This window comes from Alcaligenes sp. SMD-FA, from assembly GCF_025960365.1.
Taxonomy (GTDB): domain Bacteria; phylum Pseudomonadota; class Gammaproteobacteria; order Burkholderiales; family Burkholderiaceae_B; genus Alcaligenes; species Alcaligenes aquatilis.
The window spans coordinates 970,609-1,084,175 of record NZ_CP110108.1; the positions used below are offsets into that span (position 1 = coordinate 970,609).

Here is a 113,567-nt window from a genome sequence, read left to right on the forward strand (position 1 = left end):
AGCCCTGGATGTGAATGCGCCTGATACGCCCAATGGCGTTCTGTCACTGACCGGCCCGGAAAAGCAGCGACTGGTGGTGCTGCGTCAGGAGCTGGACGAGGTTAACGACAAGGGCCAAAGCTTGCAGATCATGGTGGCGGGCAAGCGGGAGCTGTTGGCCGAGCCCTTGGCCCGTTTTGAGCGGATTCTGTTCCTGTCTCTGGGCGGTTTGGCCGTGGGTCTGATTCTGGCGGCTATCTTGCAAGTGGTGCTGGCCTTGTATCCTTTGCATCTGTTGCGACGCCGTTTGCTGGATGTGCAAGAAGGCCGTGAGCCGCAAGTTGGTGGTAGTTTTCCCAGCGAAATTCAGCCCTTGGTGGATGATTTCAATGCGGTGCTCAGTGCCAATGCGGGCATGGTGGATCGTGCGCGGGCGCAGGCTGGAAACCTGGCCCATGCCGTCAAAACCCCGCTAACGATTATGGGTAATGCAGCCCAGGCAGAAGATCCGCATTTGGCGGCTGTGGTTAGCGAGCAGGTGGCCTTGGCCCAGCGTCAGGTTGATCACCACTTGTCTCGTGCACGGGCCATGGCGGTAAGAGCCATTGGCGTGCGTACCGATGTGTCTGCCTGTTTGCAGTCCCTGTGCCGGGTGATGGGACGTTTGCACAAGGATAAGCAGATTCATCTGGATGTGTCCGAGCAGGAATTGGTTTTTAAAGGCGAAGAGCAGGATTTGCAGGAGATGGCCGGTAATCTCTTGGACAACGCCTGCAAATGGGCCGCACAAAATGTGTGGTGTCAGGTGTGGCAGCAGGACAATGTGCTGCATCTGGTGGTGGAAGATGATGGCCCTGGCCTGGACCCGGAGCAGCTTGAGCGTGTGTTTGGCCGAGGTCAGCGTGCGGATGAACGGCACCCTGGCTTTGGTTTGGGATTGGATATTGTGCGTGAGCTGGCGCGCAGCTATCAGGGCAAGGTGCAGGCCAGTGTGTCGGAGAAAGGTGGTTTGCGCCTGGATTTGACCTTGGCGAGTTAAGGTAGGAAGCTTGGGTGCCAACACCAACACCAACACCAACACCAACACCAACACCAACACCAGTGTCGTTGAGGGTAGAGGCGTCTGGGGCTGGCAGATTGAGTGGCTGGTGCTAACAGGGTCAGGTGGTGGTAGTGGCTTGATCATCCATGAAAAACGCCCGGCGAGGCGGGCGTTCTTTTAGCACAGGGTTGGGGCCAGCCTTAGTTCCAGGGGCCGCCATCACCACCCAGGCTGTAGCGTCCGGCACCAATCAAGCCTACGGTCAGCGCACCAATCAGGAACATCCCTTGCAACTCCAAAGCCCAAATGCCTTGGGCATTGAAACTGCTGATCTGGTTGCTGTGGGCCAGCAACAAGGCAATGACCATGTTCATGGCTACAATCAAACCGCCAGCACGGGCGTAAAAGCCCAGAATCATCAGGACCGGAGCAATTACTTCGCCTATGTAGACACCCCAGGCCAGAAAGCCGGGCATATTGTTGGCGATCAGCATTCGTTCAATGCCGCCGATGCCATAACGTATCTTGGCGATGCCGTGCAGCAGAATCAACACACCGACCGTGACACGCAGCAAGAGTTTTCCAAGATCATCACGAGACATAGAGGCGCTCCATTATGTAGTGGGACAGGAAGGTGCGTTATTGTAGAAGACCGGGTTCTTAAAAGTATGACGGAGCATTTACATGACACAAAAGCAGGCTGTCGCAGCAGAACTGGCCCCTAGCGGGGTGTTGCGTGTTGCCATGAATTACGGCAACCCCGTCCTGGCCCAACGCGGTGCCAATGAGCAGTCGCCCAAAGGGGTGTCGGCCGATCTGGCTCACAGTGTGGCGCAAGAGCTGGGCTTGAGCGTGCAATTTCGCGGCTACGATGCGGCTCAGGCCGTGGTGGAGGCAGTGTATCGGGATGAGTGGGATTTGGCTTTTTTGGCGATTGATCCCAAGCGTGCGGAGAAGATCCGCTTCAGTGAAGCCTATGTACACATTGAAGGCACGTATCTGGTACGCGAGGAGTCTGCCTTTCAGACCGTGGATCAACTGGATCGGCCAGGCCTGTGCATTGCGGTTGGTAAGGGCGCGGCCTACGACCTGTTCCTGAGCCGTCATTTGAAACATGCCGATCTGGTGCGGGCAACCACCTCTGCTGATGCCATCGACCTGTTTGTAGAAGAGGAGCTGGATGCTGCTGCCGGTGTGCGTCAGCCTCTGGAGCGTTATGCGAGTTCCCGCAGCGGTTTGCGTGTGCTGCCCGACAGTTTTACCGTGATTCGTCAGGCCATGGCGGTGCCTTCGGAACGTACGTTGGCTCATGCCTGGGTCGAGGCTTTTATTGCCCGGCAGAAGAAAGAGGGGATGGTGGCCCAGTTCCTGGCCGATAGTGGCCAGGCCAATGTCACGGTGCCGGAGTAGGGAGGACGCGGCTATTTAGCTCGTCTTGCAGGGCCTGTCTGAACAGGGCCTGCGCTTTGCCCACATTCTGCCCCTTGGATTGCAGTAGATAAATGGGCAAGTCCAGCCCGTTGCTGCCGGTAGAGAACTGGATACGGTGCAAACGGCCAGACTCCAGTGAGGGCCGCAAGCACGACAAGGGCAGATTTGCCCAGCCTAAACCCCGCTCCACCAGTTCCAGCGTCAGGGACAAGTTGTCCGTTTTCCACTGACGCAGGCTGAGCATGGAGCGGTCTTTGTTGAGATCACTGTCGGGGCTGGTAATGACAATCTGCCGGTAGGCTTTCAAGTCCTCCAGGGGGCGGGGGCCACCTCGCACCAAGGGATGGTCAGGCGCTGCGACGGCGCTAATGGTTTCGGTCCACAAGGACTGGATGATCCCCACGCTTTCCAGTTCCAGTCCGCCGTAGGCAATGCACAGATCCAGCTCGCGTTTTTTCAGGGCCTCGACCAGTGTGTCTTGCGGCGCGGTTCGCAGCTCTATGTCCAGGCCGGGATAGCGTTGCTCCAGAGCCTGCAAGGCAATCAAAGCCGGTTTGGGATCAACGTCGCAGACGATACCCAGCCGCAAATGACTTTCCAGCCCCCCCGACAATTCCTGCAAATGCAGCCGCAAACCCTGCAAGCGGCTGGCGATCAGTTTGGCCTCGGGCAGCATGGCCAGCAGTTCGGCAGTCGGTACGGGTTCACGGCGGCTGCGGTCAAATAGCGTCAGGTCCAGCTCGGCCTCCAGATTGGCTACGGCCATGCTGACGGCCGATTGCGTCCGTCGCAAGGCCCGTGCTGCAGAGGAAAAAGAGCCGTGTTCGACCACGGCCAACAATAGCTCCAGATGATCGCTGGTAAGCATGATTCAACCTATAAGTAAAACTGATGGAATCTGACTTTTTCTAAAAGAATTACTGCGGATAATCATGCTTTTCAGCATTTTTATCAAGGATATTTATCGTGCAGGGGTGGAAAAGAAGAGTTGTCTATGTGGGGATGTTCGAGCTGTTGGGCATGATGGTAGCGGCAACCGTATTGGGGCACTTGAGCGGGGCGGGGGCGATGCAAAGTGGTGTGTTGTCTTTCATGATCAGCACGTGTGCGGTGTCGGTGAACCTGTTCTATAACATGCTGTTTGAGGCCTGGGAGCGTCGCCGTCAGATCCAGAGGCGCACCTTCTGGCACCGGGTGCTGCATGTGGCCGGTTTTCAGATCGTGCTGGTGTCTTTGCTGGTCCCGCTGATTGCGTGGTGGCTGGATATCAGTTTGTGGAAGGCTTTTTTGATGGAGGCGGTATTGCTGGCCTTCTTTCCCATCTTCGCCTTTATTTATAACTGGGCATTTGATGCGATTTTTGGTTTGCCCAATTCGGTGGGGGTAAGCCCAAGCCAAAGTTAAACGCTGTGGCGTTGCTGGTGTGCATGATTCAATGAGTCAGCAAAACAAAAAGGCCTTGCAGATTGCTCTGCAAGGCCTTTGAATTTTTTGGTCGGGGCGATAGGATTCGAACCTACGACCCTCTGGTCCCAAACCAGATGCGCTACCAGGCTGCGCTACGCCCCGACTAAGCAAAAAATTATATCCTGTCCTTGTTAACTTGGCAAGCGTATGCCTCATTAAAAAGGGGGCTTGAACGCATTGATGAATCAGGGCTAAGGGCCAATTTTTCACTGCCCAAGGCAAAACACACCATGCAAATAGACTAACGTTCAAGGGGTAGGCAAAGAAAAAGGCTTAGTTCACTGTGCAATGAACTAAGCCTTTAATTCTTTAATGGTCGGGGCGGCGGGATTCGAACTCGCGACCCTCTGGTCCCAAACCAGATGCGCTACCAGGCTGCGCTACGCCCCGACTAAAGACAAGCATAATAGAGCGAATTAAGGGCTTCGTCAAGCCCTGTGCTCTCGGTTTCAGCGTTTTTGCAGGTGGGGCAGGGTGTAAGCCTGTTCGTGGTATGCCCAGCTAGGCCAGAGCACGTGGGCCAGTGCCTCCTTGGCCAATACGTCGTCTATCTGCTCCAGCGGCTCGTACTTGTCCGGTGCGGTATAGCGATATTGGCAAGGCGACTGGTGGGGCATCAGCACGGTCAGGATATCGCCCTTTAGATATCCGTAGTTCTCGAAATATTGCATCATGGCTCGGTCGCTGTCTTGCTGGGTCAGGTCGCGCCCGATCATGGGGTGCTCGCTTTCAATCCCCATCAGGGATAGCAGGGTGGGAGCCAGATCGATCTGGCTGATAATGCGTTCGTCCTGGCGGCTGGGCACACCCCCGCCCAGAATCAGGGCGGGAATATGGAAGTGGCGTAAAGGCACCAGATTGGCCCCACCCACGCGCGAGTCGTGGTCGGCCACAATCAAAAATACCGTGTTGTCCCAATAGTCGGATTGGCGGGCTTTTTTGAAGAAGTCCCCAATGGCCCAGTCCGCGTAACGCACGGTGTTCTCTACGGTGGCAGGGTCGCCTTCGACCTGGATACGGCCAGCCGGGTACTCCCAGGGCGAGTGATTGCTGACGGAGAAGGCCAGTGTCAGGGTAGGCTGCTCCTTGTCCTGGCTAAGTAAATGGTGCAGCTTGTTGAACATATCCTCGTCGCTGGCGCCCCAGGTGCCGACGAACTCGGGGGACTCAAAGCTGGATTGTTCATACAGCTCATCAAAGCCATTGCCCAGGAAAAAGCTCTTCATATTGTCAAAGTGGGCTTCGCCGCCATAGATAAAGCGCGAACGGTAACCTTGCTCTTTGAGTAATTGGGCCAGAGTAAAAAAGCGGGTTTGCGAGCCGGGCAGTCGCAGCACCGCATCGGCCACGGTGGGAGGAAAGCCGGCGGAAACCGCTTCCAGACCACGCACCGAGCGGGTGCCGGTGGCATAAGCACGGCGAAAGTTCCAGCCTGTTTGGGCCAGCTTGTCCAGCTCGGGGGTCAGATTGGCGCCGCCCAGATTGCTGACATATTGGGCGCCCAGGCTCTCCTCTACGATCAGGACCAGATTGGGTTTGCGCTCGCGTTGTTGTGCGGGCGTTTGACGGTGCAGGGTGGGTAATGTGTCAGGGCCGGCAGGCAAAGTTGCCGCATCGCGCACGATCTGGTTCATTTCGGCGGCATCCATGCCACCGTAAATGTCCTGGGCAGAACGCTCGTTTTTCATGCTGTAGATAGCGTAGGCTACGTTGTACAGCGAATTGAGTGGCAGTGTGTTGAGCATGCTGTCGCTGCTCCAGGCCACCGAGGAAGGGTTGATGGGGCGGTGGGCCAAGGTGCCCCGTATCGCCAGTGCGCACAGGGCGGCTCCCACCAGCATCCAGATGGGACGCAGCCACCAGCTCATTACCGGATCGGGGGAGACCTGCCCAAAGATAGCCCAGCCTGAATACACAATCAGGCCCAGTCCGATCAGGGCGATGCCGATCATCAGTCGATAGCCTTTCCAGAGCATGCCCACCACTTCCTGAGGATGTTTCAGGTAGTCCACATACAGCCGGTTTGGACGAGTGTCGTATTCAATAATGAACTGGGGCGTGGAGACTTCCAGCAAGGTCAGCAAAAACCAGGCGAAGGTAAACCAGATGGCTGCGACTGTCGTCATCACCGGGTAGTGTCCCACCCAGGGGGCCAGCAAGACAACGGGGGCGCTCAAGGCGGCAATTATCAGCGCGTCGATACGCAGGCCGCCAATCAGAATGGGCAGCAGACCTCCGGCCTGACGCACACGGGGCCATTGCCATAAGGCAAAAGCCAGCCTGAACGCGGTCAGCAAAATCAGGGCTGAAGGAATAAAAACGTAAACAAGATGGCGCATAAGAAAGTGGTCCTGGGTCGACCTGATTGCCACGGATGGTGGCACTGGCATCGAATTGCACGATTGTATGTCAGTTTGCGGAGCAAACTGTGTCGCTAAGCGACGGTAGTTGTCGCAGAGAACCGGGTTGTGACAGGTGCAGGGTTTAAAGACGAAAAAAAAGCAGGCCGCTTGGAAAGACAGCCTGCTGTTAAGAAGGAGCTAGGGGAAGCCAGCCCGGTGTTCAGGGCCGGCGGTCGGTTCAGGCAACGCGTTGGCTGGGTTCGGTACGGGAGCGGAACTGGCTGCGTTGTTGTTCACGCTGGGCGTAGGCTTTGACATGGCCCGCATCCTTGACATGGCCGTAGCCACGGATCAGATCCGGGTAGTTCAGCCAACGCAGGGCTACTTCCATATTGTCCGCATCCAGGTGGGCGCTGACTTCATTCAGGTCGGCCAGATAGTCTTCAATATTCTGCCGTTCCTGACGGCGCTCCTGGGTGTAGCCAAAGATATCCAGAGCTCCACCACGTAAACCGCGCAGACCGGCCAGAATCTTGAACAAGTGGCGGGTCGAAGGACCAAACTTGCTCTTGGTGGGCTGGCCCTGGCTGTTCTTGCGACCGAGCAAGGGCGGAGCCAGGTGGTATTCAATCTGGTAGTCCTTGCCGGGTTCACCCGCAAACTGGGCGCGCAGCTTGTCCAGGAAGGCCGGGTCGGTATACAGACGGGCGACTTCGTACTCGTCTTTGTAGCTCATCAGCTTGGCCAGTTGCGTAGCAGCGATGCGAGTCAGGGGTAGCGTCTTGTCCTGATCCAGACGCGATTCGCGTTCCATGATCTTGTTGATGGCATCGCGATAGCGTTTGGCCCAGGCTGGGTTCTGATAGGCTGTCAGGTGCTCTTCCATACGCTTGATCAGGGACTGCACGCTTTCCGGGAAAGAGACTGCGCGGGCCTTGGGTGTGGCCCCTTCCATCAAGGTTTCGATACCTTTTTCAGCAGCCAGACGGCCCCATTGGAAAGCTTCGCGGTTGGCTTTGACGGCTACTCCGTTCAGCTCAATGGCGCGCAGCAGGCTGTCCATGTGCAGGGGAATCCAGCCGCGCTGGAAAGCGTAACCCAGCAAGATGGGGTTGGCGTACAGAGCGTCGCCCATGACATGGACCGCCAGCGCATTGGCATCCAGATAGCGGATTTCCTTGCCGACGGCATTTTCAATATCCGTGCAGGCTGTTTGCAGCGGGAATTTCCAGTGTGCGTTACCGATCAGGTCCGAGGTCGGGCTGGCAGCGGTATTGATAATGGTGTGCGTGCGGTCGCGGCTGACACGGCTCAGTACGTCCGTGGAAGCGCTGACCAGGGCGTCGCTGCCAATCAGCAAGGAAGCCTCTCCGGTTGGGACACGAGTGGCATGCAGCAGATCGGGCTGGCGTGCAATTTGCACATGGCTCAGCACGGCACCGCCTTTCTGAGCCAGGCCGGCCATATCCAGGACGCTGACGCCTTTTTGTTCGATATGAGCGGCCATGCCCAGCAAGCCGCCCACTGTTACCACGCCGGTGCCACCAATACCGGCGATCAAAATACCGTAGGTCTTGTCCAGGTCCGGTAGTTTGGGCAGCGGTAGATCGGCCAGATGGAAGGATTCCAGCGAACGGCCTTTCGCTTCTGGCTTGCGTACTTGAGCCCCTTTCAGGGTGACAAAGCTGGGGCAGAAGCCGTTAACACAGGAGAAGTCCTTGTTACAGGAGGACTGGTTGATGCGGCGCTTGGAGCCCATAGGGGTATCCAGCGGCTCGACGGACAGGCAGTTGGACTTGACCGAGCAGTCTCCGCAGCCTTCACAGACCGTGTCATTGATAAAGGCGCGCAGGGCCGGATCCGGGTAAGTCCCTTTCTTGCGACGACGCCGTTTTTCTGTGGCGCAGGTCTGGTCATAGACCAGGATAGTGGTGCCGGGCACTTCACGTAGCTCGCGCTGTACGCGGTCCAGCTCGTCGCGGTGGTAGACAGGCGGATTGCCGGCCAGGGTCATGCCTTTGAATTTCTCGGGCTCGTCGGTAACCACCACAATTTTGCGCGCACCCTCGGCGTGAACCTGGGCAATGACGTCGGTGACTTTCAAGATCCCGTCTACGGGCTGGCCGCCTGTCATGGCGACGGCATCGTTATACAGAATCTTGTAGGTGATATTGGAGTTGGCGGCGATCGAAGCGCGAATTGCCAAAATCCCCGAGTGGAAGTACGTGCCATCGCCCAGATTGGCAAAGACGTGTTTCTCGTCGGTAAAGGGTTGCTGACCAATCCAGGCCACGCCTTCGCCACCCATATGGCTGAAGGTGGAGGTGCTGCGATCCATCCAGACGGTCATGTAGTGACAGCCAATCCCCGCCATGGCGCGGGAACCCTCGGGCACGCGAGTCGAGGTATTGTGCGGACAGCCCGAACAGAACCAGGGTTTGCGCTCCACGCTGACGCGTGGCATCCGAGCTTCACGATCCTTGGCGTCCAGAATGGCCAGACGAGCCTGGATGCGGGCCAGCAGTTCCTCGGAAATGTCCATGGTGCACAGGCGGCGGGCAATGGCGCGCGCAATAATTGCAGGGGACAGTTCACCTTGGGGCGGCAGCAACCAGGGAGAGCGTTGCAACGACCATTCGCCACCCCCGTGTTCGGTCTCGTCAAACTTGCCGTAGACTTTGGGACGTACATCATCGCGCCAGTTGTACAGTTCTTCTTTAAGGGCGTATTCCAGAATCTGGCGTTTTTCCTCCACCACCAGGATTTCGGTCAGTCCGGTGGCGAACTGGCGGGCGTCCTGCCCGTCCAGAGGCCAGATACAGCCCACTTTGAAGAGTCGGATACCCAGCTCGGCACAGAGTTCGTCGGACAGGCCCAGGTCAGCCAGCGCCTGACGGGTGTCCAGATAGGCCTTACCGGCCGTCATGATGCCAAAGCGCGCCTCGGGCGAATCAATCTCGATGCGGTTCAGTTTGTTGGCGCGCACATAAGCCAAAGCGGCGTACCACTTGTGGTTCATCATGCGAGCTTCTTGTGCCAGTGGCGGGTCTGGCCAGCGGATGTTCAGGCCATCGGCGGGCATGTCCTCGAGCTCGGGCAGGACGATGTTCAGGCTGTCCGGGTCCAGGTCTACCGAGGCATTGGACTCCACGACTTCGGTGACGCACTTCAAGGCCACCCACAGGCCGGAGAAACGGCTCATGGCCCAGCCGTGTTGGCCGAAGTCCAGGTATTCCTGCACGTTGGCCGGATACAGCACGGGGATACCGGCGGCGGCGAAAACGTGATCGGACTGGTGGGCAACGGTGGAGGATTTGGCACCGTGGTCATCGCCCGCCAGCACCAGCACACCACCGTGGCGGGAGCTGCCGGCCGAGTTGGCGTGCTTGAACACGTCCATGGAGCGATCCACGCCCGGTCCTTTGCCGTACCACATAGCAAACGTGCCGTCGAAACGGGCACTGGGATACAGATTGGTTTGTTGGCTACCCCAGACGGCGGTAGCGGCCAGATCTTCGTTCAGACCGGGTTTGAACACGATGTCGTGCTCTTTCAGGTGTTTGCTGGCTTGCCACAGAGCCTGGTCTACGCTCCCTAGTGGGGAACCCCGGTAGCCAGAGATAAAGCCGGCCGTATTCAGACCTGCGCGCCGGTCCCGCTCTTTTTGCAACATGGGCAAGCGCACCAGAGCCTGGGTGCCGCTCATATAGGCGCGGCCCTTGGTGACCGTGTATTTGTCATCCAGGGACACCGATTCCAACATGGCCTTGTAAGGTTTGTTGAGTGGGGCATTCATGAGTTTGTCTCCTGCAAGAAGGATTGTTTTCGTGCAAGTTGTTGTCGTTTGTTCTTTAGTCTAGGGCAGCTTTTTGTTATCGTAAAATCAAATTTACGTGTACCTGATATCTGAAAAACGGATGGCTATGAAACACGAAGTGACCTTGAGACAGTTCCGTTATTTTATTGCGGCGGCGGTCAGCGGACAGTTCTCTGCGGCGGCCCAGGCGGAGAATGTCTCGCAGTCGGCTATCAGCAATGCGGTGCAAAGTCTGGAGCGTCAACTGAATGTGGCCTTGTTTGAACGCCTGCCCCACGGCGTGGAGCTAACGCCACAGGGGCAGGCGTTTTTTCACCATGCGCATCACGTGATTGACGCGGTCAGTGACGCACTGAATCACGCTGATTTGCGCCGACAAAATATCGAAGGGCAAATTCGGGTGGCGGCTGGCTATACGGTTCTGGGCTATTTCTTGCCCGACCTGATCAGCCGCTTCAAGCACAGTTATCCTAATATCGACATCGAACTGGTGGATATGGAGCGCCCCGACATGGAGGCGGCCTTGCAAAGTGAGCGCATCGACCTGGGTGTGGCTCTTTTGTCGAATATTACCGATTTGGCCCTGTTTGGGCACCACCGCCTGAGCAGTTCCCGCCGGCGCTTATGGGTCTCAGATCAACACGCACTGGCCAGTGAGTCCAGTGTGTCTTTGGAGCAGATCAATCATTATCCCTACATCTTCTTGACGGTGGACGACGCGGATACGGCGGCCATGCGGCATTGGGGCAGCCCTGGCTTTCCCGAGCGTGTGGCCATGCGGACGCGCTCCCTGGAGGCGGTACGTGGTCTGGTGGCTTATGGCTTTGGCGTGACGATTCTGTCCGATATGGTTTATCGGCCCTGGTCTTTGGAAGGCAAGCGTATTCACGCGATCGGCATTACCGATGCGGTGGAGTCTGTCGAGGTGGGCTTGTTGTGGCCCAAAGAACGTGAGCCGCAAGGTCTGGTGGCCTTGTTCCAGCGTTTTCTGATCCAGGCCTGTGATCATGATATGGCCCGCGCCGGCATGGGAAGCCGGCGCGGTGGGGGCTTGCTCTAGCAGTTTTATGGCACCAGGGCCAGACCGATACGGAATTGCGAAGAACGATCGCGGTAACCGAGCATGGTTTCCGCGTAGCCCGAGAAGTACTGGCCGTAGAGGTAGCCATTCATGTTCAAGGGGGTGCGTTTGAGCGGCCAGGCAATCGAGAACTCGTGCGTGTTGCGGCTGCCAGCACCCTTGTTATACATGCCAGAGAGCACCAGACCGTTGTCCTGAGCGTAGCGGATCTTCCAGTCGTAGCGGCCACGATAGTGAGCCCAGTCTGCGTTCTCGCCCATGAACACATAGTGCTTGATACGTGGGGCAAACGTCAGTGTGGCTCCGTGATCAAAGCGGTAGTTGAACTCGGGCTGGATAAAGACCTCGTTCATGGAGCGGGAGTCCTCACCGGCCTTGCCGTTAGAGGCGTGCTCGTAGCCGGTAGCCAGGCCCATGAACAGGCGTTTTTGCTCGGACTCCCAGATGGAGTCCTTGCGCCAGAAAAAGCTGGGGCGGTACGTGGTGTCGACAAAGGGCTTGGAGTCGGCGTGCAGATCCCACAGCGCAGTTTGCGTGTAGCCAATGTAGAAGTGATCGTAGAACTTCGGATGGCTGGGGTCCTGTGGCGAGTGCAAACGGTACTTGAAGCTTAACTGGAAGCGAGCGTTTGTCCCGCCTTTACTGCCACCAATAAAGTAGGTTGGGTCGTGTGCCGAGATGGCGTTACTGAAGTTCTCAAAGCTGGAGGTTGCCGGGCGCAAGCCCTCTCCGCTATTGATGGCTGGACCTTCTGGCTGAGCGCCAGCGGCCACCGCCTGAGCGTAGGGCAACTCGGGATCGATGACGCCAGGATCACGGCCTGCGCCGGCATTCACAACCGGTGCGGTGGCAGGCAAAGAGGTAATCGGGCTTTGGCCTTGCGGGTTGGTATCCAGTGCCAACATCACACGCTCGCCTTCAATATTGACCGCTTGCAGGCCGGTTAACCCGTTGGGGACCACGGCTCGCCAACTGTAGGCGGTGAAATTGTTGGTGGGGATAGACGCACGTGGCCGGGAAGTAACCAGTTCGGCCAGGCTGCGGATGACGTTGCCGTTGGTGTCGCGCCACTGCAAAACCAGATTTTGCGGGGCAGTCCAGTTCATCAAGCTGCCTGTGTCGTTATAGACGATGGCATCAATGTTGACGCTTTCGCCCGAACTGGCTTGTACTTGGCGCAATTGATAGCTAATACCGGCCTGTGCGGTGCTCAGGAATGCGCTCAAAAGTAGGAGGGGGGCCGATAAGCGTAAAGAGTGCTTGCTTAGTTTCTTTGTTGCCGGCATGGAAGAAAAGTCCAGGAAAACAAGTTAATCCGTACAAGACTGTACCATTTGCGATTCAAAATACTCTCTATAATTATTTTTTTTACAGTATTGACACTGCGACTTGCTCGCGGCTTATCGAAAACGACTTTTCAGGCTAGAATACGCGATTGTCCTTTTCAAGCTTGTTTTGTTACGAAAAAACCTTGAAACGGGTCCCGGCGCTTGCCGGACCTTTGCATCAGGACCTTGCATTGTCGGCAGTTCTGACGATGCCACCATCACCTGGCGGGTGTAGCTCAGTTGGATAGAGCACAGGCCTTCTAAGCCTGGGGCCGGGGGTTCGAACCCCTCCACCCGCGCCACCTTACTTCCCTTTTTGCGTGCAACTTTTGTGCTCCTAGGCATAACCCTGAGGCGGCACAATTAGTAAGTATGGTGTAAGTGTCGGGCTCTAATGTTCACCGCATAGACGTCGGCAGGCGTCTTCATAGCGCCGTTTTCAGCCTTTTCGGGCTGGGTCGGTTCATAAGATACGCCAGCAAAATAAGGCGTTCAGAACAATGCGGAGACAAACTATGCAAGACCCCCTTGTAGGTCGGATAACGGCCAATCCTCGCTATCAAAATCTGGTCAAGACCCGGTTGCGGTTGGGTTGGACACTCACCATCATCATGCTGGTGGCCTATTACAGTTACATCGGCATTATTGCTTTCGACAAGGAATTGTTTGCAATGCGCTTGGGTGAAGGCGTCATGACCTTGGGTATTCCTATTGGTTTTGGCGTCATTGTTTTGGCGGTGGTGATTACAGGTATTTATGTCTGGCGCGCCAATACCAAGTTCGACCAGATGGCCAAGGAAGTTCTTGAGGAGGTGCGTAAATGAAACGTTCCTACCTTCGTTTCGGGCTCGTTCTGGGTTTGATGCTGACCAGCCCCGCCTTGTTGGCGGCAGGTGGCGATCTGGGCGAGCTGCAAAAGCAGCCAACCAACTGGACCGCTATTGGCATGTTCGCGGCCTTTGTGCTGGCGACCTTGTGGATTACCAAATGGGCGGCTGCCCGCACCAAGTCGGTCTCTGACTTCTACACGGCAGGTGGCGGTATTACAGGCTTTCAAAACGGCCTGGCCATTGCCGGTGACTATATGTCTGCGGCTTCCTTTTTGGGTATTTCCGCTGCGGTGATGATCAATGGCTACGACGGCCTGATCTACTCCATCGGCTTTTTGGTCGGCTGGCCGATCATTACGTTCCTGTTGGCAGAAAAGCTGCGTAATCTGGGTAAGTTCACTTTTGCTGACGTGGCTGCGTATCGCTTTCGCCAAGGTCCTATCCGCGCCTTTGCGGCTTCGGGCACGCTGGTGGTCGTTCTGTTTTACCTGATCGCACAGATGGTAGGTGCGGGCCAGTTGATCAAGCTGCTGTTTGGTCTGGAATACTGGGTGGCCGTGGTGCTGGTGGGTGTGTTGATGATGGTCTATGTGCTGTTCGGTGGCATGACCGCGACTACCTGGGTGCAGATCATCAAGGCTGGGCTACTGCTGTTCGGTGCCTCTTTCATGGCCATCATGGTACTGGCGCAATATGGTTTTTCGCCGGAAAAACTGTTTGCGGCGGCAGTACAGGTCAAGACCGATGCCGCTATCGCTGCCGGTAAAGATGCGGTTCAGGCCTCCACAATTGGTCAGGCCATCATGGGACCGGGTAACTTCATCAAGGATCCGATCAGCGCTATTTCCTTCGGTATGGCCTTGATGTTCGGTACCGCTGGTTTGCCACACATCCTGATGCGCTTTTTCACGGTGCCTGATGCAAAAGAAGCACGTAAATCCGTGTTTTGGGCAACCACCTGGATTGGCTATTTCTACATCCTGACCTTCATCATTGGCTTTGGCGCTATCGTGCTGGTGTCCACCAACCCTCGCTTCCTTGAAGATGGCGGAGTGTTGATTGGTGGTACCAATATGGCCGCTGTGCACTTGGCTGATGCCGTGGGTGGCGACGTGTTCCTGGGCTTTATGTCGGCGGTTGCTTTTGCCACGATTTTGGCTGTGGTGGCTGGCTTGACTCTCTCCGGTACGTCGGCTGTGTCGCATGACCTGTACTCCACGCTGATCAAAAAAGGCGAGGCCACGAACGAGGAAGTGATGCGTGTATCGCGTACGACTACCTTGGTCCTGGGGGTGATTGCCGTGTTGCTGGGTATTCTTTTCGAGAAACAGAATATTGCCTTCATGGTGTCACTGGCCTTCGCGATTGCGGCCTCGGCTAACTTCCCGGTTCTGTTCCTGTCCATTATGTGGAAGGGTTGCACGACGCGTGGCGCGACAATTGGCGGCTTCTTGGGTCTGATCGTGGCGTTGCTGCTGACCTTGCTCTCGCCATCGGTGTGGGAAGCCACGTTGGGTAATCCGGCTGGCACGGCTCCATTCCCGTATGCGTCGGCGGCGCTGTTCTCCATGCCGTTGGCGTTCCTGGCGATCTGGTTCTTCTCGATCACTGATCGTAGTGCTCGCGCCGAGATTGATCGTGCCGGTTTTGAGGCTCAGTCTGTGCGTTCCGAGACGGGTGTGGGTGCTGCAGCGGCGTCTGCACACTAATCTGCTCTGACAGGCCGGGCCTGAGTGCCCGAGCCTGATCCTGAAAACGTATAAAAACCCCGGTGTGATTCAGATCACACCGGGGTTTTTTATGTGTCCCTGCGTCAGTCCCTGCGTCAGTCCCTGCGTCAGTCCGCAAGCTCAGGCGTCGGGCTTAGGCTTGGCTCTCGGATGGAACCGGCAGACCGTCAAAGCGTTCATAAAAGTAGGCTGCTGCTTCAGGTGCCTGCTCGTCTTCGGCCCGCAAGGTGGACAGAATATAGCGCTCGGCCTTGGCGCACACCAGGCGATACACGTCCCGACACAGCTCATAGGCCTGTTTGCCGGCCCAGCCCGCTGGCAATAGCTCAATGGGCAGTTGGGGGTCATGCAACTGAATACGGCGAAACTCGTGAATCAACAGGGTGCGAATCACAAAGGCCAGCTCGTCGTTGTAATCCTGTCCTGCCTCCAGCATGGCCAGAGCAGGCGCAAAACGCCGGATGAACTGCCCGTAGCCGCTGGCTACCTGGGCCAGATCCCAACTGTCCTGAATCAGTTGAGACAGGGGACGGGTTTGGGGAAGTTGGGAGGGCTCCAGCTTAGCGACATAAACCAGTGACTGAGCCTGGGTAGCCTGCAGGATGTAATCCAGAATGGTGTGATCCGGGTTCGGGTGCAGGAAAGCGGTGGGTGACAGGGCGCAAAACCCTTCCCACAGCAGTTCCTTGCGCAGGTCGGCGCGTTGTTTGGAATTCATCATCAGGGTGGGCATGCTGAAGATCAGTGTCCATTGACCATCCCAGGCTAGGTAAGTGGGGGTGTAGATGCGTTGATAGGCATGCTCGAAGCGTTGGCTGGCTTCGGGACGCAAAGTGTATTGACTGCGTCGGCCCTCGCGTTGTGCGCTTAGCCAACCTTCTTCGGCCAGCCGGTATACGCTGGTGCGCACCAGCCGGTCGCTGATCCCGAAGGGGGCCAGCAACTGAATCAGGCTTCCCAGCCAGAGTTTGCCGCCATGAGGGCGAATCACGTCCCCAAACAAGGTCATGACCAGGGACTTGGCACGGGGTGGGCGGTGTTCAAGGTGGTGGGCGGCCCATTGGGCCAGGTCGGAATAAGAAAGCTCGGACATTGTTTTTTTAAAGGCGCTCATGGCTGTATGGGAACGGCACGCCTGTCTGTGTTGACCGTTTAAGCGCTTGATTATACGGGGTGGGTGCGCAAGCGGATTGAAAGATTGTGCAAGCCAAGGGCTTTCCTTAGGCTTGCTGTCGTGTCATCGACGCACACCCTATAAATAGGGGCTGGCCAGCCAGATCAGGCGGTTACGCAAGCGTTTACCAAAACCAATCGAACTTAAGGACTCCAGGCTGACGGCTTCGGCCTCTTCAATCTCCAGATCAATCAGGTTCTGGATTTGGCGGGCCGTATCGCGGCTGTAAATTTCCACGTCCAGCTCGAAGTTCAAACGCAAGCTGCGCGGGTCCAGATTGGATGAACCAATATAGGACCAGGCGCCGTCAATGGTCATGAGCTTGGAGTGGTTGAAGGGGCCGCGCGCGCGCCAGACCCGGCAGCCGGCGCGTAGAACCTGATCCAGTTGGGCTGTCATGGCGTAATTGACCAGACGCAGATTGTTTTGTCCGGGGATGACGATATCGACCTGAACGCCACGGCGGGCGGCGGTATTCAAGGCCCCTAGCAGGATCTGGTCGGGCAGAAAGTAGGGCGATTGAATACGGATATGGCGCTGGGCAATGGCAAACGCACCTTGCAGCATATGGTGGGTGCTGGCCATGAAGCGGTCAGGTCCAGAGGCAATGCAACGGGCGGGCACATGAGGCCGAGGCGCGGGCGTGGAGCTGGCATGCCAATAGGCGGGGGACAGGTCCTCGCGCGTGGTGAACTGCCAGTCGTGCCGGAAAGAGGCCAGCAACTGCATGACAGCCGGGCCCTCCAGGCGAAAGTGTGTGTCCTGGGATGGTTTGCCCTCGCTGTACTGCGCCATAAAGGATTCACGCAAATTCATGCCGCCGGTAAAGCCTACTGTGCCATCCACAATCAGTAGCTTGCGGTGACTGCGAAGATTGGCGTAGGGCATGCGTAAAAAGCCCAGCGGGTTGGTCATGAACAGAGCGCACCGTATGCCTTCGCGGCGCAGCAATCGCACAATCGGCGTGCGCGAGTATTTCGCTCCAATGGCATCGACCAGCACACGAATCTGCACGCCACGTTGATGGGCTCGTGACAGAGCACTGACGAACTCGCGCCCCAGGCGGTCGCTATCGAAGATATAGCTTTGCAAGGCAATGGTGCTGTGAGCCTGCTCAATGGCCTGCAGCATGGCGGGATAGGTCTGATCGCCACCGACCAGGACGCGTACATTATTGCCGTTGCGTAATTGGCTGCGGCTGACGCGATCGCCCAGAATCTGTAAAGAGCGAAACGGTGCGCCGACCAGGGCGCCAATGTCCGAGACGGGGGGATGCAGGTAAGTGACCTGCTCATAGAATACGTCCGCACTTTGTTCCAGGCGGCTTTGTCTGCGTACGCGGTTGATTCCCGCAATTAAATACAGAAATGGCCCCAGCAGCGGAGACATGATGATGACGCCCACCCAACTGATGGCTGCGCGCACATCGTTCTTGGTCATGGCGGCGTGAATGGCTGCCGATGCGCCCAGTATCACGCTGAGCGCCAGAGCCAGATGCGGCCAGTAATCGTGCAGCAGGGAGCGCAGATGGATCAGATGCTCTTGCATGGGGTCAATTGCTACGGTCGGGTAGGTCAGGACGTTGGTAAAGACTGTGCATCCAGGAAGGGTTCGGCTCACCTCGGGCAGCAAATTGCTGTAGACGCGAGGGGGAACGCCAGACGCCACCTCCTATGCCGGGCGACGGTTGGACGCCATACCAAAACCATTGGCCGTCTTCATCTTGTGCCAGCCAATCCCAATGGGCGGGTGCCTGATCCCAGCAGGGGAAACCGAGTGTCATCAGCAAACTTCCAGGAAATGGGACAGATTAGAGTATAAGAAAGTGTGGTTTTGTGCCAGTTTCTATTACAGACGACGCGGGCCGAAACGCCAGGCGTTTGATGGAGGGCGACACGGTTGACGAGCGGACCTGCTAATTTGAAGGGCGGGGCGGCGGGTGCAAGTCAAGGCAGGCAAGGGTTTCACATTCAAACACAGTTTATTGTCCTGCCTGAACGTGTGTGGGGGTGTGCGAAGGCGCCAAACTTGCTACGATGAACAAACGCAAAAAAGCCCGCTACGTGGCGGGCTTTCAAGTATGTTTTTTCCAGTTCCTGGCTTTGGCTTCTTTTTAAGGAGATACGCAAAACGCTGGAAGCGGTAAATTTTTTGGGGTGACCGATGGGGCTCGAACCCACGACAACCGGAATCACAATCCGGGACTCTACCAACTGAGCTACGGTCACCACTGTTTACTGCTTTTTGCTTCAGGCCTACTTTAGGGTGGGCTGTGAAGTAAAAAATGTATTCTAGCATGCTTTTTTTAAATAATGCAACACTCATGCATGAATACGCCGACCCTGAGTCCTGCTCCGGTCTTGCCGGTCACGGTGTGGCTCAGGTTTAATGATTTCCCCTCGTAATAGCAAGGAAGCGCGAAATGTCTCAATTATTCGTCGTTCATCCCGAAAACCCCCAACCCCGCGCATTGGCTCAAGCAGCCGAATTATTGGCTAAAGGAGGGCTGCTCGCCATTCCTACCGATTCCAGTTATGCCGTTGTCGCTCGTCTGGACGACAAGTCGGCCGCTGACAACCTGCGTCGTTTGCGTGGCTTGGATGACCGTCATCATCTGACCTTGCTGTGTCGTGATCTGGCCGAGATCAGCCACTTTGCCAAAGTGGACAACCCGCAGTATCGCCTGCTGAAAATGGCCACCCCCGGTCCGTGGACCTTTATTCTGGAAGCTACCAAGGAAGTGCCGCGCCGCGTGTCGCATCCTTCGCGCAAAACTATTGGTATTCGGGTGCCCGACCAGAAAGTGGCCCTGGCCTTGATGGAGCAAGTGGGCAGCCCCCTGATCTCCACCACCCTGATTCCCGACGGTGAAGACGAGCCCTTGAACGATGCCCAGGAAATTCTGGACCGTTATGCGCATCAACTGGCGGCGGTTGTCGATGGTGGACCGTGCCCCTTGCAGGCCACTACTGTCATTGATTTGACGGGCCCAACGCCCGAAGTGTTGCGTCGCGGGTCGGGTGATCCGTCTACGCTGGGCCTGTCTTGATCCCTGACTGACACAAAACTCGCGTCCAAGTGCGTATCCGTGTTTCAATTCTGAACCTTGGGGCAGCACTCGCTGTCCCAATCAGACGGGCCGCGTGTAGGTGGCTTATCCTTTGTGAGTGGATAGTCCCACGGCCCGGACCCAAGGATCACCATGGACTCTTTTATACAGACCTTGACGGTCTATGCTTTGCCTGTCATTTTCGGCATTACGCTACATGAAGCCGCCCATGGCTACGTCGCGCGTATGTTTGGCGACCCCACGGCGATGCTGGCCGGTCGTATCAGCCTGAACCCACTGCGCCACATTGACCCTATCGGCACCATTGTGGTGCCTGCGGTTCTGTTGCTCTCCAGCGCCATGATGGGCATGGGGGGCATTTTGTTTGGCTGGGCCAAACCTGTGCCAGTGGATTGGGGACGTTTGCGCAATCCCAAACGCGACATGCTCTGGGTTGCCTTGGCCGGCCCGGCCTCCAATATGCTGATGGCTATTTTGTGGGTCCTTTATGCCCATTTGATGGTCAAGCTGGGGCAGGGTGACAGCCGCTTCTGGATGGGGATGGCAGTGGCTGGCGTACAGGTCAACCTGGTGTTGATGGCACTGAATCTACTGCCTTTGCCGCCTTTGGACGGTGGGCGCATTGTATTTAGTCTATTGCCTAATCGTTGGGCCTATCATTATTCTCGTATCGAGCCTTATGGCATGATCATTCTGATCTTGCTGATGTTTACCGGTGTGCTCTGGACCCTGATGAGTCCTTTGATTGCACTGGGTGAAGGCATATTGAAATGGTTCTTATGATTTAACGGCTTATCCGTTAAACTTGTGAGTCATATTTTTTTTGGGCTATAGGGCCTTAAACCCGGAGATTCATCTCATCATGGCAAGTTCGGACTCTGCTATTTCCAATTTTCAGGGCAGTATGGTTGCCCTTGTTACACCCATGGATCCCAATGGGGGTCTGGATTTTGCCGCTTACCGAAAGCTGATCGACTGGCACATTCAGGAAGGAACGCGTGTGCTGGTGGTTGTTGGGACCTCGGGCGAATCGCCGACGGTGTCGGTTGATGAACACGCTGAACTGATCAAGATTGCCGTTGAGCACGCCGCCGGTCGTGTTCCGGTGATTGCTGGTGTGGGTGGCAACTCCACCCGTGAGGCCATTGAGCTGTCGCGTCACGCCCAGCAAGTGGGTGCAGACGCTGGCTTGTCGGTGGTGCCTTACTACAACCGTCCCACCCAGGAAGGCATGTACCAGCACTTTCGCGCTATTGCCGAAGCGGTGAGCCTGCCCCAGTTTCTGTACAACGTGCCAGGCCGCACGGTCGCCGATTTGCAGAACGATACCGTGCTGCGTCTGGCTCAAATCCCCAACATCATCGGTATCAAGGACGCAACGGGCGACTTGGCTCGTGGTGGCTTGCTGCTGCGCGATGCGCCGGAAGACTTTATTGTGGTCAGCGGTGATGATCCTACCGCTGCTGCGTATATCTTATTGGGCGCCAAAGGCAATATTTCCGTGACGGCCAACGTGGCCCCACGCCTGATGAGCCAGTTGTGTCAGGCTGCTCTGGATATGGACGTACCGACGGTACGCCGTTTGAATGCCTATCTGGCAGGTTTGAATAAGAACCTGTTTATTGAGGCTAACCCCATTCCCGTGAAATGGGCCGTTGCAGAAATGGGCCTTACTCAGCTGGGATATCGTTTACCATTGACGCCGTTAAGTGCACAGCATCACGAATTGCTGCGTCAATCCTTGAAACTTGCGGATCTTCTTCCATGATTGCTAAGCCAGTTAATAAAAGCCTGATAGGGCTGTCTTTGAGCCTATTGGTACTGTCGGGCTGCTCGACAATGGACCAGATAATGGGTCAGGGCGAGTCGGTGAATTACAAGAGTACGGTTGCAGGCGATCCATTGAGCATTCCGCCGGATCTGACCCAGGCTAACCGCGACGCACATTACCGTGCGCCAGAAGGTGTCACGTCTTATTCGGTCTACTCGCAAGGCCAGAATGCGCAGCAACTCAAAGGCGGGGCAGATGATATCCTGCCTCAGTCCGACGCCATCAAGGTGATGCGTGACGGTGATCTGCGTTGGCTGGTTGTAGACCGGCCCGTGGAAGACCTGTTCCCCCGTATTATCGAATTCTGGGGTGATCATGGTTTTACCATTCAGTCTCAAGATCCTCGTGCTGGTTTGATCCAGACCGATTGGGCTGAAAACCGTGCCAAGATTCCAGAAAGCTGGATTCGCAGCGCCTTGGGTTCCATCATCGACCAGGTCTTTGACAGCGGCGAACGTGACCGCTTCCGCACCCGCTTTGAGCGTGTCGGCAACAAGACCGAAATCTATGTGTCTCACCAGCATATGGAAGAGACACCGACGGCAGACGGCACCGCCTTTAAGTGGGTGTTTGCCAAAGAAGATCCCGGTCTGAATGCCGCCATGCTGGCTCGCATGATGGTGTTTTTGGGCTCGGATATTGAAACCGCACGTGAACAAGTGGCCAATGCCACCAAGGATCCTGCTGGCGTTCAAGTCCAGACCTCAGACAAGGGCGATCAGGCCGAATTGATGCTGAGCGAGTCCTTTGATCGTGCATGGCGTCGTGTTGGCGTGGCCATCGACTCCGCCGGCTTCTCGGTTGAAGATCGTGACCGTTCCGCTGGTGAATTCTTTATCCGCTATCTGGATTCGGATACCGGCGAGAAGATCGAACAGCAAAACATTATTGGTCGCCTCTTCGGCAGCCGCAACACCGCCGAAGCCACTCCGTTCCGCATCAAGCTCAGTGCTCAAGGTGCAGGCACTCGCGTAACGGTGCTGGATCAGCAAGGCCAGGAACAGACGACAGCGACAGCCAAGCGCATTATTAATGTGCTGTCCACCAATCTGCGCCCCGGTAGCTGATTGTTGTAAGCTGGCCTGCGGGTCGCCTGGAAAAAGCCCTGGTTTCGTGCCAGGGCTTTTTTTATGTCTTTGCCCCGTACTGCGTGACCTTGCTCTTTTTCTCTTATCGAAGAAGAGCTAACAGGGGCAAGGAATACTATGAGGTCAAGGTGATTAGCGCTTGTTTTCCCTTTACAGAAGAAGAGGCACTTGGCGGCCTTTTCCTGAAAGGACGCAGTACTTTTTTCAGGCTACGCTGGGCTTTGTTGGTAGTGTCTGTATTGCTGTTGCCCCTGAAAGTGGCGCAAGGCCTTTTTCTGGCAGGGGTTTGAGAGAGAGCACCTTTTATTTTCTGAGCAGAGTAAATCTTTATCGAGCAGGGCTGGACTTTCTCCAAAACAGTAAAGATAATAGGAACTATTATCATTTAGTGTGTTTTAGGGAGTGGCCCATGCTGAAATCGTTTTACCGTAACGGTTTACGTTTTTGCCTGCGCATGCTGCGTGGCTCACAAGCCTCTGTTCATGCTCCTTCAGAACCGGGGGCTCGTGTGTTGGCGATGATCGAGGCCTTGCCTCGTCGTCGTCGCGAAGCTTTTGTGCTGCATCGCTTCGAGGGGCTGAACTACAAAGAAATTGCGACTCGCATGGGCACTAGCCCCCGAGTGGTTGAGCACTATATCCGCATGGCTATGCTGGCGTGCCGTCACAATCCGGCACAGGCCAATCGGGTGGATGGGGTCGTGCCGCGTCCGGCTGGTTCGTATGTCTAAGGACGAGCACATGCAGCACATTGATGAGCAGGCCTTGAGCTGGCTGCTTAAGCATCATGATCCCAAACACCAGAACGATGCCCGCAGCCAGTCCGCGTTCCGTGCCTGGCTGTCCATTGATCCCCAGCACCAGGCTGCTTTCTTGCGTTGGAAGCTGGAGTGGGAAGCGATGGATGGAATCAGCCAGGAGCAACTGACCAATTTGCGTGCAACATCCCGGCAAGCCGCAGCAGGGCAGGGAACATGGCGTCAACGCGTGCTAAATCGCTGCGTGGACGTCTGGTCTGCCAACCCCGCCTTGCGTTTTGCCTTGGGCGGCGCGGTGTGTCTGCTGCTGGGCGTGGCGTTTCTAGGTAGCGTCGGCAGCTACTTTCTTTAAGCTCCATAAAAAGCGCTTAGTCTTTATCTTCCCAGGGTGAACGTAGATAGTGCGCCGCTTGCTGGATACGATCATCCAGTGTGGTGGCATTCAGTCTTGGAATGACACCCAGACAAGGGCCGGGCAGATAGTCATGCAGCGTTTGCAGGTTCTCCTTGGCATAACTCATCTCCGGGGCGATGTGGTTGGCGACCCAGCCCAGCAGGGGCAAACCACTGGCGCGTATGGCTTGAGCCGTCAGCAAAGCATGATTCAAGGCCCCCAAACGTAAACCAACAACCAAGACCACTGGTAGCTGCAAAGCCTGCGCCAGATCGACGCCTGTCCGACCTTGGCCCAAGGGCAGCATGAAGCCACCCACCCCTTCGACGACGACATAGTCCGCTGATTTCACCGCTGCTTGAACCGTCTTTTGAATCAGGGTCGGTTCCAATTCGATGCCTGCTTGCTCAGCCAGAATATGAGGGGCCGCAGCCGGTTTAAACAGGTACGGTGTCAGCGTTTCCGGGGCAGCGTTCAGGCTGGAGTGCCGCGCCAGGGCATTCACATCCTCGTTGTGTAGACGGCCATTTATTTCTTCCGCTCCCGATGCAATGGGTTTGATGCCTAGCGTGCTTGCGCCGCTTTGGTTCAGCACGTGGAGCAACGCCGAGCTGACCAGCGTTTTGCCAATCTCCGTATCGGTGCCCGTCACAAAGCAGGCCCTCATGCGTATTCCTTTAGCAGGCGACCTAAGCCAGTCAATACATGTTCGATTTCTTTCGTACCCCATAGATAGCCGGGCATCAGATATACCGTATTGCCGATAGGGCGCAGCATCAGCCCCTGTTGCAGGGCAGAGTGGTAAAAGCGTCGTGCGAAGCCCTGGTGATCGTACTGGGCTGGGCCCGTGTCCAGATCAAAGGCCCAGATCACTCCGCAGCGGCGCAGATGCTGCATCTTGGGATATTGCCGATTCAGTTTGTGCAAGCCGTCATCAAGTGCTTGTCCCAGCGTTTTTTGCAGCTCGTAGACAGGGTATTGCTGAAACAGCTCCAAGGTGGCCAGCGCTGCGCGGCAGGCCAAGGGGTTGCCGGTGTAGGAGTGGGAATGCAGAAAGCCCCGACGCAAGTCCTGGTCATAAAAACCTTGATAAATCGTGGGGCTGGATAGCACCACGGACAAAGGCAATGTCCCGCCGGTAATTCCCTTGGACAAGCACAGCAGATCTGGCCAGATACCTGCTTGCTCACAGGCAAAGAAGGTGCCGGTACGCCCGCAACCCACAGCAATTTCGTCCAGAATCAAATGCACCTGATAGCGGTCGCATAGCTCGCGCACACCGCGCAGATAGTCGGGTGAGTGCATGCACATGCCAGCCGCACATTGCACCAGGGGTTCCAAAATCACAGCGGCAATATCCTGATGGCTATTCAGAATCTGTTCCAAAGACTGCAGGGCGTTTTCGGTGATCTGGCTGTGTTCGTCCGGGCTCTTGGCCTGCCGCAGATCGGGGCTGGCTGCGGTGTACTGCTGGCCTAGCTGTGAGCCGTAGTTTTCTCGGAACAAGGGCACATCGGTCACGGCTAGCGCACCCAGCGTCTCGCCGTGGTAGCCCTGTGCGATGCCTACGAAACGGTGCTTGTGCTCCTGCCCCTGGTTGCGCCAGTAATGCACGCTTAGCTTGAGGGCAATTTCCACGGCGGAAGCGCCATCGCTGGCATAAAAAGCATGGCCTAAGCGATGATCGCTCAAGGCGGCCAAGCGCTCGGACAGTTGCACGACCGGCTCGTGGGTCAGGCCGCAGAGCATGATGTGGTCTAACTGCTGTACCTGATCGCTAATTGCCTGCACCAGATGCGGGTGGCTATGCCCGAACAGGTTTACCCACCAGGAGCTGATGGCGTCCAGATAGGCGTTGCCATCGGCATCATACAGCCAGGCGCCCTGGGCGCGTTTGATCGCCAGTAGCGGTACGCCTTGATCGTGGTGCTGCATCTGAGTGCAGGGATGCCAGACCGCTTGTAGGCTGCGTTGGGCCAAAGGGGGAAAGGAGTTTGAGTTCATGGCAAATCACCGTAAAGAGTGGGCGGCTTCATGTAGTGCCTGGACCAGTTGTTCAATGTCTTGATGCCGGTGCGCGGCAGACAGGGAAATGCGTAATCGGGCTTGATGGCGGGGAACGGTGGGCGGTCGTATGGCCGGTGCCCAAATACCTTTTTGAAGGAGCGTTTCGGATAGCTGCAAGGTGGGTTCGACCTCGCCAATCAGCAGGCTTTGTACCGGCGTCTTGGACGGAGCCAAGCGCCAGGGCAGATTCCGGCTCAGGGTTTGCAGCGTTTGGATGTGTTCTGTCAGCAAGGTCCGCTGTGCTTGAGCTTGTTTGATTAGTTGCAGACAGGCCAGCAAGGATGCGCAATGAACTGGGGCCAGCCCGGTGCTGTACACATAGCTGCGAGCCGATTGAGTGAACCAGTCCGCCAGGCTATGGGAGCAGGCGATAAACGCGCCGCCTTGACCGGCTGCCTTGCCAAAAGTCCCCAGATAAATCAGGCGCTGACGTTGCGTGGTCTTGAGCTGAAAATGTTCCGGCGCGCCGCGTCCGTTTTCACCCAATACCCCCAGGCCATGCGCATCGTCCAGATACAACAAAGCATCGTGGCGTTCGCATAAGGCGATCAGTTCATTAAGCGGGGCAATCGTTCCGTCCATGCTGAACAGGCTGTCCGAGATCACCAGCTTGAACCCTGTCGTAGGGCGGCTGAGTAAGTCATCCAGGCGTGCCATATCCCTATGGGGATAGACGCGTAAACGGGCGCCGGATAGACGGCTGGCATCAATCAGGCTGGCGTGGTTCAGCCTGTCACAGAAGATCGTGTCGCCAGTGCCGACTAGCGCGGGAATGACACCCAAGCTGGCCTGATAACCACTGACAAAAAGACGGCTGGCCTCAAAGCCACTCCAGTCTGCAAGATCCTGCTCCAGTGCCTGAGCCTGTGCATGATGCCCACAAATCAGCGGAGATGCGGTGGCTCCGGCGACGTCCTGTGCTTGTAGCTGCTTGAGCGCTGGGTGCTGACTCAGCCCCAGATAGTCATTTCCGGCGAAATTCAGCAAGACCTGGCCATTGCGTTCGATATGCGCGTTTGGCAAGGGACGGCTGATGGCTCTTTGTCGCCACAGCTTCTTGGCTTTCAACGCCTTCAGTTGTTGATCCAGGTGAGAGAGAAAAGCACTCATGACGGCAAGGCCCGGTATTGAACCGACAAGCGGTTCCAGCCCCGATAGGCGGGAAGCTGAATGCGTTCACCTTGGCCTAATTGAAGGCGAGGTAATAAAGGCAGGAACTGCTCAAGCGTCAGCCTGGCTTCCAACTGCACCAAACCAGCACCCAGGCAATGATGAATTCCGTGGCCCATGGAGAGCTCGGCCTGATTGTTGCGATTGAAATCCAGCTCGTCGGGATGGGCAAAAATCTCCGGGTCCCGGTTGGCAGCGCCCAAAAGCAACAGCAGCAATTGTCCCTTGCGTAAATGCTGACCGTGCCAGTGCTGGTCCTGCATCAAACGTCTGGCTGTGTATTGAATCGGGCTGTCGTGGCGCAGCACCTCTTTGATCGCGGCAGGAATCTTCTGGGGATTCGATAGCAAGTCTTGCTGCTTTGTGCAGTCGTCCAGCAGAGTTTGAAACAAGGAGCTGAGCAGATGCCGGGAGGTTTCATAGCCGGCAAAGAGCAACATACAGGACTGCGCCAAACGTTCGCGCCTGCCTTGAAGAGAGAGTTGCTTGTCATGCAAAAGCCGCCAAGCCAAGCCACCTTCTTGTAGGTTGGCGCTGTTCCCCAGAAAGTCGGCCATATCCAACAAGGCGTCCTGCGTGTCCATCAACAAGGGCTGATCTGGTGTCGCTTGTCCAATAAAACGCGCCAGTTGCTCTGACCAGGCCTGAAAAACAGATAAGGGTAGCTGCTGCAAACCGAGTACATCCATCATGACCAAGGCGGGGAGCGGACGGCAGACTTCATCCACCAGATCGGCAGAGCCGTGCTGTAGTTTGTTTTCCAAGCCCAGGTGGATTTGCGCAACGCGCTTTTCAATGGTGCCGTGTAGGGTGTCCAAGGCCTTTGCGCTAAAGGCGGCATTCACCACTCGCCGGACACGGGTGTGACGGGGACGATCCAGAAACACCAGTGTCCTGGCCATCAAGCCCTTGAAGGTTTGCAGACGCGGGGAGGGGTTAGCAACTGCTTGAGACACCCACCCACCAACACGCCGCACACTTAAATCGGGATGCCGCAGGGCGGCTTGGACATCGCCGTGCCTGTGGACCAGCCACGCCCCACCACAGAAATCCGCATCCCACACCAAAGGTGGCCCCTGGCGAAGGCGGGCATAAGCCGGATAGGGAGACGCAAGATTGAAATCGCCAAACATGACACTGTTTCCTGAAGATCAAAGCCAGCGCAGGCTAGCACTTGAGCCGGGAAGAGGCAGTCAGGAGATTGTTTCTATTAATTCTTTCAGGGTGTTTTGAGCTAATTAATGAGTTATTTGCCGTTTATGACTACTGTTAGCTGTTTTTGTGTGACTATTTTTTACAATAAAATTGATGAGCGAATTCGAGGTGATGGTCTTTTCTTTGCAGAAACCCTTTTTTTCTATGATTTAAAATTTTGTTTAAAATCAGATGCTTATGGGGTGGTGTAAAAAAAGGGTTTTAGTCGCAAAAAAAGCCATAAGATAGAGCCTGATTAGCATTCAGGGATGAATGCTCTAGTTTGCTGCCGAGTAGGCAGCTTAGAAATAATTCGCTGATGCCGATGAATCCCACCACCGGTTTGCTGCCGAGTAGGCAGCTTAGAAAAAGTACCGCCGGATGGGGAGTGGCACCTGGTTGTTTGCTGCCGAGTAGGCAGTTCAGAAAAAGTATGGGCTGTGCTTTTTGCTAGGCGTTAAGTGTGGCGCGTCGTAAGCAGTTGAGAAAAGCTTCTGGGTTTGTATCGTGCGCAGATAAGGTTTGCTGCGATAGAGGCCGCTGAAAAGGTTTAAATTTCGGATGCCCAGCTAGCTTTTTGTCGTAGGCCATCGCCTATCTAGTGGCAAGGCCAGTGCTGGTATCGGCCCTGCAGCAATGGCAGGCTAGGACTACCGCCCTAGTCTGCTATTTATTCCAACTAATCACCGGGCATCAGATGCTGCTGGCAGTCCATCATTACTCAGTTGTTCGGTTTTACGCTGCGGCAACTTCCCGTTCAAAATAAAGTACGCCAGCAGACCGATCACCAGTCCCCAGAAGGCCCCGCCGATGCCAAATAGTGTGATGTTGGCGGCTGAGGCCAGAAAGGTGATTAACGCTGCCTCACGCGATTTGATGTCCGCCATGGCGCCGGCCAGGCTGCCACCAATGGTTCCCAGTAGCGCCAAACCCGCCAGGGTGGTGATGAAGGTTGCGGGGAAGGCCATGAACACGGCGGCCAGCGTCAGGCCAAAAACACCGACAAGAATGTAGAACACGCCGGCTGCAATTCCGGCAACCCAGCGTTTGGAGGGATCCTGGTGCGCTTCTGGCCCGGTGCAAATGGCAGCGGTAATGGCCGCCACATTCATGGCGTGAGAGCCAAAAGGAGCCATGATCAGCGAGCCCAGACCGGTTACCCACACAATCGGGTTGGCGCTGGTACGAAAACCGTCGTTACGCAGGACCAGCATGCCTGGCATGTATTGGCCAGTTAGCGTAATCAGAAACAAAGGCAAGGCCACGCTCAGCAGGGCATTGAGCGTAAACACCGGCATGGTGAACACCGGCGCGGCCAGTTCCAGTTTCAGGCCACTGAGGTCGACGCGATGCTCCAACAGCAAAAAGCTCAGGCCCAGGATCAGAATGCCCACCACAGCATAGCGTGCGGAAAAGCGTTTGATGATCAGGTAGGCCAGGATCAGCAAGCCTGCCAGTTTCGGGTCCAGTGTCATGCTGCCAAATGCCCCAATGCCAAATTGCAGCAGAATCCCGGCCAGCAGGCCGGCGGCGATGCCGTTGGGAATCAGGCGGATCAGGCGCTCGAAGTAGGAGGACAGACCCAGGGCGACGAAGGCTGCTGCCGAGATCAAGTAGGCGCCGATGGCTTCTTCATACGGCGTGGTGGCCAGCGCGGTTACCAGGAAGGCGGCAGCCGGGGTTGACCAGGCGGTGATGATGGGCTCGCGCGAGACCCAGCTCAAGAGCAGGCCGGTAACGCCGACGCCAATCGAGATCGACCAGACCCAGGACGCGGTCAGCTCGGGGCTGAGCCCGGCAACTTTGGCGGCCTGGAAAACCAGAATAAAGGTGCCGCCGTAGTTAACGATGACCGAGATGAGGCCGGCCACGATAGGCGGGATCAGATCGCTGACTAAATAGGATGAGGATGATCGAGAGGTAGACATAGTGCTCTGCGCTTTCCAAAAGGAGAGATGACAAACGAGCACTAGTTATAGCGACTAAATGGACTGGTCTGATAGGACGCTTTTCTGGTGTGTAGCAGACCACTTTTGAATTAAGTAGGTGCCTGACTATATTGAGTGGGGTGGCTACGTGATTTTTGAGGGTGGCCCGAGCTGGATTAAAGCTGGGCTGCAAAGCCACTAATGGTGGCTTTATGACGAGTTGCTCGTCTTGTGAATCGCGTTTTTCATGATAGTACTTTTTATTGCTGCACGTCGTGAATAATGCTGCCGCAACCGCAACCGCAACCGCAACCGCAACCGCAACCGCAACCGCAACCGCAACCGCAACCGCAACCGCAACCAACAAATATATCGGACTTTTGATTCTTGGCGGGCTAGAAATAAGAAAGCGGGGCAGCTTGCAGGCTGCCTCGCTTTTTTGCTGAACTCGCCAGAGCTAGTGGCTCGGTGCTCAGTTTTCCTTGAATTGCAGCCAGCCGTCGTCCAGCCAGGCATTGAGCATTTCACGTTCGTCTTCATCCAGGGCTTCAAAATGCTCGCTGGGGATTGAGAGCTGACGCTGGTCAGCCAACAATTTCAGCGCCGGGCTGGCCGGGCAGGGGGCCACTTCACCGTTGATATACAGCTCATCGCCTCGGTACATCATGCGCGAGCAGCGGTCCAACGCCAAGCGGCCTTCAGGCAGCTCGGGGTCGTGCAAATCAACCGGATCTTCGGCAATGTCGAACCAGCTATTGCTGGGCAATTCGGTCAGCCAGACACCCAGGAAGCGAGAGGCCAGTGCCTCATCAAAACGAATGGCATTCAAGGCATCCAGCGACTTCTGAATCAGGTTTTCCGGCAAGGCGGCAGGTGTGGTGCTGGCCTGTGCGTCTGGGTCGGTGTAGCGCTGTTGCATGGACTCGGGCATGGGTATTGGCGGGTCGGCATACAGACCAAAGCCTTCACCACTGGCGGCGGCCAGTTGATCTGAGGCGGCATCCATCAAACCCCGAGCCAGCGTTGCCTGGGTGGGCGAGCGAAAGCCGATGGAAATCGTCATGCAGTCGCCAATCGCAATCCCGTCATGTGCTACGTGCGGGGGCAGATACAGCATATCGCCGGGTTCCAGGGTGAACTCTTCCTCTACCTGAAAATTGCGCAAAATCTTCAAGGGCAGATCAGGCACCAGACTCAAGTCTTTTTGCTGGCTGATGCGCCAGTGACGCTTGCCGTGGGCTTGCAGCAAGAACACGTCGTAGCTGTCGAAGTGCGGGCCTACGCCACCGCCGTCAGAGGCAATACTGATCATGGCATCATCCAGACGGGCATCGCCAATGAAGCGGAACTGACGCATCAGGGCTGCGGTATTGTCGTCGTGCAGATCCACGCTTTGTGCCAGGGCGGTCCAGTTGGGCTGTGAGGCGGGCGGCAGCTCGTCAAACGGCCCGGTTTCCATTTCCCAGTCGTCGCCGTCATGGATGATCAGGCGCGATTCGACTTCTTCGCGCGTTACCAGTTCGCGGATATTGTCTATGCTCAGCGAGTGCTTGAAATTAGGGATGGCGCCGCGTATCAATAACGGTTTGCGTTGCCAGTAGGTTTGCATGAACTCATGCGCGCTGATGCCGCCCAAAAGGGTCAATGGCTGATCGATAGTCATGGACTGCCCGAACAAGAATTAAATTAGCCCGTAGCTTAACTGATCCGGCCTGTCACGGCTTGGGCGCAGTTAGCTGATAAGACGTGTATAGCGCAAAGAAAGCAGAAAAATAGGGGCAAAATGCTGTGGCCGCGTTTGGGCAGGGATGATTGGCAATCAGTCAATCAGTCAATCTAGACAGGTACGTCGATGCTCAGGTTTTTCCATAGGGGCCTGGTAGGTAGACTGGCTAGACCTTTGCTGATGCCGTGGGGGCTTTGGTGTCAATGACACAGAGCAAGCAAAGGTCGTCAGATAAGTATCCAGAGAGCAGGCTGAAAGAACGGCCTGAAAAGGGAGCCGCCCAGGCTCCCTTGGCTTGGTCTACCCAGCGGATTTCATCTCTTTTTTCCAGCGATACAGCAGATCCAGGGCATCGCGTGCGCTCAAGTCATCCACATCCAGTTGCTTGAACTGATCCAGCAGTTCCAGTGCCTGTTCTGTGGTTGGGTCAGACTCTGTCGCCGTGGCTTCAGGCGCACTACCTGCATTGAACAGATCCAGTTGTGCACTAGGATCATTTTGTGCTTCCAGACGGCTTAGTTCACGGCTGGCCTGACGGATGACTGCAGAGGGGATACCGGCACGTTGCGCAACCTGAATCCCGTAACTGCGACTGGCCGGACCTTCCTGAACTTCGTGCAGGAACACAATGCCCGAAGCCGATTCTGCGGCGGCCAGATGCACATTGGCAGCCGCAGGCAATTCGTTGGGCAAACGCGTGATTTCAAAGTAGTGCGTGGCAAATAAGGTCAATGCCTGATTGTGGCTGAGCAGGCGATGCGCGATGGACCAGGCCAGGGCCAGACCATCGTAGGTGGATGTCCCACGGCCAATCTCATCCATCAGCACCAGGCTGTAGGGGGTGGCGCCGGCCAGAATCGCGGCCGCTTCGGTCATTTCCATCATGAAGGTGGAGCGGCCACCGGCCAGGTCATCAGCCGCGCCGATACGGGTAAAGATGCGATCGATCTGACCAATACGGGCCGTGTTGGCCGGCACAAAGCTGCCGATGCGGGCCAATAAGGCAATCAAGGCAACCTGTCGCATATAGGTGGACTTACCACCCATATTCGGGCCGGTAATCAGCAACATGCGGCGTTGTGCATGCATCTCACAATGGTTGGGTGTGAAACGCTCGATACTGTGTTCCACCACGGGATGACGACCCGCTTCGATCCAGATGCCCGCTTGCTCGCTTAGTTCGGGGGCGACCCAGTTATTGTCCAGTGCATGCAGCGCCAGTGAGGACAGGGTATCCAGTTCCGCCAGGGCGCTGGAGCACAGGGCCAAGGGACCCGCGTAGCTTTGCAGCTTGTCCAGCAATTGATCGAACAGGAACTTCTCGCGGCTCAGGCTGCGGTCCTTGGCGGACAGGACTTTGTCCTCCCATTCTTTTAGCTCAGGTGTGATGAAGCGTTCGGCGTTTTTCAGTGTCTGGCGGCGGCGGTAATCGTCGGGGACTTTGTCGGCCTGACCTCGGCTGACCTCAATAAAGAAACCATGCACACGGTTGTATTCGACGCGTAGGGTGGCGATGCCGGTACGTTCGCGCTCTCGGGCTTCGATCTTGACCAACACATCGCCGCTGTCGCTGGCCAAGCTGCGCAATTCGTCCAGGTCGGCATCGTAGCCATCGGCAATAACACCCCCATCCCGTACGAGCAAGGCAGGCTCGGGGGCGATAGCGGCCTGCAGCAAAGAGGCCAGCTCTGGGTCCAGCGCCAGGTTTAACAAATGCCCATACAAATGTTCAGACTGAGCAAAGTTGTGTTCTAGTTCCTGACGCAGCTCGGGTAGCGTTGCCAGCGCATCGCGCAAACTGGCCAGTTCCCGTGGACGCACGCTGCGTAAGGAAATACGCGTGGCAATACGCTCCAGGTCTGGAAAACGACGCAGGGCATGGCGCAGCACACCCAAAGGATCGCCTGCATTCAAGCTGGCGCTTTGCTGGGTTTGGAAAAATAGGGACACCACATCCTGACGTTGCTGGACGGCGTGGTTCAGACGCAAGGGATGGTGCAGCCAGCGACGCAGCAAACGGCTGCCCATGGGGGTCTGGCAATGATCCAGCGTAGAGAACAGCGTCGGGCTGGTTTCACCGCTAATGGTTTCGGTAATTTCCAGATTCTTGCGCGTGACCGTATCCAGCACCAGAAAGTCCGAACTATGCTGAACACGGATAGCCGTGATGTGAACCAGGGATTGGGATTGCGTGCTGCCGACATAACGCAGCAAGGCTCCGGCTGCCGCCGTAGCCGCAGGCAGATCGTCCAGACCAAAGCTGGCCAAAGAGTCCAGATCGAAATGGTCCAGCAGGGTTTCGCGTGAACCGTCTTGCGCAAAGTGCCAGTCCGGCAAGGTGTGGCAACTGGCTTGTGGCAGTTCCGGGGCAGGGCGCAGCGATTCGGGGTAGACCAGCTCGACGGGGCCGATACGGTTCAGTTCCGTGTCCAGCATGTCCGGCTCGCACTGGCTGACCAGAAACTCGCCACTGGCCAGGTTCATCCAGGCCAGTCCGACCATTTCCTGGCGTTGTACTTTGATGAGTGTGCATGCGGCGATCAGGCGATCTGCCTTGGGAGGCAGCAAGGCATCATCGGTCAGCGTGCCGGGGGTGACTACGCGCATGATCTTGCGCTCGACCGGTCCTTTGCTGGTAGCCGGGTCACCGACTTGCTCACAGATGGCGACGGATTCGCCCAAAGCGACTAAACGCGCCAGATACCCTTCCATGGCATGAAAAGGCACACCTGCCATTGGGATGGGCTCGCCGTTGGAGGAGCCGCGCTTGGTCAGCGTCAGGTTTAGCAGGCGCGCGCCGCGCTCGGCATCGGCGTAGAACATCTCATAGAAGTCCCCCATCCGATAGAACAACAGATGCGAGCCGGCCTCCGCTTTGAGCTGAAGGTATTGACGCATCATGGGCGTGTGGGCGGACAGATCGGCAGCAGAAGTCATAGCGCAGTTACAGGTCAGGGAATTCAACAACAAGGCCGCCCAGAAGGCGGCTGAGTCGATATTGTAGCGAGGGCAGTCAAGCGGAGGGGAGGGAAGCGGCTGATTTAGTCCCGGGTGTTTCCTCTTACGGAGCAGGGATATCCCGGTTTTGAGCATAGAGGTGCCTAATGCAATAATGGAAATGATAATTACTTCTATTACGAAAACAGGATGTTCCCATGCTCACACGTTGTCTTGCTTTGTCTGTCTTGTCTGCCGCTTTGCTCAGTGCCGGATCGCTTGCTCACGCCCAGCCGTCAGAGGCTGTCTCGCTGCCCTTGACGCCGGAGCTGGCACAAAAAACCTCGATTACAGCAGAAGGAGCCTTGCGCAAGGATCTGGCCTACGGGATTTATCAAGCGGTTTACAGCCCCTTTGATAATTCCTTATATGTGGCCTCGGCAGAGCGGGCGCCGTCGGTTCGTGGCGGCGTGATCTATAAGCTGGACCCCATCACCCTGGATGTGAAGGGGACCATGTATACCGACCAGAGCAATTTCGGCCTGGCAAGGAACGCCTCGGGCGATACGTTGTACGTTACCAATAGTCTGGCGGCTGCCGTCTCCAAAGTAGGGCTAAAGGGGGACGGAAACATAGAGCGCGTCCACTTCAACAATAAGAGTTTTGATGACACCAAAATGGGTCCGCGCACGATTCGTCACGATCCTCAGCAAGGTCGTATCTATGTGGGAGCCGTAGGCGCGCCTGCCGTGATCTGGGTGTTGGATGATCGCACTTTGGAACTGATCGACACCATTGAAAATGCAGGCAAATGGGTCACGGGGCTCTTGGTGGATTCGGCCTCGCATCGTCTGTATGCCGCCAATGGTGATGGTGAGGTGATGGTGGTGAATACCCAAACCAATCAGATTGAACAGCGCTGGAAACCGGCGGGCGTCAAACCCGCCTTGCTCTTGAATTTTGCGCTGGACTCCAGCCGCAATCGTCTCTATGTGACAGAGACCAAGGACCAGAAAACTGTGTATGTGCTGGATGCCCGAGACGGCAAATTGCTGCAGACACTGCCGGTGGGCGACGCGATGGATATCTTGTACAACGCCGATCGTGATGAGTTGTACTTGACGCATCGTGAGCAAGGCAAGGTATCCGTGTTGGATGGCGCCAGCTATGCGGTCAAGGCGCAGTACAACTTGCCTGATAACCCCAACAGCCTGGAACTGGGTCCGGACAGCCAGTTGTACGTAACCGTTAAGGCGCCTGCTACCCCGCAGTACAAGGCCAGCAAGCGTGAAAGTGTGGTGCGCATTGATCTGAAGAACATCAAGGGTTGATGGGTAATCGTGATGACTTTTTTATTCAAACCTTGCCTGGGACGCACTTTGGCCTTGTCCTTGTTTGCTCTTCATGTTCAGGCTCAGGCCCAAGACAATGTCAATCGTGCCCAGACGCAGGAGTTATCCACCATTACCGTCAATGCCAGTGCCGATGCGTCGCGTCAGGGTTTGCTGCCGGAGTATGCCGGCGGCCAGGTCGCCAGCGGAGGCCGGGTTGGGATACTGGGTTCCCTGGATAATATGGACTCGCCCTTTAGCGTCAATAGCTATACCAGCCGCTATATCGAGCAACTGCAGGCGTCCACGGTGGCCGATGTGGTGCGCCATGATCCTTCCGTGCGTGTGGCCCGTGGTTTTGGCAACTTCCAGGAAAGTTTTTTCATCCGGGGTTTTTTGACGGCTTCCGATGATATTGCCTACAACGGCCTGTTTGGACTGCTGCCCCGACAAGCGACGGCTGCGGAACTGGCCGAGCGCATTGAAGTGCTGCATGGAGCAGGGGGTTTTCTGTATGGTGCCGCGCCCTCTGGCGGTGGTATTGGCGGCACGATTAACGTGCTGCCCAAACGCGCCGGTGAGAACCCGCTGACCAAGCTTGGTGTGGGTTATGGCAGTGGCGGGCAAAGCCAGATCAAGGTGGATATGTCGCGCCGTTTTGCCGATGATGCGGCCGGTATTCGCGTCAATGCCATCAGGCGTAGTGGCGATACGGCTGTCGACAATGAACATACCCGTCTGGATCTGTACACGGTGGGGATGGATTGGCGTGGTGAGCGCGTACGGTTGTCGGCGGATCTGGGCTATCAGGAGCACAAGCTGCGTGAAGTCCGGCCCAATGTGGCGTTAAAGGCGGGCCTGTCCGCCTTGCCGGACTTGCCTTCACATAAGCGTAACTTCGCTCAGCCCTGGACGTACTCCAATGAGGAAACCGTTTTCGGCACCCTACGCGGGGAATATGATCTGAATGATTCCATTACCTTGTGGGCTGCCTATGGCATGAAACATGGCAAGGAAGATAATCAGCTTGCGACTCAGACGGTCACGGATGCGGTATCTGGCAAAACCACTTTCTCACGTTTCAACAATTCCCGACGCGATGATGTGAAAACAGGCGAATTGGGTTTGCGGGCCCGTTTTGAAACCGGGCCTGTGCTGCATGAACTGGTGGCCGCCGCCTCCTTGTATGACCACAAGGAGAAAAACGCCTGGGCCATGGGCAGCAAGCAGGACAGCAATCTTTATGATCCCGTGAACCAGGCCTTGTCGCCCATCGCCTTTACAGGTGGTGATCTGGGGTCTCCGGCGTTGGTAGGGCGCACCCAATTGACCAGTTATACCCTGGGTGATTTGATGTACCTCTGGGATGATCGGTTGGAAGTGATGCTGGGCTTGCGCCATCAAATTATGGAAACGCGCAGCTATGACTACGGCACCCAAGCCTTGCAGCGCAAAGACCGTCAGCAACATACCAGCCCTGCAGCGGGTGTGGTGTTCAAGCTGACGGATGAATGGGCCCTGTATGGCAACTACACGGAAAGCCTGGCACAAGGTGATCTGGCACCGACTCGCTTTAATAACCAGCCGGTTCAAAACGCCGGGCAGCGCTTGTCGGCCTTTGTGGCCAAGCAAAAAGAGCTGGGGGTCAAGTACGACAACGGTTCTCTGGGCGGCGGGCTAACCTTCTTTACCACGACTAAACCGCGTGGCGTGGTCAATGACGATCTGCGTTTTGTGGAAGCGGGCAAGGACCGCCATAACGGGCTGGAGTTAAGCTTTTACGGTCAGTTGACCGATTCCTTGCGCATTCTCGGTGGTGTGACTGCCCTGGACACCAAGCAGAAAAACACGGGTGATCCGCTTAGCGAAGGCCAGCGAGTGATTGGCGTGCCGCGCTGGCAAGGCAGTCTGGGTTTGACCTGGGATGTGCCGCAGGTGACGGGCTTGTCGCTGGATACACAGCTATTGGCCACTGGTGCCCGTTACGCGGATTCGGCCAATGCAATCCGTGTGCCAGGCTGGGTACGCTGGGACCTGGGGGCCAGCTACCAGCGCAAGATCTCCGGTGTGCCGATGACGTTCAGGGCCAGTGTCGAGAATGTCGCCGATACGACGTATTGGGCTTCGGTAGGCGGTTATCCCAATAATGGCTATCTGGTCTTATCGCAGCCACGCACCTTCATGTTGAGTATGTCCGCCGAGTTTTAAGGACGGGGCAGGGGAGGCTCTCCCCTGCCAGCTTTTTACTGCCTGGTTTTTCCTGACAATGAGGTAATGCGATTCTCCGCTAATCCGATTCGGCCTTATATCGGTTCGTCCAAGCCTGCCGCGATAATTTTTACAAAATAAATGTCCGGAAAATGGGCTCTCAAACGTCTTTATAGGGAAGGCCTGAAAAAGGATCTCTTTCCTTTCCCCCCTGTTGCGCTGTTTTGCCAGGGCCCTAGGCCCGTTGTTAAGTCGCGTTGAGCCAGTGTAGGGGTGAGCAAGCCCCTTTCTTTTTGACCACTATTATTTTTTGATCACCTGCCCGCCATGAGCCGGGCGGGTGTAGATCCACGGGATTATGTATGAAGTCCAAAGCAGTGAAGCGTCGCTGGGCGTTCGCCCTGGTGGCGGTGCTGGTATTGGGGGCGCTGGCCGCACAGGCCGGGCGCTCGTCAGAGCAATTTGAAACGGTAGCCGTAGAGCAAGGCGATATACGCGCGACCGTTGCGGCGGTGGGAACCTTGAAGCCCAGTCGCTATGTGGACGTCGGGGCACAGGTGTCGGGGCAGATTACGGCGTTGCCGGTTGCGCCGGGCGATCAGCTTGAGCAGGGCCAGTTGCTGGTGGAAATTGACCCCAGTGTGCAACAGGCCTCGGTCGATGCAGGCCGCGCGTCGTTGGCGGCGTATCGCGCTCAGTTGGCCGAGCAGCAGGCGCAGCTTGTACTGGCGCGCCAGCAGTTGACTCGACAGCGTCAATTGGAACGCCAGCAGGCCAGCCGTCAGGAGGATATACAAATTGCCCAGGCAAATCTGGCGACGGCTCAGGCTCGTGTTGCCCATGTGCAAGCGCAGATGGAGCAGACCCAGGCCACGCTGAAAGCGGACGAGGCCCGATTGGGCTACACGCGCATTTACGCACCCATGAGTGGCACCGTTATTGGTGTACAGGCGCGTGAAGGGCAAACACTGAATGCCACTTATCAAACCCCCACTATTTTGCGTATTGCCGATTTGGGCACCATGACGGTGTGGACCAGTGTGTCCGAAGCGGATATCCGCCGTATCAAACCGGGTATGGCCGTGACCTTTACAACCTTGGGCGAGCAGGGCGAGACACAGGCGCGTCAATGGCAGGCTACGGTGCGGCAGGTCCTGCCGGCGCCCGAGGGCAGCGCGCAGGAAGAAACCGCCGCAGCCACCCCGAGCGCCACCAAGGCCATCATGTATACGGTGCTGTTTGATGTGGACAATAAAGACGGCGCGTTGATGCCGCAGATGACCGCGCAGGTGCTGTTTGAAATTGATCGTGCCGATCAGGCTTTGCTGGTGCCCTTGGCGGCCTTGCGCCCTGACCCGCAGCGCGGTCCCGATGCCTTCAAGGTGCCCGTGCTGGAGCAAGGCAAGCTGCAGGAAAAACCGGTCAGCCTGGGGGTGCGCAATCGACACCAGGTGCAGGTTCTGGATGGGGTGGCCAAGGGTGAGCAGGTGGTGCTGGCCGTGGTGGCGGCTGAGCGTGGCTGGCGGTGGTTGCAATGGTAGGGGCTGCACCGTCTTTGATTGAGCTGCGCGACATCTGCCGTATCTATGGTGGCCCGCCCAGCACCAAACCGGCTGTGCAGGTTTTGTTCGATGTCAGCCTGAGCATTGAGCCGGGCGAGTTTGTGGCGATTGTGGGGGCGTCGGGATCGGGCAAGTCGACTTTGATGAACCTGCTCGGTTGTCTGGACAAACCCAGCAGCGGCACTTATCTGTTCCAAGGCCGGGATGTTGCACAGTTAAGCGCGGATGAGCTGGCTGCCTTGCGTCGGGAGACCTTTGGTTTTGTGTTTCAGGGCTATCACCTGATACCTACCGAAACGGCCAGTGAAAACGTGCAGATGCCCGCCATTTATGCGGGCCTGGACGAGGACGCGCGTGCTGCACGTGCCGCAGAATTACTCAGCAGTCTGGGACTGGCGGACAAGCTGGACAATCGCCCAAATCAGTTGTCTGGCGGTCAGCAGCAGCGCGTGTCCATTGCCCGTGCCTTGATGAACGGTGGCCGAGTCATTCTGGCCGACGAGCCCACGGGTGCGCTGGACTCACGTAGCGGTGCGGAAGTCATGGCTTTGTTGCGCGAGCTGTCGGATTCCGGGCACACGATCATTCTGATTACGCACGATCATCAAGTGGCTGCGATGGCGGACCGGGTGATCGAGATTCGTGATGGCTGCATCTTGTCCGATAGCCGCTCCGATGCGGCCCAGGAAACAAGGGCCAAGCCGCCTTTGACGGAGTCGGCGCATCGCCGCTCGCCCTGGCTCTCGGAAATCAAGGATGCGGCACGTAGTGCCTTGCGCAGCATGCTGATCAACCGGCATCGCACCGCCTTGACCTTGCTGGGGGTGATTATTGGTGTGGCCTCGGTCATTGTCATGCTGGCCGTGGGCGAGGGCGCGCGTCAGCGGGTGATGGATCAGATGGGCACGATGGGCACCACCATCATGTACTTGAGCAGTTCCTCGCCTCCCAATGGTTTGCCCAAAGGACAACTGACCGAGGACGATTTGGAGGCGGTCGGTGAACTGCCCCTGATACGGCGTGTGATGCCGGTGATCGGTGATCCCATTACGGTGCGCAGGGGCCGTGTGGACCGGCAGGTGTATGTGTTTGCCGCCAATGAAACCATGCCGGATATTCACCGCTGGCAGTTGGCACAAGGCCGTTACTACACCGATGCCGAGGACCGGGATCTGGCCCCTCTGGTTGTGCTGGGACATCGTGCCGCCAAGCATTTCTTCCCCGATAGGGATGTGCCTTTGGGGCAGCAGCTCCTGATCGGTAATTCGCCTTTTGAGGTGATCGGGGTGATGCAGGAGCGCGGTGCCGACTCAGGCGCACAGGATTATGACGATATGGTGTTTGTGCCTTATCACGCGGCGCGTGCTCGTGTGTATCAGGCTCAGACGCAACCCGATTATGTGGTGATTGATGCGCGGGACAGCGCGACCGTTCTGGAAGCGGAGCAGGACATGCGCCAGTTGCTGACACAACGTCACGGTGGGCGCGAGGACTTTTCAATCGGCAATGCGGCGGCTCGCTTGCAGGCCGAGGCGTCCACGCGTCAGGCCATGAGCATGATGCTGGGCCTGATTGCCGCCGTGTCTTTGGTGGTGGGCGGTATTGGCGTCATGAACGTGATGTTGATGACGGTGCGTGAGCGCACGCGGGAAATTGGCATACGTATGGCCACGGGGGCGCGACAAAGCGACATCATGCGCCAGTTTCTGACCGAGGCGGTGTTGTTGACGATCACAGGTGGCTGCCTGGGTGTGCTGGTGGGGGCTGTGGTAGGTATTGGTTTGATTTTTGGAGGGGTGGATGTGGTGTTTTCCTTGCGGGCTGCTTTGGGTGCCTTTGGCTGCGCCGTGGTGACGGGCATGGTTTTTGGCTATATGCCCGCACGGACGGCGGCCGTACTGGACCCCGTTCAGGCTTTGGCGGGGGAGTAAGCATGGCTCAGTACCGATGGATAGCAGGGGCTATGAGCACGCTGGTGCTGCAAGCGTGCAGTTCCTTGTCCTCTGATCTGGACAAGACAGCACCGACGCTGCCCCAGGCTTATCAGCAACAAGGCAAGGTGGCTTCTGAGCCGGTTCTGGCCCAGGTGGAGCCGCAGTGGTGGCGCGCCTATAACAGCCCCGCTTTGAACAGTCTGATGCAGGAAGCCTTGAAGGATGTGGCGGTGCTACGTCAGGCTCAGGCTCGGATCTTGCAGGCGCAGGCCCAGGCACGCATTGCCGGAGCCAGTTTGCTGCCGGAATTGCAGGGCAATCTGTCTGTGCAAAGAGATGCGCCGTTTTCTTCCTCGCATGGAGACTCTCGCTCGCAATATGTGGCCGGTGTATTCATGAGCTACGAGCTGGATGTGTGGGGGCGCCATCGTGCTCAGGCCGACAGCGCCGTGTTCCTGGCTCAGGCGGCGAATTACGAGCTGGACGTGCTGCGTGTCAGTGTGCAGGCGCAGGTGGTGCATTTAAGCTTGCAGGCTCTGGGTGATAAACAGCGGGTCGCCATTGCCCGTCAAAACCTGGCCGTTGCACAACGCTTGTTGAGTTTGCTGGAGGCCCGCTTGCGGGCGGGGGCGGCTTCGCCTTTGGAGCTGGCACAGCAACGTCAATTGCTGGCTTCGCAACAGCGCAAACTGTTTGTGCTTGAAGAGCAGGCCATGCGCACGCGGGTGGAGTTGGCGACCTTGTTGGGCCGTACTGAAATCATGCCTGAACCGCAAGAAGATATTGCCAGTTTGCAGGTGCCGGAGCTGGAGGCAGGCTTGCCTTCACAACTGCTTTCGCAACGTCCTGACATTGCGCGCATCGAGGCCCAATTGTCAGCGGCGCATGCCGATGTGCGGGTGGCGCGCGCTGCCCTGTATCCCAGCCTGACTCTGGGGGCGCGGGCAGGGGCATCGGGCAATCATTGGGAAGAAAGCTTGCGCCATCCGGTCTACAGCCTGATCAGTGGACTGGTGGCTCCTATCTTCAATGCGGGTCGTCTGGAGGCGGGCAAGGATTTGAGCGACGCCCGTTTGCAGGAGTGGCTGGTGCAGTATCGTCAGACCATTGTGCAGGCCTATATGGATGTGGAAGGTGTGCTGGCGCAACTGCATAGCCTGGATGCTCAGGCGCAGATCATGGAACTGGAGTGGGAGCAAGCCAGGCTAGCGTTTCAACTGGCCGAAGCACGTTATCGCTCCGGCTCGGAAACCTTGCTGTCTTTATTGGATGCGCAGCGTACCTTGTACGCCGCTCAGGATGTGCGCGTCAGCTTGATGCAGTCGCGTTTGCAGTCCCGCGCGGCGCTGTTCAGAGCGCTGGGCGGGGGCTGGCAAGCCGGTTCAGGCGGCCTGGCTGATCAGGGGACGGTGGCAGAGGCTGGGGTCTAGCAGGCTGGCAGCGGCCTCGTCCAGCAGGATGTGGGTGTTGGCGTGCTGCTTCAAGGCAGTGAACGGCAGCTCGGGCGTGATACCGCCTTCCTGATAATTGAGCATGGTGCGAGCCTTGTGCTCGCCGGTGACCACCAGGGCAATTTCACGGGCGCTCAGAATATCGGCAATCCCCATGGTGATGGCCGATGCTGGCACTTCGTCCATGGAGTCAAAAAAGCGGCTGTTGTCGATACGGGTGCGCTCGGACAGGGCCACCACATGCGTGCGGCTGTCAAAAGGGGTACCCGGTTCGTTAAAGCCAATGTGGCCGTTGGTGCCCACGCCCAGCAGTTGCAAGGCGACACCACCGCTGGCGGCAATGGCCGCGGAGTAGTCCTGGCAGTGCTGTTCCAGTTCTTTGGTCAGGCCATTGGGCAGGTGTAGGCGCGCGGCATCAAAAGGCAATTGGCTGAACAGGTGCTGGTGCATGTAGTAGGCGTAGCTTTGCTCGTGCTCAGCAGATAAACCGACATACTCATCCAGATTGAAGCTATTGATCTTGGACACATCCAGCGCATTGTCACGCACGTCCTGCACGAAACGGGCGTAAATGGGTTCCATGGTCCCCCCGGTTGCCAGACCCAGCGTCGCTTGTGGATCCTGACGAATAATGTCCTGAAGACGGGCGCTCAGGTGTGTCGCAATGGCGGCGGAATCGGGGAAGACTAAAAACATGATTTTTTTCTTCGTATGGCTCAATAAGTTGAAAAAAAACTTCGCCGCAAGCACGGCGAAGTTTGATCTTTCGAGATTCTAATGGGACAAAAGCGTAACGTCAGTATTTTTTGCAAGCAAGTGACACCGGCTTAGACATCTTGTTTGCCGGTCTCTCCCAGGAATCCGCCGCTTTGACGAGCCCATAAACGGGCATACAACCCGCCTTTTTCCAGCAATTGCTGGTGGCTGCCTTGCTCGATGATGCGGCCCTGGTCCAGCACAATCAAGCGGTCCAGTGCCGCAATGGTGGACAGGCGGTGGGCAATGACGATCACTGTCTTGCCTTGCATCAGGGTGTTCAGGCTTTCCTGAATGGCGGCTTCCACTTCGGAGTCCAGTGCGCTGGTGGCTTCATCCAGTAACAGGATGGGGGCATCTTTCAGCATGACGCGGGCAATGGCCACACGCTGACGCTGTCCGCCGGACAGTTTCACACCACGTTCGCCCACATGCGCGTCCAGACCTTCACGGCCCTGGCGGTCGTGCAGTTGCGGGATGAAGTCGGCAGCGGCGGCACGCTCTACCGCCATATGCAGCAACTCGTCGTTGGCATCGGGGCGGCCATACAGAATGTTGTCGCGCATGGAACGGTGCAGCAGGGAGGTATCCTGCGTCACCATGCCAATGGCAGCACGCAAACTGTCTTGCGTGACATGGGCAATGTCCTGGCCATCAATGCGGATGGTGCCGCTATCGACATCATGGAAACGCAGCAGCAGATTGACCAGCGTGGATTTGCCCGCGCCTGAACGGCCAATCAGGCCAACACGTTCGCCCGGTTTGATCACCAGGTTGAGTTTGTCGATAACCTGACGGCTTTTATCGCGGTAAGCAAAGCTGACGTCCTGAAACTCGATACGGCCTTGCTCGATTTGCAGGGGCTTGGCATCGGGTGCATCCACCACGGTGGGTTTTTGCGTCAAGGTATTGATGCCGTCCTGAATCGTACCCACGTTCTCGAACAGGTTGGTCAGCTCCCACATCAGCCAATGGGAATGGCCCGACAGCCGTAATGCCATGGCAATGACGGCCGCCACGACACCGGCAGTGGATTGATCAATCGACCACAAATACAAGGCTAGGCCCGCCGAGCTGATCAGCAAGACTGTGGCCAGGACGTGGTTGGTCACTTCAAACAGGCTGATCAGGCGCATCTGGGCATGGCCCGTTTCCTGGAAGCGGCGCATGGCGTTTTTAGCGTGGTCTGCTTCGCGGCGTGTGTGGGCAAACAGTTTGACCGTGTTGATATTGGTGTAGGCGTCGGTAATGCGGCCCGTCATCAAGGCGCGGGCATCGGCCTGCTCCGCCCCGACTTTGCCCAGACGGGGCACAAAGTAGACGCAGGCTAATGCATAGCCCAGCAGCCAGAACAGAAAGGGCAGAATCAGCAAACGGTCAAAGCTGCCGGCCAGGATTAGAATACCGATCAGGTAGGCGCTCATGCCCACAACCACTTCCACGGCCATGAACAAGGTCTCGCGTACCGCCAGAGCGGTTTGCATGATTTTCGTGGTGATACGACCGGCAAACTCGTCGGCGTAAAAAGACATGCTCTGGTTCAGCATCAGTTTGTGAAACAGCCAGCGCAGACGCATGGGAAAGTTGATGGCCAGCACCTGGTGCATGACCAGCGTATGCAGGCTGATCAGGGCCACGCTGCTCAGTAAAACAGCGGCAATCGTCAACAGGGTGCCACCTTGCTGGCTCCAGAACTGGGCAGGTTCAATCGAGGGCAGCCAGTCCACGATATAGCTGAGCAGGGCAAACAGCATGGCTTCGTAGGCTGATAGGCCAATTGAGGTCACGGTCATCAAGCCAATCCAGCCACGCGAATTTTTCGTACAGGCCCAAATGAAGGGGAAAAAACCTGTTGGGGGAGGGGCGACGTGTTGTTCGGGGTAGGGGTTTAATCGACGTTCAAAAAATGACAGCACCGAATGGGCTCCAGCGGACGGCCTCAAGGATGACAGGGCCGTTTAGACAAATAGAAAACCGCTCCCGGGGGATGAAGCGGCCATTTTTGATGGTACAGCAGTCATTCTGCCTGGCTGAAGAAAACCTGATAAAAACACAGTCTTTGTGTCGTGGAAGTGTCAGATATTGACCACGATGTACGTTTGGGCAGCGAGCAGGGCAGATGCCACGCAATCTTCTTTGTCAGAGCACGGGCTGCGTAGTGTCCGGCGCCTAGCGTTCGGGGAGGCTGAAAGGATGGGTACGCCAACGCCGCTGCTCGGACGAACTGTTTATCGAACAAGTCAGGGCGCCTAAGAAGCATTTGGGCCCGGATCACGAAATCCAGGCCCGAAGCAGAGGCAATCATCTCTGGAAGGCAAGCAGGCTTAGTAAGCCACCACCTGCCCGTCTTTACGTGGGTCGGAGCCGCCCACGTAATGATTGCCCTGGCGCAGAATCAGTTGTGCCCCGCCAAAAGCGAACACACCGCTGCCGGGTTCAACGACGACTTCATGACCACGCTCGCGCAGGGCCTGCACCAGAGCGGGGTCAAAGCTAGGTTCTACCGCCACGCCACGGCCACCTGTTACACGCCAGCGTGGCGCATCGGCAGCAGCTTGCGGGTTCTGGCCGTACAGCAGAACACGCAGCGCCATTTGCATATGGCCTTGAGACTGGAAGGGGCCACCCATCACACCAAACGACATTTGCGGCGTGCCATCGGCATTCATGGCAAAGGCAGGAATGATGGTGTGAGAGGGACGCTTGCCACCGGCCACTTCATTCACATGGCCGGGACGCAGGGTAAAACCATGGCCACGGTTCTGCATGCTGATGCCGGTGCCGGGGACCACCACCCCGGAACCAAAACCCATATAGTTGGACTGGATCAAGGACACCATCATGCCGCTGGAATCGGCCGCGGTGACATAGACTGTGCCCGAGGGACCGGGCAGGCCGTGCTTGGGGTCGCCGGCCTTGTCCCTTTGAATCAGGGCAGCGCGCTCGCGCAGATAAGTCGGGTCCAGCAGATGCTCGGGCTGATGAATCATGTGCTCCAGATCGGCGTGGTGCTCGTACAGATCGGCAAAAGCCAGCTTCATGGCTTCAATGCTCATGTGTACCGTGTCGATATGATCGAGCGGTTGCTGACCGACGCCGGCCTGCTCCATGATGCCCAGTGCCATCAAGGCCGCCAGACCCTGACCGTTGGGGGGGATTTCATGAATGACCGATTGGGCAAAAGGATGGCTGATGGTGCCACACCAGTTGGCACGATGTTCGGCCAGATCCTGTTCGTCCATGGCACCGCCATGCAGGCGGGAGAAGTCGGCAATGCGCTTGGCCAGTTCACCCGTATAGAAGTCCTGGCCCTGGGTGGCGGCGATACGTTCCAGCGTATTGGCCTGGTCTTGATTCTGGTACCACTGGCCCGCCACAGGCGCTTTGCCATCGCGTAAAAAAGCGTCCGCAAAACCGGGCTGATCGCCCAGGCGCTGACGGCCCAGTTCCCACAAGCGTGCAATAACCGGCGAGACCGGAAAACCTTCTCGGGCGTAATGAATGGCGGGGGCGGCGACTTGCTCCAGACTCAGACGGCCCAGCTTGCTGGACAGCTCGGCCCAGGCAGAGACGGCACCGGGAACGGACACGCTTTCCCAGCCCTTGTCGGGGACAGTCGCGTGGCCTTTGAATCGATCCGGCGACCAGCCACGAGGCGAGCGCCCGGAAGCGTTCAAGCCATGTAACTCTTTGCCATCCCAAACGATGGCAAAGGCATCACTGCCTATGCCACAACCCGTGGGTTCAACGACCGTCAAGGCAATGGCAGCAGCCAACGCTGCGTCAACTGCATTGCCACCGGCTTGCAGCATGCGCAAGCCCGCTTGTGCGGCTAAAGGGTGGGAGGTGCTGACCATGTTTTGGCCAAGTACCGCAGAACGGGCGGACGGGTAGGGGTTGTTCCAGTCCATACAGGTGTCAGTCTTGTTCATTGAATCTGTATTCCAGTCAGTTGGATCAGGCCTTGCCAACGTGCGCTGTCCTCGCGAACCAAAGAGACAAACTCTTCCTGGCTGGTGCTGCGGGGCAGGTCCACGCCCAATGCTTGCAGGCGTGAGCGTACGTTGGGGTCCTGAGTGGCATGGGTGAAAGCCTCATAAGCTTTATCACGGATCTCATCGGGCAGGCCTGCGGGTGCGTACAGACCAAACCAGGTCACTGATTCATAGCCCGGCAGGCCGGACTCTTGAAAAGTGGGTAAATCGGGGGCCAGCGGCGAGCGTTGTGGGCCGGTCACCGCCAGGGCGCGCAATTGGCCGCTGTTTACATACGGCATTCCGGTGGGGATGGCGTCCAGTAAAACATGGATCGAGCCGCCCAGCATATCGTTAATGGCCTGACCGGTCCCCCGGTAAGGAACGTGCGACATGACGATATCGGCCTGATTCAAAAAGGCCTCGGTGCCCAGGTGCACGATGGTGCCATTGCCACTGCTGGCGTAGTTCAACTCATCGGGATGGGCACGGGTGTACTCAATCAGTTCCGGCAGGGTTTGTGCGGGGACGGACGGGTTCACCAGCAAGACACTGGCGGCATCACCCAAGTGGGCGATGGGGGTGAAGTCTTTGTCTGCATCGTAGGGTAGAGACTTGTACAGATGTGGCGCAATTGCGTGGGTACTGCTGGTGGTGAACAGGAGGGTGTAGCCATCGGGTTTGCTGCGGGCTACTTCGGCTGAACCAATGGTGCCGCCTGCGCCCGTGCGGTTGTCCACGATGATGTTGGTGTTCATCGCTTTGGCAGCGCTTTCGGCAATCAACCGGCTGATGACGTCAGTGGCACCACCAGTGGGAAAGGGGACGATCAGGCGAATGGGACGATCAGGCCAATCGCTGGCATGGGCCGCCGGCACGCTGCTGACGGCCAGAATGGCACCCAACAGGGTTTGGGCAAGACGTCGCCAGGGGCGGTGGATCGAAGGGGGGTGTGCGGTGCTTGCAGTGTTGCTGGGTGTTGTCATGGCTCTCTCCTCAATCAAGAGATGATAGAAAAGGCGATGATGCCGAACCAGCAACAAATAAGCAGGTCAGCGTTGCTATTTTGGCAAAGCCTGCGGGTCGACTTCAAGCTGCGGCAGCAACTCGTCCAGAAAGCGGCGAACAATAGAGGGCAAGCGGCGGCCAGCCAGGGCCTGTACTTCGATTTGGCGGTTCAGTAAGCCGCGTTCATGGATGAAACTGGCTTGCAGCAAACCTTGCTCAATCAGGTGACGGGCTGACAGCAGGGCCGATACGGTCACGCCTGCGCCGGACAAGGCAAATTGATGCAAGGATTGCATGTGATTGCTGCTGAATACCGGGTCCAGGCTCAGATTTTGGGCGCTGCAGGCCACGTCCATCATTTGCCGCACCGTGGTGTCCGGACCGGGCAAGGCCAGGGGGTGGGCCAAGAGGCTTTTCAGGCTGATGCGTTCGGTGCGGGTGACGGGGTGGCCGGGAACAGCCAGAGCCATTACCGGGGCATCGCGGCGGAACAAGGTCTTGATGTCTTTTTCAGCCGTCTGGGTAAATTTGATGCCGATATCTATCTGGCCGCTTAACAGCAGCATGCTGATCCGCTGTGGTGGCAGCACGTCCAGCAAAAAGCGTATGCCTGGGTGTTTTTCACGAAACTGCGCGATGCACTGGGGCAGCAGTTGGGCGGCTAAACCTTCCGAGGAGGCAATGCGGATCAGGCCGGTTTGCAGCCCTTGCAAAGCGGCAATATCGTGCAAGGTGCGCTCGGCATCCATGGCGCTGCGGCGGGCATGGGCCAGCAGCAATTCGCCCGCCGCGGTCAGGTTCATGCCACGGGCATGGCGCTCGAATAAGGCCATGCCCAGGTTTTCTTCCAGCCCGCTGATCTGGCGGCTGATGGCCGAGGTAGCCACATGCAGATTGCTGGCCGCCTGCGAGATAGAGCCACAACGCGCGACTTCCTGGAAGTAGCGCAGTGCGGTTTCTTGAAGGTGGCGTGGGTTCATATCAGACTGCCGCGCAACTGGGCGGCAATCTCGTAGGAGCGCAAGCGCTTGCTGTGATCAAAAATATTGGCGTTCAGCATCAGTTCGTTGGCGCCCGTTAGCTGAATGAAGCCTTTCATCTGTTCAAGCACTTGCTCCGGATTGCCAATGGCTGTACAGCTGAGCAGGGAGTCCAGCAGGTGCTGGGCCGGTGGGCTGCATTGCTCGTAGTAATCGCGCACGGGTGGGGGCAGTTGGCCGGGGCGACCGCTGCGCAGGTTCACAAAAGACTGTTGCCAGGAGGAGGCCAGTAGCTTGGCCTCGTCTTGCGTATCGGCGGCAAAGACGTTGTAGCCCAGCATGACGTACGGTTTTTCCAGATGCACGGAGGGCTGGAACTGACGGCGGTAAACCTCAATAGCATCCATCAACTGAGCAGGCGCAAAATGCGAAGCAAAGGCATAGGGCAAGCCTAGCGCGGCAGCCAGTTGAGCACCAAAGAGGCTGGAGCCCAGAATCCAGACCGGCACATTCAGACCACGACCGGGCACGGCCATGATGCGGTTGCGCGGTTCGTCGGACATATAGTCCATCAGCTCCAGTACATCGCGTGGAAACTGGTCCGGGTCGCTGTTCAGATTGCGGCGCAAGGCGCGGGCGGTTTCGGGGTCGGAGCCAGGGGCACGGCCCAGGCCCAAATCGATACGGCCAGGGTACAGAGAGGCCAGTGTTCCAAACTGCTCGGCAATCACCAGAGGAGAGTGGTTAGGCAACATGATGCCACCTGCGCCCACACGAATGCGGCTGGTTTGACCGGCAATGTGCCCGATCAGGACCGAAGTGGCTGCACTGGCAATACCGGGCATGCCGTGGTGTTCGGCCAGCCAGTAACGGTGGTAGCCCCATTGCTCGGCATGACGGGCAATATCCGCCGAACAGCGAAAAGACTGGGCCGGGGTGGAACCCTGAACAATAGGGGATAGGTCTAGGACGGAGAGCGGATAGCTTGGCTTCATGGCATCGGATTCAAATTGGACTCGGGATATAGTCGATCCATCGTTAGGCAGCGTCAAGTAAACCCATAGCTTAGGCAAGGATGTTCAGATGAAAGAAACCAGTCGTCGCACCGTCAATCATTACCAGGATCATGCGCAGGCCTATCGGGACGGCACGTGGGACCATGACGTCAGTCAGAATCGCGACGCCTTGCTGGCGGCGATCGGTTTGCCGGGGCCTGTGGATATTCTGGATCTGGGCTGTGGGCCGGGGCGGGATCTGGTCGCGTTTCAGGCCATGGGCCATCGCCCGGTGGGCTTGGATGGCTGCGCAGCTTTTGTGGAAATGGCTCGTCAGCAAACTGGCTTGCCCGTATTGCATCAGGATTTTCTGGATTTGAACTTGCCTGCTGCTGCGTTTGATGGCGTGTTTGCCAACGCCGTGTTATTCCACATACCCAGTGCGGAGCTGTCCGCCGTGCTGACGGCCTTACGGCACAGCCTGCGACCAGGCGGGGTGCTGTTTTCCTCCAATCCGCGCGGTCAGGGACAGGAAGGTTGGAATGGTCAGCGCTACGGTTGTTACTACAGTTGGGAGCAGTGGTCAGAGCGTCTGGAGCAAGCGGGCTTTGAATATATCAAGCACTTTTATCGCCCTACAGACAGGCCAGTGCAAGAGCAACATTGGTTGGCATCCTTGTGGCGCGTACCGGCCCGATGATGAGCGAATTGGTGAATCCCTGACCTGGCTACTTAGGGGATTGTTTTATAAGCCTATTTTTTGCTAATACAGGGGTTTTCCCTATTATTATGCACATCTTTTGTGGATAAGCCGGTTTTCAACAAACCGGTGCTTGCCCAAGGAAAAAAATGGTAAAGAATTGTCGATTCTCTGATCGCTTTGTGTAAGTGATTGATTATATTGAAATAAGTTCATTGATTCACGGTTTATCCTGTGACTTGTCCACATTTTATGGGGATAAGCGGGGCGCTGTTTCCGGATTTGGTTGATTTCTGTTCGCCGTTTTTAAGCCGCTGATACTACTGAAAGTTTTCCTGATTTGCCCAGTTTTTCCTATGAGCTATCCACAGTTTTCGGGGATAAGCTGGAAAGCTTAGTCCACTTGGGTTCATGTCCCCCCCAAGGCTATGATGCGCACTAGCAATGTTTACCCTTAGCGGCCAGTCCCTTCGGTGCTTTGCCTTTTAATTGAGGAGATTGAAACGTGGAAAAATTGCAAACCTGGATGACAGAGTTTCCCGCCGTTGTCGCGATTGCGCTTAATGTCGTGATCGCTTTGTTGATTCTGATCATTGGCTGGTGGCTGTCTGCCGTTGCCGGTCGTGCCATCAAGCGGATGGCAGCCCGCTCTCCCCGAGTGGACCCCACGATTGTGCCTATGGCCCAGTCTGTGACGGTTTGGACAATTCGTGTCTTTGTGCTGATCGCCGTACTGGCGCGGTTTGGCGTACAGACCGCCAGCATTATTGCGGTGTTGGGTGCTGCTGGTTTGGCCGTTGGTCTGGCCTTGCAGAACACACTGCAAAATATTGCCGCCGGCATCATGTTGCTGATGCTGCGTCCTTTGCGTGCCGGCGAGTTTGTGTCGGTAGTCGGTAAAGGCGACGGTACCGTGCAGGAAGTGGGGTTGTTCCTGACCCGTTTTGAACAAGTGGATGGCATTCAATTCACATTGCCTAACAGCCTGATCTGGGGTAACCCCATCATCAACTACAGCCGCAATGCGACGCGTCGTTTGGACTTTGGTGTGGGCGTGCGTTATGGCGATGATCTGGATCTGGCTATCAAGCTGTTGCAGGACTTGTTGAATGAACATCCGCAGGTGCTCAAGGACCCGGCCCCGGTGGTGATGGTCATGGAGTACAAAGACAGCGTGATTACGGTAAACCTGCGTGCCTGGATCAGTTCTGCTGATTTCTGGGATGCCCGTTTTGATCTGTTCCGCCGTGCGGTTCAGGTATTGAATCAGGCTGGTTTGCAGACTCCGGTTCCTGTGCGAGAAATCGTGCAATCGGGTGCGGAGAAAAAGGCCGCGTGATCCTGTTGGCTTCGGGCTTGGATGTCAGGTCTGCAAGCACATTATTCGGGCTTTTGACTCAGGTAAGTCTGAGATAAAGAGAAAATGCCTCAAGCCGTGTTGTTAGCGGCTTGGGGCATTTTTTTCGGGTTAGCCTGAATTGGATTGATGTCAGGCTTGCTCCATACTGGTGGCCTTAGCGCTGTTTTTCTTCCCACCCCCACGATGTTTCTGATCGACGAAAAAATCACGGTACGACGCCTGGAAGTTTTGCTGGCTTTTCTGGAAGCCGGCACGATTGCCCGTGCCGCTGAACAATTGGGTACCAGTGCGGTCAGTGTGCATCGAGCATTGAAAAGTCTGGAAGAAGGCTTGCGCTGCCCCTTGTTCCTGCAGGAAGGGCGCAACCTGGTGCCACAAGAGTCGGCACGCGAGCTGGCTGAAGCCGCCAAGGAAACCATCCGTACCTTGCAGCATGGTATTGATAATGCCCGCGCAGCGGGGGGGTATTCTTCGGATCAGTTGCGCATTGGCTCCATGTATTCGCTAACAATACGTTTGGTGCCACGCCTTTTGGTAGAGCTTAAGGTCCACAAACCTGCCATGCAGATTGATCTGGTGTTGGATTCCAACGAGAAACTGCTGCAAAAGCTGCGGGGCGGTCATATTGATGCCGCCTTGATCGAGTTGCCTCAAAAGCAGCCTGATGACCTGGAAATGCTGCCTGTTTTTCATGATGAGCTGATGTTTGCCGCCCCTGTGGATTGGCAAGGTTCGGATTCGTCCGTAGTGGATCTGGAGCGTTGCTCCAAGGAACGCTTTGTGTCGCTGACCGATGACTTTGCGACAGGCCGGGACATGCAGCGCATGCTGGCCAAAGCCGGGTTCGATGCCGATATTGTGATGCGCACCGGAGACATCTTTTCTTTGATGAGCCTGGTCAGCGGCGGGGTGGGGTGTTCCCTTTTGCCAGCCCGTGCCAAAGAGGTTTTCTCTGACAAGATTCAGTGGTTCAGTCTGGAGCCGCCGTATCGACATTTACAGCGCATCGGTCTGGTTTGCATGAAGTCGCGTGAGCGTAGCCCGAATGTGTTGAGCTTGTTACGGGCCTGCCGGATCGTGCGCACGCAGCTGGAAAAAGAAGGGCAGAAGTCTGCCTGATGTGGATCTGAAAACGGCGTCAGGTCCTTCTTTTGTTCTCTTTCTCTTGTGCATGGCTTCACAGGGCCGCTATTGAGCGCTGCTGGCACCCTCTGTCGCTTAGGTACTGGCCGATTACGGCGGCCCGAGTGTTGAATCCTGATCAGGGATGATGCATGTCCAGCGCACGATGTCGCGCTGCATTTATCCCGCCCAGCGTGACAGCCAGCGTTGCAAACCCTCCAGGGCTTGGAACTCGTCTACACTGCGTGCGGGAATCTCGGGATAGCGTTGATTCCACATGCTCGCCAGGCTACGGCCCGGACCAATTTCCAGCACCACATTAGGCTGTCGTTCTTCAATCTGCTCCATGCAGGAATCCCATTGCACAGTTTGCATTATTTGCGCCGATAAGGCCTGGGCAGCGGTAGCGGCATTATGCACCCACACTCCGGCATTGGTGGGCCACGGCACGTTCGGGGCAGCCAGTGCGCTTTGATTCAGTTGCTCCTGAAAGGCGTGAGCCGCGCTGCTCATCCAATGGGTATGGGACGCAATATTCACGGACAAGGGTGTGCAACGAGCCCCTTGTTCTTGAGCAAACTTTTCCAGGGTACAGAGCTTGTCACGCGGGCCCGCACACACCGCACTATCGGGGCCATTGCGTATGGCCAAGGCGGCGCCCTGTGCTTGGCACCATTGTTCAATCGTCCGAATTGGAACACCGCTTATCGCCAGCATGCTGCTGTCTTGCCCGGCTCCGGCCTGGTCCATCAAGGCGGCTCTTTGTCCGGCTAGGGTGACGGTATCGCTGACAGATAAAACCCCGGCGACACAAGCGGCTGCCAGCTCGCCAATGCTGTAGCCCGCCACGGCGGCCAAAGATTGACTGGAGGATTGCAGGGCAGGGACTTGCTCCTGCAATTGCTGCCAGGCGGCCAGTGCGCATGCCGTCAGCACGACTTGCGCATGGGCATTGGTGCTGGCCCAACTGCTATCGCGCATGGCAGCGCGCCAGTCGGGAACGTGCAATTGCTCCTGCATTTGCAGCAGCAGGGGATGGGCCGGGTTCATCCAGGGCAGCATGTCTGCATATTGCATGCCTTGCCCGGAAAACAGCAGGGCGATTTTCATGGTCAGGCTCCAGTAGGGCGACGCTGGCTGGCACCACCGGGTGCATAGGCTTGCAATCGGTCCAGCCAGCAGCAGGCCGACAGGGTATCGGCTGCACCTCCGGGGGACAGGTGGCGTTTCATGAAGGCTTGATGCACGGCTTGCGCGCGTTGCATTGCGTCGGGGGTGAACGCACTGCCCGCTTGTAAGTATTGTGCGGCGCAGCGGCGCGCGTAGTGTAGTCCCTCCAGTCCGCCACGATGGGCCAGATTACTATCGTCAAGGACCGCCATGACAGAAAACAAGGTATGCAAACCCACGGTTTGCAACTGCTGTTCTGCCACTGGTGTGCTGTGCGGAGACAAAGTGTTGACAGCGACTTGCCAGGCGGGCCAGGCCGTTTCAAACAAGGTGGGAAAGCCCTGGGCGGCTTCCTGGTTCGCGCCTTGCAAGCCATAGCGGCGTACCGCCCGTCCGCCCGGCAGTGCGGACGATGCTTGCAGGCTGCGGGCCTGTAAAGCCGCCCCCCATAATGTTTGAAGTTGGTCCCGAATCGTGGCGGGAGTCAGGGTGCGAAAAGGAAGGCAGGCGCCTGCGGCTGCGCACAACAGGCCCAGCATGAAAATGGCGCCACGGTGGGTATTGATGCCCCCCGTGGCGGCCTGCATGCGAGCCTCCGCTGCAATCCCGCGAGTTTGCAGTTGGTTGAATGGAACACGCTGTTGGCCCAGGGCCGCCATGTCGGTGAAGTAGTGGCGCAAGGCAAACAGACTGCGATAAAAAGTGCTGGCATCCATATCGTCATGGCTGCCGCTGTCGATCAGGGAAACCAGCCCGGGTTTGGGGGCCAGAATCAGCTCGTCATACAGCGCCAGAACGGCTGCTCGACCTATGGCCGCGCAGCTCCAGGAACGGGATGGGTCCATGGAGTCGGGGGCAGTGGGTAACGGTGCCAATGCCCTGGTTTCAATGGCATCAAGCAGCATGAGAAGACTCCAGGCTAGGGGCGTGCTCGGGCCAGTCCGAGTGCGCCTGAATACGTAAACCATGCGTGTGTTTGATCATGACTTTGCGGCTGGCGCCGCTGCGCCATTGCTGCCATTCACGCCAGGCAATGGCGTCGTCGTTGGGAAACAGCAGCTCGCCATCCAGACGGGGGAAACCGGGCCATTCGTTGGCTGCACGTAATAGCTGCACCAGACGATCGGCCTGCGTGGCGCATTGCACGGGCAGCAGCAAATCCAGGTCCGAGCCTTCACGCACATAGCCTTGTCCGGTGATCAGTTCCCAGCCATAACTGCCATAGACCTGCGCCGTGCAGCTGTGTGCCTGCATCTGTTGGCATAAGCTCAGCCAGTCTTGTGCCAAGGAAACCGGCAGCAAGGTTTGGGCTTCATGGGCGGGGGGAAAACTGCCCCAGCTCACGCTCCGAGCCTGGGGAACGATCAGGGACAGCCTTTGCCGTCCCCAATCGGTCGGCAAAGGAATGCCCACTTGCAGTTGCCCGCTACGCAGCTCGCCCGGCTGACGGCTGACGACCAGCGGCCAGCCTCGGGCCTGCCATCTGCACAGGCATTGATAGGTGTGGCTGCTCGGCTCCAGATCAGCCAGCACCTGATCCCAGGCAGTGCTGTCCAGCGTGATCAGGTGGTGACGGCGAGCGGGCAGTGGGGCGGTCATCAGGATGCCTGCAAGACCTGTTCAATGATCTGCGCAGCCAGACGGCGGCCACCACGTTCGGCACCCTCGCTGGCGCGGCGATCCTGATTATTGGACTGGGCCAGTGCCGCACGTAATGAAGCGCGCAGTTGCTCTGGCGAACTGCTCTCCCAGACAGACTCAATACCTCCCATGGCCACGTAGTTGCCGACGCCGGGCGCAAAGACCGGATTGGATTGCGCCAGCTCTTCCAGCATGGCTTCGGGCAGCTTGGTGACGCGGGCCATGGCAGGGATGCGCATGACGCGGATCTCGGCTTCAGGCACGGCATAGCAGGCATCGGCAATCAGGCCGGAGGTGATGAAACCACCGGACAGAGCCTGGTCATATACCAGCCCAATGACTTTGTGGCCTTTGCGTCGGGCCAGATCCAGGCACATGCCCAAGTGAGCCATAGCGCGGTTGATGCCCAGCAGCTCATCGCGGCGGCGCAGTTGCTGGCCTTGGGTATCGACCAACAGCAGCAGGCTGCGGCCTGGATGGTTCTTGATGATGTCCAGCACGGCCTGTGCCTGGGTCAGGGCCAGAGCCACGCCGATGGCGGCGTGTTCGGTAGTCCCGATAACGGCCAGGGTCTGGCCATCAAACTCGGCATTGCCTTGCAAGAACAAACTCTGTTCGGTGATGCTGTGCTGCGTATCGAACAGAGTTTGCACCAGTGTTTCCCATTTCATGACAGCACCTCCTGGCGGCGTAATGCTTTGACGGCGGCCGCGTCCATCTGCCCGACGTGATCGCTTTGTTCCAGCCCCAGCGCTTGCCACAAGGTCTGGGCCTGATTCTCGGTGTGATCCCATTGCTCTACGGGCAGCAGGGCCGCGCGGTGTGCCAGCAACTGATGTTCCTGCTCGAGCTCTTCCAGGGTGACCGGGCCACGGGCCGGGTTTTTCAATCCTTGTATGGCAGCGGCGCGGAAAGCGGCCACGGTATCGGACACGAGATCGTCGCAATCCGCCGTTAACCAGCGGTGTTTTCCGCCACTGGTTTGCCAGACCAAAGCACGATCTTTGGAGTCGTATTCTTCAACGCCGTGCGAGGCTTCAATCACCTCCGGGCCGGACATGGCCAGACGGCCTACGTCACTCATGATCAGGTGGTTGGTGCAGCGGGCCACAATGCCCATGCCACCAAAGCAACCGTTTTGCCCACCCACCAAGGCAATCACCGGCACACCGGCATTACGCGTATCCAGCAAGGCGCGCATCACTTCGGAGACGGCAATCAACCCGGCATTGGCTTCGTGCAAGCGCACACCACCGGACTCCAGCAGCAGTACCACACCCGCAGGGCGGTCGATCAAGGCTCGGCGCAGCAGGCCCACCAGTTTGGCGCCGTGAACTTCGCCCACGCCACCGCCCATGAACTCGCCCTCTTGTGCGGCCACATAAACGGTCTGTCCTTCCAGCAAGGCATGGCCGATGGCCACGCCATCATCAAAGGAAGAAGGCACCCCCAATTGGGCTAAGTGAGGGCTGCTCAAGCGTTGTGCGGGGGGCAGCCATTCGTGAAAGCTGTTCGCGTCAAACAGAGCCTGGACGCGCTGGCGGGCAGAACATTCCAGATAACTGCTCATGACGGTGTTCCTTGTGCTTGGCTGCGTGCCAGGGCTTCGCTGGCGGCCTGGTCCAGACGCAGGCTGACCACGGCCGGGGTGGCCCCCATATCGTTGATGTCAAAGTGAATACCGGCCAGCGGATGGCGCTGGTGAAAGTCCCGTACCACCGCATCCCAGATCGTGGAGAAGCCGCGTGCCGAGGTGTGAATATGGATGGTGCAGTCGGGGCTGTCCTTGGGCTCGGCCAGCACTTCCAGATTGCCCGAGCCTACGACGCCCACCAGCACTGGCTGGAAGGTGGCGATGGGCTCTTGTCCTTTGAAACGGTAGGCCAGGGTTTCCAGGCCATGAGGACGGTTTGTCATCGTGATCTCCTAATTCAAATAGCGTGGCGGGCCATTACCAGTTACGAAAGCGTGCCGGCGGTTGATATAGCCCGCCGGAGGCCTGAACCAGATCCCGCATGCTGCGTGCGGCCAACAGATTGCGTGTGGCCTGGCGTGGGTCTATGCCCAGATCCTGGGGGCGACGGATGATGCCGCGATCGCGCAGGTTCTCCACCATGCGGGCATCGCGTCCCAGACCTACTTGTGTGTAGCCCGCAACGCCGCGTATGGCCTGTTCGCGTTCTTCGTCGGTACGGCACAGCAAGAGATTGGCGATGCCTTCTTCAGTCAGGATGTGGGTGACATCGTCGCCGTACACCATGATGGGAGGCAGATCCATGCCGGTTTGCTCTTGCAGGGTCCAGGCGTCCAGAGTGTCTACAAAAGCGGGGGTCATGTGTTCGCGGAAGGTCTCCACAATTTGCACCACCAGCTTTTGACCACGCGGCGTACCGGCTGCACCCTGACGACCTTCGCGGGCTTGTTGACCGGCCTTCAACCAGGCGGGGCTGGTGTGGCGACGACCGCGTGCATCCGCGCCCATATTGGGTGCGCCACCAAAACCAGCAATACGGCCGAGCGTGGCGGTGGAGCTGTTGCCATGCAGGTCGATCTGCAAGGTGGAGCCGATGAACAGGTCGCAGGCGTAGTGGCCGGCCGCCTGACAGAAAGCGCGGTTGCTGCGCATGCTGCCATCCGGGCCGGTGAAGAACACATCGGAGCGGGCACGCAGATAGTTTTCCATGCCCAGCTCGGAGCCGAAGGAGTGTACCGATTGCACCCAACCGGCTTCAATGGCCGGGATCAGGGCAGGGTGAGGATTCAAGGCCCAGTGCTGGCAAATCTTGCCTTTCAGGCCCAGCGACTCCCCGTAAGTGGGTAGCAGCAATTCAATGGCGGCGGTATCAAAACCGATGCCGTGGTTCAGGCGTTGCACGCCGTACTCTGCGTAGATGCCCTTGATGGCCATCATGGCCATCAAGACCTGGATTTCGCTGATCTGGGCGGGGTCGCGGGTAAACAGCGGTTCAATAAAGTGCGGGCGTGGAGCGGGCACTACGAAGTTCACCCAGTCGGCGGGAATGTCCACGCGCGGCAGGCGGGTGGTCTTGCTGTCGACCAGCTCGTTGACCTGGGCGATGACAATGCCGCCGGAAAACGCGGTGGCCTCCACAATGGCCGGGGTGTCTTCGGTATTGGGGCCGGTGTACAGATTGCCGTGCTCATCGGCGGCCTGGGCCGCGATGAGCGCGACATTTGGGGTCAAATCGACAAAGTAACGGGCAAACAACTCCAGATAGGTATGAATGGCACCGATGTTCAGCCGTCCTGCCGAGGCCAGCCTGGCCAGGCGCGCACCTTGCGGGCCGGAAAAACTGAAGTCCAGGCGGCTGGCAATGCCTTTTTCAAACACATCCAGATGCTGGGGCAAAGCCAGCACGGATTGCACCATGTGCAGGTCATGAATCTGCGCTGGGTCGACTCCTACCAGTGCGTCGGCCAGAAAATCGGCCTGCTTCTGGTTATTGCCTTCCAGGCAGACTCGATCTCCTACTTGTAATACGGCTTCCAGCAAGGCGCTGGCTTTATCCGTGCTGCATAGTTTGCCTTGCAAAGAGTCTCCCAGTGCGCGGCGGGCACGTTGCAGTCTTTGCTGGCGGGCTTGATTCTTAAGATTCCAGTTGCTGTCCGTCATTGGGTTTCCCTGTCATACCTCTGTCGATGTGATTCGTTAAACAAGTTGCCTGGCCCTTCAGGATCGTAGTTCAGGCAGCGCGATTGTTAAGGTGCCTAGACGATGGGCAATGCGGGTGGCCGCCTCGAGCAGTAGGTCGTCCTGCCCGGGGCGGGCGGCCACTTGCAGTCCTAACGGAAGCCCGTGGTTGCCAAAACCGAGGGGCAGGTTGATGCACGGAATGCCCAGCGCCGTCCAGGCACGGCACAGCACGGGGTCGCCCGTGGTGTCGCGAGTAGGTGCCTCGCCCAGGGCAGCGGCGCTCAGGATCAGGTCCGCCTCGCCGAAGATCAGTTCGGGCTGACGCTTGACCTGGTTGATTACGGCTTGGGCCTGGGTCAGCTCGGCAGTCGGGATCTGTGCAGATTTCTCCAGATAGGTTTGTAAAGCCGGCGAGAGCTGTTCAAGGTGGTGCTGGCGTTCATGGCCTAAATGGATCAACACCTCAGCGCCCATGATGGTTTGCTGAGCGTGGGTCAGTTCTCCAAATAGCTTGTCCTTATCGCTAAGTTGAACGTCAAACTGGCCCTCGTCCCTTTTTAGGTGGGTGACGATGGCCTCCAGCCGATCGCGTAGGTCCTCGGCAATGTCGTCCCACCAGGGGGTGTGTAAAAAGCTCATGCGCAAAGGGGCTTGCAGCAGGACTTGCGACACTTCCGGCGTGCTGCGCAGGGCGTTAAAGACCCGGCGTACATCGTCCAGGCCTTGGCCAAGAATCCCCACGGTATCCAAAGAGGGGCTGATGGTTTTCAGCCCGCTGCTGGGCAGGGCACCAAAGCTGGGCTTGAAGCCATAAATTCCGCAGAAGGTGGCAGGACGCACCACGGACCCCGCTGTCTGGGTGCCCAAGGCCACCGGAACCACATTGGCGGCCACGGCAGCGGCCGAGCCGGACGAGGAACCGCCCGGGGTATGCTCCAGATTCCAGGGGTTGCGTGTCTTGGGCGGGCTGAACAAGGCAAACTCCGTGGTGACGGTTTTGCCAAATGGCACGGCACCGGCCGCCATCAGGGCTTGCACAATGGCGGCATCCTGGGTGGGGCGGTTGTCGCGATAAATGGGTGACCCATAGGTGGCTGGAGCGTCCTTGGTATTGATCAAATCCTTGATGCCGATGACCAGCCCCTTCAAGGGGCCCGTGTTGCTCTCCTGTTCTTGGGCGATGCGCCGTACCTGCTCCTTGTCCAGATGGGCAAAGGCCTGAATCAGATCCTCGGTTTGCTCGTAGCGGGCAATCGCTGCTTCTGCCGCCTTCTGGCTGGATGTCATGTTTCGGGTAGCGAAATCATTCACAGACATGGCAAGTCCTTAGAGCGTGAAGGGGGCAATAAGAATGGCAATCGTCAACACGACGGTGCCAATCAGAAAGGCCACGACGGTAAAGCCCATGACTTGCCGTACATTCAAGCGTGCAATGGCCAGCACAGGCAGGAGCCAGAAAGGCTGGATCATATTGGCCACTGCTTCGCCAAAGGCCACTGCCATGGACATCAGGCCCAGATAGGCGGGGCTGTCCTGACCCATGGCCAAGGCCGATTGCACGGCGATGGGGCCTTGCACCCCCCAGTGTCCGCCACCGGAAGGAACAAACAGCGAGATGATGATGGAGGCGATAAAGGTCAGAAAGGGCAGGGTGTACTCATTGGCCCCGGTCACCAGCGCCGAGGACAGTATTTCCTCCAGAGCATGACCTCCTTGCATGGGGATATAGGCCAGCAAGCCCATGATGCCGCCGTACAGTGGGTATTGCAAAATCAGCGGGCCTGCTGTTTTGGCGGACTCGACAAAGGACTTGATAAAACGGATAGGGGTCCAGTGCAGCAGAGCACCGGTAACGGTGAACAGCATGATCATGGATGAGATGTTCAGCGCAAAACCGCTGCGCACGAAGTAGTACATACCCGCAGAAAAGAACAGTACGTTCAGAATCCATAGGTTTTCCAGTTTTTCGGCTGGAGTGTTGGGTTTGGTTTTGGGTAGATCCTTTTCAATATCTGCAAAGACAGCGGGGTCGGGAGGCAAGGCGTAGTCGGGCTCCATACGCCAGATTGTCAGAAACAGCAAGATGATCAGGGCCACGACCGGGATCCAGCTATAGGGCTGGAAAATGGTCAGGCTAAAAGGCACCGTCATGCTGGTCAGTTGATGGATGACGTTGATGGGGCTGTTGGGGTCAGTATTGGCCAGGGCAATCGAGCTGGACAGACCTTGAGTCCAGAGCAGGTAGCCCATATAGCCCGAGGCAATCAGATAACCAAAGTGGACATGGGGCAGGCGACGGGCAACCTGGCGCGCGACCAGGGCGCCAGCAACTAGCCCCAGGCCCCAGTTCAACAGGCAGAAGATTGAACCTACAGCAAAGCACAACAGGGCACCCTCAGCTTGGGTTCGGGCACGGGATGCCAGCCAGATAATGGCGCGTTTTAGCGGTGGTGCTTCGGCCAGGGTGTAACCTGTCACCAGAATTAGCACCATTTGCAGAGCAAAGGTAAAAATACTTTTAGGCCCCCATACCCCGCGATACCAGGCATCCACCATTCCTCCGGGGGTGGCACCATCGACAAACAGGGCAATCAATCCAACAACCAGCAAACTCAGGATGACCGCAAATAAATACGGGTCGGGCATCCATTTTTCTACGTAACGCACGCAGATATTGGTGAAACGGGTCAGCAAGTTTGGCCTGGGTTTGGCCGAGATGGTAGCAGTGGTGTTCATAATGAACTTATCCTTGTTTTTGTCTCCCCGACCTGGCTAGTGGGTCGGCTTCTGGATTCGGATGCTGGATACACAGTCCCGCTAGCGCGTACTCCTCGGTGTTGACTGTTGCCTGTATCTCGCCTTCCTTGTTTTTATGGCGTGCCCCTTAGGGGGCTTATCGTTGTGCCCACAAGATAGCGACAGGCCCGGCAGGGGATCAATAAAGCAAATGTCGTTTTATTTACGCGCGGCGAAACGATGGCGCGTTAACCCTAGGGAAAGAGAGGGGGGTGAGCCTGTGGACAGGCAACGGTGGCTATAAGGCCGGCTGTTTTCCCTGGTGTGGAGATATTTAGCTAAAACGAACGGATTTGAGGATCAGTTTGAAGAGAGACGACAGCACCGTTTGAAATGGACTACGTTTTTCAATGGGGAGACTGTGAGGGCAAAGAGCAGAGGGGGAAAGGCAAGGCTTTTACTCAGGTTTTGACGGCCAGACCTGAGAGCTTGATGCCAGTTGCATGGCAGAAGCTGGTGAGCAAAGGAAGGGGAGAAAGGGTGGGAGTACTGTTTGAGACATAAAAAAGCACACAGAATGCGCTGTGTGCTTTTAAGGAACCCTAACGGCGCTGGACCGAACAGAGAGGACAGTTTTCTTGAACTAAAATTTGTCGGCCACTGAATCCAGGGCCTCGCGCAGTAGACCGGCAATCTCTTTTTGACGCGGCGCAGGCATGCGTTCGGTAATCGCCGTGACACTCATGGCCAGAATGGGGCGGCCTTTGTGGTCGCACAGGGCGCAGCCCACACCCAAGGCACCGCGCACAGCGTAATTACCGACAACTGAGTAGCCGCGAATGCGGGTATTGGTGACCAGTTGGCGCATCTCGCGCTGGGTCATGCCGCCGTACTGGTCCAACTGATTGGCATTGCGCTCGATAATTTGCTCGATGGCCTCGTCCCCCAAGGTCGCCAGATAGGCCATGCCACCGGAACCTACGCCCAAGGGCTGACGCTTGCCGACATAAGTGGCCAGAATCTGTACCGGGTAGGGGCCGATTTCGCGCCATAGGCTAATGGAGTCGTCGCCATCGCGGCCCACCAGAAAAACGGCATCGCCGGTCAGTTGAGCCAGCTCCTGCATGATGGGCTGCATGATGGTGACTCGCGGATCCAGCCCAAACAGGCCCTGATCCTGGCGCGTGGCGCTGTAGCGACGGCTATGGCTGCTGTTCTGGACCAGCCCGTGATCGATCAGAGCGGCCAGCAGCCGGTAGATGGTGGGGCGCTGTAGTTGCGTGGCGCGTGACAAGTCAGTGACGCTCAGCCCTTTGCCTTGATGATTTTGCAAAGTCTTGAGCACCAGCAAGCCGCGTTGCAGGGTACGCGGCCCAGCCTGATCCTGCGGTTCTACGGTCTCGGGAGTGTTCATGCTTGAAAACAGCTAATGCTTACCGAAAAGTAACTCAGTAAGAATATACGCCAGCCGAGAAAGTGTCCACTGTGTGATCGCTCATTTCCGGTAGAGCCCCCTGCAAGCAGCGGGCAAGTGGGGCGGAGCGCAAGCTTTAGCGCTGTTCCGGGCCGGCCGATTCGTCTTTACGCTGCTCGGGAATAGGGTGACCTGCCGTTTTCGCGGTCTTGATCATGGCGGTACACAGGCCGCGCAACATATCGACTTCGTCCAGGCTGAGTTGGGCTCGCCCAAACAAGTGCTGCATGCGGGGCACCAGTTTTTTGGGATGCTTGGGGTCCAGGAACTTGACGCTTTCGATAGCCTGTTCCCAGTGTTGCAGCAACGCCTGCACCTTGGCTTGAGGCGCCAGTTCCTTGCCGGGGTCTGCCTTGCCATCGGTATTGGGCAGGAGGCTAGCACCACTTTCAGCCAGCAGGGCGTAGCGCAATTCCCAGGCGGCCAGTTGCAAAGCCTGGGCGACATTGAGCGAACTGTATTCAGGATTGGCTGGAATATGGCAGACGTACTGGCACTGGCTGATGTGATCGTTGGTCAGGCCCACGCGTTCGGTACCCAGCACAATGGCCACTGTGCCGGCGTGCTGGCGCAGATGCTCACGGCTCAGTTCGGCGGTCTGGCGTATATCGGCGGCTGGTGGTCCCAGGTAGCGGGGGCGGGCTGTCAGGGCAAAAGCCAGGGTGACCGGCTCCAGCGCATGCGCCAGGGTAGGCACAATCGTGGCCTGTTCCAAAACGTCTACGGCACCGCTGGCCAGTGAGATTGCCTGAGGGTTTTGTGCAACGTCCGGGTCGAGCGGGTCAACCAGACATAAGTCGCCAAAGCCCATGGTTTTGATCGCTCGCGCCGCTGCGCCCACGTTTCCAGGGTGGCTGGGTTGCACCATAATGAAGCGAACCCGGTGAAAATTATCATCAAATGCCGATGCTTGCGTCTGAGTCATTTAAAATAGCTACTTTGAAGCTACGCTTCCTGTGTCTGCTCACGCGATTTTGCCCTGCAACAGGGCACGCCAGGCAGGCTCAATTATTGTTAAAAAAACGGAATTTCCATGCACCCGATGCTCAATACCGCCATCAAGGCGGCTCGCCGTGCCGGCACCATTATCTCTCGCGCCAGTCTAGACCTCCAGCACCTGTCGGTTGCGCGTAAAGGCCCTAAAGATTATGTCACGGAAGTGGATCGCGCAGCAGAGGAAGCCATCATTGAAGTGTTGAGCGAAGCCTACCCCGATCACGGTTTTATCGGAGAGGAAACGGGCGAGCGCCCACCGCTGGAACCCGCAGGCGAAGGCACTCCTGAATACCAATGGGTCATTGATCCGCTGGATGGCACCACCAACTTTATTCACGGCTTTCCGTGCTACGCGATTTCAATTGCATTGATGCACCGTGGTCAGGCTGCCCATGCCGTTATTTATGATACCAATCGCAATGAAATGTTCACGGCCAGCCGTGGCGGTGGTGCTTTCCTGAACGACCGTCGTATTCGTGTATCGGGCCAGACTCGTTATCACGATGCCTTGATCGGTGCGCACGTGCCAGATTCGGGCGCGGGCGTGAAACCCACCTCCCCATTTGCCGATATGCTGGCCGAATGTGCGGCTGTGCGTCGCGTGGGTGCAACGGTTTTGGATTTGGCTTATGTGGCCGCCGGCCGTCTGGATGGTTTCTGCGCCGTCAACCTGCAACCCTGGGATCTGGCCGCCGGCACTTTGCTGGTGACTGAAGCGGGTGGTCTGGTCGGCGACTTTGAAGGCGAGCAAACCTGGAAAGAAACCGGCAATGTGATTGCCGCCAGCCCGAAGATCTTTATCCAGATGCTGTCGCACCTGCAAGATTAAGAACCTAGACCCCGGCACCGCCGGGGTGTTCTTTTAGTCACAGCGCCAAGGAGCTGAGATGGAGTGGTTGATGGACCCGACCGTTTGGGTTGGGTTGCTCACACTGGTAATTCTGGAAATTGTGCTGGGCATCGATAACCTGGTGTTCATTGCAATTTTGGTCGATAAGTTGCCGCCCGCGCAGCGTGATCGTGCTCGTGTGCTGGGCCTGTCCTTGGCCCTGCTGATGCGTCTTGGCCTGTTAACGGTCATGTCCCATCTGGTGCAGTTGACTGATCCTTTGGTATCCGTGTTTGGTCTGGATTTCTCAGGTCGCGATCTGATCATGATAGTGGGCGGCTTTTTCTTGCTGCTCAAAGGTACGCTGGAGCTGCACGAGCGTATTGAAAACCGCAGTGCTCACGCCTCCGGGTCGCGCATGTATGCCAGCTTCTGGGTCATCGTGGCGCAGATTGTGGTGCTCGATGCCGTATTTTCTCTGGATGCGGTCATTACGGCTGTGGGGATGGTCGATCACCTGCCTGTCATGATGGCGGCGGTGATTATTGCCATTGGCATCATGCTGGTGGCCTCCAAACCGCTGACGGCTTATATCAACAGTCGGCCTACGGTAGTTATTTTGTGCCTGGGCTTTTTGTTGATGATTGGCTTTTCCTTGCTGGTCGAAGGCTTTGGCATACATGTACCCAAGGGTTACTTGTATGCGGCCATTTCCTTCTCCATCCTGATCGAAATGTTCAATCAGTTGGCGCGTCGCAAGCTGCGTATGTTGCAAGCGGGTCGCCCCATGCGCGAGCGTACGGCCGAGGCTGTGCTGCGCATGTTGGGCAAGCGCCCCGCTTCGGGAGAGGCGGCCATTGGGCCGGATTTGCCAGGGGCATCGGCACAAATGGTATTTGGCCAGGAAGAGCGCAATATGGTTAGCGGTGTGCTGACCTTGTCCGAGCGCACCGTGCATTCGGTGATGACGCCGCGTAATGCCATTACATGGGTGAATATTCAGGACTCCCCCGAAGTTCTGCGCGACAAAATGACACAGGAACCTCATAGCATGGTGCCGGTCTGTCGTGGTTCGCTCGATGAGGTTATTGGCATTGGTCGAAGCAAAGAGTTACTGGCAGATCTGCTGATTCATGGTCATATCCGTGTGGATCAATTGCGTCAGCCGGTCTTTGTGTATGAGTCCATCGGAATTTTGGACTTGATGGAAACCATCAAGCAAAGCCGCGGTCAATTGGTCCTGGTAACGGACGAGTTTGGGGCGATTGAAGGGCTGGTGACGCCCTTGGATATTTTCGAGGCCATTGCGGGTGACTTTCCCAGCGAGGATGAAGCCCCCGATATTGTTCAGGAATCCCAGGACCACTGGCTATTGGATGGCTCCACGGACCTGCATCATCTGGAACAGATGCTGGGCGTGGATGGACTGGTGGATGAAGAGGAAGAATACGCCACCTTGGCCGGCTATTTGCTGACGCGTTTTGGACAGTTACCCAAGGTCGGTGATGTCTGTGAGCTTGAACAGCGCGATGCCGTGTATCGCTTCAAGGTTCAGGAGCTGGAGGGGCGTCGCATTTCCCAGGTCAGTTTGGAGCGCGTGCCCTACGACGATGAACAAATCGATCCCTTCTTGGCATCTTAATTTTTATTGGCTTTGATTCACACAACATGACCGAGCAAACCATTTATTTGTTGAAGGCCCTGTTTCTGGGGATTGTTGAAGGTATTACTGAATTTATTCCTGTCTCCAGTACGGCACACTTGCTGATACTGGGTTCCTGGATTGATTTTTCCTCGGGCGATGCCAAGGTGTTCGAGGTGGTTATTCAGTTTGGTTCGATTTTGGCCGTGGTCTGGATTTTCCGTGCGCGTTTGATTCAACTGATCATGGGAACCTTGCGTGGTGATCGCACTGAGATGATGTTCACCCGCAATCTGCTGATCGCCTTTTTGCCCGCTGCGGTGATTGGTGCCTTGACGATTCAATACGTGAAAGCCTTGTTCCATCACCAGATTGTGTTTGTGTTCACACTGGTGCTGGGTGGCTTGTTGATGCTGTGGGTCGAGCGCAAGCCACAGTATGCAAAGCACACGGCAGACGGCGATCAGGGTGAAACTGCCACTTCGCAAAAGGCCACGGCTTTTGCCTTGGAGCAGATCACCTGGAAGCAGGCTTTGGTCGTTGGTTTTGCCCAGTGCATTGCCATGGTGCCAGGTACGTCGCGTTCGGGGGCGACGATTATCGGCGGCATGTTGGCCGGTATTCAGCGCAAGACGGCCACGGAATTTTCTTTCTTTCTGGCTATGCCAACGATGTTGGCCGCCACGGTCTATGACCTGTACCGCAACGGTGCGTCCTTGAGTACAGATCAGAGCAGCGCGATTATTGTGGGCTTTATTGCCGCTTTCTTTAGTGCGCTGTTCCTGGTGAAGGCGGTGCTGCGCTTTGTGTCCAGCCGTACCTATCGTCCTTTTGCCTGGTATCGGATTGCCTTGGGTGGAGTGTTGTTTGTGTGGCTGATGACGTAACCCGTTGTCGCTTTAGACGTTTGGAGATCCCCGCTTGGCTTAGCTGTCGGCGGGGATTTTTTTTTCAGGGAAGTTCAGTAAATAGCCTCCTTCCACGCACACACTCTACCTACCTACCTACCTACCTACCTACCTATCTGTCTGTCTGTCTGTCTGTCTGTCTGTCTGTCTCTTGATGGGTGTGCTAACTGGATAGGCACTTTTTTGGCGATAGTTGTGTTCAAGGGTTAGTTAGCAAATAGCGGGTTTGTCGCCAGCTAGTTGATCTGGCCTGGCTTGGCTTTTGATACGCTGCTGCTGAGGGGAGTTTGGTCTCAGCAAGACGCCTCTCGGTTCGTCTCCCCCGGTGTCCGGGCTGACTACTTGCCGGTGCTGCGCACCGGTACCCTTGTCAGTGTTCGGATACGGGCGCGCCCTTAACTCGCGGGGTGTCTTGTCCCCTGGACAAGACACAAGCGCCCCCCTCAAACAGAAGGGCGCTTGCATCCCGTATCCGAACACCGCCTGCGGCAAGCTGTCTAAACCGCCCCGGATACCGGGGCCGACGAACCGAGAGGCTCACAGTGAGGTGGGGACAAGCAGCCTTGCGTTATTCATGGGCTGTTTTGTAGCAGGACTCCAGTTGTTGACTGTCACTTGATAGGAAGCAGGAGAAGGCATCTTGGCCGCAAGAAATACGGTCTCTTTTGTGTTTTTGAGGGGGCCGCTGGGCTCGATGGGCGAGTCAGGGCTCTGGCCGCAGGCTTTTGCAGTATCCAGGATGCGAGCCCTGTGCTGTTTGAGCGGGGCGCTTGTGGTTCGTACGGGGTACGAGCCACCCCGCGAGTTCACAGGGCGCCTGGATACTGCAAGAGACCAGGGAACCCGTGCGCAGCACGGGCCGGAGACCCGCCAAGTCGAGCCCAGCGGCCCCCTCAAAAATGCTTATGCAGCCGCCTTGATTCCTGCGGCCTGTCGCTGTCGCTCACAAGAATAAGCAGTTTCTCATCCCATGAACGGACGAAAAAACCCAACTTAAAACCAACTGCCTATAGCCGGAGTCAACGAAGTCAAACTTGCTGAGGTCCCAGTGTCTGGCACTGATCCTTTTTACCCCATTGGTGCAAACAAAGCTGCGTGCCTTCAATACTGATATAGCCGCCACGCCGTTCTTCTTTAGAGAAGTCAGACTCCCAATCCGGCAGTACCCATCGGCGTACCGGTTCAAAGCCGGGAATGTCGTGCACGGCGGGTCTATGTGTGTGGCCATGCACCATGGCGTGCACAGAGTGTGCCTCGCAGGCCGCGACAATCGCCGCAGGCTGCACATCCATAATCTCTTTGGATTTGTATTGCTTGCCGCGCTGGCTACCCGCACGGGCAGAGTCTGCAATACGTTGGCGCAGGCTTAACGGGCAGGCCAGGTACAGCTTTTGCAGCCAGGGTTTGCGTACCCAATAGCGAAAGCGTTGATAGGCCAGATCGTCCAGACAATACTCGTCACCGTGGGACATCAAAATCAAACCGGCAGAGGTATCCAGGACCACTTGATCCGGCAAGAGCGTGGCGTGGACATGTTGGGCGTAGGCCTTGCCCAGTAGGAAGTCACGATTGCCACGCATTAAATAAAGCGGATGTTGCTGCGCAAAAGAGCGCAGCGCCTCACTGACTTGAGCAAGCCAGGGGGCAGGGTGGGCAATTTGATCGTCACCGATCCAGGCATTGAAAATATCACCGCCCAGAATCAAGACGTGTGCCTGATGCTGGGCGGAGTGCAGAAACTGCAGGAAATCCTGGACGGTGTCTGGATTGTCCGGACCCAGGTGCAGGTCCGCGGCAATCCAGATAGTGCCCGCAAGCGTGAGCTTATTCGACAAGCGTGGCTTTTTCCAGAACGACGTCTTCAACGGGCACGTCTTGGTGGAAGCCCTTGTTGCCCGTGCGCACGGTCTTGATTTTGTCGACCACATCCATGCCTTCGATCACGCGGCCAAATACGGCGTAACCCCAACCATTGGCGGTCGGTGCGGTGAAGTTCAGGAAGTCGTTGTCAGCCACGTTGATGAAGAACTGAGCCGTAGCCGAGTGTGGATCGGACGTACGAGCCATGGCCAGGGTGTACTTGTCGTTCTTCAAACCGTTGTCGGCTTCATTTTTGACAGGAGCATTGGTCGATTTTTGCTTCATGTCGGCCTCAAAGCCACCACCCTGGATCATGAAGTTGTTGATCACACGGTGAAACACGGTGCCGTCGTAAAAACCGCTGGACACATAGTCCACAAAGTTGGCAACGGTGTTGGGGGCTTTTTCTGCGTTCAGTTCGATCAGGATGGTGCCCTGATTCGTCTGCAGTTGGACGCGTGGGGAGGTGCTCATAGAAGTGCCTTCAGAAGAAGTGGAAGAATCTGCTGCCATAGCCGGACTGCTCATCATAGGCATAGCCATACAGGCAGCAATAAGCAGGGTGCGCAAGCGACGAGCCTGATCACACCATTGAAATGTGCTTGCAAACATAAGAGAGGGACAATCCCGTCAAATAAAAATCTTATTGTTGCAGAATTTGGCCAGTTTGTTGCGCGCGCTGGGCTGCTTTGGGCACACCGCTGGCGGCGGCTTGACGATAGGTGTCATTGGCCAGCATCAATTGGACTTCACCCATATTGGCGCGAGCCAGTGCGTAGGACGGATCGGCGGTCAAGGCCATTTTCAGGGCCTCCAGTGCCATATCCAGCTTGTCTTGTGCAATGTACTCAGCCGCCAGATTATTCCAGGGCTCGGGAAGCTCCGGATAATAGGTGGTCATATCCTGATAGAGGCGGATTGCGCCATTATGGTCACCACTGGCCGACAGGGCACGTGCTTTCAAAAACAGCAGTTGTACATTGGCACCGGGTTCGCCACGGTCTTTGCGCTGCTCCAGCTGTTTCTCAATAGCTTGCAAGGCGTCAGCATGACGGCCTTGGGCAATGAGGGTGCTGATGCGCTGACTGATTTGAGCTGAGCTAAGCGGCAACGAGGTATCCACACTGGGCGCGAGCACGTCCAGTGCACGGGCCAGTCCCTTCCAGCCACGTTCAGGTTCGGGGGCGATATCGAGCAGGGGATCGTTCACCCGCACGGCGGGCGGGGGTAAATCGGGCAAGGATTGGGCGCTCACGTTGAGACCGAGGGCCAGCAAAAAGGCCAGGGTGCACGGAGCGAAAAACCGAGTCCGTCTAGGTGTACTGAGCACAGAGGGGGCGCCTATAAAATCTGGCTTGAAGACCAGGAAGGTTGGTAGATTGCTGCCTTTAACGAGGTCTGCTTGCTATACTTGTTGACCATCATTCTAACCTTGCCTCTTGCCGGGCGGGAAATACGGAACCTGATCCAAGGGCAAATTGTTCTGGCACAAGGTTCCGATTTTATGACGATTACAGGCCATGTTGCGCATTTATAACTCGTTGTCACGCTCTAAAGAGGTGTTTTCTCCGGTTGAACCGGGCCACGTACGTATGTACGTCTGTGGTATGACGGTGTACGACTTCTGTCATTTGGGGCATGCTCGTATGCTGGTCAGTTTTGACATCGTGCAGCGCTGGCTGCGAGCAAGCGGCTATCGCGTCTCGTATGTGCGCAACATTACCGATATTGATGACAAGATCATCCGCCGTGCCGTCGAGCGCAAGCAACTGATGTCACAGGTGACGGACTTTTATATTGCGGCCATGCATGCCGACGAAAAGGCCCTGGGTGTGCAAAGTCCCGATTCGGAGCCGCGTGCTACACAGTACGTGCCCGATATGCTGGGCATTATTGCCAAGCTGGAAGAGAACGGTCTGGCCTACCAGTCCGAGGACGGTGATGTGAACTACGCGGTGCGTCAGTTCCCCGGCTACGGCAAATTGTCGGGCCGTTCCCTGGACGATCTGCGTGCCGGTGAGCGTGTGGCCCTGAACTCGGCCAAGCGCGACCCCCTGGATTTTGTGCTGTGGAAGGCGGCAAAAGAAGACGAGCCTGCCGAATCCAAGTGGGAATCGTCCTATGGTCTGGGCCGTCCGGGCTGGCACATTGAGTGCTCGGCCATGAGCAAGGCACTGCTGGGTCAGCCCCTGGATATTCATGGCGGTGGCCCGGACTTGAAGTTCCCCCATCACGAAAACGAAATTGCCCAAACAGAAGGTGCTTTTGGCGGCCAGTTGGCCAATGTCTGGATGCACTGCGGTCCCCTGATGGTGGACTCGGAAAAAATGTCCAAGTCCCTGGGCAATTTCCGTCGCATCCGCGATACCGTGGCTCCTGAAGGTCTGGCCGACGAAGAAAGCAGCTACATCGCCAATCCGCGTGAAGCGGAAATGCTGCGTTTCTTTATTGTGCGCAACCATTACCGCAGTCTGCAAAACTACGCGCCGGACAATCTGCGCGACGCCCAACAGGCGCTGGATCGTCTGTACCAGACCTTGCAACACGTTCCTGCGGCCGAAGTGGACATTGATTGGACTCAAGGCCCTGCGCTGGCTTTTGCCGAAGCCATGAATGACGACTTCAATACCGCTGGAGCCATTGCCGTCCTGTTCGAGCTGGCTGGTCAGGCCAACCGTGACAAGGATGCGCAGGCAGCCGGCTTGATGCGTGCGCTCGGTGGGGTGATTGGTCTTTTGCAAGTGGAGCCGGCCGTTTATTGGCGCGCCAGCACACGCTTTGGCCAAGCGGGCAATGTGGCTGGTGCCGACTCCTTGAGTGATACCCAGATTGACGCGCTGCTGGCTGAACGCAGCCAGGCTAAACAGAACCGGGACTTTGCCCGTGCCGATGCCATTCGTGATCAGCTTAAAGAGCAGGGCGTTGAGCTGGAAGATCGGCCAGGTGGAGCAACACAATGGCGCAGGGCCTAAACGGCGTCCAATCCGGCCCCCAAGTTCGTTTGGTGGGCAAACCTGATTACTGGGACGACGCGTGCGCCCAGTTGATGAGGCGCGATCGTATCTTGCGCAAGCTCATCCCCCAGCACGGCGACTATTGTTTGCAACATCAGGCACCGGCTTTCACCACCTTGGTGCGCTCTATCGTGGGCCAGCAACTGGCCTCGCGTACAGCGGACCAGTTGTGGCGTAAGTTGCTGGACGGTTGCGGTCAGGCGCTCTCGCCCAAACTGATTGTGGAGCTGGGCTACGAGGCTTTGCATGGTTTGGGTTTGCCCAAACGCAAGGCTGAATACATTGTTGATTTGGCGACGCACTTTGATGCTCGTAAAATCGACCCCCAGGCATGGCAGTCCCTGTCTGACGAAGCTGTTATTGCTGATCTGTGCGCCATTCGTGGCGTGGGTCGCTGGACGGCAGATATGTTTCTGATTTTCAACTTGCACAGACCCGATGTTCTCCCTTTGGATGATGCGGGCCTGCTCAAGGCAATCTCTCTGCACTATTTCAGCGGCGAGCCGGTATCCCGGTTCGAGGCGCGTGAAGTTGCCCAAGCGTGGGCACCGTGGTGCACGGTGGCCACCTGGCATCTGTGGCGCAGTCTGAACACAGTTGCGGTACGATATTAAATTAGGCCTAAACCTTAAGAACCGACATGCGAAATACATTCCTGGAATTTGAGCAGCCTTTGGCCGAGCTCGAAGGCAAAATCGAAGAGCTCCGCTACGTGCAATCTGATTCCGCTGTGGATATTTCAGAGGAACTCAGCCGTCTGCAGCAAAAAAGCCAGACGCTGGCCAAAAACATTTACGCCAAGCTCACGCCTTGGCAAACGGCCCTGGTTGCTCGCCATCCGCAACGTCCCTACACGCTGGACTATGTAAACCAGATCTTCTCGGACTTTCATGAGTTACATGGCGACCGCATGTACGCGGATGACCTGGCTATTGTGGGTGGTCTGGCCCGTTTCAACGGCACACCGTGCATGGTCATTGGTCATCAGAAAGGTCGTGATACCAAAGAGCGCGCCCGCCGCAACTTTGGCATGCCGCGCCCCGAAGGTTATCGCAAAGCCTTGCGCCTGATGCATCTGGCAGAAAAATTCGGCATTCCGGTTTTCACGTTCGTGGACACCCCCGGTGCTTACCCCGGTATTGGTGCTGAAGAGCGTGGCCAGTCCGAAGCGATCGGCCATAACCTGTTTGCCATGGCCAAACTGCGTGTGCCTATCATCTCCACCATTATTGGTGAAGGCGGTTCGGGCGGCGCGTTGGCCATTGCTGTGGGAGATGTGGTGTCCATGTTGCAATACTCCACCTACGCCGTCATCTCGCCCGAAGGTTGCGCCTCAATTTTGTGGCGTAGCGCGGACAAAGCTCCTGTGGCGGCTGAAGCGCTAGCCATCACTGCCCCGCGTTTGAAAGAACTGGGTCTGGTTGATCGCGTGATCAATGAACCTATCGGTGGCGCGCATCGCGACCCCACTATGATGGCACGCCAATTGGGCCGCGCTTTGGCTGACGCCTTGCGTCAGGTCTCAGGCCTGAGCACCGAACAATTGCTGGCGCAGCGTATGGAACGTCTCTTGGCCTACGGGCGTTATCAGGAAGTTCGTGCCTGATCCATTGTCTTCCAGTCAGCTGGGGGGCTTTAGCCCCTCAACCCCGCTGCTGGAGGCGCTTGATCATCACCTAAGTTTTAAAAGTGGCGATAGTGTCGCTGTTGCCTTAAGTGGTGGTGCGGACTCGGCAATGCTGGCGGTACATGCCCATCTTTGGGCCAGCCGCCGCAACGTCACACTTCATTTTTTCCATATTCATCATGGCCTGCAAGCCATTGCCGATCAATGGCAAGCGCATGTGCATGATTTGGCTGCGCGTTTGCAGCGACCCTGTCACAGCTTGCGGGTCCAGGTGCAATCCCGCCGTCTCAGCGCGGATGGTATGGAGTCTGCCGCGCGTGATGCCCGCTATCAGGGTCTGGCTGAACTGGCGCATTTTGTTGGCTTGCAGCATGTGCTGCTGGCTCATCATCAGGACGATCAGGCTGAAACCGTTTTGATGCGTTTGCTGCGAGGCACGGGCACAACCGGCCTGGGTGCGATGGCTCCCCATATGCAGCGCGATGATCTGAATTACTGGCGACCCTGGCTGGAACAGCCCAGGGCTCTTATTCTTCAAGCCAGTGAAAATTTTGCAGCGGCCACAGGCTGGCACGCAGTGCAAGACCCTACCAATATCAATCCTGAGTACGCCCGTGGTGCAGTGCGCGACTTGCTCACGCCCGTGCTGGATGCACGCTGGCCGGGTTGGCAACGCCGTTTGCAACGACAAGCCCAGTTAAGCCGTGAGACGCAGGACGTATTGGACAGTGTGGCCCGCCAGGATTGGCAAGCTCTGGAGCCGGATGAGGCAGGCCGCAGTTTCAGCCTGAGCGCCTGGCGTCAGTTGGAACCGGCCCGACAAAGCATGGTGATCCGTTATTGGTTGCAAGCGCAGGGTGCAGGTTTACCCACGCATGCACGTCTGGCGGAGTTGTTGCGCCAGCTGCGCGGTGTTCATGCCCAAGGTCACGACAGAAATTTGATATGGAAGCAAGGACCGAATCTGATCCGCTGTGTGCGTGGTCGGGTGCAAATTGAATCTGCCTGCTCAGGTGAGCAGAAAAACAGTCTGGGGGCAGATCAATCTAACAAGTAAGTAGTTTGGGGTGGCCTGTGGCAGGAGCGTGGGCTATGGTGTTGAGTCGGCAAAGTATGTGTTTTTTGCGTGCGTATCTGGTAGAGCCTGCGCTTGGGGCACAGAAAGTCGTTAAAATAGTTGGGTTTTGTGTCTATCCCAGACCTTAGCCCTTTGATGCAGAGTAAAAGATGTCCCTGATCGTACATAAATATGGCGGCACGTCGATGGGCTCGATCGAGCGCATCCAGAATGTGGCGCGTCGGGTTGCCAAATGGCATGCCGCCGGGCACCAAGTTGTGGTGGTTCCTTCGGCCATGTCCGGTGAAACCAACCGTTTGCTAGGCCTGGCCAAAGAACTGAGCATTCAGCCTGATCCGCGCGAGCTGGATATGCTGGCTGCCACGGGTGAACAAGCCAGTAGCGCTTTGTTGGCCATGGCTTTGGCTGCCCAGGGCGTTCCCGCCCGCAGCTACGCCGGTTGGCAAGTTCCCGTTAAAACCGACAATGCCTACACCCGTGCCCGCATTAGTTCTATTGATGACACCCGCATCCGCCAGGATTTGGACGCAGGCCGTGTGGTCGTTGTGACCGGCTTCCAAGGTGTGGATGAAGAAGGCAACATCACGACCTTGGGTCGTGGCGGTTCGGACACCTCTGCGGTGGCGATGGCCGCTGCCATGAAGGCCAGTGAATGCCTGATCTTTACCGATGTGGACGGTGTCTACACAACTGACCCACGCGTTGTGCCAGAAGCTCGACGCATGAAAGTGCTGTCCTTTGAAGAGATGCTGGAAATGGCCTCCTTGGGCTCCAAAGTTCTTCAAATCCGGTCCGTGGAATTTGCTGGCAAGTACAAGGTGCCTGTGCGCGTCCTGTCCTCCATGACCGACCCCATGATTCCGCTCGAAGAAGAAATGTCTTCGGGCACGCTGATTACTTTCGAGGAAGACCAAAAAATGGAAGCTGCCGTTGTCTCTGGCATCGCCTTCAGCCGTGATGAAGCCAAATTCACCCTGCGCGCCGTCCCTGACACCCCTGGCGTGGCCTATTCCATTCTGGGCCCTATTGCCGCAGCCAACATTGAAGTCGATATGATTTTGCAGAACCTGTCGGTTCAAGGCACAACTGACTTCTCCTTTACCGTCAGCCGCAACGATGCGCTGCGCACCAAGGAACTGTTGATGAACCAGGTCGGTCCTGCTGTGGGCGCTGGCGAAATCGTGTTTGACGAAGCCGTGTGCAAGGTGTCCATCGTTGGTATCGGCATGCGTAACCACGCTGGTATTGCCAGCTCCATGTTCCGCGCCTTGTCCGAAGAGGGCATCAATATCCAGATGATCAGCACCAGCGAGATCAAGACCTCGGTCATCATTGCTGACAAGTACATGGAATTGGCCGTACGTGCTCTGCACAAGACGTTCGAGCTGGATCAGGAAAAATAATCCCTATAGCTATTTGCATTGGTTTTTTAAAAATGCTATAGTTACTTCTTTCCTAGAGCTGGAGACGTGGCCGAGAGGTTGAAGGTACTCCCCTGCTAAGGGAGCATACGGCTTATACCCGTATCGAGGGTTCGAATCCCTCCGTCTCCGCCAGCTGAAATTAAATTAAGCCCTTGTTTTCAAGGGCTTTTTTTATTGCCCGCCGCTTGTTCGCGTGTGCCCAAGCCTGCCGGGAAAGAGCGATCAGGCACGTTGTCGACGCTGCGTTCAAGCCTGTTCTGAAGCCAAAATAAAAAATAATTGTTACCTTTATTCTGGGACAGAGTGAAGCCAATTTCACGGATAGTCCGGCTGACAAATTTCAGACAGTATGGAATTCAAACAGGGCAAGTCTTTTTAGAGCAAGACTATTAAAGAGTGAAATGCTGTGTCGTTTTTGGCACAGGCCAAGAAAAGCAGTGAATCTCGTGCTTACAATCAAACAAAGTGTTTTGCGTCGTTCAAGACGGCTGTCTTGTTTTTTAGGGCGAGCGATGATTAAACGAGTCCTCTGTATCTGTGGCATGGCCTTGATGGGCCTGCCGTTTTTGGCGTCCTCAACTGAGCTGGCATTGGATGACCAGGTCGTGACTCGTTATGTGCAAAGCCTGCACGATATTTTGCCAGTGCTCCAAACGGTAGAGCGCAGCGAGCCTGTTTGGGATGGGGGGCTGCCCGACGGTTTTCCTCCTGTGCTCGATGTCGCTCAGATAAGGCGCGGTTCGGATCTGTACCGCCAATTAAACAGCCTGACGCAAAAGCATGGGTTTTCGGGGCTGGAGCAATGGGACGCTGTGGGGCAGCGTATTTGGCTGACGCGTCTGTATATTCAAGAGCGCGAAGATCTGGACTTGGTCTATGAACAGCTGGATGCGCTGGAGGCGGCTTTGCGTGATAATGCCCGCCAATACTCTACTGCCGAGCTGGAGCAGTTAATGCGTACTTTCCAGATCAGCAAAAATCATATTTTGCGCTTGATTGCCACTCGCAGTGATGTGCCTCCTGTGCAGGCGCATATGCCTGATCTGGATGCGGCCTTGGCTTCTTTGGAATAAAGGCGCAGGCCGCGTATCGCGCTGCCTAGGATGCTGCAAGGGCGTCCGTTGATGATTTCTTACCGGCAATATGGCTCATTTGTCATATTTTGACGCTTATTTTCTGAGCATGGCATAGGGAATCGGGGATAATTGCCGTCTGTTTGAAATCTAGTGGGAAGACTGAAGCGTCATGCGTATCATCTTGATTTTGTTGGGGGCCGCTGTGCTGGCCTACCTGATTGCCAAAGGCATACGGCAACTGATGGTGGAACGTCGTCAATTAAAAGACCAGACGCGTCAGCCACATAAAGGAAGCCGTGATGAGCACTGATAAAAATCCATTAACGAAACTGGCTGCTAAAGCGAAGTCAGAAGGTGGCACGACCAATTTCTCCAAGGGACTGGGCTTTCTGGGGGCCGCTGTTGTTATTTTCCTGATCCTGATTGTGGCCTCCATGGGCTCGTTCTTGCAGGTCGATCAGGGTGAACGTGGCGTGGTGCTGCGTAACGGTAAGTTGGTGCGCGTGGCCGAACCTGGCTTGGACTTTAAGGTTCCGTTCTTTGATACGGTACGCAAGATCTCGGTACGTGATCACACGGTTCGCATGCAGCTTGAGGCGTATAGTTTTGACCAGCAGTCTGCCTCCATGGTGGCCTCGGTAACGTATCGAGTGCCTGAAACCGATGTGGCCCAGTTGTACTCCGAATACGGTTCGCTGGAAGCTTTGGAGGCCCGCTTGCTGGAGCGCAAGGCTCTGGACGTAATCAAGAACGTGTTCGGTAAGTACACCGCCGCTCAGTCCATTCAGAATCGTGAAAAACTCGGTGCTGACATTAACGAGGCCATGCGCGTGACGCTGGAGTCTGCCCCCATGCAGATGATGGGTGTACAGGTTGAGGAAGTGTCTTTTTCCAAAGCGTACGAGCAGTCGATTGAAAACCGCATGTTGGCCCAGGTTCAAATTGAAACCACGCGCCAGCAAAAAGAAACCGCTTCTATTCAGGCTGAAATCCAGGTGGTGCAGGCCGAAGCAGAGGCTCGCGCTCAACGCGAACGCTACATGGCTGAAGCCGATGGTATTCGTCTGCGTGGTGAAGCTGAGGCTAAGGCGATTTCTGCCAAGGCTCAGGCATTGGCCCAGAACACCAATCTGGTCAACTTGAATGCAGTGGAAAAGTGGGACGGTAAACTACCAGAAAGTCTGGTTCCCGGTTCTGCCATGCCCTTTATCGGACTGCGTTAATTTACTGACAGTCGTTAGCCCGAACAGCGTTTCTCCGGTAGCGTTACAGCAAAGGTAACGCTACCGTTTGTTTTTCCAAGGAGTGATCAATGAATGATGATATGAATCCGGTTCCACAAGACGAGGGTACCAAGCAGTTGGTCAACCTACGTAACCTGACATTAATCAATTACGCCCTGTACATCTTGTCCATGTTTGGCGGTATTACCGCCTTGGTCGCCATCATCATCAATTACATCAAACGTGATGAGGTTCGCGGCACTTACCTGGAGTCGCACTTCGATTGGCAAATCCGTACTTTCTGGTGGGGCCTGGTTGGCGTGGTGCTGTCGTTCTTGCTGATGGCGATTCTGGTCGGTTTTGTGACCATCGTGATTGTGGGCGTGTGGATCGTGTACCGCCTGGTCAAAGGCCTGTTGGCATTGAATGACGGCAAGGCCATTGCCTGATTGCCAGAACGCCGGACTGTCTGATCAGATAGGCTTTGAGTCTGCTTGGACCAGGGCCCGCATATTCTCGCGGACCTCTTTCGGCGGCACTCCGAAGTGCCGTCGAAATGCCCGGCTGAAATGGGCAGAGCTGCTGAACCCCCAGTGGTAAGCAATTTCTGTGATGGTCCTGTGCTGATGGGCCAGTTGGCGTAAATCCTGTTCAGCGCCTTGCAAGCGCATGGACCAGATCCAGCTTGTCAGTGAGTTGGCCTCGCCCTCCCAGGCGCGGTGTACGGTGCTGGGCGTCAGGTCCAAGCGTTTGGCAATTTTGCCTATATTCAATTCAGGATCGCGCAGATTCTCCAGCACATAGGCTTTGATGCGGTCGCGTCGTACAGACCCTGTGTTGTCCTGTAAAGGCAGGCCGCCCAGATTCTCTGCGAGCGCCGCCACCAGAATGCTGACCAAGCTGTCAGCAAGCGACGTATCTACACTGGGGCCTCCGGAAGGGGGGCAGTCGGTTAGCTCGCTGACCATATGGGAGAGCAAGCGTGCCGTGCCCGATTGCGCGCTGGTGATTTTGCAGGCTGTCATGTCCTCGGCATTGTGCAAACGATTGCGCAAAATGGAGCCGGGCAAAGAAAGTACATACTGCTCAAAGTCCTGATCAAACAGAAGCTGATAGGGGCGGGTGGAGTCGTACAAGGCCAACTCACCGGGTTGCAGGTAAGCGGTCTTGTCATCCTGAACCAGCTTTCCCGCTCCGGCCACTTGTATGCTGAGCAGAAAAATATCCTCGGATGCTCTGGAGATTTGCAGCGGCGTGCGCAGGACTGTCTGTGTGGTCGAGGTGATATGAGAGAGGCTGACAGCGGCCAGTTCATGGCGCGTGATGGCACCGAAGAAGGGGGCAGAGGAACGGGAGGGGACGGTGCACTCCAGTTGTACATAGGCCTTATTGACGGCCTCCATCCAGTAGGGCGCGCGCCGGGTAGGGGGAATTGTCGTGGTGGACCATTGCTCCATTGATGACCTCTGCGTCGTGTATCCGAATGCTGACGGCAGGACTGCGATCAACTGGACTGACTAAGTATCAGGCAAGATCTTTGGTTTGCACCAGACCAGAAATAGTGGCGGGTGACGATAATTTCCGACCAGGATGAGGCGGTGGCCGCAACGAGAAGGCAAAAGAAAGCAAGGCCTGGGCAAGTCTGTCCGGGCCTTGCTTTCTGGGCGATCAGGACGGTTCCTGCACCAACAGTGTGTCCGATTCCTGGATCTGGCTGATGGCAACTGGTGCAATCGTACTGGGTGTGAGTGGTTCGCAGGCCTCTTCCTTGATCGGGCTTTGGGAGTGAACCCGTGTCATGGGCTCACGGTGCCCCAAATCCAGTACCAAACGGGTAGCCTCAGGTTTGGAGTAGTGACCTGCGGGGTCGTTGATTGCCTTGGCGAAGGCAATTTCTTCCATGTTCAGGTCGGCAATGATCAGGCCTTCGGCATCGTGCGGCAGGTAGGGGGCCAGTGTGCGTCCGTCTGGCGCAAAAATCATGGAACTGCCACCGCCCACGGTCAATAAGGAGGCGTTGTGCTCTCCCACTTCCAGCATGTCCAGCGTCTCTTGAGTGACCACACTGCTGGCGGCGATGGTAAAGCATTGGCCTTCGACCGAATAGATTTGCGAGGCAGCCATGTTTACTTTGGCGCTGAGAGCATGGGCCTGTTCGCTGTACAGCGAAAAAGACGGCCAGGCGGCAATGTGAATGGCTTCGTGCTGGGAGTACAGCGCGTACTTGCTCAAGGGAGACAGGTGCTCCCAGCAGCACAGCGCACCGACGCGGCCCAGCTCGGTTTCGGACACAATCAGATCACGGGCATAGCCTTCACCAAACACGGTGCGCTCGACATGTGTGGGTTTAAGTTTGCGGCGCGACCACAGCATCTCGCCTTTGTCGTCGATCAGGCATTGGCCCAGATACAGGCTGCCACCACTGCGTTCGCTATAGCCCAAGGCAATGAAAATGCCCAAGGTCCGTGCGGCCTGGGCAATGCGTTGAAATTCTGCACTGTCCAGCGAGAGCGAGTTGGCATAGTAGCGGGCACTGTATTTCAGCGACCAGGCCGGTGCGCCCAACCAGACGTGGAAGGGGTAGCCTGGCAGCCAGGTTTCACCAAACACGATCAGGTCGCAGCCCTCATCGCGGGCCTGACGAGCCAGCTCAATGGTTTTATCAACCCCTGCTGCCAGATCGTAGTTGGGAGAGGCGGCCTGTACGGCGGCTGCCCGGACGATTTTTCTTGTCTGCATACATCCTCCTTGTCGCGGCATCCGCGATTCTGATCGTCAGACCGCGCTGCTTACCGAGCCCGGCCATTTTGGTTTGCGTCAGTGTAGGAGGGGTGGGCGGCGCTGAATTGACTGACAGGCGCAGGATGCTTGACTGGGAGTCGCAAGCATGAGGTCAGGAGGGGTTCATCCTGATCTGGCTATCCATGCAGTGAACAAGCAGGGAGTGAACTATCCGGCCTAAGGTGCGAAGCTGTATTGCACCGTCAGCCCCATGCCCAAGACCCACAGAATCAGGGGAATGGGGCGCATCAGCAAGCCGGGAATGGCGCGCAGAATAAAGCCGATCAAGCGGGTGAACAGCCAGAGCAGGGGTGGTGATTGATCTTTCTCCTTCATATAGAGGATGCCTTGCGACAGCAAAAAGGACTGCGACAAGTAGGCGGCGTAAAACACCATGCCCAAGAAGAAAGCCAGCCAGTAATACAACATGCTCATAGGGTGCAAAAAGAAAGAGTACGGCGCATTATATCGGTCTGTAGCAGCTATGATCGTATTTTTGGCCGGACCTGGGGCCGGCTGTGGGTGCAGGCTTTTTGTACGAGGCAGGTATGCAAAATATTTATTCTATTGATGGGCTGGTGCCTGTGGTTCACCCCACGGCCTATGTTCATCCTACCGCTGTACTGATTGGTGACGTCATTATTGGTGAGGGCGTGTATATCGGCCCTCTGGCCAGTTTGCGAGGGGACTTCGGGCGCATCATCATGAAGGCCGGCTCCAATATTCAGGACACCTGTGTTATTCACGGCACGCCTTATCAGGATACGGTGGTGCATGAGGATGGCCACGTCGGACACGGCGCGGTGCTGCACGGCTGCGTCATTGGTCGCAACGTGTTGGTGGGCATGAATGCGGTCGTCATGGACGCGGCGGACATCGGTGCAGACAGCATTATTGGTGCGATGGCCTTTGTGAAAAAAGGCATGCAAGTGCCTCCCCGCAGTCTGGTGGCGGGGTCCCCGGCGACGGTGGTCAAAGAGCTGGATCAGAAAGCCATTGATGGCAAATTCTTCGGCACGCGTATGTACCAGCGATTGGCGCAGCGTTCTTTGGCAACGATGCAACGCGTGGAGCCCTTGACGGAAGTGGAAGCAGACCGCCCGCGTTTGCGTGAAGATCAGATTTATCCGGTTGATTAAGCGAAGCGGGGCTTGAATGGAGATTTGCTTCCATCAGGATCCCGTTCTTGTTGCTGATTTATGCGCCGATTTGCATCAGCACGGGGCTATTTATTGGCACTCCATGCGCCCTAATTTTCGGCTTGTGTTTGATATGGTGAAACAACAGGGGCTGGAGGTTCTGCCCTTGGCGGCCAATGTAGGCGGGGACTTTTTAAACTACATCATTCGTCTTGATTGTGTCGAGCAAGAGGGTTTGGAGGCTACAGGACAGCGAGTCTCGGCGGCGATGGCTCGATGGATGGAGCTTGGTGAGCCGGTGCCGCATATTGAACGACTCTGAGAGGGTTAGAGCGGATCTTGCTTCTTTTTTGGGCGTCGTTTTTTAGCGGTGATAAAAAACCCTTGGTGCGGAGCGAAGCCCACACCAAGGGTTTTGTCTTGAGTTCTGATCAAGCAACTGGTGGGGTAGGCCCACTTGGCGGCGCTGTTCAGTTCGGGGCTTGGCTGGTTTATTTACCCGCTGCTGCCAACGCCTGTTTCCAGGCCTCGATGACTGTTTCGTACTCGGCAGCGGCCTTCAAGGGGTCGGTGCTGGCAATCTTGATCTGATCCAGATTAGGTAGTTTGGTCAGTTCGGCCACATTGATGTCGCTGCGGGTGGGGCGGCGGAAGTTCTCAACCAGTTCGGCTTCCTGAACCTCTTTGGACAGTAGAACATCGACCAGTTTGCGCGCTGCTTCCTGGCCGTTCTTGGGGTTCTTGATGACCGCTACGCCTTCAGGGGCGATGAAGGTGCCGTCTTCAGGGTAGACCAGCTCAATGCCTTTCTGACCACCAGCCACATAGGCGTAAGCGGCGTATTCCATGGTCACGCCCAAGGGGTACTCGCCGTTTGCCACACTTTTGTAAACCTGGCCCGAGCTCTTGGACACGATCACGTTGGCCGCCAGCTTTTGCAGGCCTTCAGCGCCATACAGTTGGTAGATGCCGTAAACCTGGTCGTAAGCACTGCCCGACGAGGCGGGGTCACCAATAATGACTTTGCCTTTCCACTGGGGATCGAACAGATCAGCCCAGGTCTTGGGAGCAGCCAAGCCTTTGAGCTGACGGTCGTTGACCATGATGACCATGACGTGCGCGTTGGAGCTGGTCCACAGGCTGTCCTTGCCGTGGAAGGCTTCAGGAATGGCCTTGTTCTCGGGCGACTCGTAAGCCTCGAAGTTCTGCTGGAAAGCGGCCATGGTGCCGTAGCCAGTGCCCCATACCACGTCACCGAGCGGGTTCTGCGATTCGGCTTCGATACGCTTCATCAAGGCGCCAGCGCCCGAAGTCACTTGTTGAATGGACAGGTCAGAAGCAGTCTTTCGAGCGATTTCCAGCGCTGTATCAATGGTTTGCACATTGTTGGGCGTGTACATCACGGCATTGGCGGCCAGGGCGGCACCGGACAGGGACAGGGCGCCGACACTGAAGGAGAGTGCCAGACCAGTTTTCAAAAAACGTGTAGTCAGCATAGTGAGCCTTTTTAGATTAGCGGCTGGAAAACAAATCCAGCTTGAGAAAACGGATAGCCAGATAAATCGGCACCAGAATCACGACCATCAGGATCACCCCGTAAGCCGAAGCACGGGCCAGAAAGCCGGCGTCGATCTGACGGAACATCTGGATGGGCATGGTTTCCATACCACCGTAATACAGCACGATAGTGGCGGAAATTTCAGCCAGTGAAGTGACCCACATCAGGATGGCCGCGCCCAGAATGGCGGGCTTCATCAAGGGCAGAACCACTTTGAAGAAACTCTGGAAGGGGCTGACACCCAGATTGATGGAAGCCTCTTCGATAGAGTCGGGAATGTTGTAGAGCGAGGCCGAGGCCGAGCGAATGGAAAAAGGCACTTTACGCACAAAGTACGCACCGGCCATGATCACCCAAGTGCCGGTCAGCACCAGCATGCCGCTGTTGTAGGTCTGGATCAGGGCAATACCCAGTACGGTGCCGGAAATGGCCAAAGGCAGCATTACCATATAGTCCAGTGCAGTCACCACGAACAAACGTTTTTTCACGATCAGGTAACTGCAGATCGTGGCAAAGCAGGTGCCTGCAACGGTGGCAACACTGGCCAGCATCAGCGAGTTCAAGATGGGCTCGGGGGCGTAGCGCAGGGCACGCTCCATATTGTCCAGGGTGAAGGTGCCGTACTGCATGACCGGGCCGCTGGCTTTGGTGAAAGCACCCATCAGCACGATAAAGGCCGGGATCAGCGAGAAGGTGACAAACATCACCGCACCGATGGTCAGCAAGATACCGGCCAGACCTTGAGCGCGAACCGGACGCGGGGCACGGCCTTGCTGCATCTGGAAGGTCTTGCGCTCCAGTACCCGTTTCTGAATGAATAGCACCGCACCGACCAGAATCACGGACACCACGGCCAGCACGCCTTGCATGGTGGGGTTGCCGCTCATCTCGGACAGGAAGGTGGTGTAGGTCAGCGAGGACAGAACATCAACCTGACCACCCAGAATCATGGGGATGGAGAAGTTGTCCACGGCCAGCGTGAACACAATCATGGCATTGACCAGCAAGGCAGGCATCAGCACCGGGAAGGTCACGCTCAGCGCTCGCTTGAAGTTGGTGGCACCCAGGTTCACGGCCGCTTCTTCTAGCGTGCCATCAATGGCTTTGAGCGCAGCCAGCATGCCGATATACACGTAGGTGTAATCGTTTAGGATCAGCACGTAGGACATGCCGAACCAGCCATAGAAGCTGGGCAGATCAATACCGATGCTTTCCAGGGCCAGACGCACCACGCCGTTATTGCCCAGCAGCATCAGCCAGGCTTGCGAGACGATAATGTCGGGTAGCACGATGGTGGTTAAAGGCAGGATCGCCACAATGGCTTTGCCGGGGAAGTCGTAGCGGGCTACCACATAGGCCAGTGGGGCACCCAGCAGTAAGGTCCCAACGGTGGAGATCAGCCCCAGTTTGATGGTGTTGAAGAAAGCTTCAACATAGCGCGGGTCGCTGAAGAAGGTTTCAAAGCCATGCAGGCTGGGCATGCCCGTTGCCGGGTTGATAATGCTTTGATAGAACAGAGAGGCGAGGGGCCAGACGACCCAGAACACCAGCACCACCAGACAAATCAGGGCGGGTAGGAACCAGGGGGAACGAAGGGCCAGGGGTCTTGCAGCAATAGCCATGGGTCTTAGGCCTCGACCAGACGGCATTCAGGACTAAAGCTCAGATTCACCGAGCCACCTGCAGACAGATGTGGGTCCTGGGCGGCAGCAACGTCAGCAATAATGGGTTTGCCGTCGCTCAACTTCAGGCTGTAGGCCGTTTTAGTCCCTAGGTACTGGCGTGCCACGACTTGAGCGGGGATGCTGCCAGCCTGGGCTTCAGTATGCAGGGTGATGTTTTCGGGGCGCACTGCCAGCAGCACCTGACCATCAGGGGGCGGGCTGTTTACCAGAATGTGTCCGCCGGCAATACTGACGGTGGTGTGATCGGCGTCCACATGTACACCCAGAGTGTCGATCAGGTTGGCCGCGCCAATAAAGTCGGCGGCATAGGCGGTACGTGGTGTGGCGTACATGGCCTCGGGGGTATCGAGCTGATCGATACGGCCCTGGCGCAACAAGGCAATGCGATCCGACATGGACAGGGCTTCTTCCTGGTCATGCGTCACGAAAATAGCCGTGATGTTGGATTCCTGCTGCAATTCGCGGATGACCTGGCGCATTTGAATACGCAGCTTGGCATCCAGATTGGACAAGGGTTCATCCATCAACAAGACTCGAGGCTCGATCACCAGGGCGCGGGCCAGGGCCACACGCTGGCGCTGGCCGCCGGACAGCTCGGCCGGGTAGCGCTGGGCCATGCCGCCCAGCTCAACGCGGTCCAGGATATAGGCGACTTTTTTCTTGATGTCGCTGCTGCTGACCTTGCGCACCCGCAAGCCGTAAGCCACATTGTCAAATACGGTTTTATCGGGGAACAGCGCGTAGTCCTGGAACACCATGCCGGTCTCGCGTTTGTGCGCGGGCAGATAGGTAATATCTTCCTTGTCCAGAAACAGACGGCCTTCATCGGGGATGATGAAACCGGCAATCATACGCAGCAACGTGGTTTTCCCACAGCCGCTGGGCCCTAGTAACGTGAAGAACTCGCCATGCCGGATTTGCAGGCTCAATTCATTGATGATGGTGTTGCTGCCGTAGCGTTTCACTACGCGATCGATGTGGATTTCTGCCATGGGGATAGATCAGCCTGGGGCTCAAGAGTGCAGGTAAACCGACAAGCAGGGGAGCGCTTGCCTAGGCTTTAAAAAGAGGCAGCTCAGCGGCTATTGACGAGGTAAACCTAGCGGTAGCGGGATTCTGAGCGAACATTACAGATTAATGACAAGTTTTATAAGAAGTTGCTATCTTAGCAGCAGGCCAATACTTGTAGTTTTAATTATCAGGCGTCTAAGTCCAAGGCAAAGGCTGATTGCATCAGTGTTACCGGGCAGGTAAGCAAAAAAAATCCGTAGAACAAGCATCCTATTGCGATAATCAGGTGGTAGTAATGTGTCTTGCTTTTTCGTCTAAAGCGGTCTAGTGCGAGTTAGGGTTTCTTGTGTCAAATAAAGGCCCTTATAGTGAGTTCAAAAAGAATGGTGGTTTCCTGCAAAAGGCAGGGGTGGGAGAGGGATACAACGGGGTAGGTATTTATCCTGTTCAAGCAGGTCTGCAATAGGCCTGCTCATGCACATCCGAATTTATAGATGGTGTTCCGGTGTTGTGGACAGACACAGACCGGGCCGGAGAGGTTGTTGGGTCGTGTCCCCTTGGGGGACAGACTCACCCATCCGGGTACTGCACGTCGTCAGAGATCATAGAAGTTAGTTAATTAACTGGAGATTGAAGATGCGACTGGGTGTACTAAGCCCCCGGGGGACCGGGGAAAAGAGGGTAGCGGCCACGCCCGATACCATCAAGGCTTACCGCAAGGCGGGCCATGATGTGATTATCGAGGCGGGTGCCGGACAGGGTATTGCCAGCTCGGATGCTGACTACGAGGCAGCAGGGGCAACGATAGGCGATCCCTATCAAGCCACCGTGCTGCTGGTAGTGGGCCCGGCTGATGTTGATTCGGCACGTTTACGTGCCGAGCATGTGGTCGTCGGTATGCTGGACCCTTACGAGAGCGAGGGTCTGGACAGGCTGGCCTCTTCGGGCTGCCAGGCATTTGCCCTGGAGCTGATCCCGCGCACTACGCGGGCGCAAAGCATGGACGTTCTGTCCTCACAAGCCAATATTGCCGGTTATGCCGCAGTGCTGAAAGCGGCCACCTTATATCCCCGATTCTTCCCCATGATGATGACCGCGGCGGGCACCGTCAAAGCAGCCCGAGTTGTGGTGCTGGGCGCGGGTGTGGCCGGTTTGCAGGCGATTGCGACAGCACGTCGTCTGGGGGCGGTGGTGGAAGCCTCTGACGTGCGTCCTGCCGCGCGTGAGCAGATCGAGTCTTTGGGTGGCAAGTTTATTGACGTGCCCTACGAGACGGATGAAGAGCGTGAGGCGGCGCAAGGGGTAGGCGGTTATGCTCGTCCCATGCCCGCTTCCTGGTTGCAACGGCAGGCGGCGGTGGTGGCGGCACGTTGCGCCCAGGCCGACGTCATCATCACCACGGCATTGATTCCGGGGCGCCCTGCTCCGCGTCTGATTGCCGAGGATGTGGTGCAGTCCATGCGAGCGGGTTCGGTCATTGTTGATCTGGCCGCGGCCCGTGGCGGTAACTGCGCCTTGACCGAGGCGGATCAGATTGTGGAAAAACATGGCGTGACCCTGGTGGGCGAGACCAACTTCCCGGCCCGTGTGGCCGCGGATGCCTCTGCCTTGTACGCACGCAATATTCAACAGTTCCTGGGCTTGATGCTCAAGGATCAGTCTGACGAGCTGCATATCCCTGCGGACGACGACATTGTGAATGCCAGCCGCGTTGTACAGGCTGGCAAACGACTCTTTCCACAGCAGGGAGCCTGACGCCATGGATATTATTTCTCCCCTGGTCATTAACCTGATCATCTTTGTGCTGGCCATCTACGTGGGGTACCACGTGGTCTGGACAGTGACACCCGCTTTGCACACGCCCTTGATGGCGGTGACCAACGCGATTTCGGCCATCATTATTGTGGGTGGGATGTTGGCAGCGGCCCTGACCGAAAGCCCTTGGGCGCAGGCGATGGGCATTATTGCCACCGCGCTGGCCTCGGTCAACGTGTTTGGTGGTTTCCTGGTAACCCGCCGCATGTTGGAAATGTTCAAAAAGAAGGGCGCTAAAAATACGCCCAAGGAAGGGCAGTCATGATTTCCATGAATACCGTTACCTTGTGCTATTTGCTGGCCTCGGTGTGTTTCATTCAGGCCCTGAAAGGCTTGTCGCATCCGGCCAGCTCGCGTCGTGGCAACTTGTTCGGCATGGTGGGGATGGCCTTGGCCATTGCCACTACCGCTGTGCTTATTTATAGCCTGGCCCCTGAAGGTAAAGAGCTCTCTGGCTTGCTGCGGGTTCTGATTGGTTTGGTGATTGGTGGCGTGCTGGGCACCGTCATGGCGCGTCGTGTCGAGATGACCAAGATGCCGGAACTGGTGGCCTTCATGCACAGCATGATTGGTCTGGCTGCGGTAGCCATTGCGATTGCCGTGGTGCTGGAGCCGGTGGCCTTCGGGATTGGTTCGGCCGAGGTGGCTCTGCCTATGGGTAACCGTGTGGAGCTGGCTTTGGGCGCGCTGGTCGGTGCCATTACCTTCTCCGGTTCGGTGATCGCGTTTGGCAAGCTGTCGGGCAAGTACAAGTTTCGACTGTTCCAGGGCGCACCTGTCACCTTCAAAGGTCAGCACATGCTGAACCTGCTGCTGGGGCTGTTGGCCCTGGCTTGCGGTGTGATCTTTGTGATGACCCAGGCATGGTGGGCCTTTGGCGTGCTGCTGGCCTTGTCCTTCCTGCTGGGCGTGATGTTGATCATTCCGATTGGCGGGGCAGACATGCCCGTGGTGGTGTCCATGCTGAACAGCTACTCGGGCTGGGCGGCCGCAGGGATTGGTTTCTCCCTGAACAACTCCATGCTGATCATTGCCGGTTCGCTGGTGGGCTCCTCCGGTGCGATTCTGTCCTACATCATGTGCAAGGCCATGAACCGTGCCTTCTTCAACGTGATCCTGGGCGGTTTTGGTGCCAATCCGGAAGCGGCTGCGGGTGCTGCGGATCAGGGCAGTCGTTCAGTGAAATCCGGTAGTGCTGAAGATGCCGCGTTCATGATGAGCAATGCTGAGTCCGTGGTGATTGTGCCCGGTTACGGTTTGGCCGTGGCTCGTGCTCAACACGCTTTGAAAGAGTTGTCGGACAAGCTGACCAGCCAGGGTGTGAATGTGCGCTACGCCATTCATCCGGTGGCCGGTCGTATGCCTGGCCATATGAACGTCTTGCTGGCCGAGGCGGAAATGCCTTACGAGCAAGTCTTTGAAATGGACGACATCAATAGCGAGTTTGCTCAGACCGATGTGGTGCTGGTGCTGGGGGCCAACGATGTGGTCAACCCAGCGGCTAAAAACGATCCGGCTTCGCCGATTGCGGGTATGCCAATTTTGGAGGCCTACAAAGCTCGAACCGTGATCGTGAACAAGCGTTCCATGGCTGCTGGTTATGCCGGTCTGGATAACGAACTGTTCTATATGGATAAGACCATGATGGTGTTTGGCGATGCCAAAAAGACTATCGAAGACATGGTCAAAGCGCTGTAAACCCTTTCAGTTTTAGCGCAGGCAGTAAAAAAGCGCTCTGGTTCCTTGCGGGCCAGAGCGCTTTCTTGTTGGGTAGGGTGAGCTCAGAACTTGGGGCCGGAGCGCAACTGCTCGCACATTTGCTGGCGTTGTTCGGCTGTGGCTTTCTGTAGATCCTGATGACCCCGGTCCACACCTTGCTCAAAAGCTTTGTCAAAGTCCTCGTCATTGAGCCCCATGCTTTGAATAGAGGATTTCTGCTGTTTTTTCATCTCATCAAGCTGGGCCTGGCTGTAGTCACCGCACACTTCGGCGGCAGCATGCATGGCTCCGCCCATTTGGGCCAGTTGAATGGCAGGGCTGCTGTCCCGGGCGTAGCTATTGGTGCTGGCCAGAAGGAGGGCCGCTAAAGGCAAAAGAAGTTTTGTGCGCTCAAACATGGTCAATCCTGTCGAATAAGAAGAGGTCCGCGCAGATTGTGTGGGCTGGCAGGGGCGGGGAGGTCCTATCTGGCGGAAGTCGCTACTTTACACCGCTTGGCCCTGTACGATTCAGGCCCTTGGGGGGCAAGTAAGTGCAATAGATATTGTGCCCGGTTTTCGGTGACAGGGATTTGATCTGTTGGTGGGTGAGTAGTGGGGGGAGAAAAGAAAGCGGGAGGCAAAGAAAAAGCCCTGATGACAATGTCATCAGGGCTGATCTTTTCAGAGTCTCATCCATTGGGTTTTATCCCACGAGTTCTAACTCTGGTCGTTAATTTCAGTAAAGAAACCAACGTGAATATGGCGCGGCTGGCAAGATTCGAACTCACGACCCCTTGGTTCGTAGCCAAGTACTCTATCCAACTGAGCTACAGCCGCTAAAGAAGTGAAACTATAGCAGATTATTTATCTGGATGACAAGCCTAAAAAGCGTTTTTCTTGAAATAAAGGCAAAATTTTTCTGAAAAGACCAGAAAATAAGGTGTTGGCGGGGTTGTGACGCAAGGTGAGGCGGATTTAACCTGACACTGTGTAGTGTTTTTAAGCTGCGGATGCCTTTGACGAGGATTATCTCCTCGCTGGAGCGTTTGACGGCCTGAGTATTGCCGCCAATACCATCAAAGCGTGGTTTGCAGAATGCTGGTGGAAAGCGGGTGGATGGAGCTATGCCGTTCCCGTGACGGCATGGGTGCACGACGGGTTTGGGGATGCTGCAGGTATTGCGTTGTCAGAAAGACGATAAGGCTGTGAAGGAGCCGTTCCTGGCTATATAAAGCCATGACCGGTAGTGCTCATTTTTTTGTTTAATCCTGCTCGTGTTGTTGTTGTTGTTGTTGTTGTTGTTGTTGTTGTTGTGGGTGCAGGCATGAGTGCCGTTCGGCCGTGTAGAGAAACTTTTTGCCGCCTGATATCCGAGCAGAAAGCAAAAAAGCCATTTCCGAAGAAATGGCTTTTTTACTGAATATGGCGCGGCTGGCAGGATTCGAACCCACGACCCCTTGGTTCGTAGCCAAGTACTCTATCCAACTGAGCTACAGCCGCTAAAGAAGTAGAACTATAGCACGACCATTTTGACTTGTCACCAAAATATCGGTTCTTTTTAGCAAAATAGTCTCTTTTTGGATTTCTCGGTATAGGGAAACGCTGGAAAGCCGCCAGGCGCAAGGCTTGTAGCCCTGACCGGGACTGGTCACGTTCATGATTGGGCTCACGCAGAAAAATAGAGAAGGAAGAAACTTCGAACAGTCTGCTTCGGATGACTTGCCCCACAGGAAACAAAGCCGCATTATTACGCCATTGTTTTGGAGCCCAATGTCATGGATCTGTCGAAAATTACCTGCACTGAAGATTTCCGCCTGGCGGCTAAACGCCGCGTGCCCAAGATGTTTTATGACTACGCTGATTCCGGCTCCTGGACGCAGGGAACGTATCATGCGAACGAGCAGGATTTTCACAAACTGAAATTCAAACAGCGCGTGGCGGTAGATATTGACCATCGCAGCCTTAAGACCAAGCTCTTGGGTCAGGATGTGGCCATGCCCGTGGCAATTTCTCCCACTGGTCTGACGGGTATGCAGCATGCTGATGGCGAAATGCTGGCAGCCTTGGCCGCACGGGATTTTGGCATTCCTTTCACCCTGTCCACCATGAGCGTGTGCTCGCTGGAAGATGTGGCTCAGGCGACCCGCGCCCCGTTCTGGTTTCAGCTTTATGTGATGCGTGATCGCAGCTTTATTGAGAACCTGATCGCGCGTGCCAAAGCCGCCAATTGCTCGGCTTTGGTGTTGACCTTGGACTTGCAAGTGCTGGGCCAGCGTCACAAGGACATCAAAAATGGCCTGACCACACCCCCGCGTCTGACCATTCCTAATTTGCTGAATCTGGCGACCAAGCCTTATTGGTGCCGCAATATGTTGCGTACGCACCGTCGCAGCTTTGGCAATATCGTCGGTCACGCCAAGGGCGTGTCGGATCTGCGCTCCTTGTCGACCTGGACTGCCGAGCAGTTCGACCCGACCTTGAACTGGAAAGACATTGAGTGGATCAAGAATGCCTGGGGCGGAAAGCTGATTGTGAAAGGCATTATGGATGCGGACGATGCCCGTTACGCCGTCGATAGCGGCGCCGATGCCTTGATCGTGTCCAATCACGGTGGCCGTCAGTTGGATGGCGCACCGTCATCAATTTCCTGCCTGCCTGCGATCAGCAAGGCGGTGGGCGACAAGATTGAGGTGCTGGTCGATGGGGGAATCCGCAGTGGTCAGGATGTGTTGCGCGCCCGAGCCCTGGGTGCCCAAGGCGCCATGATTGGCCGTGCTTTCCTGTATGCCTTGGGTGCAGCAGGTCAGGCGGGGGTGGCCCGCCTACTGAAACTGATGGCCAATGAGCTGGATGTATCCATGGCTTTTTGCGGTCGTACCGATATCAATCAGGTAGACCGCTCCATCTTGCTCAATCCCGATATTTTTGATCGTCCCGGTTACTGAAGACCGATATGCAAGGGCCCTGGCTGGACCGGCAAATGACCGCGTCCGTGGGGCCCGTTCAGGTCCAGCACCGGGCCGGCCGGCACGATACCGCTCGGGTTCAGTTGATGATGGCTGCGGTAGTAGTGGATCTTGATGTGATCCAGGTTGAACGTGCTGGCCACGCCGGGCATTTGGTACAGCTCCAGCATGTAATTCCATAGATTCGGATAATCAATCAGACGGCGCAGATTACATTTGAAGTGGCCGACATAAACGGGATCAAAGCGAATCAAGGTGGTAAACAGTCGCCAGTCAGCCTCGGTCAGTTGCGTACCGACCAGATAGCGTTGCTGGCTCAGGCGGGCTTCCAGTCCATCCAGGCTGTCAAACAGGGCGTGAACCGCGGTGTCGTAGGCCGCTTGTGAGCGGGCAAAACCTGCTTTGTAGACTCCGTTATTGACGGTGTCATATACATGGGCATTGATCTGGTCGATTTCACCCAGCAGCTCGGCAGGTGCCATATCCAGACTGCGCGCCCCCAAGGTATCGAATGCGCTATTGAAAATACGCATGATCTCGGCCGACTCATTATTGATGATCGTGCCGCGCTGCTTGTCCCACAGCACGGGCACGGTAACGCGCCCGGTAAATTGTGGGTCTGCCTTGGCATAGAGCTGATGCAGGAATTGAGCATCCATGACTGGGTCCGGCACCACGCCATCGGCCGGTTCAAAGGTCCAGCCTTGATTGTCCATGATGGGGTTTACCACCGAGACCGAAATCAGCTTTTGCAGCCCCTTTAGTTCGCGCATGATCAAGGTGCGATGTGCCCAGGGGCAGGCCAGCGAAACATACAGGTGATAGCGGTTGGCCTGGGCAGGCTGCGCTGCCTGGCCTTCCGGGCCGGGGCCGCCATCGGCCGTAATCCAGTCCCGGAAGGCAGATTGGGCACGTTGAAAGGTATCGGACTGAGTGCTGCTGACAGGCTCGTTGCTGTGCCATTGTCCATCTATCATCATGCCCATCTGTGTACTCCGTTTTAGCCTTTCAGCTTGATTGCAATTTCAGCGATATGGCGGCCTTGGTAGCGCGCGCCGTCCAGTTCGTTCTGGCTGGGCTGACGCGAACCATCGCCACCGGCAATGGTGGAGGCACCGTAAGGGCTGCCGCCAGTGACTTCATTGATCAGGGTCTGGCCTGCAAAGCTGTAGGGCAGGCCCACCACGATCATGCCAAAGTGCATCAGGTTATGAATAATGGACAACAGCGTCAGCTCCTGCCCACCGTGTTGGGTGGCGGTAGAGGTAAAGGCACCGCCTACCTTGCCATTGAGTGCGCCACGCGCCCACAGACCACCGGCCTGATCCAGAAAACTGGCCATTTGCGAGCTGATGCGTCCGAAACGGGTACCGGTGCCCACAATAATGGCGTCGTAGTTTTCCAGGTCGGCAATGGTGGCGACCGGAGCGTCTTGATCCAGCTTGAAATTCGCTTTTTGGGCCACCGCTTCCGGGACCAGTTCGGGGACACGCTTGATGTCCACCGTCGCGCCAGCGCTTTGTGCACCTTCGGCTACCGCTTGAGCCATTTTTTCTACGTGGCCATAGGCGGAGTAATAGAGAACCAGGACTTTTGCCATTTGAACTTCTCCAGTAAAGCGATCAACAAGGAATCGGGCGGGGTAACGGCCCCACGGCTAGGCTGGGGCACATGTGCTATGACGATGATAGTCGGGCAAAGCCTGCTCTGACAAACCGTTGGGCGCACTGTTTTGTGTCAGAGTCTGTCTTGCTAAGCAAGCGGCAGTTCCGGGCAAAGTCAGCCTGGTAACAGGGCGTAGGTGGTGGTGGCGTGAGCCACCAGCTTGCCTTGTTCGTCCAGCAGTTTGATATCACCAAAGACCATGCTTTTGCCACGTTTCAGTACTTGGGCGTGAACCAGCACATCTCCTTGGCTGACCGGGCGTACAAAACTGGTGTTCAGCGAAACCGTGGTCATGGGGCGAAACTCGCCCAGGCTTTGGCTGACGGCCAGCACCATGGCGGTATCGGCCGCAGCCATATAGACCTGACCGCAAACCACGCCGGCCACGTGTGTCAGTTGATCCGAGAAAGGCAGGCGCAATACAACGCCGTCTTCGCTCAGGTTTTCTACGCGCAGCTTCAGGGCTTGCACCCAGGGGGCGAACAGCGTGTCCAGCAAATGTTGGCTTTGGTCGTGAGTCATTGGGGATCAGCCGCAGTAAACAGAAATAATGTTGTTTTGTTCGTCTACGCGGATGTTCAGGCGGCTTGGGTCGTAGTCGGTGGTGTACATGCGGTCTGGGGCCAGTACGCGAGCTTTCGCAGCACCGGCTTGTTTAACAAGGCGCTCGACCTGGCTTTGGCTGGCGGTCTGGCCAGCAGGGCTCAAGGCGTCCGCATTGCACAGGCCAACAGGGGCGTCGCTGAACGAAGAGGTCGAGCTTGTTTGTGCGCTATTACCCGTGGCCGTGCAAGCTGCCAGCAAAACGGCGGGAAGGACGCTAAGTAGTACGGAAAGTCGCATGGGAAATCCTTAAAAGCAGCTGATACGCATTCAGCGTGAAGGATTAATAATACCTGTTCTACGCGGGGCGTTTAAGGCCTTTGACACTGCGTTTTGTGGTGGTTTTGCCCGGTTTGACCGATACCTGCGGATGCCGGGCAATCGAGTAGCGCAGGGGGGCCTTGGCCCAGGTTCCTGCATAGTCCACGCCAATACGTGGGCCGATCAGGATTTGCTCTGGCGGCAGAGCAGGAGCGTCCAGTAGATGCAAGGTAGGGGCGCACGCATCGGCACCGTTATAGGCCTTGTCGATACCCAGTCCTTTGCACAGACGCCCCGGGCCAGACAGGGAGGGGCCATCCTGGGGCCAGGTCCATTGCGCTGCCCGCAGCAAGACGGCTGTGCCGTCGCCCGGCACGCCACTGACGATATTCATGCAGTGGTGCAGGCCATAAATCAAATACACGTAGGCATAGCCAGCCGGGCCAAACATCAGCCGTGTGCGCTCGGTAATGCCGCGCCGGCTGTGGGCAGCCTGATCTTGAGGGCCCAAATAAGCCTCGGTTTCCACAATGGTGGCACAGCGCCTGCCGCGTTCGTCATTCAAAACCAGGGTTTTGCCCAGCAATTCCAGGGCGACGTAACGTGGATCGCGGGCAAAGAAGGCTCTTGGCAGATGCAGCGCGGACTTAGTCATTGCCGGGAATCTGCTCCAGCTTGTTTAACCAGGTCTGTTTTTGCTCCTTGGGTAAAAAGGAGGAGCGCAGGCTATTGGCTGCCAGGGTACGCAAATCAGCCTGCTGCAGATTCAGGGCCTGGGCGCTTTGCATATAGTTGTCCAGTAGGTAGCCGCCAAAATAGGCCGGGTCGTCCGAGTTCACGCAAACATTCAGGCCGCGATCCAGCAAGTGCTTCAAGTTGTGCTGGTGCAGGCTGTTAAAAACCTTGAGCTTGATGTTGGACAGGGGACAGACTGTCAAGGAAATGGCGTGGTCGGCCAAGTATTGCATCAGGGCCGGGTCGTCCTGGCTGCGGACGCCATGATCGATGCGTTCCACGTTCAGCAGTTGCAGGGCATCGCGGACATAGCTGGCCGGGCCTTCTTCACCGGCATGGGCGACCAGCCGGAAACCTAGTTCTCGGCAACGGGCATAGACCTTCTCGAATTTGGCGGGCGGGTTGCCTTTTTCCGAGGAGTCCAGGCCAATCGCAATCCATAGGTCGGAATACTGATTACGTAAGGGCAGGGCGGCGTCCAACGTGGCAAAAGCATCGGCTTGGCTCAGGTGACGCAGGAAACTCAAGATCAGATAGCTACTGATACCCAGCTCAGACTTGGCCTGGCGGGCGGCGCGGGCAATTCCGGCAAACACGGTTTCCATGGCAATCCCGCGTGCGGTGTGTGTTTGCGGGTCAAACATGATTTCCGTATGGACAATGCCATCGGCCTGGGCGCGTAGAAAGTAGGCCCAAGTCATGTCAAAGAAATCCTGCTCGGTGATCAGGACGCCGGCCGCTGCGTAATACAGGTCCAGAAAGGACTGTAGATCGGTGAACTGATAGGCGGCTTGCAGGCTGGCCTGATCGGGATAGGGCAGCGTAATGTGATTGCGCTGGGCCAGCTTGAAAATCAAGTCCGGTTCCAGCGTGCCTTCAATATGAAGGTGCAGTTCAGCCTTGGGCAGTTGGCGGGTAAATTCGCGTAAAGAAAAAGCGGAATCAGACACGGGGCGCTCCTGTTAAGCACACTATGCGCCCCATTATACGAAGGCGTAGGCTCTGGGGTCAGGTGTCCTTGCCACGCCAGGCGGCTATTGCCAGAAAGAGCCAGGCCAGGATCATGGCCACCCCGCCAATAGGGGTAATGGCCCCCAGCCATTTCACGCCGCTCAGCACCAGAATGTACAAGCTGCCGCTAAAAATCAGCACGCCAGCCAGCATCAGAATGGCGCTGCGGGATTGCCAGGCTGTATTTAGCTGCGAGCCTAACGCGGCAATCAGCAGCAGGCCCAGGCCATGTAGTAATTGATACAGCACGGCGGTATGCCAGGTCGCCAGGGCCGATGCGTCAACCATGGCGCGCAAGGCGTGAGCACCAAACGCGCCCAGGCCGACGCCCAGAGCCAGAATCAGTGCGCCCAGGCACAGGATGGATCGTGATTTCATGTCTTTCCTTGCAAGTCGCTGCCGTCGCAGCGCGCAGGCAGGCCAGTGCTATTATCGAACAAAAAAACGGGCTTTGTCTGTAAGGAGACAGCATGCAAGAAATAGCTCCGGTCCCACCAGAGGAACAAGATGTTGTGGTGGCCGCGTATCGCTATCAGTCTGGCCAGCCAGCTCAGGTTTTGGATATTCATCACCTTGCTGCGCATGACCCCTTGCAGGATGGTTTTATCTGGATTGGCTTGAAAGACCCCAGTGAGGCCACCTTGCGCGAGGTGGGGGCGCAACTGGGTCTGCCAGACAATGCTGTTGAAGAATTGATTGCTCCTCATCGCCGTCCCAAGCTGCTGGAGTTCAGTAATTGCCTGATTGTGGTTGCGGTGACGCTGGGCCTGAAGGATTTGCGCCCGCTGTTGGGTACGACACAGATTTTGATTGCCCACGGTTTGTTGCTGACGGTGCGCCGTGGTTCCAACAGCAATTACCTGCCCTTGCGCGCCCGCCTGGAAAGTACGCCCGCTTTGCTGGCGCGGGGCAGCGACTTTGTGGCCTCGGAGCTGCTGGACTTGATTGTGGACCAGTATCAGACTTCGTTGGAGCAAACCGAAAAAGCCGTAGAAGCCATTGAGCAGCAATTCCTGATTCGAGGTTTCAAGGAAAACGATGTACGGCGTATTTATCGCTTACGGCGCGACTTGCTGCGTGTCCATACGGCAGTGTCGCCGCTGGCCGAATTGACGCGTCGCTTGTCGCGTATCGAACTTGAATATGTCGATGCGGAAAGCAGGGCCTATTTTGCTGAGGTTTCAGACCGTATTGCGCGCACGGCTGAGTTTATTAATAGTCAGCGACAAGCCCTGGCTTTTGCCTTTGAAGGCGGGTTGATGATCGGGCAGATGCAGCAAACCGATACCACCCGCAAGCTGGCCGCTTGGGCCGCTATCCTGGCCGTGCCAACTGCCGTGGCGGGGATTTATGGCATGAACTTCAAGTACATGCCGGAACTGGAGTGGACGCTGGGTTACCCCATGGCCTTGGGCTTGATGGGCAGCGTGTGCGGATTTTTGTACTGGAAATTCAAAAAGGCCAAATGGCTCTAGCCTGAAGCAAAGAGCGACAAGGCCGAAATCAAGGAGGCGAGATGGCTCTGGAACAGCAGTTACAGAATCAGGTGCCGGATTTGATGGATGATGATCTGTTTGGCGAGGATCCGGCCCTACAACATTGGCAATCTCAATTGGCCTGCCAAGAGGCCCGGCAAAGTCTGGCCGACTATGGTCAGAAACTGGGCTCTGCCTATTGGCGTGAGCAAGGAGCCTTGGCCAATCGGCAGCCGCCGCAATGGCGAGGTTGGTCTGCTCAAGGGCAGCGAATTGATCAAGTGGATTTTCATCCCGCCTGGCATCATTTGCTGAGCCTGGGCATGGAGCAGGGCTTGCATATCTGGCCTCATCAGCCCCAGCCCGGCCAGCACCTGCTACGGGCCATGGGTTTTTACCTGCATGGTCAGATCGAGGCGGGCACTTTGTGTCCCTTGACCATGACGCGCGCCGCTGCGCCTTTATTGCAGTCTGACCCGTTTCAGGAGTGGGCGGCCAAGCTGGATATCAATCAGTACGATTCGTCCAGCCAACAGATGGTAGAAAAGAGCAGTGTGCTGCTGGGCATGGGCATGACAGAAAGGCAGGGCGGCTCTGATCTGCGTGGTTGCACCACCGAAGCGCACCCCGATGGGCAGGCTTTTCGTGTTTATGGCCATAAATGGTTTTTATCTGTGCCACAAGCGGACGGACATCTGGTGCTGGCCCGTGAGCACGAGCAGTTCTCCTGCTTCCTGATGCCGCGCTATACCGAAGACGGTTTGAATCGCCGCTATATACGCAGGCTGAAAGATAAGTTGGGTAATCGTTCCAATGCCAGTGCCGAGATTGATTTTGATGGCGCTCTGGCCTGGCGTGTGGGCCAGGCCGGTCGTGGTATTGCTTTGTTGGCCGCAATGGCAGCTCGTACCCGTATTGATTGCGTGCTGGGCAGTGCGGCCCTGATGCGCCAGGCGTTGGTGCAATCTTTGCACTACTGCCAGCATCGACGCTGCTTTGGTAAACAATTGATCGATCAGCCCATGATGCAGGCGGTATTGCTGGATATGAGTCTGGAAAGCGAAGCCGCCACCCATCTGGCCCTGTTTCTGGTGGACCTGCAAGAGCGGGTCAACGATCCTGTCGCGCAGTCCGTGTTGCGTGTCCTGGCTCCAGCCGCCAAGTTCTGGGTATGCCGTCGGGCCATCGCCCTGTGTGCCGAAGCCATGGAAACCTGGGGCGGCAACGGTTATATCGAGGATGGCCCCATGCCGCGCTTGTTGCGCGAGGCTCCCGTCAATTCCATTTGGGAAGGCTCAGGCAATGTGATGTGCCTGGATGTGCAGCGCGCCTTGAGTCAGGAAGGCGTATGGGAGGCCTTGCAGGCGGACTTGCGTGCCCGCACGGGGGATGATGCGGAACTGGGGCAGGCGGCGCAGGAGGTGTTGAGCGCAGTCTCCCAGGCTGGCGGCCGTGTCTGGACGCAAAAACTGCTTACCCTGTATCAATCCTGCTTGATGCGCCAAGTAGCACCCGATGCCGTCGCAGACTTGTTCACGACCCATCGTTTACAACAAGGGCCCGCTGCCGTATTCGGGGTGGAGGGCGTGGAGCAGGCTTGCTGGTATTTGCACCGCAGCTGGCCCCGCCTGCAAGCGTCTTGACGCGGGCCTGCCTACTAGGGACATTGCTCTGGACAGGCGGTGCGCAGTATCTATAATTTGTTAGCCTAGTTTCTGCTACTCGCCTGGAGTGTTGTCCGCATCATGACTGTGTTTTCCCTGTCCGGCTTTTCTTCTTTGACTCGGCGCACAGCCGTTTGTGCTGGCATGGCGGCTGTGATGGCTGTCTGGGCCTTGCCTGTTCAGGCTCAAAACTTCGAGTTGACTGGGCGCGTGGTGCGGGTGGCGGATGGCGATACGCTGACAATTCTGCCCAGTAATAACAAGCAGGTGCGTGTGCGCCTGGCCAGTATTGATGCCCCTGAAACCACGAAAGACAGCCGTCGCCCTGGCCAGCCCTTTGCGGTGGCCTCGCGACGCTTCTTGTCGGATTTAGTGTCCGGCAAGCAATTGACCCTGTCTTGCTATGAGAGCGATCGCCATGGTCGTGCGGTATGCGATGTGCCCTTGGCCGATGGTGAAACCGCTAATCAGAAACTGGTGCGTGCCGGTATGGCAATGGCGAACCGGGAAAAGCGTGGCCGCTTCCTGCGTGACCCGCGCATTGACGGGCTGGAGCGCGAAGCCCAAGAGGACCGCGTTGGCATCTGGTCCGAACCCAATCCTGTGCCGCCATGGAAATGGCGCTATGACTGCTGGCGGCAAGGGCAATGTTAAGCACTTGGCGGTGGGTCGGGCTGGCCCTGTTGTGTGTCGGATTGGCAGCCTGCTCCAAGCCCGTGAACAGCCCTTATCACGAAGAAAGCGCAGCGGAAAACACGCTGTACAGCGCATTCACGACTCGTTCTCCCAATCACCTGGATCCGGCTTTGTCCTATTCCGGTGACGAGACCCCATTTACCTATTCGATTTACGAGCCGCTGTACGGCTACCACTATCTGGATCGGCCGTATCGCCTGATCCCCAAGACGGCGGCCGAGCTGGTAGACCCGGTGTATCTGGACGCGCAAGGTCATCGTCTGCCAGCCGATGCGCCGGGTGAGCAGGTGGCCATCAGCCGTTACGACATTCCGATCAAGCAAGGCATTCGCTTTCAGCCACATCCGGCCTTTGCCTTGGATGAGCAGGGTGAGTTCCGTTACTACCCCATGCGGGCGCCGGATTTGAGTGACGCCTTTAGCATTGCCGACTTTGCCCATACCGGCTCGCGAGAACTGACGGCTCACGATTACGTTTATGCCTTCAAGCGTCTGGCCAGTCCGCGTTTGGCCTCGCCTGCCTTGGGGGTGATGGCCGAGCATATCCGGGGCTTCAAGGAGTTCAGTGAAGAACTGGCCCGTATTGACAAGCAGGAGCCGCGTCCTCAATGGCTGGATTTGCGCCCCTTTACCTTGCCGGGTGTGCGCGCCCTGGACAAGCACACGCTGCGTATTGAGGTCAATGGCAAGTATCCGCAGTTCAAGTACTGGCTAGCCATGACTTTCACTGCTCCTATGGCTTGGGAGGCCGAGCGTTTCTATAGCCAGCCACGCATGGCACAGCACAACCTGACGCTGGATAGTTGGCCGGTGGGTACGGGCCCATTCATGCTGACGGAGTCCCTGACCAACCGCCGCCATGTGTTGAGCCGCAATCCCAATTACCGGGGTGAGCCCTACCCGTGCGTGGGCGAGCCGGGTGATCAAGCAGCCGGTTTGCTGGAAGATTGTGGTAAACCCATGCCTTTCCTGGACAAAGTGGTGTTCTCTTTGGAAAAAGAGGGCGTACCTTTGATGGGCAAGTTCCTGCAAGGTTATTACGACATTCCGCAGGTGGAGCGGGGCGAGTATGGCGTGGCCATGACCGTAGCGGCACAGGATTCCGTCGACAAAGCCAATCTGTATCAGGAGCGCGGTTTGCAATTGCGTACGGCTCCCGAAGCGCAATTGTTTTATATGGGCTTTAACTGGCACGACCCAGTGGTCGGCCAGGGCGACACACCCGAGCAGTTCGAGAAAAACCGCAAGCTGCGTTTGGCTATCAGCATTGTGTTCGACTGGGAGCAGTACGTCTCCATTTTTATGAATGACCAAGGGCAAGCCGCGCATGGCCCCTTGCCGCCGGGCGTGCCGGGTTATCAGCCCTTGCCCCAGGGCGCCAACCCTTATGTCTACACCAGGGACAATGGTGTGGTGAAACGCCGCAGCCTGGACGAAGCCCGTGATTTGTTGCGGCAGGCCGGTTATCCCGATGGACGGGACAGTCGAACCGGTAAGCCCTTGATCCTGTATTACGACTCCATGATGGGGATGGGTTCGGATGCCACGGTGGATTGGATGCGCCGTCAATTAGCCCAAGTGGGCCTGCAATTGGAAGTACGTGCCACCGACTACAACCGTTTTCAGGACAAGATGAAGCGTGGCGCGGCGCAGATATTCCTGTGGGGTTGGGTAGCCGACTACCCGGATGCCGAAAACTTTTTCACCTTGTTGTACGGCCCTCAAGCCAAGAAAGATTTTGGGGGTGAAAACGCCGCCAATTATCAAAGCGCAGAGTTTGATCGTCTGTACGAGCAAATGCGTTTTTTGAATGACGGCCCGGACAAGCAGGCGGTGGTGCAGCAGATGATTCATTTGGTTCAGCACGATGCTCCCTGGATGTTTGGCTATGTCCCCAATGCGGGCGGTGCATACCAAAGCTGGGTACGCAATGCCAAGCCGTCCATGATGGTGCGCGACAGCATCCAGTATTACCGTATCGACCCTGAACAGCGCGTCGAGCGCATTGACCTTTGGAATCGCCCCGTCTGGTGGCCTGCTATTCCGTTGGGCTTGCTGGCTTTGATTCTGGCGTGGGTGGTGCGCTCGCAGGCTCAGGCGCGTCGTCGCCGTGTGGCTTTGCGCAAGGAGAAAGACTGATGTTTTCCTATATGCTGCGGCGCATTCTGTATGGCGTGCTGATTCTGATCGGGGTCAATCTGCTGACCTTTGTGCTGTTTTTTGCCGTGAATACGCCCGATGATATGGCCCGTTTGTCCATTGGCGGGCAGCGCGTCAGCCAGACGGCGATTGAAAACTGGAAGGCAGAACGTGGTTATAACAAGCCGCTGTTTTATAACGCTCAAGCCGAGGGCAGCAAAGCGTTGACCGACACGATCTTCTACGAACGCTCGGTTCCCTTGCTGCGTCTGGACTTTGGCTTGTCTGATCAAGGGCAGGATATTGCCTATCAGATCAAACAGCGCATGGGCCCCAGTCTGGCCTTGGCCCTGCCCACCTTCTTTTTGGGTTTATGGGTGTGCATCAGCTTTGCCTTGCTGATGGTGTTTTTCCGGGGAACCCGACTGGACTTTTCAGCCGTCGTGCTGTGCGTAGTACTGATGTCCATTTCAGGGCTGTTCTACATCATTGCCGGGCAGTGGCTGTTTGCGCGGGTGCTCCGTTGGGTGCCGTTCTCGGGCTGGGTGCAAGGGATGGATAACTGGCGCTTTTTGGTCTTGCCGGTACTGGTGGGAATTTTGTCACGCATCGGGGCGGAATCGCGTTTTTATCGCAGCCTGTTCCTGGAGGAGGCCAGTCGTGACTATGTTCGTACGGCGCGCTCCAAGGGCTTGACCGAATCTACAGTTTTGTTCCGTCACGTGTTGCCCAATGCGCTATTGCCCATTTTGACGGGCACCGTATCGGCCTTGCCTTTGTTGTTCATGGGGAGTCTGATTTCCGAGTCTTTTTTTGGTATTCCGGGTCTGGGTAGTTTCACCATTGATGCCATCAATGCCCAGGACTTTTCCATTGTGCGTGCCATGGTGTTTTTAGGATCGATGCTTTATATCGCCGGTTTGATTCTGGCCGATATCTCCTACACCCTGGTCGACCCCCGCATTCGTTTCAGCTGAGCCCGCCATGCCACAGTTCGTCTTTCTCTGGACCGATACCTTTGTGCTGGCACTGTTTCTGGCCATGGCGGTCTATACCTGGCGTGTCGTCAAGCGTCCCGCCTTGCGCTCGGCCTGGGCCAGTGTGGCACGTACGCCATCGGCCATGTGTGCCGCTGTTTTTCTGGTCTTTTTTCTGCTGCTTGGTCTGCTGGACTCCATTCACTATCGGCCGCTTTTGCCAGCGGCCCCGGGGCAGGAGGCCAGCACACCCAGTTATGCGCCTGTAGCTCGTTCGGCACTGGATGATGTTTTGAAAGCGGCGGGTCTGACAAAAGTTGAAAAGACGTATTCGGCTCCCTTGGCCCGCTTTCAGTTGACCAAGGAAAGCATGTTGATTGACGGCAAGCCCGTGCGCGACTTCCCGCGCCTGGTCAATGCCGGGGTTGGGATGGACACGCCTCAGGAGCACCGACAGGACCTTCTCCGACTCAGTCTGAAAGGCCTGTCTTGGGGGCTGCTGGCCAGTGTGGTGCTGGCTTTCTTGTTGACGCTTTGGGGGCGCAAGCAATCGATGGAAGCAGGCTGGGGGGCGGCATGGCGTTATTGGTGGCAGGGGCAGGGTTTGGTGAATTGGCGGCTTGTCTGGTTCAGCGCTTGCGCACTGGTGATACTGCTGTGTCTGGTTCTGAGCCTGAGCACGAATTACTACGTGCTGGGTACGGACCGCACAGGTAACGACATCATCTGGCAAGCCTTGAAAAGCGTGCGTACCGCGTTGGTGATTGGCACCTTGACCACCTTTGCCATGTTGCCGCCTGCCATTATCCTGGGCTTGGCCGCCGGATACTTCCGGGGCTGGGTCGATGATGTCATTCAATACATTTACACCACGCTGACCTCCATTCCCGGCGTCTTGTTGATTGCCGCCTGCGTGTTGATGATGCAAGTTTATATCGACACCCATCCCGATAGCTTCGACACCGTGGCTGCCCGTGCCGACCTGCGTTTGTTCATGTTGTGTCTGATTCTGGGCCTGACCGGCTGGGCGGGCCTGTGCCGCCTGCTGCGTGCCGAGGTGTTGAAACTGCGCGAGCTGGACTATGTGCAGGCCGCTCAGGCTTTTGGCGTAGGCCATTTGCGCATCATGTTTCGTCACCTCCTGCCCAATGTGATGCACATTGTGCTGATCACTCTGATTCTGGAGTTCTCCGGTCTGGTGCTGTACGAGGCGGTGCTGTCCTATCTGGGCATAGGCGTGGACCCCAGCATGCCTTCCTTTGGACGCATGATTGATGCCGCCCGCAGCGAACTGTCCCGCGACCCGATTATCTGGTGGGGTTTGGCCGGGGCTTTTGTGATGATGCTGGGGCTGGTTCTGTCCGCGAACATTTTTGCCGATGCGGTGCAAACGGCTTTTGATCCTCGTACCCGCCGATTCAAGACGTTGCGAGTACGTCGCCCAGGAGGAGCCAAAGTATGAGTGAGCTTGAGAACGACTGCGCCGTGAAGCCCTCTGCAACGCCTGCCGTGCTCAATATCGAGGGCTTGGAACTGCGCGTGCAGTCTGATGCCGGTGTGCAAAGCGTGGTACGCAATCTGTCTTTGGCTGTGCAGCGTGGTGAAACCTTTGCCTTGGTGGGGGAGTCCGGCTGCGGCAAAAGCATGACAGCGATGGCGATCCTGCGTCTCTTGCCGGAAGCTGCCTGGATGCAGTCCGGTCACATTGCCTTGGATGGACTGGAGTTGCCGCCTTTGCCTGAGCAACACATGCAGGATGTGCGTGGCAAACGCATCAGTGTGATTTTTCAGGAGCCGTCCACCAGCCTGAATCCGGTCATGTCCATTGGCCGGCAGATCAGCGAGGTGATTCGTCGTCATGCTGTGGCTCCTGCGGGGCAGGAAAGGGCAAGGGCTATTCAATGGCTGGAGCGTGTCGGCATCCCCGGTGCTGCCCAGCGCTACGATGATTTTCCGTTCCAGTTTTCCGGCGGCCAGAAGCAACGCATCATGATTGCGATTGCCTTGGCGGCAGAGCCTGATTTGCTGGTGGCCGATGAGCCAACTACTGCGCTGGATGTGACGGTTCAGGCACAGATTTTACAGTTGCTGGCCGATATACAGAAAGAGATGGGCCTGGCTATTTTACTGATTACGCACGATTTGCTGCTGGTGAAGCAATACGCCGACTATGTGGCCTTGATGCGGCACGGGCAAATTGTGGAAGCCGGGTTGGCCAGCCAGTTCTTTCTGCGTCCCAGCCATCCGTATGCTCGTGAATTGCTCGATGCCATTCCCACTTTTGAAAAACGTGGGCAGCCCTTGTCCCGCGCCATTGCGCCTATTGAAGCCGTAGCGCCGCGCAGTAGCGGCAAAGAGCTGGTTCTGGATATTCAGAACCTGTCTGTGTCCTACAAACAGGCCGGTTCCTGGTGGCGACGCTTGCCCGTAATCCCCGTGGTCAAAGACTTGAGTCTGCAACTGCACAAGGGCGAAACCCTGGCTTTGGTTGGTGAATCGGGTTGCGGTAAAAGCACGGTTGCACGTACCTTGATGCGTTTGCTGGATCACCAGGCGCAGATCAGTGGTCAGGTGCACATGCAGGGGCAGAATATTCTGCAAGTAAAAGGCAAGGCCTTGCGGCAATTGCGCTCACGTCTGCAGATCATTTTTCAGGACCCATATGGATCGTTGGACCCGCGCATGATGGTGGGCGATATTCTCTTGGAAGGCCTGACTGCCTTGCGCCCCGAGCTGGATGCCAAGGCGCGTCGCAAACGAATTGAAACGTTGGTGGAGCAAGTCGGTCTACCCAAGAACGCCCTGGATCGTTACGCGCATGAGTTCTCAGGTGGACAACGCCAGCGCATTGCGATTGCGCGCGCCTTGGCGGTTGAACCTGCTGTTCTGATTTGCGATGAACCGACCTCGGCCCTGGACGTGTCCGTGCAGGCGCAGATTCTGGATTTGATGCGTGAATTGCAAATGGAGCTGGGGTTAGCTTATTTGTTCATTACCCATAATTTCGGGGTTGTGGAGTATCTAGCCGATCGAATTGCTATTATGGCCAAGGGGTGTATCGTAGAGCAGGGCAGTGCGCAGCAGGTTCTGTTCCATCCACAGGAAGAGTTGACGCAGCGTCTGCTGGCCGCTGTGCCCCGTTAAGCCGCGCATGCCGTACTTGCCATAATTGGTTCGCCACTTCCATGTCACAATATGGCGGTTTATTCGCCCATTGATATACACATTATGAGCTTGAAGGTTTTTGATCTTGAGTGCGAACACGGCCATGTGTTCGAGGGTTGGTTTAGCTCACGCGAAAGCTACGATGAGCAGATCAGTCGTGGGCTGTTGTGTTGCCCCGTCTGCAACAGCCATGAGGTCAAACGCAAACTGTCGGCTCCACGTATCAATGTGGGTGCGCAAGAAAGCAGCACCGCTTCTGACTCTGCTCCCGTTCCGCCGCCTTTGCCCTCAACCATGCCCACCGAAGAGCAAATGCGGGTGATTCAAGGCCAGCTCTTGCAGGAGCTACGCTCGGTGATACGCAAGTCGGATAATGTGGGCACCCAGTTTGCCCAGGAAGCGCGCCGTATGCACGAAGGCGATATTGAACCGCGTGCCATCCGTGGTCAGGCCACGGCGCAGGAGTATCAGGAACTGGCCGACGACGGCATTATTGCCATGCCGATTCCTGACTTTCTGGATGATGACCGCCTGCAGTAATGAGCGGCGACATTTCTTTCAGTCTGCGATGCAAGGTGCTGCGATGCAGCCCCAAGGCGCGCGCCGCTTGTGAAATATTTCCCTGATGTTGTTCCAAAGCCTGCTGCACAGCGGCGTATTCCTGTTCCTTCAGGGTTTGTGGCTTGGGGGCGGCAGGGGGGCTTGTTTTCGTGATATTTCGGGCTGCTGGGGCGGCTGGCTCTTGAGCCAGCAGCGGATGCTCGACATGTAAACATGGCAGGGCAGGCAGATCCTGAGCCAACCACAGACGCCCAGGAGAATCTTGCACAATGATTTGCAGCAGTACCGATCGCAGCTGGCGATAATTACCCGGCCAGTCGTAGTTCTGCAGTGTTTGTAAGGCGTCGGGATGGAGCTGGGGTGCCATCTGGCCTTGTGCCAGAACGGCCAGTTCTCTGGAAATATAATCGCCCAGATCGTTGCGCTCTCTAAGACTGGGGACTGTGCAGACATAGTCTTGCAGCCGGAAGTACAAGTCAGCACGGAAGCGGCCATCACGTACCAGTTTTTCCAGCGGCTGATGGCTGGCACTGATCAACTGGAAGTCTAGACGGTGTGTGCGCTCCGAACCCAGTGCCTGAACTTCGCGTTCTTGCAGAACCCGCAGCAGACGGCTTTGCAAAGCGACCGGCATATCACCAATTTCATCCAGAAACAGCACACCGCCGTGTGCTTGACGCAATTTGCCGGCATAACCCTGACGACGCGCACCGGTAAATGCACCGGCTTCATAGCCAAACAGCTCGGCTTCAATCAGGGTTTCGGGCAGGGCGGCGCAGTTAATTGCCACAAAAGGGCCGGACTGCGACTGGCGGCGGCGATGCAGTTCACGTGCCATACGCTCCTTGCCGGAGCCACTGGGGCCACTTAGCAAGATGGACAAGCCCATTTGCATGGCCCGCAACGCTGGTTCCAGCGCCTTTTCCTGCTGTGGAGACAACTGAGTTGTGTCTGCTGTCTCCGTTTGAACGTGTACCGCGCGGGCGGGGGCCGGGGCTTTAGTTGCCGTGCTCAGGTGTAGCGTGACAGGCTGACTTGTGCTTTTCGCCTGCTCCAGTACCGAACGTAAATCCTGGCCGGGCAGTTCCTGCCAGTCCTGGCGCAACATGCGGGCGGCCAGCTCATCGGCGGCCACAATCATGTCGTCTTCCAGAACCAGTCGACCACTGAAAGCGCTATTGAGCAGGCCAGGGTCGGTATGTAGATGCAGCAGGCGGCGGGATGGCGTGCACAGCGACTCCAGCATTTGGCGGCTGATCTGGCGGGCGTACAACTGCGCCAAATCCAGGGCGTAGTGATGCTCCAGCTCCGAAGGCCCGGAAATATCCAGCACCCCAATAATCTGACCATAAGGGTCATAAATGGGGGCGGCGTGGCAGCTTAGAATCCGGTTGTCAGGCAAATAGTGCTGACTGCCGTGAATTTTGATGGGCTGTGCGCAGAACAGGGCGGTGCCTATGGCATTGGTGCCGCGATGGTTCTCGGCCCAGCTTACACCCGCACGCAAGGCAACCTGCTCGGCCCGTTGCAGAAAATGCGGATCGCCCGCTTGTTGTAACACCGTGCCTTGGGCGTCGCACAATAAAACCAGACTGCGATGCGGATGCACCAGCGCGGCCAGATCCTGTACGGCTGCCGAAGAGTGATGCAATAAGTGATGCTGCTGTTCCAGCAACTGTCGCAGCGCACCTTGGCTCATGTCTCTGGGCTCTGCACTTAAGTCCGACTCCATCGTTTGGCAGCGCTCCCAGGATTGACGCCACATGGTTTCGTTGGTTTGCGGGCAAAACGCGTGTAGAGAAGTCATGAATGTGCTCCGGGAGGGGTGTCGCATCCTGCGACAGTGCTCACTTTTTGCGACAGTCGCTGTCGCAGCCTGCGACTGGAGGTTGTTCCATTATGGAGGCGGGCGGGCTTAGGATCGAGTCGGGACAATCGCTAGCTAGTTTGGCACGTTATTTGCTTTAGTTAAATCAGGATAAAGGCACCCCTAACCTTTCCCTGCGGTGTACGTCTGGTGACACCGAACTAAATCAATAAGGAGACATCATGAATCTGTCCGATCTCAAATCCATGGGCCTGGATCTGGAATTTCCCTTCAAGTCCCGTTACGACAACTACATTGGTGGACGTTGGGTGCCGCCGGTCGAGGGTGAGTATTTCGATAACGTCTCCCCCGTTACCGGGCAGGTGTTTTGCCAGGTCGCCCGCTCGGGTGCCGCCGATATCGACCTGGCGCTGGATGCCGCGCACAAGGTACGACACCAGTGGGCCAATACTGCGCCTGCCGAGCGCTCCGCTGTTTTGCTGCGCATTGCCGACCGTATTGAACAAAACCTGGAACGTCTGGCGGTGGCAGAAACCATCGACAACGGTAAACCTATCCGTGAAACCCGCGCGGCTGACTTGCCTTTGGCGGTCGACCATTTCCGCTACTTTGCCGGTTGCCTGCGTGCTCAGGAAGGCAGTCTCTCGGATATCGATGGCACCACGGTTGCTTACCACTTTCACGAGCCTATCGGCGTCGTCGGTCAGATCATCCCCTGGAACTTTCCGCTGTTGATGGCTGCCTGGAAACTGGCACCGGCCCTGGCGGCCGGTTGCCCCATTGTCCTGAAACCCGCCGAGCAAACCCCCGCTTCCATCCTGCTGCTGATGGAAATCATTGGTGACCTGCTACCGGCTGGTGTGCTGAACGTTGTCACCGGTTACGGGAAAGAAGCCGGCCATGCCTTGGCCAACTCCAAGCGTATCGCCAAAATCGCCTTCACCGGCTCCACACCTGTAGGCCGAGAAATCCTGCATGCAGCGGCTGACCGCCTGATCCCAGCAACGGTAGAGCTGGGTGGCAAGAGCCCCAACATCTTCTTTGAAGACGTGATGCAGGCCGATGATGCTTTCCTGGACAAAGCCCTGGAAGGCTTGAGCATGTTCGCCCTGAATCAAGGCGAGATCTGCACATGTCCATCGCGCATTCTGATTCAGGAGTCCATTTACGAACGCTTTATTGAACGCGCCGTTGAGCGAGTCAAACGTATTCAGACTGGTAATCCACTCAATGCCGGGACGATGGTGGGTGCACAGGTTTCCGAGAAGCAGATGGAGCGCATTTTGGGTTACATCAATATCGGTCGTGAGGAGGGCGCACAAGCCCTGACCGGTGGTGAGCGTAATCGTCTGGGCCAGGGCCTGGACAATGGCTATTACATCAGCCCCACGATGCTGCTGGGTAAAAACAGCATGCGTACCTTCCAGGAAGAAATCTTTGGACCCGTGGCCGCAGTGACCACCTTCAAGGACGAAGAAGAAGCTATCGCCATTGCCAACGATACCGAGTTCGGCCTGGGCGCTGGCGTCTGGAGCCGTGACGGCTCGCGTGCCTACCGCGTAGGCCGTGGCGTTGAAGCTGGCCGAGTCTGGACCAACTGCTATCACCTGTATCCTGCTCACGCTGCTTTCGGTGGCTACAAGCAATCCGGCATCGGCCGCGAAACTCACAAGATGGCTCTCAATAACTACCAGCAAACCAAGTGCCTGCTGGTCAGCTACAGCCCGAACGCCCTGGGCTTTTTCTGATCTCTTGATCTATTCGTAGTGCTGTTAGACCTCCCCCCATGCAATATGGGGGGATCCCTTCCTTGCGCGCTTTCAATGCGTATTGCCTTGAAGCGGCAAGGAGCTTCTTCTATCGTTAATTAGGAGTACGCACAATGACTGTCTCTGAGTTTTTCATGACCCCACACAATGTTCTGGGCCCCGGCGCCTTGGATCAGGCTATGCCGATTGTTGGGAGGATGGGCTTCAAAAAGGCCTTGATCATCACAGACTCTGATCTGGCCAAATT

General features: G+C 56.8%; 99 protein-coding genes and 7 tRNA genes (2 of these 106 only partly in view). 50 read left to right on the forward strand and 56 right to left on the reverse strand.

Translation table 11 applies throughout. The features are described from left to right. On the forward strand, nt 1–1,018 hold the 3' portion of the coding sequence (locus OKX01_RS04490) for a sensor histidine kinase (protein ID WP_264672533.1). The gene continues 344 nt to the left of window position 1, outside the view; 1,018 of the gene's 1,362 nt are visible here — the last part of the coding sequence; its start codon lies off the left edge, out of view; its stop codon occupies nt 1,016–1,018. A gap of 203 nt (nt 1,019–1,221) precedes the next feature. On the opposite strand, the gene OKX01_RS04495 is transcribed toward OKX01_RS04490, so the two are convergent. Then, entirely contained in the window at nt 1,222–1,623 is a 402-nt protein-coding gene (locus OKX01_RS04495) for a DoxX family protein (RefSeq protein ID WP_094195849.1), read from the reverse strand. An 82-nt stretch (nt 1,624–1,705) separates the two neighbouring features. On the opposite strand from OKX01_RS04495, the gene OKX01_RS04500 reads away from it, so the two are divergent. Continuing rightward, complete coding sequence (locus tag OKX01_RS04500) at nt 1,706–2,431, forward strand: transporter substrate-binding domain-containing protein (RefSeq protein WP_094195850.1); 726 nt, start codon at nt 1,706–1,708, stop codon at nt 2,429–2,431. On the opposite strand, the gene OKX01_RS04505 is transcribed toward OKX01_RS04500, so the two are convergent. After that, nucleotides 2,415–3,320, reverse strand: a complete 906-nt coding sequence (locus OKX01_RS04505; RefSeq protein WP_264672534.1) for a LysR family transcriptional regulator — start codon at nt 3,318–3,320, stop codon at nt 2,415–2,417. The genes OKX01_RS04500 and OKX01_RS04505 overlap by 17 nt on opposite strands. A 98-nt stretch (nt 3,321–3,418) precedes the next feature. Between OKX01_RS04505 and OKX01_RS04510 the strand changes: the two genes are divergently transcribed. After that, the gene (locus OKX01_RS04510) at nt 3,419–3,856 is read left to right on the forward strand and encodes a PACE efflux transporter (protein WP_264672535.1); all 438 of its coding nucleotides are present in this window, start codon (nt 3,419–3,421) and stop codon (nt 3,854–3,856) included. Nucleotides 3,857–3,944: 88 nt separating this feature from the next. Here the strand turns inward: OKX01_RS04510 and OKX01_RS04515 are convergent. From OKX01_RS04515 to OKX01_RS04530, 4 genes are all read right to left on the reverse strand, one after another. Continuing rightward, nucleotides 3,945–4,021: transfer RNA gene (locus tag OKX01_RS04515), tRNA-Pro, on the reverse strand. A 211-nt stretch (nt 4,022–4,232) separates the two neighbouring features. Further along, nucleotides 4,233–4,309, reverse strand: a tRNA-Pro gene (locus OKX01_RS04520). Nucleotides 4,310–4,368: 59 nt separating this feature from the next. Continuing rightward, a complete protein-coding gene (locus tag OKX01_RS04525) occupies nt 4,369–6,258 on the reverse strand; it encodes an LTA synthase family protein (protein ID WP_264672536.1) in 1,890 nt (629 codons plus the stop codon). A 241-nt stretch (nt 6,259–6,499) separates the two neighbouring features. Continuing rightward, nucleotides 6,500–10,057 (reverse strand): indolepyruvate ferredoxin oxidoreductase family protein, encoded by a 3,558-nt coding sequence (locus tag OKX01_RS04530; RefSeq protein WP_264672537.1) that lies wholly within the window; start codon nt 10,055–10,057, stop codon nt 6,500–6,502. Between the two features lie 127 nt (nt 10,058–10,184). Here OKX01_RS04530 and OKX01_RS04535 point away from each other — a divergent pair, with 127 nt between their 5' ends. After that, nucleotides 10,185–11,138, forward strand: a complete 954-nt coding sequence (locus tag OKX01_RS04535) for a LysR family transcriptional regulator (RefSeq protein ID WP_413544470.1) — start codon at nt 10,185–10,187, stop codon at nt 11,136–11,138. 5 nt (nt 11,139–11,143) lie between these two features. Here OKX01_RS04535 and OKX01_RS04540 read toward each other — a convergent pair whose 3' ends face one another. Beyond that, nucleotides 11,144–12,445, reverse strand: coding sequence for a phospholipase A (locus OKX01_RS04540; RefSeq protein ID WP_264672539.1), 1,302 nt, complete (start codon nt 12,443–12,445; stop codon nt 11,144–11,146). A gap of 267 nt (nt 12,446–12,712) precedes the next feature. Here OKX01_RS04540 and OKX01_RS04545 point away from each other — a divergent pair. The 3 genes from OKX01_RS04545 to OKX01_RS04555 all read left to right on the forward strand — a co-directional run bounded on the left by OKX01_RS04545 (nt 12,713) and on the right by OKX01_RS04555 (nt 15,026). After that, nucleotides 12,713–12,789 (forward strand) — tRNA-Arg (locus OKX01_RS04545). A gap of 213 nt (nt 12,790–13,002) precedes the next feature. Then, nucleotides 13,003–13,311, forward strand: a complete 309-nt coding sequence (locus tag OKX01_RS04550; protein ID WP_108727980.1) for a DUF485 domain-containing protein — start codon at nt 13,003–13,005, stop codon at nt 13,309–13,311. Further along, nucleotides 13,308–15,026, forward strand: a complete 1,719-nt coding sequence (locus tag OKX01_RS04555; protein ID WP_094195857.1) for a cation acetate symporter — start codon at nt 13,308–13,310, stop codon at nt 15,024–15,026. Before OKX01_RS04550 ends, OKX01_RS04555 begins: the two co-directional genes overlap by 4 nt. Before the next feature lie 154 nt (nt 15,027–15,180). On the opposite strand, the gene paaX is transcribed toward OKX01_RS04555, so the two are convergent. The 4 genes from paaX to OKX01_RS04575 form a co-directional block, all read right to left on the reverse strand. Then, nucleotides 15,181–16,140 carry a phenylacetic acid degradation operon negative regulatory protein PaaX gene (paaX, locus tag OKX01_RS04560; RefSeq protein WP_094198276.1) on the reverse strand — a complete coding sequence of 320 codons (960 nt, stop codon included), beginning with the start codon at nt 16,138–16,140 and terminating at the stop codon, nt 15,181–15,183. Nucleotides 16,141–16,299: 159 nt separating this feature from the next. Further along, nucleotides 16,300–17,769, reverse strand: a complete 1,470-nt coding sequence (locus tag OKX01_RS04565) for a phospholipase D-like domain-containing protein (protein WP_094195858.1) — start codon at nt 17,767–17,769, stop codon at nt 16,300–16,302. A 4-nt stretch (nt 17,770–17,773) separates the two neighbouring features. Then, nucleotides 17,774–18,004 carry a hypothetical protein gene (locus OKX01_RS04570; RefSeq protein WP_094195859.1) on the reverse strand — a complete coding sequence of 77 codons (231 nt, stop codon included), beginning with the start codon at nt 18,002–18,004 and terminating at the stop codon, nt 17,774–17,776. Between the two features lie 369 nt (nt 18,005–18,373). After that, nucleotides 18,374–18,449: transfer RNA gene (locus tag OKX01_RS04575), tRNA-His, on the reverse strand. A 194-nt stretch (nt 18,450–18,643) separates the two neighbouring features. Here OKX01_RS04575 and OKX01_RS04580 point away from each other — a divergent pair. From OKX01_RS04580 to OKX01_RS04605, 6 genes are all read left to right on the forward strand, one after another. Further along, nucleotides 18,644–19,270 (forward strand): L-threonylcarbamoyladenylate synthase, encoded by a 627-nt coding sequence (locus OKX01_RS04580; protein WP_094195860.1) that lies wholly within the window; start codon nt 18,644–18,646, stop codon nt 19,268–19,270. A gap of 153 nt (nt 19,271–19,423) precedes the next feature. Further along, nucleotides 19,424–20,074, forward strand: coding sequence for a site-2 protease family protein (locus tag OKX01_RS04585; RefSeq protein WP_094195861.1), 651 nt, complete (start codon nt 19,424–19,426; stop codon nt 20,072–20,074). A 79-nt stretch (nt 20,075–20,153) separates the two neighbouring features. Continuing rightward, entirely contained in the window at nt 20,154–21,059 is a 906-nt protein-coding gene (dapA, locus tag OKX01_RS04590) for a 4-hydroxy-tetrahydrodipicolinate synthase (RefSeq protein ID WP_108727978.1), read from the forward strand. After that, on the forward strand, nt 21,056–22,189 hold the full coding sequence (gene bamC, locus OKX01_RS04595) for an outer membrane protein assembly factor BamC (RefSeq protein ID WP_125276993.1): 1,134 nt from the start codon (nt 21,056–21,058) through the stop codon (nt 22,187–22,189). The genes dapA and bamC overlap by 4 nt, the downstream gene beginning before the upstream one ends. A 430-nt stretch (nt 22,190–22,619) precedes the next feature. Continuing rightward, entirely contained in the window at nt 22,620–22,940 is a 321-nt protein-coding gene (locus OKX01_RS04600) for a sigma factor-like helix-turn-helix DNA-binding protein (RefSeq protein ID WP_108727977.1), read from the forward strand. A gap of 10 nt (nt 22,941–22,950) precedes the next feature. Continuing rightward, nucleotides 22,951–23,319, forward strand: a complete 369-nt coding sequence (locus tag OKX01_RS04605; RefSeq protein WP_264672540.1) for a FecR/PupR family sigma factor regulator — start codon at nt 22,951–22,953, stop codon at nt 23,317–23,319. 16 nt (nt 23,320–23,335) lie between these two features. Here OKX01_RS04605 and bioD read toward each other — a convergent pair whose 3' ends face one another. The 7 genes from bioD to mutS form a co-directional block, all read right to left on the reverse strand. Further along, nucleotides 23,336–24,028: a dethiobiotin synthase gene (bioD, locus tag OKX01_RS04610; RefSeq protein ID WP_264672541.1), complete on the reverse strand. Its 693-nt coding sequence runs from the start codon at nt 24,026–24,028 to the stop codon at nt 23,336–23,338. Then, nucleotides 24,025–25,365 (reverse strand): adenosylmethionine--8-amino-7-oxononanoate transaminase, encoded by a 1,341-nt coding sequence (gene bioA / locus OKX01_RS04615; protein ID WP_264672542.1) that lies wholly within the window; start codon nt 25,363–25,365, stop codon nt 24,025–24,027. Before bioA ends, bioD begins: the two co-directional genes overlap by 4 nt. Before the next feature lie 6 nt (nt 25,366–25,371). After that, complete coding sequence (locus OKX01_RS04620; protein ID WP_264672543.1) at nt 25,372–26,538, reverse strand: aminotransferase class I/II-fold pyridoxal phosphate-dependent enzyme; 1,167 nt, start codon at nt 26,536–26,538, stop codon at nt 25,372–25,374. Next, nucleotides 26,535–27,731 carry a cytochrome P450 gene (locus tag OKX01_RS04625; protein ID WP_264672544.1) on the reverse strand — a complete coding sequence of 399 codons (1,197 nt, stop codon included), beginning with the start codon at nt 27,729–27,731 and terminating at the stop codon, nt 26,535–26,537. The genes OKX01_RS04620 and OKX01_RS04625 overlap by 4 nt, the downstream gene beginning before the upstream one ends. Before the next feature lie 744 nt (nt 27,732–28,475). Continuing rightward, a complete protein-coding gene (locus tag OKX01_RS04630) occupies nt 28,476–29,720 on the reverse strand; it encodes a benzoate/H(+) symporter BenE family transporter (RefSeq protein ID WP_264672545.1) in 1,245 nt (414 codons plus the stop codon). Between the two features lie 472 nt (nt 29,721–30,192). Next, entirely contained in the window at nt 30,193–31,383 is a 1,191-nt protein-coding gene (locus OKX01_RS04635) for a JmjC domain-containing protein (protein ID WP_264672546.1), read from the reverse strand. A gap of 363 nt (nt 31,384–31,746) precedes the next feature. After that, on the reverse strand, nt 31,747–34,383 hold the full coding sequence (mutS, locus tag OKX01_RS04640) for a DNA mismatch repair protein MutS (RefSeq protein WP_264672547.1): 2,637 nt from the start codon (nt 34,381–34,383) through the stop codon (nt 31,747–31,749). Nucleotides 34,384–34,601: 218 nt separating this feature from the next. On the opposite strand from mutS, the gene OKX01_RS04645 reads away from it, so the two are divergent. From OKX01_RS04645 to OKX01_RS04665, 5 genes are all read left to right on the forward strand, one after another. Further along, entirely contained in the window at nt 34,602–35,714 is a 1,113-nt protein-coding gene (locus OKX01_RS04645) for a YncE family protein (protein ID WP_264672548.1), read from the forward strand. A gap of 12 nt (nt 35,715–35,726) precedes the next feature. After that, on the forward strand, nt 35,727–37,922 hold the full coding sequence (locus tag OKX01_RS04650) for a TonB-dependent receptor (RefSeq protein WP_264672549.1): 2,196 nt from the start codon (nt 35,727–35,729) through the stop codon (nt 37,920–37,922). A gap of 362 nt (nt 37,923–38,284) precedes the next feature. After that, complete coding sequence (locus OKX01_RS04655) at nt 38,285–39,463, forward strand: efflux RND transporter periplasmic adaptor subunit (protein WP_264672550.1); 1,179 nt, start codon at nt 38,285–38,287, stop codon at nt 39,461–39,463. Further along, nucleotides 39,457–41,415, forward strand: a complete 1,959-nt coding sequence (locus OKX01_RS04660; protein ID WP_264672551.1) for an ABC transporter permease — start codon at nt 39,457–39,459, stop codon at nt 41,413–41,415. Before OKX01_RS04655 ends, OKX01_RS04660 begins: the two co-directional genes overlap by 7 nt. Before the next feature lie 32 nt (nt 41,416–41,447). Further along, nucleotides 41,448–42,848, forward strand: coding sequence for an efflux transporter outer membrane subunit (locus OKX01_RS04665; RefSeq protein WP_264672552.1), 1,401 nt, complete (start codon nt 41,448–41,450; stop codon nt 42,846–42,848). On the opposite strand, the gene OKX01_RS04670 is transcribed toward OKX01_RS04665, so the two are convergent. The 6 genes from OKX01_RS04670 to OKX01_RS04695 form a co-directional block, all read right to left on the reverse strand. Further along, complete coding sequence (locus OKX01_RS04670) at nt 42,801–43,565, reverse strand: glucosamine-6-phosphate deaminase (protein ID WP_094195878.1); 765 nt, start codon at nt 43,563–43,565, stop codon at nt 42,801–42,803. The two genes, OKX01_RS04665 and OKX01_RS04670, sit on opposite strands and share 48 nt — an antisense overlap. A gap of 131 nt (nt 43,566–43,696) precedes the next feature. Beyond that, on the reverse strand, nt 43,697–45,541 hold the full coding sequence (locus OKX01_RS04675) for an ABC transporter ATP-binding protein (RefSeq protein ID WP_264672553.1): 1,845 nt from the start codon (nt 45,539–45,541) through the stop codon (nt 43,697–43,699). Between the two features lie 408 nt (nt 45,542–45,949). Then, nucleotides 45,950–47,557, reverse strand: a complete 1,608-nt coding sequence (locus tag OKX01_RS04680; protein WP_264672554.1) for a gamma-glutamyltransferase family protein — start codon at nt 47,555–47,557, stop codon at nt 45,950–45,952. After that, on the reverse strand, nt 47,554–48,585 hold the full coding sequence (locus tag OKX01_RS04685; RefSeq protein WP_125276983.1) for a Bug family tripartite tricarboxylate transporter substrate binding protein: 1,032 nt from the start codon (nt 48,583–48,585) through the stop codon (nt 47,554–47,556). The genes OKX01_RS04680 and OKX01_RS04685 overlap by 4 nt, the downstream gene beginning before the upstream one ends. Before the next feature lie 75 nt (nt 48,586–48,660). Further along, nucleotides 48,661–49,587: a LysR substrate-binding domain-containing protein gene (locus tag OKX01_RS04690; protein WP_094195882.1), complete on the reverse strand. Its 927-nt coding sequence runs from the start codon at nt 49,585–49,587 to the stop codon at nt 48,661–48,663. Then, nucleotides 49,584–50,582, reverse strand: coding sequence for an LLM class flavin-dependent oxidoreductase (locus OKX01_RS04695; protein ID WP_094195883.1), 999 nt, complete (start codon nt 50,580–50,582; stop codon nt 49,584–49,586). Before OKX01_RS04695 ends, OKX01_RS04690 begins: the two co-directional genes overlap by 4 nt. 88 nt (nt 50,583–50,670) lie before the next feature. On the opposite strand from OKX01_RS04695, the gene OKX01_RS04700 reads away from it, so the two are divergent. The 3 genes from OKX01_RS04700 (at nt 50,671) to OKX01_RS04710 (ending at nt 53,761) form a co-directional block, all read left to right on the forward strand. Further along, nucleotides 50,671–51,282, forward strand: a complete 612-nt coding sequence (locus tag OKX01_RS04700) for a class I SAM-dependent methyltransferase (protein ID WP_121738378.1) — start codon at nt 50,671–50,673, stop codon at nt 51,280–51,282. Between the two features lie 526 nt (nt 51,283–51,808). Continuing rightward, nucleotides 51,809–52,621: a mechanosensitive ion channel family protein gene (locus OKX01_RS04705; RefSeq protein WP_162496942.1), complete on the forward strand. Its 813-nt coding sequence runs from the start codon at nt 51,809–51,811 to the stop codon at nt 52,619–52,621. Nucleotides 52,622–52,768: 147 nt separating this feature from the next. Continuing rightward, nucleotides 52,769–53,761 carry a LysR family transcriptional regulator gene (locus tag OKX01_RS04710; RefSeq protein WP_319802198.1) on the forward strand — a complete coding sequence of 331 codons (993 nt, stop codon included), beginning with the start codon at nt 52,769–52,771 and terminating at the stop codon, nt 53,759–53,761. 183 nt (nt 53,762–53,944) lie between these two features. Here OKX01_RS04710 and OKX01_RS04715 read toward each other — a convergent pair whose 3' ends face one another. The 11 genes from OKX01_RS04715 to OKX01_RS04765 all read right to left on the reverse strand — a co-directional run bounded on the left by OKX01_RS04715 (nt 53,945) and on the right by OKX01_RS04765 (nt 65,365). Next, nucleotides 53,945–54,874, reverse strand: a complete 930-nt coding sequence (locus OKX01_RS04715; protein WP_264672555.1) for an acyltransferase domain-containing protein — start codon at nt 54,872–54,874, stop codon at nt 53,945–53,947. Nucleotides 54,875–54,876: 2 nt separating this feature from the next. Next, nucleotides 54,877–55,839: a triphosphoribosyl-dephospho-CoA synthase gene (locus OKX01_RS04720; protein ID WP_264672556.1), complete on the reverse strand. Its 963-nt coding sequence runs from the start codon at nt 55,837–55,839 to the stop codon at nt 54,877–54,879. Continuing rightward, nucleotides 55,829–56,533, reverse strand: coding sequence for a malonate decarboxylase holo-[acyl-carrier-protein] synthase (gene mdcG / locus OKX01_RS04725; protein WP_264672557.1), 705 nt, complete (start codon nt 56,531–56,533; stop codon nt 55,829–55,831). The genes OKX01_RS04720 and mdcG overlap by 11 nt, the downstream gene beginning before the upstream one ends. Continuing rightward, a complete protein-coding gene (mdcE, locus tag OKX01_RS04730; RefSeq protein ID WP_264672558.1) occupies nt 56,533–57,246 on the reverse strand; it encodes a biotin-independent malonate decarboxylase subunit gamma in 714 nt (237 codons plus the stop codon). Before mdcE ends, mdcG begins: the two co-directional genes overlap by 1 nt. Further along, nucleotides 57,243–58,145, reverse strand: a complete 903-nt coding sequence (locus OKX01_RS04735; RefSeq protein WP_094195891.1) for a biotin-independent malonate decarboxylase subunit beta — start codon at nt 58,143–58,145, stop codon at nt 57,243–57,245. The genes mdcE and OKX01_RS04735 overlap by 4 nt, the downstream gene beginning before the upstream one ends. Continuing rightward, nucleotides 58,142–58,492: a malonate decarboxylase acyl carrier protein gene (mdcC, locus tag OKX01_RS04740; RefSeq protein ID WP_230019120.1), complete on the reverse strand. Its 351-nt coding sequence runs from the start codon at nt 58,490–58,492 to the stop codon at nt 58,142–58,144. Before mdcC ends, OKX01_RS04735 begins: the two co-directional genes overlap by 4 nt. Before the next feature lie 34 nt (nt 58,493–58,526). Next, nucleotides 58,527–60,209 (reverse strand): malonate decarboxylase subunit alpha, encoded by a 1,683-nt coding sequence (gene mdcA / locus OKX01_RS04745; protein WP_264672559.1) that lies wholly within the window; start codon nt 60,207–60,209, stop codon nt 58,527–58,529. A 57-nt stretch (nt 60,210–60,266) separates the two neighbouring features. Then, complete coding sequence (locus OKX01_RS04750) at nt 60,267–61,547, reverse strand: amidase (protein WP_264672560.1); 1,281 nt, start codon at nt 61,545–61,547, stop codon at nt 60,267–60,269. 9 nt (nt 61,548–61,556) lie between these two features. After that, nucleotides 61,557–62,966: a short-chain fatty acid transporter gene (locus OKX01_RS04755; RefSeq protein WP_264672561.1), complete on the reverse strand. Its 1,410-nt coding sequence runs from the start codon at nt 62,964–62,966 to the stop codon at nt 61,557–61,559. Between the two features lie 643 nt (nt 62,967–63,609). Beyond that, on the reverse strand, nt 63,610–64,380 hold the full coding sequence (locus OKX01_RS04760; protein ID WP_094195896.1) for an IclR family transcriptional regulator: 771 nt from the start codon (nt 64,378–64,380) through the stop codon (nt 63,610–63,612). A 136-nt stretch (nt 64,381–64,516) separates the two neighbouring features. Continuing rightward, a complete protein-coding gene (locus OKX01_RS04765; RefSeq protein WP_094195897.1) occupies nt 64,517–65,365 on the reverse strand; it encodes an RNA methyltransferase in 849 nt (282 codons plus the stop codon). A gap of 108 nt (nt 65,366–65,473) precedes the next feature. On the opposite strand from OKX01_RS04765, the gene OKX01_RS04770 reads away from it, so the two are divergent. The 3 genes from OKX01_RS04770 to OKX01_RS04780 are packed head-to-tail and all read left to right on the forward strand — an operon-like array spanning nt 65,474 to nt 68,794. Then, nucleotides 65,474–66,265, forward strand: a complete 792-nt coding sequence (locus OKX01_RS04770; RefSeq protein WP_009457824.1) for an inositol monophosphatase family protein — start codon at nt 65,474–65,476, stop codon at nt 66,263–66,265. A gap of 58 nt (nt 66,266–66,323) precedes the next feature. Beyond that, the gene (locus OKX01_RS04775) at nt 66,324–67,907 is read left to right on the forward strand and encodes a TerC family protein (RefSeq protein ID WP_094195898.1); all 1,584 of its coding nucleotides are present in this window, start codon (nt 66,324–66,326) and stop codon (nt 67,905–67,907) included. Between the two features lie 26 nt (nt 67,908–67,933). Further along, the gene (locus OKX01_RS04780; protein ID WP_094195899.1) at nt 67,934–68,794 is read left to right on the forward strand and encodes an undecaprenyl-diphosphate phosphatase; all 861 of its coding nucleotides are present in this window, start codon (nt 67,934–67,936) and stop codon (nt 68,792–68,794) included. Between the two features lie 1,049 nt (nt 68,795–69,843). Here the strand turns inward: OKX01_RS04780 and OKX01_RS04785 are convergent. The 3 genes from OKX01_RS04785 to OKX01_RS04795 all read right to left on the reverse strand — a co-directional run bounded on the left by OKX01_RS04785 (nt 69,844) and on the right by OKX01_RS04795 (nt 71,930). Next, entirely contained in the window at nt 69,844–70,650 is an 807-nt protein-coding gene (locus tag OKX01_RS04785) for a UDP-2,3-diacylglucosamine diphosphatase (protein WP_094195900.1), read from the reverse strand. After that, the gene (locus tag OKX01_RS04790; RefSeq protein WP_199827856.1) at nt 70,640–71,149 is read right to left on the reverse strand and encodes a peptidylprolyl isomerase; all 510 of its coding nucleotides are present in this window, start codon (nt 71,147–71,149) and stop codon (nt 70,640–70,642) included. The genes OKX01_RS04785 and OKX01_RS04790 overlap by 11 nt, the downstream gene beginning before the upstream one ends. A 169-nt stretch (nt 71,150–71,318) precedes the next feature. Then, the gene (locus OKX01_RS04795; RefSeq protein ID WP_230019128.1) at nt 71,319–71,930 is read right to left on the reverse strand and encodes a tetratricopeptide repeat protein; all 612 of its coding nucleotides are present in this window, start codon (nt 71,928–71,930) and stop codon (nt 71,319–71,321) included. 265 nt (nt 71,931–72,195) lie between these two features. Here OKX01_RS04795 and cysS point away from each other — a divergent pair, with 265 nt between their 5' ends. The 10 genes from cysS to OKX01_RS04845 all read left to right on the forward strand — a co-directional run bounded on the left by cysS (nt 72,196) and on the right by OKX01_RS04845 (nt 80,566). Continuing rightward, nucleotides 72,196–73,647, forward strand: coding sequence for a cysteine--tRNA ligase (gene cysS, locus OKX01_RS04800; RefSeq protein ID WP_094195902.1), 1,452 nt, complete (start codon nt 72,196–72,198; stop codon nt 73,645–73,647). Continuing rightward, a complete protein-coding gene (locus OKX01_RS04805) occupies nt 73,632–74,303 on the forward strand; it encodes a DNA-3-methyladenine glycosylase family protein (RefSeq protein ID WP_094195903.1) in 672 nt (223 codons plus the stop codon). Before cysS ends, OKX01_RS04805 begins: the two co-directional genes overlap by 16 nt. 26 nt (nt 74,304–74,329) lie before the next feature. Further along, nucleotides 74,330–75,295 (forward strand): acetyl-CoA carboxylase carboxyltransferase subunit alpha, encoded by a 966-nt coding sequence (locus OKX01_RS04810; protein WP_042483971.1) that lies wholly within the window; start codon nt 74,330–74,332, stop codon nt 75,293–75,295. 130 nt (nt 75,296–75,425) lie between these two features. Beyond that, entirely contained in the window at nt 75,426–76,373 is a 948-nt protein-coding gene (tilS, locus tag OKX01_RS04815) for a tRNA lysidine(34) synthetase TilS (protein ID WP_413544471.1), read from the forward strand. Between the two features lie 170 nt (nt 76,374–76,543). Then, the gene (locus tag OKX01_RS04820) at nt 76,544–77,797 is read left to right on the forward strand and encodes an aspartate kinase (protein WP_094195904.1); all 1,254 of its coding nucleotides are present in this window, start codon (nt 76,544–76,546) and stop codon (nt 77,795–77,797) included. A 60-nt stretch (nt 77,798–77,857) separates the two neighbouring features. Then, nucleotides 77,858–77,950 (forward strand) — tRNA-Ser (locus OKX01_RS04825). Nucleotides 77,951–78,330: 380 nt separating this feature from the next. Then, entirely contained in the window at nt 78,331–78,891 is a 561-nt protein-coding gene (locus OKX01_RS04830; RefSeq protein WP_234354384.1) for a hypothetical protein, read from the forward strand. A gap of 172 nt (nt 78,892–79,063) precedes the next feature. Beyond that, nucleotides 79,064–79,204: a hypothetical protein gene (locus OKX01_RS04835; RefSeq protein WP_022983530.1), complete on the forward strand. Its 141-nt coding sequence runs from the start codon at nt 79,064–79,066 to the stop codon at nt 79,202–79,204. After that, a complete protein-coding gene (locus OKX01_RS04840; protein WP_094195906.1) occupies nt 79,194–80,117 on the forward strand; it encodes a prohibitin family protein in 924 nt (307 codons plus the stop codon). Before OKX01_RS04835 ends, OKX01_RS04840 begins: the two co-directional genes overlap by 11 nt. Nucleotides 80,118–80,206: 89 nt before the next feature. Further along, nucleotides 80,207–80,566, forward strand: coding sequence for a DUF4870 family protein (locus OKX01_RS04845; protein ID WP_094195907.1), 360 nt, complete (start codon nt 80,207–80,209; stop codon nt 80,564–80,566). Between the two features lie 24 nt (nt 80,567–80,590). Here OKX01_RS04845 and OKX01_RS04850 read toward each other — a convergent pair whose 3' ends face one another. The 3 genes from OKX01_RS04850 to OKX01_RS04860 all read right to left on the reverse strand — a co-directional run bounded on the left by OKX01_RS04850 (nt 80,591) and on the right by OKX01_RS04860 (nt 83,333). Then, nucleotides 80,591–81,574, reverse strand: a complete 984-nt coding sequence (locus OKX01_RS04850; protein WP_264672563.1) for a helix-turn-helix domain-containing protein — start codon at nt 81,572–81,574, stop codon at nt 80,591–80,593. 211 nt (nt 81,575–81,785) lie between these two features. Then, nucleotides 81,786–82,856, reverse strand: coding sequence for a nitrilase (locus OKX01_RS04855; RefSeq protein ID WP_264672564.1), 1,071 nt, complete (start codon nt 82,854–82,856; stop codon nt 81,786–81,788). Nucleotides 82,857–83,075: 219 nt separating this feature from the next. Next, entirely contained in the window at nt 83,076–83,333 is a 258-nt protein-coding gene (locus OKX01_RS04860; protein WP_094195910.1) for a hypothetical protein, read from the reverse strand. A gap of 113 nt (nt 83,334–83,446) precedes the next feature. Between OKX01_RS04860 and OKX01_RS04865 the strand changes: the two genes are divergently transcribed. Continuing rightward, the gene (locus OKX01_RS04865; protein WP_094198279.1) at nt 83,447–84,037 is read left to right on the forward strand and encodes a phenylacetic acid degradation protein PaaY; all 591 of its coding nucleotides are present in this window, start codon (nt 83,447–83,449) and stop codon (nt 84,035–84,037) included. A 16-nt stretch (nt 84,038–84,053) separates the two neighbouring features. Next, complete coding sequence (locus tag OKX01_RS04870; RefSeq protein ID WP_121738406.1) at nt 84,054–84,359, forward strand: hypothetical protein; 306 nt, start codon at nt 84,054–84,056, stop codon at nt 84,357–84,359. 169 nt (nt 84,360–84,528) lie between these two features. Here OKX01_RS04870 and OKX01_RS04875 read toward each other — a convergent pair whose 3' ends face one another. The 3 genes from OKX01_RS04875 to OKX01_RS04885 are packed head-to-tail and all read right to left on the reverse strand — an operon-like array spanning nt 84,529 to nt 88,272. Next, on the reverse strand, nt 84,529–85,533 hold the full coding sequence (locus OKX01_RS04875) for an extracellular solute-binding protein (RefSeq protein WP_094195912.1): 1,005 nt from the start codon (nt 85,531–85,533) through the stop codon (nt 84,529–84,531). A gap of 16 nt (nt 85,534–85,549) precedes the next feature. Then, a complete protein-coding gene (locus tag OKX01_RS04880) occupies nt 85,550–87,217 on the reverse strand; it encodes an ABC transporter permease (RefSeq protein WP_094195913.1) in 1,668 nt (555 codons plus the stop codon). A 5-nt stretch (nt 87,218–87,222) separates the two neighbouring features. Then, nucleotides 87,223–88,272: an ABC transporter ATP-binding protein gene (locus OKX01_RS04885; RefSeq protein ID WP_094195914.1), complete on the reverse strand. Its 1,050-nt coding sequence runs from the start codon at nt 88,270–88,272 to the stop codon at nt 87,223–87,225. A 655-nt stretch (nt 88,273–88,927) separates the two neighbouring features. Between OKX01_RS04885 and OKX01_RS04890 the strand changes: the two genes are divergently transcribed. From OKX01_RS04890 to OKX01_RS04900, 3 genes are read left to right on the forward strand one after another with little or no spacing between them, the layout of a single operon-like run. After that, nucleotides 88,928–90,046, forward strand: coding sequence for an NAD(P) transhydrogenase subunit alpha (locus OKX01_RS04890; RefSeq protein ID WP_264672565.1), 1,119 nt, complete (start codon nt 88,928–88,930; stop codon nt 90,044–90,046). 4 nt (nt 90,047–90,050) lie between these two features. Continuing rightward, nucleotides 90,051–90,371, forward strand: a complete 321-nt coding sequence (locus OKX01_RS04895; RefSeq protein WP_009457776.1) for an NAD(P) transhydrogenase subunit alpha — start codon at nt 90,051–90,053, stop codon at nt 90,369–90,371. Then, on the forward strand, nt 90,368–91,804 hold the full coding sequence (locus OKX01_RS04900) for an NAD(P)(+) transhydrogenase (Re/Si-specific) subunit beta (protein ID WP_094195916.1): 1,437 nt from the start codon (nt 90,368–90,370) through the stop codon (nt 91,802–91,804). Before OKX01_RS04895 ends, OKX01_RS04900 begins: the two co-directional genes overlap by 4 nt. An 83-nt stretch (nt 91,805–91,887) precedes the next feature. Here OKX01_RS04900 and OKX01_RS04905 read toward each other — a convergent pair whose 3' ends face one another. The 4 genes from OKX01_RS04905 to OKX01_RS04920 form a co-directional block, all read right to left on the reverse strand. Further along, entirely contained in the window at nt 91,888–92,223 is a 336-nt protein-coding gene (locus OKX01_RS04905) for a hypothetical protein (protein WP_264672566.1), read from the reverse strand. A gap of 343 nt (nt 92,224–92,566) precedes the next feature. After that, nucleotides 92,567–92,643, reverse strand: a tRNA-Arg gene (locus OKX01_RS04910). A 425-nt stretch (nt 92,644–93,068) separates the two neighbouring features. After that, nucleotides 93,069–93,257, reverse strand: a complete 189-nt coding sequence (locus tag OKX01_RS04915; RefSeq protein WP_264672567.1) for a hypothetical protein — start codon at nt 93,255–93,257, stop codon at nt 93,069–93,071. After that, nucleotides 93,230–93,306: transfer RNA gene (locus OKX01_RS04920), tRNA-Arg, on the reverse strand. The genes OKX01_RS04915 and OKX01_RS04920 overlap by 28 nt, the downstream gene beginning before the upstream one ends. 275 nt (nt 93,307–93,581) lie before the next feature. Between OKX01_RS04920 and OKX01_RS04925 the strand changes: the two genes are divergently transcribed. Further along, nucleotides 93,582–94,751, forward strand: coding sequence for an alpha-hydroxy acid oxidase (locus tag OKX01_RS04925; protein ID WP_094195918.1), 1,170 nt, complete (start codon nt 93,582–93,584; stop codon nt 94,749–94,751). Here OKX01_RS04925 and OKX01_RS04930 read toward each other — a convergent pair. From OKX01_RS04930 to OKX01_RS04960, 7 genes are all read right to left on the reverse strand, one after another. After that, the gene (locus tag OKX01_RS04930) at nt 94,745–95,758 is read right to left on the reverse strand and encodes a glutathione S-transferase family protein (protein WP_108727937.1); all 1,014 of its coding nucleotides are present in this window, start codon (nt 95,756–95,758) and stop codon (nt 94,745–94,747) included. The two genes, OKX01_RS04925 and OKX01_RS04930, sit on opposite strands and share 7 nt — an antisense overlap. Before the next feature lie 14 nt (nt 95,759–95,772). Next, nucleotides 95,773–96,372 (reverse strand): NAD(P)H:quinone oxidoreductase, encoded by a 600-nt coding sequence (gene wrbA, locus OKX01_RS04935; protein WP_094195920.1) that lies wholly within the window; start codon nt 96,370–96,372, stop codon nt 95,773–95,775. 179 nt (nt 96,373–96,551) lie between these two features. Further along, a complete protein-coding gene (locus OKX01_RS04940) occupies nt 96,552–96,959 on the reverse strand; it encodes a PaaI family thioesterase (protein WP_121738412.1) in 408 nt (135 codons plus the stop codon). A 6-nt stretch (nt 96,960–96,965) separates the two neighbouring features. After that, complete coding sequence (locus tag OKX01_RS04945; RefSeq protein WP_094195922.1) at nt 96,966–97,280, reverse strand: I78 family peptidase inhibitor; 315 nt, start codon at nt 97,278–97,280, stop codon at nt 96,966–96,968. Nucleotides 97,281–97,338: 58 nt separating this feature from the next. Continuing rightward, the gene (locus OKX01_RS04950) at nt 97,339–97,956 is read right to left on the reverse strand and encodes a DNA-3-methyladenine glycosylase (RefSeq protein ID WP_094195923.1); all 618 of its coding nucleotides are present in this window, start codon (nt 97,954–97,956) and stop codon (nt 97,339–97,341) included. After that, nucleotides 97,949–98,986 carry an adenosine deaminase gene (locus tag OKX01_RS04955; RefSeq protein ID WP_264672568.1) on the reverse strand — a complete coding sequence of 346 codons (1,038 nt, stop codon included), beginning with the start codon at nt 98,984–98,986 and terminating at the stop codon, nt 97,949–97,951. Before OKX01_RS04955 ends, OKX01_RS04950 begins: the two co-directional genes overlap by 8 nt. A gap of 58 nt (nt 98,987–99,044) precedes the next feature. Next, entirely contained in the window at nt 99,045–99,425 is a 381-nt protein-coding gene (locus OKX01_RS04960) for a DUF423 domain-containing protein (protein WP_094195925.1), read from the reverse strand. A 92-nt stretch (nt 99,426–99,517) separates the two neighbouring features. On the opposite strand from OKX01_RS04960, the gene OKX01_RS04965 reads away from it, so the two are divergent. From OKX01_RS04965 to OKX01_RS05000, 8 genes are all read left to right on the forward strand, one after another. Further along, nucleotides 99,518–100,522 (forward strand): magnesium and cobalt transport protein CorA, encoded by a 1,005-nt coding sequence (locus tag OKX01_RS04965; RefSeq protein WP_125276953.1) that lies wholly within the window; start codon nt 99,518–99,520, stop codon nt 100,520–100,522. A gap of 41 nt (nt 100,523–100,563) precedes the next feature. Continuing rightward, the gene (locus OKX01_RS04970; RefSeq protein ID WP_094195927.1) at nt 100,564–102,165 is read left to right on the forward strand and encodes an acyl-CoA dehydrogenase family protein; all 1,602 of its coding nucleotides are present in this window, start codon (nt 100,564–100,566) and stop codon (nt 102,163–102,165) included. Between the two features lie 102 nt (nt 102,166–102,267). Further along, nucleotides 102,268–102,840, forward strand: coding sequence for a thermonuclease family protein (locus tag OKX01_RS04975; protein WP_264672569.1), 573 nt, complete (start codon nt 102,268–102,270; stop codon nt 102,838–102,840). Next, nucleotides 102,834–105,020: an ABC transporter substrate-binding protein gene (locus OKX01_RS04980; RefSeq protein WP_264672570.1), complete on the forward strand. Its 2,187-nt coding sequence runs from the start codon at nt 102,834–102,836 to the stop codon at nt 105,018–105,020. The genes OKX01_RS04975 and OKX01_RS04980 overlap by 7 nt, the downstream gene beginning before the upstream one ends. Next, the gene (locus OKX01_RS04985; protein WP_230019140.1) at nt 105,020–105,997 is read left to right on the forward strand and encodes an ABC transporter permease; all 978 of its coding nucleotides are present in this window, start codon (nt 105,020–105,022) and stop codon (nt 105,995–105,997) included. The genes OKX01_RS04980 and OKX01_RS04985 overlap by 1 nt, the downstream gene beginning before the upstream one ends. Before the next feature lie 7 nt (nt 105,998–106,004). Then, the gene (locus tag OKX01_RS04990) at nt 106,005–107,459 is read left to right on the forward strand and encodes an ABC transporter permease (RefSeq protein WP_094195930.1); all 1,455 of its coding nucleotides are present in this window, start codon (nt 106,005–106,007) and stop codon (nt 107,457–107,459) included. After that, nucleotides 107,456–109,141, forward strand: a complete 1,686-nt coding sequence (locus OKX01_RS04995; protein ID WP_249461431.1) for an ABC transporter ATP-binding protein — start codon at nt 107,456–107,458, stop codon at nt 109,139–109,141. Before OKX01_RS04990 ends, OKX01_RS04995 begins: the two co-directional genes overlap by 4 nt. 84 nt (nt 109,142–109,225) lie before the next feature. Further along, a complete protein-coding gene (locus OKX01_RS05000; RefSeq protein ID WP_108727927.1) occupies nt 109,226–109,702 on the forward strand; it encodes a DUF1178 family protein in 477 nt (158 codons plus the stop codon). Here OKX01_RS05000 and OKX01_RS05005 read toward each other — a convergent pair. Beyond that, nucleotides 109,653–111,530 carry a sigma-54-dependent Fis family transcriptional regulator gene (locus OKX01_RS05005; RefSeq protein WP_264672571.1) on the reverse strand — a complete coding sequence of 626 codons (1,878 nt, stop codon included), beginning with the start codon at nt 111,528–111,530 and terminating at the stop codon, nt 109,653–109,655. The two genes, OKX01_RS05000 and OKX01_RS05005, sit on opposite strands and share 50 nt — an antisense overlap. Before the next feature lie 242 nt (nt 111,531–111,772). On the opposite strand from OKX01_RS05005, the gene OKX01_RS05010 reads away from it, so the two are divergent. Both OKX01_RS05010 and OKX01_RS05015 read left to right on the forward strand, forming a co-directional pair. After that, nucleotides 111,773–113,299: an aldehyde dehydrogenase family protein gene (locus OKX01_RS05010; protein WP_094195934.1), complete on the forward strand. Its 1,527-nt coding sequence runs from the start codon at nt 111,773–111,775 to the stop codon at nt 113,297–113,299. A gap of 134 nt (nt 113,300–113,433) precedes the next feature. Further along, nucleotides 113,434–113,567: the start of an iron-containing alcohol dehydrogenase gene (locus OKX01_RS05015; RefSeq protein ID WP_125276948.1), read on the forward strand. Its footprint extends 1,015 nt past the window's final position; 134 of the gene's 1,149 nt are visible here — the first part of the coding sequence; its start codon is at nt 113,434–113,436; its stop codon lies off the right edge, out of view.

What these genes read in the sequence shown, in the direction of transcription:
- OKX01_RS04895 (WP_009457776.1), top strand. Translation starts at nt 90,051, where the DNA reads ATGGATATTATTTCTCCCCTGGTCATTAACCTGATCATCTTTGTGCTG.
- OKX01_RS04720 (WP_264672556.1), bottom strand. Translation starts at nt 55,839, where the DNA reads ATGCTGCTTGATGCCATTGAAACCAGGGCATTGGCACCGTTACCCACT.
- OKX01_RS04625 (WP_264672544.1), bottom strand. Translation starts at nt 27,731, where the DNA reads ATGTTTGGCGATTTCAATCTTGCGTCTCCCTATCCGGCTTATGCCCGC.
- bioA (WP_264672542.1), bottom strand. Translation starts at nt 25,365, where the DNA reads ATGAACTCAAACTCCTTTCCCCCTTTGGCCCAACGCAGCCTACAAGCG.
- OKX01_RS04970 (WP_094195927.1), top strand. Translation starts at nt 100,564, where the DNA reads ATGGCTCTGGAACAGCAGTTACAGAATCAGGTGCCGGATTTGATGGAT.
- paaX (WP_094198276.1), bottom strand. Translation starts at nt 16,140, where the DNA reads ATGTCCGAGCTTTCTTATTCCGACCTGGCCCAATGGGCCGCCCACCAC.
- OKX01_RS04980 (WP_264672570.1), top strand. Translation starts at nt 102,834, where the DNA reads ATGTTAAGCACTTGGCGGTGGGTCGGGCTGGCCCTGTTGTGTGTCGGA.
- OKX01_RS04700 (WP_121738378.1), top strand. Translation starts at nt 50,671, where the DNA reads ATGAAAGAAACCAGTCGTCGCACCGTCAATCATTACCAGGATCATGCG.
- OKX01_RS04710 (WP_319802198.1), top strand. Translation starts at nt 52,769, where the DNA reads ATGTCAGGCTTGCTCCATACTGGTGGCCTTAGCGCTGTTTTTCTTCCC.
- OKX01_RS04765 (WP_094195897.1), bottom strand. Translation starts at nt 65,365, where the DNA reads ATGACTCAGACGCAAGCATCGGCATTTGATGATAATTTTCACCGGGTT.
- mdcA (WP_264672559.1), bottom strand. Translation starts at nt 60,209, where the DNA reads ATGACGGACAGCAACTGGAATCTTAAGAATCAAGCCCGCCAGCAAAGA.
- bioD (WP_264672541.1), bottom strand. Translation starts at nt 24,028, where the DNA reads ATGAGGGCCTGCTTTGTGACGGGCACCGATACGGAGATTGGCAAAACG.
- OKX01_RS04685 (WP_125276983.1), bottom strand. Translation starts at nt 48,585, where the DNA reads ATGACAACACCCAGCAACACTGCAAGCACCGCACACCCCCCTTCGATC.
- OKX01_RS04805 (WP_094195903.1), top strand. Translation starts at nt 73,632, where the DNA reads ATGGCGCAGGGCCTAAACGGCGTCCAATCCGGCCCCCAAGTTCGTTTG.
- OKX01_RS04855 (WP_264672564.1), bottom strand. Translation starts at nt 82,856, where the DNA reads ATGCAGACAAGAAAAATCGTCCGGGCAGCCGCCGTACAGGCCGCCTCT.
- OKX01_RS04735 (WP_094195891.1), bottom strand. Translation starts at nt 58,145, where the DNA reads ATGAGCAGTTATCTGGAATGTTCTGCCCGCCAGCGCGTCCAGGCTCTG.
- OKX01_RS04645 (WP_264672548.1), top strand. Translation starts at nt 34,602, where the DNA reads ATGCTCACACGTTGTCTTGCTTTGTCTGTCTTGTCTGCCGCTTTGCTC.
- OKX01_RS04900 (WP_094195916.1), top strand. Translation starts at nt 90,368, where the DNA reads ATGATTTCCATGAATACCGTTACCTTGTGCTATTTGCTGGCCTCGGTG.
- OKX01_RS04810 (WP_042483971.1), top strand. Translation starts at nt 74,330, where the DNA reads ATGCGAAATACATTCCTGGAATTTGAGCAGCCTTTGGCCGAGCTCGAA.
- OKX01_RS04845 (WP_094195907.1), top strand. Translation starts at nt 80,207, where the DNA reads ATGAATGATGATATGAATCCGGTTCCACAAGACGAGGGTACCAAGCAG.
- OKX01_RS04990 (WP_094195930.1), top strand. Translation starts at nt 106,005, where the DNA reads ATGCCACAGTTCGTCTTTCTCTGGACCGATACCTTTGTGCTGGCACTG.
- OKX01_RS04780 (WP_094195899.1), top strand. Translation starts at nt 67,934, where the DNA reads ATGACCGAGCAAACCATTTATTTGTTGAAGGCCCTGTTTCTGGGGATT.
- OKX01_RS05005 (WP_264672571.1), bottom strand. Translation starts at nt 111,530, where the DNA reads ATGACTTCTCTACACGCGTTTTGCCCGCAAACCAACGAAACCATGTGG.
- OKX01_RS04870 (WP_121738406.1), top strand. Translation starts at nt 84,054, where the DNA reads ATGGAGATTTGCTTCCATCAGGATCCCGTTCTTGTTGCTGATTTATGC.
- OKX01_RS04965 (WP_125276953.1), top strand. Translation starts at nt 99,518, where the DNA reads ATGCAAGAAATAGCTCCGGTCCCACCAGAGGAACAAGATGTTGTGGTG.
- mdcE (WP_264672558.1), bottom strand. Translation starts at nt 57,246, where the DNA reads ATGAAATGGGAAACACTGGTGCAAACTCTGTTCGATACGCAGCACAGC.
- OKX01_RS04580 (WP_094195860.1), top strand. Translation starts at nt 18,644, where the DNA reads ATGTCTCAATTATTCGTCGTTCATCCCGAAAACCCCCAACCCCGCGCA.
- OKX01_RS04865 (WP_094198279.1), top strand. Translation starts at nt 83,447, where the DNA reads ATGCAAAATATTTATTCTATTGATGGGCTGGTGCCTGTGGTTCACCCC.
- OKX01_RS05000 (WP_108727927.1), top strand. Translation starts at nt 109,226, where the DNA reads ATGAGCTTGAAGGTTTTTGATCTTGAGTGCGAACACGGCCATGTGTTC.
- OKX01_RS04650 (WP_264672549.1), top strand. Translation starts at nt 35,727, where the DNA reads ATGACTTTTTTATTCAAACCTTGCCTGGGACGCACTTTGGCCTTGTCC.
- OKX01_RS04585 (WP_094195861.1), top strand. Translation starts at nt 19,424, where the DNA reads ATGGACTCTTTTATACAGACCTTGACGGTCTATGCTTTGCCTGTCATT.
- cysS (WP_094195902.1), top strand. Translation starts at nt 72,196, where the DNA reads ATGTTGCGCATTTATAACTCGTTGTCACGCTCTAAAGAGGTGTTTTCT.
- OKX01_RS04880 (WP_094195913.1), bottom strand. Translation starts at nt 87,217, where the DNA reads ATGGCTATTGCTGCAAGACCCCTGGCCCTTCGTTCCCCCTGGTTCCTA.
- OKX01_RS04550 (WP_108727980.1), top strand. Translation starts at nt 13,003, where the DNA reads ATGCAAGACCCCCTTGTAGGTCGGATAACGGCCAATCCTCGCTATCAA.
- OKX01_RS05010 (WP_094195934.1), top strand. Translation starts at nt 111,773, where the DNA reads ATGAATCTGTCCGATCTCAAATCCATGGGCCTGGATCTGGAATTTCCC.
- mdcG (WP_264672557.1), bottom strand. Translation starts at nt 56,533, where the DNA reads ATGACCGCCCCACTGCCCGCTCGCCGTCACCACCTGATCACGCTGGAC.
- OKX01_RS04950 (WP_094195923.1), bottom strand. Translation starts at nt 97,956, where the DNA reads ATGACTAAGTCCGCGCTGCATCTGCCAAGAGCCTTCTTTGCCCGCGAT.
- OKX01_RS04525 (WP_264672536.1), bottom strand. Translation starts at nt 6,258, where the DNA reads ATGCGCCATCTTGTTTACGTTTTTATTCCTTCAGCCCTGATTTTGCTG.
- OKX01_RS04995 (WP_249461431.1), top strand. Translation starts at nt 107,456, where the DNA reads ATGAGTGAGCTTGAGAACGACTGCGCCGTGAAGCCCTCTGCAACGCCT.
- OKX01_RS04600 (WP_108727977.1), top strand. Translation starts at nt 22,620, where the DNA reads ATGCTGAAATCGTTTTACCGTAACGGTTTACGTTTTTGCCTGCGCATG.
- OKX01_RS04830 (WP_234354384.1), top strand. Translation starts at nt 78,331, where the DNA reads ATGATTAAACGAGTCCTCTGTATCTGTGGCATGGCCTTGATGGGCCTG.
- OKX01_RS04945 (WP_094195922.1), bottom strand. Translation starts at nt 97,280, where the DNA reads ATGCGACTTTCCGTACTACTTAGCGTCCTTCCCGCCGTTTTGCTGGCA.
- OKX01_RS04630 (WP_264672545.1), bottom strand. Translation starts at nt 29,720, where the DNA reads ATGTCTACCTCTCGATCATCCTCATCCTATTTAGTCAGCGATCTGATC.
- OKX01_RS04975 (WP_264672569.1), top strand. Translation starts at nt 102,268, where the DNA reads ATGACTGTGTTTTCCCTGTCCGGCTTTTCTTCTTTGACTCGGCGCACA.
- OKX01_RS04775 (WP_094195898.1), top strand. Translation starts at nt 66,324, where the DNA reads ATGGAGTGGTTGATGGACCCGACCGTTTGGGTTGGGTTGCTCACACTG.
- OKX01_RS04835 (WP_022983530.1), top strand. Translation starts at nt 79,064, where the DNA reads ATGCGTATCATCTTGATTTTGTTGGGGGCCGCTGTGCTGGCCTACCTG.
- OKX01_RS04555 (WP_094195857.1), top strand. Translation starts at nt 13,308, where the DNA reads ATGAAACGTTCCTACCTTCGTTTCGGGCTCGTTCTGGGTTTGATGCTG.
- OKX01_RS04715 (WP_264672555.1), bottom strand. Translation starts at nt 54,874, where the DNA reads ATGAAAATCGCCCTGCTGTTTTCCGGGCAAGGCATGCAATATGCAGAC.
- OKX01_RS04960 (WP_094195925.1), bottom strand. Translation starts at nt 99,425, where the DNA reads ATGAAATCACGATCCATCCTGTGCCTGGGCGCACTGATTCTGGCTCTG.
- tilS (WP_413544471.1), top strand. Translation starts at nt 75,426, where the DNA reads ATGCTGGCGGTACATGCCCATCTTTGGGCCAGCCGCCGCAACGTCACA.
- OKX01_RS04890 (WP_264672565.1), top strand. Translation starts at nt 88,928, where the DNA reads ATGCGACTGGGTGTACTAAGCCCCCGGGGGACCGGGGAAAAGAGGGTA.
- OKX01_RS04790 (WP_199827856.1), bottom strand. Translation starts at nt 71,149, where the DNA reads ATGAGCACCTCCCCACGCGTCCAACTGCAGACGAATCAGGGCACCATC.
- OKX01_RS04605 (WP_264672540.1), top strand. Translation starts at nt 22,951, where the DNA reads ATGCAGCACATTGATGAGCAGGCCTTGAGCTGGCTGCTTAAGCATCAT.
- OKX01_RS04505 (WP_264672534.1), bottom strand. Translation starts at nt 3,320, where the DNA reads ATGCTTACCAGCGATCATCTGGAGCTATTGTTGGCCGTGGTCGAACAC.
- OKX01_RS04665 (WP_264672552.1), top strand. Translation starts at nt 41,448, where the DNA reads ATGAGCACGCTGGTGCTGCAAGCGTGCAGTTCCTTGTCCTCTGATCTG.
- OKX01_RS04885 (WP_094195914.1), bottom strand. Translation starts at nt 88,272, where the DNA reads ATGGCAGAAATCCACATCGATCGCGTAGTGAAACGCTACGGCAGCAAC.
- OKX01_RS04680 (WP_264672554.1), bottom strand. Translation starts at nt 47,557, where the DNA reads ATGAACAAGACTGACACCTGTATGGACTGGAACAACCCCTACCCGTCC.
- OKX01_RS04670 (WP_094195878.1), bottom strand. Translation starts at nt 43,565, where the DNA reads ATGTTTTTAGTCTTCCCCGATTCCGCCGCCATTGCGACACACCTGAGC.
- OKX01_RS04925 (WP_094195918.1), top strand. Translation starts at nt 93,582, where the DNA reads ATGGATCTGTCGAAAATTACCTGCACTGAAGATTTCCGCCTGGCGGCT.
- OKX01_RS04500 (WP_094195850.1), top strand. Translation starts at nt 1,706, where the DNA reads ATGACACAAAAGCAGGCTGTCGCAGCAGAACTGGCCCCTAGCGGGGTG.
- OKX01_RS04940 (WP_121738412.1), bottom strand. Translation starts at nt 96,959, where the DNA reads ATGACTCACGACCAAAGCCAACATTTGCTGGACACGCTGTTCGCCCCC.
- OKX01_RS04690 (WP_094195882.1), bottom strand. Translation starts at nt 49,587, where the DNA reads ATGAACCCACGCCACCTTCAAGAAACCGCACTGCGCTACTTCCAGGAA.
- OKX01_RS04570 (WP_094195859.1), bottom strand. Translation starts at nt 18,004, where the DNA reads ATGACACTCGGTTTCCCCTGCTGGGATCAGGCACCCGCCCATTGGGAT.
- OKX01_RS04755 (WP_264672561.1), bottom strand. Translation starts at nt 62,966, where the DNA reads ATGAACACCACTGCTACCATCTCGGCCAAACCCAGGCCAAACTTGCTG.
- OKX01_RS04850 (WP_264672563.1), bottom strand. Translation starts at nt 81,574, where the DNA reads ATGGAGCAATGGTCCACCACGACAATTCCCCCTACCCGGCGCGCGCCC.
- OKX01_RS04565 (WP_094195858.1), bottom strand. Translation starts at nt 17,769, where the DNA reads ATGCAAGAGCATCTGATCCATCTGCGCTCCCTGCTGCACGATTACTGG.
- OKX01_RS04905 (WP_264672566.1), bottom strand. Translation starts at nt 92,223, where the DNA reads ATGTTTGAGCGCACAAAACTTCTTTTGCCTTTAGCGGCCCTCCTTCTG.
- OKX01_RS04530 (WP_264672537.1), bottom strand. Translation starts at nt 10,057, where the DNA reads ATGAATGCCCCACTCAACAAACCTTACAAGGCCATGTTGGAATCGGTG.
- OKX01_RS04840 (WP_094195906.1), top strand. Translation starts at nt 79,194, where the DNA reads ATGAGCACTGATAAAAATCCATTAACGAAACTGGCTGCTAAAGCGAAG.
- OKX01_RS04875 (WP_094195912.1), bottom strand. Translation starts at nt 85,533, where the DNA reads ATGCTGACTACACGTTTTTTGAAAACTGGTCTGGCACTCTCCTTCAGT.
- OKX01_RS04985 (WP_230019140.1), top strand. Translation starts at nt 105,020, where the DNA reads ATGTTTTCCTATATGCTGCGGCGCATTCTGTATGGCGTGCTGATTCTG.
- OKX01_RS04820 (WP_094195904.1), top strand. Translation starts at nt 76,544, where the DNA reads ATGTCCCTGATCGTACATAAATATGGCGGCACGTCGATGGGCTCGATC.
- OKX01_RS04535 (WP_413544470.1), top strand. Translation starts at nt 10,185, where the DNA reads ATGAAACACGAAGTGACCTTGAGACAGTTCCGTTATTTTATTGCGGCG.
- OKX01_RS04495 (WP_094195849.1), bottom strand. Translation starts at nt 1,623, where the DNA reads ATGTCTCGTGATGATCTTGGAAAACTCTTGCTGCGTGTCACGGTCGGT.
- OKX01_RS04540 (WP_264672539.1), bottom strand. Translation starts at nt 12,445, where the DNA reads ATGCCGGCAACAAAGAAACTAAGCAAGCACTCTTTACGCTTATCGGCC.
- OKX01_RS04860 (WP_094195910.1), bottom strand. Translation starts at nt 83,333, where the DNA reads ATGAGCATGTTGTATTACTGGCTGGCTTTCTTCTTGGGCATGGTGTTT.
- OKX01_RS04750 (WP_264672560.1), bottom strand. Translation starts at nt 61,547, where the DNA reads ATGTCTGTGAATGATTTCGCTACCCGAAACATGACATCCAGCCAGAAG.
- bamC (WP_125276993.1), top strand. Translation starts at nt 21,056, where the DNA reads ATGATTGCTAAGCCAGTTAATAAAAGCCTGATAGGGCTGTCTTTGAGC.
- OKX01_RS04620 (WP_264672543.1), bottom strand. Translation starts at nt 26,538, where the DNA reads ATGAGTGCTTTTCTCTCTCACCTGGATCAACAACTGAAGGCGTTGAAA.
- dapA (WP_108727978.1), top strand. Translation starts at nt 20,154, where the DNA reads ATGGCAAGTTCGGACTCTGCTATTTCCAATTTTCAGGGCAGTATGGTT.
- OKX01_RS04930 (WP_108727937.1), bottom strand. Translation starts at nt 95,758, where the DNA reads ATGGGCATGATGATAGATGGACAATGGCACAGCAACGAGCCTGTCAGC.
- OKX01_RS04760 (WP_094195896.1), bottom strand. Translation starts at nt 64,380, where the DNA reads ATGAACACTCCCGAGACCGTAGAACCGCAGGATCAGGCTGGGCCGCGT.
- mutS (WP_264672547.1), bottom strand. Translation starts at nt 34,383, where the DNA reads ATGACTTCTGCTGCCGATCTGTCCGCCCACACGCCCATGATGCGTCAA.
- OKX01_RS04655 (WP_264672550.1), top strand. Translation starts at nt 38,285, where the DNA reads ATGAAGTCCAAAGCAGTGAAGCGTCGCTGGGCGTTCGCCCTGGTGGCG.
- OKX01_RS04660 (WP_264672551.1), top strand. Translation starts at nt 39,457, where the DNA reads ATGGTAGGGGCTGCACCGTCTTTGATTGAGCTGCGCGACATCTGCCGT.
- OKX01_RS04770 (WP_009457824.1), top strand. Translation starts at nt 65,474, where the DNA reads ATGCACCCGATGCTCAATACCGCCATCAAGGCGGCTCGCCGTGCCGGC.
- wrbA (WP_094195920.1), bottom strand. Translation starts at nt 96,372, where the DNA reads ATGGCAAAAGTCCTGGTTCTCTATTACTCCGCCTATGGCCACGTAGAA.
- OKX01_RS04635 (WP_264672546.1), bottom strand. Translation starts at nt 31,383, where the DNA reads ATGACTATCGATCAGCCATTGACCCTTTTGGGCGGCATCAGCGCGCAT.
- mdcC (WP_230019120.1), bottom strand. Translation starts at nt 58,492, where the DNA reads ATGACAAACCGTCCTCATGGCCTGGAAACCCTGGCCTACCGTTTCAAA.
- OKX01_RS04705 (WP_162496942.1), top strand. Translation starts at nt 51,809, where the DNA reads ATGACAGAGTTTCCCGCCGTTGTCGCGATTGCGCTTAATGTCGTGATC.
- OKX01_RS04695 (WP_094195883.1), bottom strand. Translation starts at nt 50,582, where the DNA reads ATGAAGCCAAGCTATCCGCTCTCCGTCCTAGACCTATCCCCTATTGTT.